We start from the raw sequence: 112,776 nt of genomic DNA, 5'->3' as shown, positions 1-112,776 counted from the left end.
AGGTTGTAGTCCTTGAGCAGGCGCTCGACCATCGCCTGTTGATCGGCATGCCGGGTAAAGCGCATCGAAGTGATGCCGCAATACAGTCGCGGGTCGTCCGGGGTCATGACTTCGATCCCCGGCAATTCGCGCACCGCGCTCACCCACCGGTTGCGCAGGTAATTGAGCCGAGCACCCTTGGCGGCGGAACCGCCCATGGTCCGATGTTCCTCGAACACCAGTGGCAGGGTCAGCATCGCCGGGATGTTGGGTGTGCTGTACGGGGTGCGGGCGCGAATGTCGGTGATCGGGAAATGCATCTCGCCCATGTCCGGGTCGATGTCGGCCAGGCGCTCGGGGGCGATGTAAATGAAGCCCAGGGTCAGCGGCGCACCGAGCCATTTGTGCAGGTTGTAGCCAGCAAAGGCGATGCCCAGTTCATCGAGATTGAATTTGATCTGGCCGAGTGCATGGGCACCGTCGAGGATCACGTCGATGCCGTGCTCTTTGGCGGCCGCAGCGATCGCCTGAACTGGCATGACCAACCCGGTGCGATGGGTAACGTGGGTCAGGGCCATCAGTTTGAGTCGCGGATAACGCACGAAGGCTTCGCGGTAAGTGGCCAGCAAACTGTCGAAACTGGCGGGGTGCGGGTGCTCGATTTCGATCACCTCGACGCTGCGATTACGCGCCAGCCAGCGCATTGCCCCTTTGACCGTGTCGTATTCCAGATCACACATCAGCACCTGATCGCCCGGTTGAAGCTGATTGTAGTTTCGGATCAGCGATTGCAGACCGTCCGAAGCGTTGCGGGTGAGGGCGATGGTTTCGGCTGGAACCCCAACCAGCTCGGCAAGCTGCGCGCGGATCTCCAGGCTTTCGCCCTGTTCAAAGCGCTGACGCACGTGCACCGAGTTGCTGCGGTTGATGAGTTCGATGTTGCGCTGATACTCCTCGACCACGGTGCGGGACATACGCCCGAAGTAACCGTTTTCCAGGTTGATGGGCCCGGGTTCGACAGCGTAGCGGTCGGCAAAGGTCTTCCAGAATTGTTCATCACGGGCGCGGCGGGTGTTATCGGGCATGGGTCTACTCAATCAGGGGCCTGGCTTCGGTTTTGCAATTTCAATGGCGCGGGGCAGGTTTGCCATGTTTGGCGCGTAGCGGCTCGAGCAACTCCGACAGGCCGTTGTGATCGATTTCCTGCATCAAGGCCAGCAGGCCGCCGAGTTCGCCATGGGGGAATCCTTCTCGAGCGAACCAGTTCAGGTATTGGCCGGGGAGGTCGGCAATGATCCGGCCCTTATATTTGCCGAAGGGCATTTCACGGGTGACTAGCAGTTCGAGCTTTTCAGGGTTCATCAATTAGTCGTCTTGATTCAAACAGTCTGGAAAATACAGGCATTCTGCATGCAGGCCAAATGACAGATCATGCAAAAAAAGCGGATACAGATTTTGTGTAAAACGGTAACTAGTTGAAATATAAGGAATAAGTTGTCAATTCAAAGCTGGCATGCAGGGTGCAGTAGCTATTGCATCTTTCATCAACCCGTGAGGAATTGAAAATGACCGACATGAATAAAGAAGCCATCTCTGTACTCAACGACCTGATTGAAACCAGTAAAGACGGTCAGGAAGGGTTCAAGACTTGCGCTGAAGACATCAAACATCCAGAACTGAAATCGCTGTTCATGCAGCGTTCCGCCGACTGCGCCACTGCGGCTTCCGAACTGCAAGCGCAGGTGCGTTCACTAGGCGGCGATCCGGAAACCTCCACCAGTGTCAGTGGTGACTTGCACCGTCGCTGGGTCGACGTCAAAGCGATGTTCACCGGCAAGGATGAAGAGGCCGTGTTGAACGAAGCCGAACGGGGTGAAGACCATGCGCTGAAGGCTTACAAAGAAGCCATGGAAAAAATCAACAAATACAACCTGGTGGGCATCCGTGACCTGGTTGAGCGTCAGTACCACGGCGTCCAACGCAATCACGATCAGGTAAAAGCCCTGCGTAACCAGGCTCGCGCACGCTCGTAAGCGTTCGTTGTCTGTCAAAAACGCCAGCCAGTCTGGCGTTTTTTTGTGTCCGGGAATTAGCACTGGACGGATGATAGTTAGCTAGCTAATAATTTGTTCTTCAAGTGACTGAACCGAACCCGACTATCGTTAAATCGTCTTTCCAAGAGTCCATTACGTGCCTATCACTTTGCAGGCTTTGTTCGCGCCTGACCGCCGCGCCTTACAGTTCGCGATCAAGACCTTGATCGGTGGAGGCCTGGCACTTTGGCTGGCATTGCGCTGGGGCCTGGAGCAACCGGCATGGGCGTTGATGACGGCGTTCATCGTCGCCCAGCCCTTGTCCGGGATGGTGGTACAGAAGGGCCTGGCGCGATTGCTGGGTACGTTGGTCGGGACAATCATGTCAGTGGTGTTCATGGGGTTGTTCGCCCAGACGCCTTGGCTGTTTTTGTTGGCATTGGCGTTATGGCTGGGGCTGTGTACGGCGAGTTCGACCCTGCTGCGCAGCGCCTGGTCTTATTCATTCGTGCTGGCAGGTTATACGGTGGCGATCATCGCGTTGCCGGCCATCACCCATCCTCTGACCGTGTTCGATCAGGCCGTGGCTCGCTGCACGGAAATCTGCCTGGGCATACTTTGCGCCACCGCCGCCAGTGCGCTGCTCTGGCCGATGCGGGTCGAACGGCAATTGGCGGATCAGGCGCGGGCGGCGTGGCAAAGCGGCATGAACGCTGCGCGTGCGACCCTGGCCGGTGATGGTCAGGCGCGTAAAGGCTTGCTGGAAATCCTCGGGAAAATCGTCGCTGTCGATGCCCAGCGCGAACATGCCTGGTTTGAAGGAAGCCTGGGGCGGCAACGAGCACGCGCGATCAGCGGCTTGAGCCAAAAGCTGTTGATGCTGCTGCGCATCGCCCGTTCGGCGCGCCGTCAATGGAAGCAATTGGAACCCCAGGAAGCCGAGCAACTGTTGCCTTGGATGACCGAGGTCCAAGAGGCGCTCAACAGCCCGGATACCGCGACCCTGCAAGCACTGCGCCCGAGCTTGCTCGACGCTTCCCACGACCCGCACATTAGCTCCGCACAGAGTTACTGCCTGGCTCGTTTCACCTTGTTGCTCGATACCGCCATGGCGGCCGGCGCCGCGTTGAACGCCGTTGAGGAGGGCAAGGAAACGGTCGACCCGCCACGAACCCTGACACCGCACCGAGACCTGCCATTGGCGCTGGTGTTTGGTGCCCGCAGTGCGTTGGCGTTTCTGGTGGTCTCGTGCTTCTGGTTGGCGACCGCCTGGCCCGCTGCCTCCGGCGCGCTGCTGTTGACGTGCGTGGTGTGTAGTCTGTTTGCCAGCCGCGAGAACGGTGCGCAGATCGGCATGAGTTTTATGCGCGGGATCTTCCTGGCGATTCCGGCCGCGTTTATCGTCGGGCAGATTCTGCTGCCGCAATGGAGTGGTTTTGCATTGCTGTGCATGGGCATGGGCGTGCCGTTGTTCCTCGGCGCACTGGGCATGGCCAAACCGCAGATCGGTGCGACGGCGACCTCATTTTGTCTGCACTTCATCGTGCTGGTCTCGCCGCTCAACGCGATGAAATTCGATGTCGCGACGTTCTTCAACAGCGCTCAATCCATCGTGGTCGGTGTTGGCGCCGCCGTGCTGGCGTTCCATTTGTTGATCCTGCGCGACCCGGCGTGGCATGGCCGACGCTTGCTGGCGGCGACCCTCGACGATCTGGTACGCCTGACACGGTGCAATCTGCGCGGTGCCGAAAGCTGGTTTGGCGGGCGCATGGCCGACCGCTTGCTGCAACTGGCGCGGCACTATCCCGAGTTGCCGGAACCGGTGCGCAGCCGCTGGGACGATGGCTTGCTTGGCTTGGATATCGGCGATGAATTGCTGCATTTACGTTTGAGCCTGGCGGTGGCGCCGCTGCCGATCACGGCTCAGCGGCGTTATCTCGAACAGCTGGAAAAAATCCTCGAGCAAGGCCCGGCCGGCAGTCGCGCCGAGGCGTTGGCTCCACCGAGTGAAGCATTCTTGAAGACCTTGTATGCGTTGCCCCCCAGCGATGCGGTGAAACTGGCCCAAGGCGCGGTGCTGCAATTGCAAAGCAGCTGGCGCGCCTGGTGCCGTCAACAGGAGCACAGCCATGGGCTTGCGTGAGTGGTCGGTGGGCGGCGTGCTGCTCAGTCCGTTTCTGATTTATGTGCTGCTGGCGCTGCTCGTGACCGGGGCCTTGCGCATGCTCTTGCGCCTGACGCCGGTGGGCCGTTGGATCTGGCACGAAGCATTGTTTGATTGCGCCTTGTACGTCTGTGTATTGACCCTGATCACCGTCGTCCTCGGACCTTTATAAGGAGTTGAAAATGCGTACACCCCTACGTGTCGCGGTGACCCTGGCCCTGGTGGCAGTGGCGATCTTTGCCGGCTTCCAATTGTGGCAGTACTACATGCTCACCCCATGGACCCGGGACGCGCGGATTCGCGCCGACGTGGTGGTGATCGCCCCGGACGTCTCGGGTTGGGTGCGTGAACTCAAGGCTTTTGATAACCAGCAGGTCAAGGCCGGCGATTTATTGCTGAGCATCGACCGCGATCGTTTCGAAGCCGCGCTGGAGAAAGCTCAAGCGGTGGTCCAGACACGCCAGCAGCAACTCAACCTGCGTGAACGCGAAGCCAGCCGCCGTGCTGCCCTCGGGCCGCAGGCAATCAGCGCCGAGTTGCGTGAGAACGCGCAAATCAACGCCGGCATCGCCCGTGGCGAACTGCGCGAAGCTCAGGCCGAAGCCAAGGTCGCTGAACTCAACCTCGCCCGCAGCCAGGTTCACGCGCCCCGCAGCGGCCACATCACCAACCTGCGACTGGCCGAAGGCAATTACGTGAATGCCGGGCAGTCGGTGATGGCGTTGATCGACGATTCGACTTTTTATGTGCAGGCGTATTTCGAAGAAACCAAACTGCCACGGATTCGCGTCGGCGACCCGGTGAAGGTCTGGTTGATGAGCGCGGGCGAAGCGTTGCAGGGGCATGTGGAAAGCATCAGTCGCGGGATTACTGATCGCAATACCACGCCGGATGGGCAGTTGTTGGCGGAGGTGGAACCGACGTTTAACTGGGTGAGGCTGGCGCAGAGGATTCCGGTACGGATCAAAATTGATAAGTTGCCGGAAGGGATTAATTTGAGTTCGGGGATGACGGCGAGTGTGCAGGTGCAGGAGGGTTCACAGTGATCGTTCCCACGCTCCGCGTGGGAATGCATCCAGTGACGCTCCGCGTCACATAACGGCTGGACGCAGAGCGTCCGGGGCGGCATTCCCACGCGGAGCGTGGGAACGATCAGTGTCAGGCGATCAGCCGATGCTGATTGCCGGCAGCTTAGGCAACGTCACCGTCTGCTGCTTACGCGGCGCCAGAATCTCCGCCTCACCATCCACCACCAACTCATCACGCTGGTTAAACACGCGAGTGGCAATCCGCACACGAAACTTCGGCAGCTTCTCGAGAATCTCCAGACGCACGGTCAGTGTGTCGCCAATCTTCACCGGCTTCTGAAAGCTCATCTGTTGACTGATATAAATAGTCCCCGGCCCAGGCAATTCGCAGGCAACGGCAGCACTGATCAGCGCACCGCTGAACATGCCGTGAGCGATGCGCTCCTTGAACATGGTGCTGGCGGCGAATTCAGCGTCCAGGTGCACCGGGTTGTGATCGCCGGACATCGCGGCGAACAACTGAATGTCGCGCTCCTCGACCGTCTTGCTGTAGCTGGCGGTCTGGCCGACTTCAAGGGCTTCGTAAGGGGTGTTGGTAACCTGGGTCATCTGTTTCAATTCCTGTGACGAATAAAAAATCCACAAAAAAACTATTCCGATCTGGGTGGCCGACGATGGCTCAGCGCCTGGGCGATCCAGCTCAACACATCATTGATCACTTCATCGCGGTTGCTCTCGTTGAACAGTTCATGCCGTGCCTGCGGGTAAATAGTCAGTTGCAGGCTCCGGCTGCCGGCCTCGCGCAGCGCATGGGCCAGATCTTTCAGACGTTTGCCTTCGCTCACCGGATCACATTCACCGCCAATCACCAGCAACGGCAGGCCCGGATCAATCTGAGCGAGATTGGACGCTTTGCTGATTTGCTGCAACCCACCGAGCAAATCGATCCATAGCTGATTGGTGCAGCGAAAGCCGCAGAGCGGGTCGTTGGCATACAGATCGACCTCCGCCGGATCGCGGCTGAGCCAGTCGAACTGGGTGCGTACCGGTTTGAATTTCTTGTTGAACGAACCGAACGACAGCCATTCGATCAGCGCGCTGCGACCTTTCGGGCCTTGGCGCAAACGTTCTAGGCGCGCAATCTGCCGCGCCGCGCGATAGAGCGCCACCGGTTGGAAGTTCGAACCGCTGAGAACGGCTCCGTGCAGGCTGGCGCTGTGATGCAGCAGATAGGCCTGGGCGATGTAGCTGCCCATGCTGTGGCCGAGCAGCACGATCGGCTTGCCTGGATGTTGTTGGCCGATGTGCTGATTGAGGCAGGCCAGGTCACCCACCACTTTGCCCCAGCCATCGTTGTCGGCGAAATAGCCGAGTGTCCCGTTTTCGGCAGTTTTGCCATGTCCACGCAGATCCGGTGCATAGACGCCGTAACCCTGATCGCAGAGTTTTTCCGCCAGACGGGCGTAGCGACCACTGTGTTCCGCCATGCCGTGGGCCAACAGGATCACTGCCTTGAGTGGTGCTGTTGGCAGCCACTGGTTAACGAAAAGGCGGCTGCGGTCACTCGCGGTCAGCCAGAAAGTGTCGTGGATCATGGCGATTCCTTTGCATAGGGCTGCATGTGGCATGGGCGTCGTTGCATTGTATAGCGCATCCATAGCGTGCCGTCTGATCAGGCCACGCCACGGCACCAAGATTCACACGGTCAATGACGCCCGTGCGCATATTTGCCTGATTCGCCATAGCTGCTAGTGTCCGTGAAGCCCCGCTTTTCGCTTTCTGCTTTTTGAGGGATGAGAGAGAAAGGACAGAAAAGCGGCCCCGGATAGGTTCAGGTAAAGAGGACAAAAACAATGCAACCTGATTTCTGGAATGACAAACGCCCGGCCGGCGTGCCCCTGGACATCGACCAAGGGGCCTATAAGTCGGTGATCGAGGTGTTCGAGCGTTCCTGCAAGAAATTTGCTGACCGCCCGGCATTCAGCAACATGGGCGTCACCCTGACCTACGCCGAACTGGAACGCTACAGCGCAGCGTTCGCCGGTTACCTGCAAGCCCACACCGACCTGGTGCCTGGGGATCGCATCGCGGTGCAGATGCCCAACGTCCTGCATTACCCGATTGCCGTGTTCGGTGCCCTGCGCGCCGGGCTGATCGTGGTCAACACCAACCCGCTGTACACCGCGCGGGAGATGCGTCATCAGTTCAAGGACTCCGGTGCCCGGGCGCTGGTGTACTTGAACATGTTCGGGCAGAAAATCCAGGAGGTGCTGCCCGACACCGACATCCAGTACCTGATCGAAGCGAAGATGGGTGACCTGATGCCCGCCGCCAAGGGCTGGCTGGTCAATACCCTGGTGAGCAAGGTCAAGAAGATGGTCCCGGCGTATTCCTTGCCGCAGGCGATTTCCTTCAAGAGCGCGCTGCGTCTGGGCCGGGGCCTGGGGATCAAGCCGCTGAATGCCGGCCTCAACGACATCGCCGTGCTGCAATACACCGGCGGCACCACCGGGCTGGCCAAGGGTGCGATGCTGACCCACGGCAACCTGGTCGCGAACATGCAGCAGGCGCGGGCGTGCCTGGGTCAGTTCGGCAAAGACGGTCAGCCGCTCCTGCGCGAAGGGCAGGAGGTGATGATCGCGCCGCTGCCGCTGTACCACATCTATGCCTTCACGGCGAATTGCATGTGCATGATGGTGACCGGCAACCACAACGTGCTGATCACCAATCCACGGGACATCGGCGGCTTCATCAAGGAACTGAAGAACTGGCGTTTCTCGGCGTTGCTTGGGCTCAACACGCTGTTCGTCGCGTTGATGGACCATCCGGACTTCAAGACCCTGGATTTCTCCAGCCTCAAACTCACCAACTCCGGCGGCACCGCGTTGGTCAAGGCCACCGCCGAGCGCTGGGAACAGCTCACCGGTTGCCGCATCACTGAAGGGTACGGCCTGACCGAAACCTCGCCAGTGGCCTGCACCAACCCTTACGGCGACAAATCGCGCATCGGTACAGTCGGCCTGCCGGTGCCGGGCACCACGCTGAAGGTGATCAACGATGAAGGCGTCGAGCAGCCCTTGGGCGAGCGCGGCGAATTGTGCATCAAGGGCCCGCAGATCATGAAGGGCTACTGGCAGAAACCCGAAGCCACCGACGAAGTGCTGGATGCCGAGGGCTGGTTCAAATCCGGTGACATTGCGGTGATCGACCCGGACGGTTTTGTGCGCATCGTCGATCGCAAGAAAGACATGATCATTGTCTCGGGCTTCAACGTGTACCCGAACGAGATCGAAGACGTGGTGATGGCTCACCCGAAAGTCGCCAACTGCGCGGTGATCGGTGTGCCGGATGAGCGTTCGGGGGAGGCGGTAAAGCTGTTTGTGGTGGCCCGTGAATCGGGTGTCAGCCTCGAAGAGCTGAAGGCTTACTGCAAGGAGAACTTCACGGCGTACAAAGTACCCAAGCACATCGTCTTGCGTGAGTCGTTGCCGATGACGCCGGTGGGCAAGATATTGCGGCGGGAGTTGCGTGATATCGCCTGATCGTTGAATGGCCGCGCTTCGCGCGATCGCGGGCAAGCCTCGCTCCTACAGGTTAGTGTTGTTCACTACGTAAGTGAACGACGCGAAACCTGTAGGAGCGAGGCTTGCCCGCGAAGCTTTTAAGGGGGGAGGGCCCAAAATACGGGGCTTCCAAGGCGGTATAGAATTTTTGCTCTAAAAATGACTATTAAATATTCAAGAGTCACAAATGTGACTGTAGAGGCTGCTTTTGGCTCTAGTCGACCCTTGGCAAAGCTGCTACTCTCGGCGCGCTTTGTGACTTCTCGGCCTAGGTAAAAGCCAGACTCACCAACAAAGAAACACCAATGAACAAACACCAATAATAATCGCATCAAATGCGGTGATGAATTCGCGTTGCTGAGGAGTGGGCTTCCATGATCGAAGACTTTTGGAAGGATAAGTACCCTGCCGGGATTGCTGCCGACATCAATCCGGACGAGTATCCGAATATTCAGGCGGTGTTGAAGCAATCCTGCCAGCGCTTTGCCAACAAGCCGGCATTCAGCAACCTGGGCAAGACAATCACCTACGGTGAACTGTACGAATTGTCCGGTGCCTTTGCAGCTTACCTGCAACAGCATACCGACTTGAAGCCGGGCGATCGAATCGCCGTGCAACTGCCCAACGTGTTGCAGTACCCGGTCGCCGTCTTCGGTGCCATCCGTGCCGGGCTGATCGTGGTCAACACCAACCCGCTGTACACCGCGCGGGAAATGGAACACCAATTCAACGACTCCGGTGCCAAAGCCCTGGTCTGCCTGGCCAACATGGCGCACCTGGCCCAGAACGTCGTGCCGAAAACCGGCGTCAAGCACGTGATCGTCACCGAAGTGGCCGACCTGCTGCCCCCGCTCAAGCGTCTGCTGGTCAACAGCGTCATCAAGTATGTGAAGAAGATGGTCCCGGCGTATCACTTGCCCAAGGCCATCAAGTTCAACGACGTGCTGAGCAAAGGCCATGGCCAGCCAGTGGCTGAAGCCAACCCGGCCAGCAGCGACGTTGCCGTGCTGCAATACACCGGCGGCACCACCGGCGTGGCCAAGGGCGCGATGCTGACCCATCGCAACCTGGTGGCGAATATGCTGCAGTGCAAGGCGCTGATGGGTTCCAACCTTAATGAAGGCTGCGAGATCCTGATCACACCGCTGCCGCTGTACCACATCTATGCGTTCACCTTTCATTGCATGGCGATGATGCTGATCGGCAACCACAACGTGCTGATCAGCAACCCGCGCGATTTGACGGCGATGGTCAAGGAACTGTCGAAGTGGAAGTTCAGCGGTTTCGTCGGGCTCAATACGCTGTTCGTCGCCCTGTGCAACAACGAAGGTTTCCGCAAGCTGGACTTCTCGGCGCTGAAAGTCACCCTGTCCGGTGGCATGGCCCTGCAACTGGCTGCCGCCGAACGCTGGAAAGCGGTCACCGGATGCGCCATCTGCGAAGGTTACGGCATGACCGAAACCAGCCCGGTGGCCACCGTCAATCCAATCCAGAACATCCAGATCGGCACCATCGGTATTCCGGTTCCGTCCACCCTGTGCAAAATCACCGACGATGCCGGCGTGGAACAGCCGTTGGGCGCAATCGGCGAGCTGTGTGTGAAAGGTCCGCAAGTCATGAAGGGCTACTGGCAGCGTCAGGAAGCCACCGATGAAATCCTCGACAGCGAAGGCTGGTTGAAGACCGGTGACATTGCGCTGATCCAGCCTGACGGTTACATGCGCATTGTCGATCGCAAGAAAGACATGATCCTGGTCTCCGGTTTCAACGTGTACCCGAATGAACTGGAAGACGTGCTTGCGACCCTGCCGGGCGTGTTGCAATGCGCAGCCATCGGCGTGCCGGACGAAAAGTCGGGCGAGGCGATCAAGATCTTCATCGTTGCCAAACCGGGCGTGACACTGACCAAGGAGCAGGTGATGGAGCACATGCGCGCCAACGTCACCGGTTACAAGGTTCCGCGCTCCGTGGAGTTCCGCGATGCGCTGCCGACCACCAACGTCGGCAAGATCCTGCGCCGCGAGTTGCGCGACGAGGAGCTGAAGAAGCTCGGCGTGAAGAAAGTAGGCGCGTAACAAACAAAAGCCCCGCAGATGCGGGGCTTTTTGTTGCCTGACTGATCGTTCCCACGCTCTGCGTGGTAACGCAGCCCGGGACGCTCTGCGTCCCAGCATCGGACGCGGAGCGTCCGTGGCGGCATTCCCACGCGGAGCGTGGGAACGATCTACTTAGAGGCGGAACTGCGCGAAATTGACGTTGGTCCCGGTCGGGCGCATGTCCTGGAGGTACGAGTCCTTGTCGGCGCTCAGTTCCAGGCTCAAGGCCGCTTTGCGTTTGCCTTCGTTGCGCACCACCAGACCTTCGAGCTTCTCGCGCAGGAACACCGTCGGCACTTTCAGGTGCAGCAGTTCGTCGGTGTCCGGCGTGTGCATCAGCAGATGAACCCATTCGTACTGACCAATGGCCAGGCGCGCGACCGGAATATCGAACCACCAGATGTTGCGGTTGCGGTTCAATTCGGTGAAATGGCAGTTATTGACGCCAAGCACAGCACCGCCAAGTTCCTGGTTTCTGCGGGCAATGGCCTGCTTTTTATCGAGTTTCATAACATTCCTACGGGATTGGATCTTCAGCGCCATGGCCTGAATACGTTGCGCATTCTCGGGGGTTGGTCGACAAACATAAAGCCCAACCTGCATTGAACGATGAAATGTCGCTGTGAAAATAAATGAAACTCCGCGCAAACGCCTCCGGTCAATCTTTGTGTAACGACTTTCCCGTTAAATTGTTCACAGGAGAAACACCATGAGCAGCACTGGCGATAAAGTAAAAGGCATGGCCAACGAAGCCGCCGGCAACGTCAAGCAAGGCGTCGGCAAGGCCACCGGTAGCGACAAGATGCGCGCCGAAGGCGTCGTGCAGGAAAAGAAAGGCGAAGCCCAGCAAGCGGTCGGCAAAGCTAAGGATGCGATTAAGAAAGGCATCGACAAGGCGTGATCCGGCCTTTAAAGAGTGTCAGAAACGGCCATCCGCGGATGGCCGTTTTTGTGTCAGTCTGAACTTGCACAAGGAAATTGTTTCAAAGTCGCCAAGTAGGCTACTTTGATGTAGAAAACGGCCCCTGAGTCGCCACGATTTCGACTAAATTTTGCGGCGAAAGGAGACGCTAATGTTTTTTCCTCACATGAAAGGTTTGCGCCTGCACCAGGTCATGGTGCGCACGGTCACCGAGTTCGTCGACGACGAGATGTCGACCTATGCCTCGGCGCTGGCCTATCAGATGCTGTTTTCGCTGTTTCCCTTCATCCTGTTCCTGATCGCCCTGATCGGTTTCCTGCACCTCCCGGACTTCTTCTCCTGGCTGCGCCTGCAGTCAGAACTGGTGCTGCCGCCCCAGGCGCTGGAACAGGTGAACCCGGTCATTGACCAGCTCCAGCAATCCAAGGGTGGCCTGCTGTCGGTCGGTATCGTGATTGCCCTGTGGACCGCATCTGCGGGTGTGCGGCTGATGATGAGCGCGATGAACGCCGCCTATGACGTGGTCGAAGGCCGGCCCGCGTGGAAGCGTTTTCCGCTGTCGATCATCTACACGGTCGGCATCGCCGGCATGCTGTTGGTCGCCGCCGCGCTGATGGTGCTCGGACCGCAGGTGATGGGCTGGATTGCCTCGCAAGTCGGCCTTGAAGACTTCATCGTCACCCTCTGGACCATCGTGCGATGGCCGGTGGTGGTGATTTTGCTGATGGTGGCAGTGGCGCTGATTTATTACGTCATGCCCGACGTCAAACAGGAATTTCGCTTTATCACGCCGGGTTCGGTGCTGGCGGTGGTGGTGTGGATCCTGGCCTCCGTGGGCTTCGGTCTGTACGTCAAGGAATTCGCTAATTACAACGCCATGTATGGCAGTATCGGTGCGATCATCGTGCTGTTGCTGTACTTCTATATTTCCGCCGCTGTGTTGTTGCTGGGCGCCGAGATGAATGCCGTGATCGAACACATGTCGACCGAAGGCAAGGACCCAGGCGAAAAAGTCCCCGGCGAGCACAGCCACGAACAAAAACACCACGTGTCGGGACTGGGTCGGGATCACTCGATCAAGCCGACCACTGACGAAGTCATCAAATGATCCGTGAAATTCTGAAAATGGGCGACGAACGCCTGCTGCGCATTGCCCCGCCGGTGCCCGCCGAAATGTTCGACAGCCCCGAGCTGTGGCAACTGATCGACGACCTGTTCCAGACCATGGAAAGCGTCGGTGGCGTTGGCCTGGCTGCACCGCAAATCGGCGTCGATCTGCAACTGGTGATCTTCGGTTTCGAGCACAGCGAGCGCTATCCGGATGCCGAGGCCGTGCCGCAGACGATTCTGATCAACCCGCTGATTACGCCCTTGAGCCCGACGCTGGAAGAGGGTTTCGAAGGCTGCCTGTCGGTGCCCGGTCTGCGCGGCGCGGTGGATCGCTATCAGCACATTCGTTACGAAGGTTTCGACCCCAAAGGTCAGCCGATCGTGCGCATCGCCTCGGGGTTTCATGCGCGGGTAGTGCAGCATGAATGCGATCACCTGATCGGCCGGTTATACCCGTCGCGCATCAGTGACTTCAGCAAATTCGGGTTTACCGACGTGATGTTCCCGGATCTTGATCCCAACGCCGACGATTGAATTCATCACAAAACACTGTGGGAGCGAGCTTGCTCGCGATAGCGGACTGACATTCAACATCAATGTTGACTGACAGGGACTCATCGCGAGCAAGCTCGCTCCCACATTTGATCTTCATTGGTCTTTAGTGCATCACTTGGCCGGTTTAACAAACCGCAACGTCATCCGGTCAGACTCTCCGATCGCTACATATTTCGCGCGATCCTTCTCGCCCAACGTCAACGTCGGCGGCAACGTCCAGACGCCTTCTGGATAGTCCTTGGTGTCCTTGGGGTTGGCATTGATCTCGCTCTGACCTTCAAGCTTGAAACCCGCATCGGACGCCAGTTTCACCACGTAATCGGTGGTCAGGTAACCGCTGTGCTTGATGTCTTCCAGCGACGCCCCGTCCTTGGCCCGATGATCGACCACCCCAAGCACGCCGCCCGGTTTCAGCACCTTGAAGAACGCCTCGAACATCAGCGGTGCAGTGTCCGCCAGCACCCAGTTGTGCACGTTGCGAAAGGTCAGGACGGTGTCCGCCGAACCGGGTTGACCCAGCACCGGCGATTTAGGATCGAACTCCAGCACGTGGGCCTTGGCGTATTGCGCAGGGGCCGTGGCGAATTTCGCCTTCAGCTTTTCCTCGTTCTTGCGCGCGTACTCACTGACCGTCGGCGCCTGAACGGCGGCGACATACTGCCCGTGGTCCTTGAGCAGCGGTGCCAGCAGTTCGCTGTACCAACCGTTGCCCGGGGTGATTTCAATGACCGTCTGGTTCGGCGCCAAACCAAAGAACTGAAGACTCTGCTGCGGATGACGATAGCCGTCACGCGCCACGTTTTCCGGTGCGCGCCAGGTGCCTGCCAGCACCTTGGCGTATTGCTCGGCCGACACTGGCGTAGTGTCGGCGGCCTGGCCCAACGCGGGGGCGAGCAAGGCGGTAAGTGTCAAAGCCAGAAGGGCAGGTTTCATGGAACGTCCCTGAGAAGTCGAAGTCGACCCCGAGGCTAGCACGCGGCAATCTCTGATTGATCACACATTATCGTCGGTTGACCTCACCAGCGGTTCTAAGCCCATGGCGATCATCGGTTTGCTGCGTGCATAACGGCTCAAGCGTTCGGCCATGGAGTAGGGCAGTGGCGGGTCGAAGGTAAAGCCGCGACGTTCATAAAACCCGCGCAAGTCTGGATGACAAAACAGCCACACCGGGCCTTCGAGGTCCTTGAGTGCCTCGGCGATCAGCGCCGCAGCGATGCCCTGTTCACGGCAGGCCGGATCGACAAACAAACCCGTCAGCCAATGCCCGTCCGCCACCGGTCGCAAACACAGTGCACCAATGATCTCGTCGCGCCTGGCCACCCAGAGTTGAGCGTCGCGGACCGCTTTCATCGACGATTGGTGAGCGCGATAAAACTTGTTCATCAAGGGCCATAAAGGCTCGGCGAGCAAGGTGTATTGGGTGTTGGGCATGGTCTTCGACTGTCGGTGCGCAAAGCGGGCGATTATAAAAGAACGCGCGCGCAGCGATAGGTGTATACCTGATCTCACATCCCGTATGAGTGGAGTACGTATCATGGCCAAAGGCATGGATTCAAAAAAAGCAGCAAAGAAGAAACCGGCAAAAACCGCCGATGAAAAGCGCGCCGACAAGAAGGCCAAGAAGGTGGATGTGTTCGGTCATTGATCCCGCGTTGATTGATTGATCGTTCCCACGCTCTGCGTGGGAATGCAGCCCGTGACGCTCCGCGTCACTGGACGCGGAGCGTCCCTAGAGGCATTCCCACGCAGGCGGTTCGACGCCTCGACGTGGGAACGATCGTCAAAATAATCTGCAAGAAAACCCTGCGCCGTTGCACAGAAGGGGACTGGTCCCCGATCTGAGCAACGCCATGCCCCATTACTTCGATACCGCCCACCGTGAAGAAATCGAAACCCTGCGCCAACGCCTGACCGCTCGTACCGAGTGGCCGACCTGGTTGCTGCTGATCGGCGTGTACGTCGGCTGGTTCAGCATTGTGCTGGACAGTGGTTGGTTGGGCCTGTGGTGGAGCACAGTGTTGTTGATTCCGTTGGTGGTGCTCTGGTTGTCGGTGCAGCACGAATTGCTTCACGGTCATCCCACCCGCTGGGTATCGCTGAACAAGATCCTCGGCTACGCGCCGTTCGCCGTCTGGTATCCCTACACCCTGTATCGCGACAGCCATTTGCTGCATCACCGCGATGAAGACCTGACCCTTCCCGGTCGCGATCCGGAAAGCCGTTACCTGAGCGCCGAGCAGTGGCAGGGCAGTTCACTGTTCGAACAAGGCCTGCACTGGCTGAACAAAACCGTGCTGGGCCGTTTCATCCTCGGCGCTCCACTGGCCTTGCTGGCGCTGGCCCGGGAAGAACTGCAACGCTTGCGTGCGGGGTCGCGACAGGCTTGGTTGATGTGGCTGACCCACGCCACCTTGACCCTGATGATGTTGCTGTTTATCGCCCGCTTCAGCGTGCTGCCGATCTGGCATTACCTGTTGCTGATCAGTGTGCCGGCGCTATCGATTGCCATGATTCGCTCCTACTATGAACACCGTCCCCACGCCGAGCCCGAGCAAAGGACGGTCATCAACGAAGCCGCCTGGCCGTGGCGCTGGCTGTTCCTGAACCTCAACCTGCACCTGGTGCATCACGACTTGCCGGGGCTGCCCTGGTACGACTTGCCCCGCGCCTACCGCGCGCGTCGCGAGCAATGGCTGGCGCGCAGCGGCGGGTTTGTGGTGCAGGGTTATGGCCAGTTGTGGCGCCGGCACGGGGTGAAGGCCATCGACAGCCCGCGGCATCCGTTCAGTTGAGAAATCCAATGACTTCAGCCTACACAGAACTTTTGATGTACGTCGCCCCCGAACCGGTCCGCCAGGCCAACGAACGCTGGCTGACGCGAATCCTCGAGCAACTGGGTACCATGCGCCGCAACGCCGAGGGCCTTTCGCTGATGGACCTCTGGCTGTCCCCGCACTTGCTGCTGACCCAAACCTGCGGCTATCCGCTGATGACGGCATTGCGCGGTCGGGTCCGGGTCATCGGTCGTCCGCGCTATGAACTGCCGGACGCCAACGGTGGCAATCATTGCAGCCTGTTGCTGAGTCGCGCCGATGATCCACGGCGCAACTTGCCGGCCTTTCGTGACAGCCGCGGCGTGATCAATGGCGAAGATTCCAACAGCGGCATGAACCTGCTGCGTCACCGATTGGCGCAACTGCATCGAGAGGGGCAGTTCTTCGCCAGTGTCGGTATCAGCGGCAGCCACCGCGAAAGCCTGCGCTGGTTGCGTGAAGGTAACGCGGACCTGGCGGCCATCGACAGCGTCACCTTTGCCTATCTGGCGCGGCACGCCGAAGAAGAAGTGGCCGGTCTGCGCGTCGTTGCTCGAAGTGCGTTCAGTCCGACTTTACCGTACATCACCGCTGTCACCGTGACCGATGAACAGGCCGAGGCGCTTCGGCAGGTGATGAACAAGACGTTACAAGAATTGCCCGACGTCGTTGAAATTCTCGGCCTGCAAGAGGTTCTGCCGGCCAGCGAAAGCGACTATCAAATCGTTCTCGACTATCAGCAAGAGGCTGAGGCGTTGGGGTTTGGGCGATTACGGTAGGCAGAATCAAAAGATCGCAGCCTCGCTTCGCTCGACAGCTGCTACAAGAAAATCGTCGAGCGAAGCGAGGCTGCGATCTTGACGATTTTGAAATAGTACTTAATGGAATATAAAAATGCTTTTTAAGTATTTTTAACGAATAAGGCTCCTTGCTAGGATCGCGTCACCGGATCACCGGACATTCAGCGACCCCTAACCCTTGGAGCCTCTATGTCCGGCACCGACCTTTCCCATCGCAACGACGTGGGCGGATTATTCCGCGCGCATTACCCCTGGCTGTGCACACGGTTGCGTCGGCATCTAGGGGCCAGTTCCAGCGTCGAAGACATCGCTGCCGAAACCTTTTTACAGTTACTCGAATCGCCGGGGCTGACCCCGATCCGCGAACCTCGCGCCTTGCTCACCACCATTGCCCATCGGTTGATCTACCAGCTCTGGCGGCGCCGCGATCTGGAACGTCAGCACCTCGATCAGTTGCAACACCTCGATCAGCATCAAGCGATCTCACCCGAAGAACGGCTGCAACTGACCCAAGCCTTGCAAGGCCTCGACCGCACGCTTGAGCGCTTGCCGGGCAAGGTTCGGGCAACCTTCCTGTTGTCGCGAATCGACGGTCTGACCTACCCGCAAATCGCCGCTGAATTGGGCATTTCCCAACGCTCGGTCAGCGATTACATGACTCGCTCCCAAGCCCTGTGTGCCCAGCACAGCGCCAACCAACCCTTGAATTCCCTGACCCGGAGGTCCGCATGAGATCGATCAAAACCCTGCTCGGCAGTTCACTGCTGGCCCTGAGCCTTGTGGCTACCCACGTTCCCGCAACGGAAAAAACCGCCCCGATTCACTTCGGCGACATCACTTGGGAAAGCGGCAGCCTCATTACCGAAATCCTGCGATTGATTGTCGAGAAAGGTTACGGCTACCCAACCGATACCTTGCCGGGCAGCACCGTCAGCCTCGAAGCGGCACTGGCCAAGAACGATATTCAAGTGATCGGTGAAGAGTGGGCCGGGCGCAGTCCGGCGTGGGTCAAAGCCGCCTCGGAAGGCAAAGTGTTTGGCCTGGGCGACACGGTCAAAGGCGCCACCGAAGGCTGGTGGGTGCCGGAATACGTGATCAAGGGCGACCCCGAACGCGGCATCAAACCCCTGGCCCCGGAGCTGAAATCCGTCGCCGACCTGGCGCGCTACAAGGACGTGTTCCGCGACCCGGAAGACCCGAGCCGTGGACGCTTCCTCAACAGCCCGACCGGCTGGACTTCGGAGATCGTTAACAGTCAGAAACTCAAGGCCTATGACCTGACCGGCAGCTTCGTCAACTTCCGCACGGGTTCTGGCGCCGCACTGGATGCCGAGGTGGCTTCGTCGATCCGTCGTGGCAAACCGGTGCTGTTCTACTACTGGTCGCCGACGCCGCTGTTGGGGCGTTTCAAACTGGTGAAACTCGACGAGCCGGCGTTCGACGCCGAAGCCTGGAAGACCCTGGCCGACGCCAACAATCCGCATCCCAAGGGCACTCGGTCGATGCCGGCCAGCCTGGCGATCGGTGTCTCCGCGCCGTTCAAGGCGCAGTACCCGGACCTGGTGGCGTTCTTCGAAAAAGTCGACCTGCCGATCGATCTGCTGAACCAGACCCTCGGCCAGATGAGCGAAAAGCGCCTGCAACCGCGTCAGGTGGCCGAAGCGTTTTTGCGTGATCAGCCGCAGGTGTGGAAGGGCTGGGTTCCCGGTGAAGTGGCCACCAAAGTGAGTGCGAGTTTGTAGTTCAGCGGCGTCAGGAAGATCGCTTTCGCGGGCAAGCCTCACTCCTACAGGATTTGTGTGGATCACCCGATTTGGATCAACCTTTCCCTGTAGGAGCGAGGCTTGCCCGCGAAGCGATCTTCAGCCTTACACCAACTCCGCAGCCAACGCCGCCTTCACGGCAGGCCGCGAATCCACCCTCCCCTGAAACCGCGCCAACGCCGGCCACTCATTCAAATCGATGGCAAACAAGGGCGCCCAGCGCAACACCGTAAACAAATACGCATCGGCAATGCTGAACCCGTCAGCCATCAAATATTCCTGCCGCTCCAGCGTCTGGCTCAACACAACAAACCGCTTGAACAGTTTCTCTTTGATGAGCGCTTTTACCTCACCCGGGAACTGCGAACTGAACAGCCAGCCCAGCCCGCCATGAATCTCGGTTGATACGAAATTCAGCCACTCCTGCAACCGCACCCGCTCGAACGTCCCGTTCGCTGCCGCCAGGTTCGCTTCGGGTCGCAGGTCTGCCAGGTATTGCAGGATCGCCGGGCCTTCGGTCAGCACTTGGCCATTGTCCAATTGCAATGCCGCGACGTAGCCCTTGGGGTTAATGGTGAGGAAGTCCTCACCACTTGCGGTTCGCTTGGTGGTGTTGTCGACGCGGATCAATTCGAACGGCAAATCCAGTTCGCGCAGCACGATATGCGGCGCCAGCGAGCAGGCGTGTGGGGCGTAATACAACTTCATCGACAGGGCTCTGGTTGGGGGGTTTGCGCCAGTGTCATAGTGCGCGGCACCCTCGGTAAAATTAATCTTTCAGAAAGCGGCCATAAGGAAAGCTACTGCCATGATGAATCTGATGCACTGGCGAATGGTGGTGGCAGTGGCTGACACGGGCAACATTACCCGGGCTGCCGAGCGGGTCGGCATGACCCAGTCCGGCGCCAGCCAGGCCTTGGCATTGATCGAAGAAACCCTGGGCGTTCAATTGTTCAGTCGGGAGAGTCGCCAGACCTTGCCGACGGCGATCGGCCTGTCTGTCATCGAACACGCGAGAACCATGCTGAGTGCCTTGGAAAACATCCGCAGCAGCGTCGATGCCACCAAAGATATTCAGCGCAGGACGATCCGCCTGGCCAGTTTCCCCATGGTGTTGGCGACTTTCCTGCCACCGTTGCTGCGTCAGTTCAATCGGCTTTATCCCGGCATTCAGGTGGTCGCGCTGGAAGTCAGTGACGATGAAGTGGAAACACTGCTCGGCGCCGGGCTGGTGGATGTCGGCGTGGTGTTGAACCCGGCGCCTGAGCGCAATGCCGGTCGCCTGGGCAGTGATGCCTGGATGGCGGTGGTGCCCGGCGGCCACGCGCTGGCTCGCCGCTCGAATGAAGAAGGGGTTTCCCTGGCAGAGTTGGCGGAGCAACCTTTTGTACTGGCCACGGGCGGTTGTTCGACCAACGCCCGCAGCCTGGCAACCGATGCCGGGCTGCAGCTGCGCGACGTTCGGGTCGAGGTCCGCGAGTGGAGCAGTGCGTTCACCCTGGTGCGGGAAAACATCGGCGTGACGCTGGTGCCGGAGATGACACTGCCGAGCCAGCGCCAGGGGCTGCGCGTGATGCCGGTCAAACCGCGTATCGATCGCGAATTTGCCTTGGTGGCCGCTGCGAACAAGCAACCTTCGGCGGCGGTGCAGGCGTTGTTGGGGATGCTCCCTGAGAAATGACCCGGATCAGCGATGAGCGATGTTTTCCAGCGCCAGGTTACGGGTGCGCGGGCCGAACCAGCCAATGGTCAGCATCACGATCAGCATGCTGCTGACAATGAACGCCAGCACACCCGGCGTGCCGAAGTGTTCGAGGAAAATCCCGATCAGCAAACTGCTGAACACCGTCGACAATCGACTGAATGAATAACAAAACCCCACCGCCCGCGCACGGATGTTGGTCGGGAACAATTCGCTTTGGTAAGAGTGATAACTGAAGCTCAGCCAGGCGTTGCAGAAGGTGATCATCACCCCGCAGAAGATCAGGCCGAAGGCGCTGGTTTGCAGGGCGAACAATGTGCCGAAGGTCATGGCACCCAAGGCCGATCCGACAATCTGCCACTTGTTCTCGAAGCGGTTGGCGAATTTCACGAACAGCAGCGGCCCGAGCGGGTAGGCGAGGGTGATGATGAACGCGTACATCAGGCTGTGCGTCACGCTCACGCCCTGGCCGGAGAGCAGCGCCGGCAACCAGTTGCCGAAGCCGAAGAAACCGATGGCCTGGAACACATGAAACACGATAAGCATCAGCGCGCGACGGCGATAAGGCGGCTGCCAGATATCGGCGAAACGGCCCGTGCCATGAACATCCACCGCCGCCAGTTCCGGCTCATCCAGCGGCTTGCCCTGATCTTTCGCGCAGCGGGCTTCGATGCCATCGAGAATCTTGCTGGCTTCATCGAACCGACCCTGTTGGGCCAACCAGCGAGGTGACTCCGGCAAGCGCGAACGCAGCCACCAGATGAACAGCGCAAACACCGCGCTCGCCAACACCACCCAACGCCAACCGGACACACCGAACGGCGCTTGCGGCACCAGCCACCACGACATCAACGCCACCGCCGGAACCGACAGAAACTGTACGAAAAACGCAAAGGCAAATGCCGAACTGCGCATGCGCTTGGGCACCAGTTCCGAGAGGTAGGCATCGATGGTCACCAGTTCGATGCCCAGCCCGATACCCACCAGAAAGCGCATGCAGATTATGCCCAGTGCCGAACTCTGAACGCCCATTGCGACGGTTGCGACGGTGTACCAGATCAACGCGAAGGTGAAGATTGCGCGTCGGCCGAAGCGGTCGGCCAACGGGCTCAACAGACTCGCGCCAAGGAACAGCCCGAGAAACGTCGCCGAGGCGAAGGCGGCCTGATCGGAAAAGCCGAACACGCCCTGACTGCCGGTGACGAAGATGCCGTCGCGAATCAGCCCTGGGCTGATGTAGGCCGTCTGGAACAAGTCATAGAGCTCGAAAAAACCACCGATCGATAGCAGCGCCACCAGTCGCCAGATCGTGGAGACGGCGGGGAGTCGATCGATACGGGCGGAGATCTGCGCGGCGCGGACGGGGTCGATTCCGTCGGGTTGAGCAATGGCGGGGGAGTGAGCAGTCATGGGCTGATCCAATGCTTATAGTTGGAGAAGCTTAGCCTGCTATCGGAAATGAATGATTGTGAATCTCGACGGCGTTGCGTCGAGATTCGCCCAGTTATTGCAATGAATGTTTACATTTTAGTTGTTTGTAGCGCGGGAGCCGCTCAAGCCAGGCCATTACAGCCGTGTTTGAGGAATCCTGGGCGCTGTGCCAATCGTTGAAAGTACTCGTCGATGGCGGGGTAGTCGGGGCGCTCCATCGGTGTCATCAACCAGCGGTTGACCGACAGCCCGATGACGATGTCCGCCAGCGTGAAGTGTGGCCCGGTGACATAAGCTTTGGTGGTCGCGAGCTGATGCTCGAGGATGCCCATCTTCTGGTTCCAGACGCGTACACCGGCGGCAATGTGATGCGGGTCCTGGAATTCCGGATCTTTGCGCACCAACGCTGTGAACGCGTAGCTCCAGGAGGCATTGAGTTCGGTGGCCTGCCAATCCATCCACTGCTCTACCCGAGCGCGCGCCGCCGGTTCGTGCGGCAGCAGTTCAGTGTTTTGGTGTTTACCGGCCAGATAGCGGCAGATGGTGTTGGACTCCCACAGCACGCCGGCCTCATCGATGATCACGGGCACCAGTGCGTTGGGATTGAGCCTGAGAAACTCCGGCGTGTGGGTCGATGCAAAACCTCCGCCCCAGTCCTCACGTTCGTAGGCAACACCCAGTTCCTCACAGGTCCACAGGACTTTTCTGACGTTGATTGACGAGGCTTTACCCAGAATCTTCAGTGCATGTTCCATTGAGCTACTCCTTCAGCGGGTTGTGCTATGGATGTTCAATAGTGTGCCCCGCAAGGACGGACGGCAAGAATGGCCAGGAGATGATCGTTCCCACGCTCTGCGTGGGAATGCAGCCCGTGACGCTCCGCGTCACTGGACGCGGAGCGTCCCTTGAGGCATTCCCACGCAGAGCGTGGGAACGATCAATCAAACAGCATCAGGTACTCTCGCGCACCTTCAATTCAAACCCCATGTCCTGCACCGGTTTCGCCACCGTGTTGCCGGCCATCAAGGTCAGCATCTGCTCCGCCGCGCGACGGCCAATCGCCTCGCGCGGCGTGCTGATGCTGCTCAGGCGCGGCACCATGTGGGCCGAGGCCGGCAGGTCGTTGAAGCCGAGGATCGCCACTTGTTCGGGAATTTTGATGCCGCAGCGCATGGCTTCGAGCAGTGCGCCCTGGGCCAGGTCGTCGTTGCCGAAGAAGATGGCATCGACATCGGGATGACTGGCGAGCAGTTGCAGGAACAGTTCGCCACCGAGACCAACGGAGGAGGCACGAGGCGTCAGTACTTCCAGATCCGGGTCATACAAACCGGTCTTTTGCAGGGCTTTGCGGAAACCTTCGCCGCGCAGCAACGTGCGTTGATCCAGTTGCGCGCCGATGTAGGCCAGGCGTTTACGACCGCGTGACAGCAAATGCTCGGCCGCTGTCTCGCCGGCAGCGAGTTGCGAAAAACCCACGCAATTGAGGCCGGCCGCGCTGTCCAGTTCCATCATGTACACGCAGGGAATGTTGCTCGCCTCGATCATGCGGCGCGAACTTTCGGTGCGGTCGAAACCGGTCAACAGCAAACCGCGAGGCTGATAGGCCATGTAGTTGCGCAGCAGGTTTTCTTCTTCGTCGCGGGAGTAATGGAAGTTGCCGATCAGCACTTCGAAGCCTTTGGGGCGCAAAACCTGATGAATGGCTTCCAGCGTATCGATGAACAATAAGTTGGACAGCGACGGCACCAATACCACCACCGAATGGCTCTGGGCCGAGGCTAACGCGCGGGCGGCGGGGTTGACCACGTAGTTGAGGTCGAGGGCGGCTTTCTGCACTTTTTCCACCAGTTCGGTGGCCACCGTGCTGACCCCGCGCAGGGCGCGAGACGCGGTGATCGGGCTGACACCGGCCAGGCGTGCGACTTCGTTCAAAGTGGGGCGGCCAGTGGTGCGCGTATTTTTATCGTTTTTAGGGGAGATCATCGGACGGCTTGCCAAACAAAATTCGAGGCACTAAGGTAGCGCTGTCTCGACGCAGCTGCAAATGCGTGAGCGGGGTTTGCCTGATCCCCGTTTTTTGGCGTTGAGAACGAACATGCTGCAACCCATAAAAATGACAAGAAGGCGTCGGCAACTTCTACCTTTGTTCTAGTGTCATAACCGGCAAAGGTAGCGCTGTCTGCGCGCTGAGGTGTTACATGAATCATCCCATCACCGCCCTGGTCATCATGGGCGTTGCCGGTTGCGGCAAGACTTGCGTCAGCGAGGCCTTGTGCCAACTCAGCGGCGCGACCGCCATTGAAGGCGACACTTTCCACCCTGCCGCCAATATCGAAAAGATGAGCGCGGGTATCCCCCTGAACGACGACGACCGTGCCGGCTGGCTCGACAGCCTGTGCGATGAACTGCGCCGCATCGACGCCAAGGGTGAACGCCCGGTGCTGACCTGCTCGGCGCTCAAACACATTTACCGTGAACGTCTGCGCAGCGCCTTGCCTGGCCTGGGCTTCGTGTTTCTTGAGCTGACCCCTGAAGTCGCCGCTGATCGTGTCTCCCATCGGCCGGGCCACTTCATGCCGTCGACGCTGATCGACAGCCAGTTCGCCACACTTGAATCGCCCGTTGGCGAGCCCCTGACCCTGGCTCTGGACGCGTCGAACCACAGCGTCGACCAATTGGCGAAACAGGCGCATGTCTGGTGGCTGGAACATGGCCTGAAGCGCGCCTCATGAGTTTTTCCCCAAGAGATAGCGCTGTCCTCATGGCTCGCGAATTACCCGCTTTAATAACAACAACAACCAGGAGACACCCCTAATGTTTGGCATGTCCCACGAGACGTTCCTGCTGCTAGACGCAGTGGTCACGGTGATCGGGCTTATCGTCCTGATCACCAAGTTCAAGTTGCACCCCTTCATTGCCCTGATCATCGCCGCAGCCTTTCTCGGGCTGACCTCCGGCATGCCGATCGGCACCATCATCAAAGCGTTCCAAGACGGCTTCGGTGGAGTGCTCGGTTTCGTCGGGATCATCCTGGCGCTGGGGACCATGCTCGGCAAAATGATGGCCGAGTCGGGCGGGGCGGATCAGATTGCCCAGACGCTGATTCGCGCGTTCGGCAAGGACAAGGTGCAATGGGCCATGATGTTCGCGGCCTTCCTGGTCGGCATTCCCCTGTTCTTCGAAATCGGCTTCGTGCTGTTGATCCCGCTGGTGTTCATCGTTGCCCGGCGTACCGGCGTGTCGATCATCAAGATCGGTATCCCGCTGCTGGCCGGTCTTTCCGCCGTGCACGGTCTGGTTCCACCGCACCCAGGTCCGTTGCTGGCCATCGGCGTGTTCGGTGCCGACATCGGTAAAACCATTCTCTACGGCCTGATCGTTGCGCTGCCAACGGCCATCATTGCCGGTCCGATCTACGGCACTTTCATTGCCAAATACATCCCCGGCCATCCTAACCAGGAACTGGTGGATCAACTGGCTCGCGAGCCAGAAGCGGCAGAGCTGCCGAGCTTCAGCATCACCCTGATCACCGTGCTGCTGCCGGTGTTCCTGATGTTGCTCAAGACCTTTGCTGACGTGGTGCTGCCGGACGGTAATTTCTTCCGCACCTTCATGGACTTGATCGGTCACCCGATCTCGGCGCTGCTGCTGGCGTTGCTGCTGTCGCTGTACACCTTCGGGCACCGTCAGGGCATGGGCTCCAGCAAAATTCTCAAGTTGCTCGACGCCAGCCTCGCGCCGACCGCCGCGATCATTTTGATCATCGGTGCCGGTGGTGGCTTCAAGCAGATGCTGGTCACCAGCGGCGTGGGTGACGTCATCGGCCACATGGCGGTGAACGCACAGATCTCACCGATCCTGCTGGCCTGGCTGGTGGCGGCGGTGATTCGCGTGGCAACCGGTTCGGCGACCGTGGCGACCATTACGGGTGCCGGCATCGTGGTGCCGGTGGTGGGGATGATTCCGGGTGTGAACCGTGAGCTGCTGGTACTGGCGACTGGTGCCGGTTCGTTGATTCTGTCTCACGTTAACGACGCGGGTTTCTGGCTGGTGAAGCAGTACTTCAACATGACCGTGGCGGAAACGTTCAAGACCTGGACCGCGATGGAAACCATCCTGTCCATCGTCGCGCTGGGCTTTATCCTGTTGTTGTCGATGTTCGTCTAAGCACACCGCACTGATCGTTCCCACGCTCCGCGTGGGAATGCATCCCGTGACGCTCTGCGTCACAGTGGACGCGGAGCGTCCATGGCGGCATTCCTTTGCTGCGCGTGGGAACGATCATCAGGCACAAAAAAACCGCATCGCTGCGGTTTTTTTGTGTTTGCCAACTGAGTCAGGCGCTGGTTTTCGGTGACAACCCATCCGCCCGAAACATCCCGCGAATCCCGCGTACGGCCTGACGAATCCGGTCCTGGTTTTCGATCAGCGCGAAGCGCACGTGATCATCCCCGTACTCACCAAACCCTACGCCCGGCGAGACGCAAACCTTGGCTTCGGCCAGCAGTTTCTTGGCGAACTCCAGGGAGCCCAAGTGCGCATAAGCCTCGGGAATTTTCGCCCAGACGTACATCGACGCTTTTGGATTTTCGACCATCCAGCCCAGTTCATGCAGGCCTTTGACCAGCACGTTGCGGCGCTGGCGATACTGCTCGGCGATGTCTTTGACGCACTGCTGATCGCCTTCCAGCGCCGCAATGGCCGCGACTTGCAGCGGGGTGAACGTGCCGTAGTCGTGGTAACTCTTGATCCGCGCCAGGGCGTTGACCAGTTCTGCGTTGCCGACCATGAAACCGATGCGCCAGCCCGCCATGTTGTAGCTCTTGGACAGGGTGAAAAACTCCACCGCGATGTCCTTGGCGCCCGGCACTTGCATGATCGACGGTGCTTTCCAGCCGTCGTAGACGATGTCGGCGTAGGCCAGGTCGTGCACCACCAACACGTCGTACTGTTTGGCGAGGGCGATCACCCGCTCGAAGAAATCCAGCTCCACGCACTGGGCGGTGGGATTCGACGGGAAGCCGAGGATCATCATTTTCGGTTTCGGAATCGAGCCGCGAATGGCGCTTTCCAGTTCGGCGAAGAAGTCCACGCCCGGAATCAACGGCACCGAACGCACTTGGGCGCCGGCAATCACCGCGCCGTAGATGTGAATCGGGTAGCTCGGGTTCGGCACCAGAACGGTATCGCCCTGGTCGAGGGTGGCCAGCATCAAATGCGCCAGGCCTTCCTTCGAACCGATGGTCACGATGGCTTCGCTTTCCGGGTCGATGTCGACCTCGTAGCGATCCTTGTACCAATTGGAAATCGCCCGGCGCAGACGCGGAATGCCCTTGGACGTCGAGTAGCCGTGGGTGTCTTCGCGCTGGGCTACGGTGACGAGTTTTTCGACAATGTGCGGCGGTGTCGGGCCGTCAGGGTTGCCCATGCTGAAGTCGATGATGTCTTCGCCACGACGACGGGCGGCCATCTTCAGCTCGGCAGTGATGTTGAATACGTAAGGGGGGAGTCGATCTATGCGCGCAAAGCGGCGCGGCGAACCTGGGTTAGCCATTGTTGCCTCGGATAACGTGAGCGCCCGGAACCGTCCGAGCGACGCTGGTCACTGCGGTGACCTGTGGCGGAATGTAAGGGCTGATGTGGCAAACTGTCCAGCGACTATGTAAACAAATTTGTCCGAAGGAAATCGGTTGATGGAATTTACCAGTGGCTTTTTGCTGAGCCTTTCGCTGTGTCTGGACATCGGCGTGGCCAATATCGCGATGATCACGTTGGCGATGCAACGCGGCTATTTTCAAGGCTTTGCGCTGGGTTTGGGAACGTGTGTCGGCGACCTGATCTACGCCGTGCTGGCCTTGGCCGGGATGACCGTTTTGTTGCAATACGAAACAGTCCGTTGGGTGCTGTGGATTGGCGGTTCAGCGTTGCTGGTGTACTTCGCTGCGAAGATGATCTATTCGGCGATTCACCATGAGGCGGTATTGGCGCAGTCCACAGAGGTGGGTCAGAACTCCCATCGGCGCGAGTTTTTCCGTGGGATCTTCCTCGCGATGTCATCACCCAGCGCCATTCTCTGGTTCGCAGCGGTGGGCGGCACATTGATCGCTCGTTCCGGCGGCGGCGGTGCGCTCAGCTCGGCGCTGTTTCTCGGCGGGTTTCTCTGCGCCGGCGTGCTCTGGTGCGTCACTTTGTGCTTCGCCGCGAGTCACGGCGGCAAGTTGTTGGGTGACAAACTGCTGCGTTATTCCTATATGGCATCGGCGGCGATCTTCTGCTATTTCGCGGTCTACGTGATCCTATCGGGTTATAACGAATTCGTCGGCGCAGGTGCCGTCGAGCAGTTGCACGCACTGTAATTGGGCGAATCGGGTTTGGCTTCTATACTTCCAGCCGTACCCACTTTTTTGTTCCAGGAGTTGAGTCATGGATGAGCAAGCAGACGTCAAACTGGCCGAGCCACGCTTCGAGAGCGGGCATTTTCTGCTCATTGCCGGGCTTGGCGGACGATTTACCGCAGACACTACTAAAGGCATTCCCGATCTCTGGGAGAAATTCATTCCTGAAATTGGCAAAATTCCCGGTCAAAAAAGCGAAGTGACCTACGGCATTTGCTGCAATCCGGATGGCAAGGGCGGCTTCGAATACATTGCCGGTGTCGAGATCGACAAACTCGACGACCTGCCGGATAAATACCGTTGGGTCGAGGTCCAGCCTCAGCGCTACGCGGTGTTCGAGCACAAGGGCTCGTTGGATAACTTGCCGCAGACCTTTCAATACATCTGGAAAACCTGGCTGCCGCAGTCCGGTCATCACGCGGCAGACGCCCCGGAATTCGAACGCTACAGCGACGACTTCAACCCCAAGCTCAACACCGGTGTGCTGGAAATCTGGCTGCCGCTCAAGGCTTGATGCCATCGGGAGGCGGACACGGCGTCCGCCTCCTGCTCGTTACTTGCCTTGCTTCATCCGTCGCGCCCGCAACAGGTCAATCGACAACGTGACAAAGCCAAACGTGCTGATGCCCAACAGCATGAGAAGTCCGATTTGAACGCTGCTCATGGTGTGTTCCCCCTATTAATGGCAAGAGACAGAACACATCAATAATCCGGACCGACGAGCAATGACAGCGCCTATACGAAGGCTTTACGGCGCCTGCGGTGATCGATATGAACACCTTATTAATTTATGATCGCAAACCTTTCCCCCGCTGATTCCGAGCTGCCATGAACACCGTCATCCGCCACGTCACACCTGCTGATCTGGACCGCTGCTACGCCATCGAAACCGTCGCCTACGAAGGCGACGAAGCCGCAACTCGCGAGAAAATCGCCACCCGTATCGCCACCTGGCCCGAAGGTTTCATCGTGGCTGAAGTCGACGGCGTTGTAGCCGGTTTCATCAACTCCGGTGCGGCGTATCAGGTTGAAATGTCGGACGAGGCGTTCAAGGAACTGATCGGCCACGACCCGGCCGGCCCACACGTGGTGATCATGTCAGTGGTGGTGCACCCGGATTATCAGGGGCAAGGTTTGGCGAAACGTTTGATGGGCGAATTCATTGAGCGGATGCGCGCGTTGGGCAAGACCAGCATCCATCTGATGTGCAAGGAGCGGCACATTCCGCTCTATGCCGGGTTTGGGTTTGCCTACATCAAGCCTTCCGCCTCCGATCATGGCGGGATGGCTTGGCATGAGATGGTGTTGGAGTTGTAACCAATCTATCGAACACCGAAGATCCAATGTGGGAGCGGGCTTGCTCGCTCCCACATTGGATCGGCGTTGTGTCAGTAAAGGCTGTCACGCACCCGAGCCGGCGCTTCCCGGTCATACGTCTCGGCATCGAACTGCCCATCATTCAAGCGCTTATGAAACGCGCCAGCCGTCGGCAGTGCAGAGCGTTCGAGATACTTCTCAGGGTTCCATAAATCCGAACGCACGATGGCCTTGGAGCAGTGGAAGTAAGCCACTTCCACCATGACCAGCATCACCGTGCGCGCCGGTTTGCCGTTCACCGCGAAGCTCTCCAGCAACGCAGGTTCAGCGCTGATTTGCGCGGTGCCGTTGACCCGCAATGTCTCACCGATCCCCGGAATGATGAACAGCAGCGACACCCGCGAATCGAGCACGACGTTGCGCAGGGTGTCGATGCGGTTGTTGCCCGGCCGATCCGGGATCGCCAGGGTGCGCTGATCAATGATCCGCACGAAACCCGGCGTGTCACCCCGTGGCGAACCGTCCATGCCATCAGGCCCCACCGAGCTGACGATCACCAGCGGCGAGGCGCGAACCATCGCCTGATAGTCCTCGTTCAAAAAGGGGATCTGCTTGCGCACGGCGCGGTCGTGGGGTTGGCCGTAGATGGCTTCCAGTTCTTCGATGCTGTTGAGCATAACCACCTCAGAAAATCAGACCCATCCGCCGTTCGTAACCGATCCGGCCCTTGTAGGCTTCGCCGCTGTCGACCCAGCCGAATTTTGCGTAAAGCGCGATGGCCGATTCGTTATCCGCATCCACCGACAACTCCAGCCCCTTTATTTCCGGAAACGCCTGACGCGCCACTTCGGGCAGGGCTTGCAGGCAGGCCTTGCCATAGCCTTTGCCCTGGGCCCGGTGATCGACTTGCAGCGCATGCAGGGTGGCGCTGTGTTCATTGGCCCACGCCGGCAACACGGGCGGGCGTTTAAGCAGCAGAAAGGCCACGGGAACATCCTCGGCCAGCAGGGCAAATCCTTTGACGCCGGGGCCGGGTTTGGACAGCAAGGTGTGTAACGCACCGTGGATGTCGCCGGAGAACTTGATTTGTTCTTTGTGAATTTCAATGGCCTCGACCTGCTGGCGCTGGCGCGCGTTCAGGCTTTCGTAAGGCACGAGTCGGGCTGTCACTGGAGTGTCCTTTTTCCAACATAAATGTGTCTCGGATTCTAACGAGTTTGCGTTCCTGGATTATTTTTATTTCGGCTGTCGATTTGGCTTTTCGCCAGACGACTAAGGGTGTCTTCACCACAAAAACCACGGAGAACCATCATGAATGCCACCACTGAAATCCAGACCCTGATCGACACCTATCGTCAGGCGGTCATCGCCAAGGATGTCGAGAAACTCATGCCCCTGTATGCCGACGACATCGTCTCCTACGACGCGGTTAAGGCCCTGCAATTTCGGGGCAAGGCGGCCTACCGCGCGCATTGGCAGGAGTGCATGGAAATGTGCCAGGGCGCGCACAAGTTTGACTTCGACCATATGAACATCGTGGCGGACGAGCACATTGCCTTCGCCCATTGGCTGGCCCATTGCGGCGGCACTAACGAGAAGGGCGAAACCCAGGCCTGCTGGATGCGCGTGACCGCCTGCTATCGGCGCGACGATGGGCAATGGCGCATCGTCCACGAACACTGGTCGGCCCCGTTCGACATGATGAGCGGCACGACGCTGTTCAACCTGGAACCCTGAGCGTAGGGCTGCTTCGTCGGGAATGTCGCGAAAGCCTCAATCTGCAGCCATAGTTCATCAGTTCGATTCAGGAGAACCCCATGAAGTATTTATGCCTGGTCTACAGCAACGAGCACGCGTTGCACTCGCTGCCCGAAAGCCCGAAGGACGCTGAATGCATGGCCTATGCCGAGTCGATCCAGGGCAGCGGCCGAATGGTCGCCGCCGAGGCGCTGGAGTCGGTGCAGACCGCGACCACCGTGCGTATGCGCAACGGCAAAATGTCGATCACCGACGGCCCGTTCGCCGAAACCAAGGAGCAGTTGGCCGGTTTCTACCTGATCGATGCCAAAGACCTCAATGAAGCCATCCAGGTCGCCGGCAACATCCCGGCGGCCCGGGTTGGCTGTGTCGAGGTGCGTCCCGTTCGCCAGTTGAATCCCTGAATAACATTCACAAAACAGGAGATTTTAATGAGTCCGCAACCCTATAAAAAACAGCCTGCCGAGTTCGAGTTGTCCATCAGCCGTCTGATCGACGCGCCACGACAAAGAATCTTCCGTGCCTGGACCGAGCCGGCCTTGCTCGTCCAGTGGTGGGGCCCCCACGGCATGACCACCCCCGAGTGCGAAATGGACCTGTGGGTCGGCGGCCAGTTTCGCACCCTGATGCACGCACCGGATGGCACCGAGTACCCGACCAACGGCGTGTTTCTGGAAATCGTTGCCCCTGAACGGCTGGTCTTCACTGACGCTTTCATCCCCGGCTGGATACCTTCGGGCAAGCCGTTCATGTCTGCCGAAGTGACACTCGAAGACCGCGACGGCAAAACCCTCTACACCGCTCGCGCCATGCACTGGAGCTTCGAGGATCGCCAGGCCCACGAGGCCATGGGTTTCCACGACGGTTGGGGACAAAGCCTCGACCGACTGGTGACGTTGGTGACCGAAGGCATGCCCGACTGATGTCTGGCGAGTCGGTACGGGCGCAGGTCGAGCAGGTATACCGCGAAGACTCGCGGCGGATTCTGGCGACCCTGATCCGTTTGCTCGGCGATTTCGACCTCGCCGAAGAAGCCTTGCACGAGGCGTTTTTCGTTGCGGTCGAGCGCTGGCAGCGTAATGGGGTGCCGGACAATCCGCGTACCTGGCTCGTGTCCACGGGGCGCTTCAAAGCCATCGATGTGTTGCGTCGGCGCGCACGCTTCATCGCGTCGCAACCGATGTTGATCGCTCAACTGGAGGCGCTGGAGCAGGCTGACTGGAGTGACGAAGACGTGGAAGACGATCGCCTGCGCCTGATCTTCACCTGTTGCCACCCGGCACTTGCGGCGGACGCGCAGGTACCGTTGACGCTGAGGGAAGTCTGCGACCTGACCACAGAGGAAATCGCCCGGGCCTTTCTGTCGGCGCCAGCGACCATTGCCCAGCGCATAGTTCGCGCCAAGGCCAAAATCCGTGACGCGAAAATTCCTTATCAGGTGCCGACCCTGGCGGAGTTGCCCGAGCGCCTGGACAGCGTGCTGCGGGTGATTTACCTGGTGTTTAACGAAGGCTATTCCGCGTCAGTCGGCGCCGAACTGACCCGTGAGGATTTGACCCGCGAAGCGATTCGGCTCGGTCGTTTGTTGATGGAGCTGTTGCCCGAATCCGAGGTGATGGGGCTGCTGGCACTGATGCTGCTGCATGAGTCCCGACGCCCGGCACGGACGTCAGCGAGCGGGGAGTTGATCGTGCTGGATGAACAGGATCGTACGGTGTGGGACGCCGAGATGATTGCTGAAGGTTGCGCACTGGTGGAACGGGCGCTGACGACCCGGCGTTTCGGGCCGTATTGCTTGCAAGCGGCGATTGCGGCGGTGCATGCCGAAGCGTCCACGGCGGCGCAAACGGACTGGCTGGAGATTGTGGGTCTGTATGACGTGTTGTTGCGGGCGGTGCCTTCGCCGGTGATTGAATTGAACCGTGCGGCGGCGATTTCCAAGCGGGATGGGCCGTTGGCGGGGCTGACGTTGGTTGAAGGGATTCTGGCTCGGGGTGAGTTGCTGGATTACCACTTGGCGCACTCGGCGCGGGCGGAGTTTTGTCGGCAGTTAGGAAGGGTTGAGGAGGCTCGGGGGGCGTATGAGCGAGCGCTTGAGTTGACGCAGCAAATGCCGGAGCGGCGATTTATCGAGGCCCGGTTGCGGGAGCTGAAGTGATGATCGTTCCCACGCTCTGCGTGGGAATGCATCCTGTGACGCTCTGCGTCACGCTCGCGAAGGGACGCGGAGCGTCCCGGGCGGCATTCCCACGCAGAGCGTGGGAACGATCATATGCGGCGATAAGGGCCGAAGGACCTTCATTCCAACATTTTGCCGAGCAACCAACTCCCCGCCGGCCCCGGCGGATGCAGCCGCGACCACAGCGCATCGACGAACACCGGTTTCGGCCAGCCGCGCACGTCCAGTTCCTCTAGCGTCCCTGCACCAAACCGCTCCACCAGCCACCGGGGCAACGGCGCCCAGCCGAATCCGCCCTGGGCCATTTCCAGCAGCATCAGATAACTCGGCGCCGACCAGACGCGTCCCTTCGCACGGCTTTCATACGGATTGACGATCGTCGCCAGACGCAGTTCCCGATGTTGTTGCAACACGTCCTGATCAATGTGGCTCAGCGCCGCCAACGGATGCTCACGAGACACGAACAGGGCAGTCTCCGTCCTTTCCTCCACGGTCGAACTGACCAGGTCCGGCGGGTAACTGTCTTGTTTTTCGGCGAAGGCGACATGCGCTCGACCACGTTGCACCAGCGCCATCAGGTCATCGCATTCGGCGATCAGGCATTCAAGCTCCAGGTCCGGATAACGCTGCTCGAAGGCACTGAGCGCCGCTTCGAATCGGTCGGACTGATAGGTGTCGGAAATCGCCACGGTCAGTTTTGGCTCGACCCCTTGGGACAGTTGGCTGGCGGTCATTTCCAGTCGGCTGGTGGCGGCCAGAATTTCCTCGGCCCGTCGCAGCATTACGTGCCCGGCCGGGGTCAGGCTCGGCTTGCGACTGCTGCGGTCGAAGAGGGTCAGGTTCAGATCGATTTCAAGGCTCGCCACCGCAGCGCTGATGGTCGACTGACTGCGACCCAGTTTGCGTGCCGCGGCAGAAAACGAACCTTGAGTCGCCGCTTGCACAAACGCCTGCAACACTTCTTGAGACGCCATGAACTATCGCCTTGATCGATGGTTATTGGTTATGAAGTATCGGCGTTAGGCTGGATCATGGCAACCACAGTCACTCAGGAGACGCTGGTCATGAACGTCAACAAATCCATCACTGAACGAATTTTCCAGGCCATCGGTTTCGAAGTGCTGGCCATCTTGATCTGTACACCGTTGCTGGCATGGATCATGGACAAACCGATGCTTGAGATGGGCGTCGTCACGCTTGTCATCGCCGCCCTTGCCCTGGCGTGGAACGTGGTCTTCAACGGCCTGTTCGACCGCGTGCTCAAACGCTTCGCCATCGTGCACAACGCCTGGGTGCGTGTTGCCCATGCGCTGCTGTTTGAAGGCGGTCTGGTTGCAGTCGGTGTGCCACTGATCGCCTGGTGGCTGAACATCAGCCTGTGGCAAGCGTTCCTGCTGGACATCGGGGTGTTGCTGTTTTTCCTGCCGTACACCTACGTTTATCACTGGGTCTATGACGTGGTGCGCCAACGGATGGTCATGAGCCGGGTCACGCCGTACAGAGCTCACTGACAAACGCCAAAAATGCCCGAACCTTGGCCGCCGGCAAGTGCCGTGAAGGGTACAAGGCAAACAGGGGAAAACGCTCGTCGGGCCAGTCGGGAAACAACTCCACCAAGCGACCCTCCTTCAAGGCCGGTGCTATCCCCAGGTCCAGCACCTGGGCGATGGCCTGGCCGCTTTCGCAGACGCTGTGCAGCGTCCCGACATCATTGACCAGCAACCGGCAATGCGGCTGCACATGGAGCACCGGGCGCCCCGGTCGATGAAATTCCCAGCCGAACGGCCGGGCGGTTTGCGGGTCACGAAACTGCATGCACACATGTCGCATGTCTTCCATGTCCAGCGGCGTCAGGGGGCGTCCATGTTTTTTCAGATACGCCGGTGAGGCGACGGTCAGCACTCGCACCTCCAACAACTGGCGCGCCACTAGCGATGAGGACGCCGGGTGGCCGAAACGCACCGCCAGATCAAAGCCGTCCGCGACCATGTCGCCCAACTGATCGCGGGTTTGCAGTTCAAGGTACAACTCGGGATAACGCTCCATGAATTGCCCAAGTGCCGGGCCCAGAATCAGCCGCGAAAAGTACGGGTCCATGTTGACCCGCAACCGTCCTCTTACCTGAGTCGCGCTGCTTGATGCCGAGTCGGCCGCTTCTTCGAGACTGGCCAGCAGGGGTGCAATTTCACCATGGAAGCGCCGGCCTTCATCAGTGAGTGTGACGGAGCGCGTGGTGCGGTCGAACAGGCGAATGCCCAGGCGTTTTTCCAGCCGGGCGATGGCTCGGCTCACGCCCGAGGGTGTCAGCTCCAGCGCTTCGGCAGCCCGAATAAAGCTGCCGCCATCGACCACCGCGCTGAACACGCCCATGCCGCTGGCGAGACTGGCATCAAAGCTCATTAATGACTCCGGATCACTTGTGCAATGACATTCATGCTATCGGAGAATGTCTGCCCTTCGCTGAAAATTCTCCCCATCGCGACAGTCGTCGCCTTCGGGCAGGAGAACAGTTCATGTACGCAGTCATGGGAATTACCGGGCAGGTGGGCGGTGAAGTCGCCCGTACGTTGTTGGCCGCAGGCAGCACGGTTCGCGCCGTGGTCCGTAGCGCAGACAAAGGCGCGGTGTGGGCGCAACGCGGCTGTGAGTTGGCGATTGCCGATGTCGATGATCGTGAAGCCATGGAGCGTGCGTTCATCGGGGTAGAGAGTGTATTTGTGATGATGCCGTCGAACTTCGACCCGTCACCGGGATTCCCCGAAACCCGGCAGGTCGTGGAGAACATCCGCCAGGCGCTTGAAGCTGCGCGCCCGGCAAGGTGGTGTGCCTGTCGACCATCGGCGCCCAAGCCACCCAGCCGAACTTGTTGAATCAGCTGCGATTGTTGGAGCAGGCGTTAACGTCGCTGGCGTCGCCCGTCACCTTCCTGCGCCCGGCCTGGTTCATGGAAAACGCTCTGTGGGATGTCGAACACGCGATGGGGTCAGGAATGATTCCGAGCTTTCTGCAACCACTCGATAAACCGGTGCCGATGATCGCCACCGCCGACGTCGGCCGGGTGGCTGCCGAGTTGTTGCAGGTGTCATGGCAGGGCAAACGCATCGTCGAACTGGAAGGCCCGCAACGCATTACACCGCTGCAACTGGGCGCTGGTTTCAGCGAACTGCTGGGCAAACCGGTGCGGATGCAAAGCGTGCCGCGTGAGACCTGGCAGGCGTTGTTCGAGAGTCAGGGCATGCGCAATCCACTGCCGCGAATACAGATGATCGATGGGTTCAACGAAGGCTGGATCGAGTTTGAAGGCGTACCGCGCAAGGGAAGGGTGGAGCTGTTAACCGTGCTGGAACGTCTGCTTTCGCGCCACCAAAAAAGTGAACGGGCTGATGATCAGCCCGTTTCTTTATTAGCGGCTATTTACAAAAACATCCCACCTGAAGCCTCGACGCGCTGCCCGTTGATCCACTGGCTACCTGGCGCCAGCAGCAGCGCAATGGCGGCTCCGATGTCGTCCGGCTGACCCACGCGACCCAGCGCGGTGTTGCCGGCAACGTAGCTGTTCACGTCGCTGTTATCACGCACCGTGCCGCCGCCGAAATCGGTTTCGATCGCGCCAGGTGCGAGGGTGTTCACGCAAATGCCGCGCGCACCGAGTTCCTTGGCCTGATAACGCGTCAGCACTTCCATCGCGCCTTTCATCGCCGCGTAAGCGCCGTAGCCCGGCAAGCTGAAGCGGGTCAGGCCACTGGAAACGTTGAGGATTCGGCCACCGTCAGCCATCAGTGGCAGCAGGTTCTGGGTGAGGAAGAACGGCCCCTTCAGATGGATGTTCATCAGCAAATCGAACTGGGCGACGGTGGTGTCAACGAAGTTCGCGGTCAGGCCGATGCCGGCGTTGTTGATCAAAAAGTCAAAGTGCTCGCGATCAAAACGGCTGCGCAATACATCGGCGACCTGCGTGGCGAAATCTGCGAAGCCTTCACTCTGGCCAACGTCGAGTTGCAGCATGGCGGCGCGACCGCCGAGGCTTTCGATTTGTGCGACCAGCGCGTGTGCCTCATCGGCCTTGCTGTTGTAGGTACCGATGACATCGATGCCTTGGGCTGCCAAGTGCAGGGCTGCGTTTTTGCCAAGGCCGCGGCTGGCGCCAGTGATCAGTGCGATTTTACGGTTCATGGGACTTCCTCAAGAGCAGTGAGTGATGGTGTGGAGGAAGTTTATTTATCCGCCCTGAAGTGATAAACAGGCTTAAATCGGAATCACTGGTCGGTTAATCCGAACAATAGAAGGTCGGCCCATGAACAAACTGGAACTGCTGCGCACCTTCGTTCGTGTCAGCGAGATGTCGAGCTTTACCCTCGCCGGTGAAAGCCTGGGTTTGCCAAGGTCCACCGTGTCCGAGCACGTCCAGGCCCTCGAACTGCTGGTAGGCGCGCGTTTGCTGCAACGCACCACGCGCAAGGTTCAGGCGACTCAGGACGGCCTGGTGTTGTACGAGCGCAGCAAGGATTTGCTGTCGCACATGGACGAGATCGAAGGGCTGTTTCGCCAGGACGAGGCGTCGCTCGTTGGACGGATTCGCATCGACATGCCGAACATTCTGGCCCGTCGGGTGGTGATGCCGCGTCTGCCCGAGTTCATGGCACAGCACCCCAATCTCGAGCTGGAAATCAGCAGCACCGACCGCCGGGTCGATTTGCTCAGCGAAGGATTTGATTGCGTGGTGCGAGTCGGCGCGCAACCGGATCAATCGGTGGTCGCGCGCCACCTCTGCGATTTTACGATGGTCAACTGCGCCAGCCCCGCGTATCTGCGTCGTTATGGCGTGCCTGAACGGCTCGAAGACCTGACGCAGCATCGGCTGGTCCATTACGTCGGCGTACTGGGTTCACGGTCGGAGGGCTTTGTGTACGAGCAAGAGGGCACGTTACAGCGAGTGCCGATGGCGGGCAGCGTCACGGTCAACAGCACCGATTGTTACGAGTCGGCGTGTCTGGGCGGTTTTGGTTTGATCCAGGCGCCGCTGACGGGCATGCAGCCCCACCTGCTCAGTGGCGAGCTGGTGGCGGTGCTGCCGCAATTCAATGCACCCTCCATGGAGGTCTCGCTGCTCTATGCCCGGCAACGGCATTTGCCGTTGCGGGTGAGAGCATTTATGGATTGGTTGGGGCAGGTGATCCAATCCAACGCATGACCTGTAGGAGCAAGGCTTGCCCGCGATGGCCGCACCACGGTCTAACCGAATGACTGCGTTATCGTTCTTCGCGGGCAAGCCTTGCTCCTACAGGTCTCGTGTGGTCAGAACAGTTTGGTGAACAACCAATACAAACTGCCCGACAACAGAATCGCCGCCGGCAAGGTCAATACCCAGGCCATCAGCAGATTGCGGATGGTCTTCATCTGCAAGCCGCCGCCGTTGGCGACCATGGTCCCGGCCACCCCCGAAGACAACACGTGCGTGGTCGACACCGGCAGGCCGAACATGTCGGCGGCGCCGATGGTCAGCATGGCGACGGTTTCCGCCGAGGCGCCTTGCGCATAAGTCAGGTGGGTCTTGCCGATCTTCTCGCCGACGGTCACCACGATGCGTTTCCAACCGACCATGGTGCCAAGCCCTAGGGCGATGGCCACTGCGATTTTCACCCACAGCGGAATGAACCGCGTGGCGTTGTCGATCTGTTGCTTGAACAGTTGCAGCTTGCCGGTGGTATCGGCGTCAAAGTTGCCGACCTTGTTCTTGTCCATCAGGCGAATGGTTTCGCTGGTCAGGTACATGTCGTTTCGCACGTTGCCCATGGCCTCGGCCGGGACTTTCGAGAGCGAACCGTAGCCCTTGACCTGTGCACCAATGCTGCCAGTGAGGGCGGCGAGGGCCGGGACCAGTTGCGGCGTGGCTTCCTTGCTGCGCACGTAATCGGACAGCACCGGACGCGGGTCGGCCGGCGCTGGCAGCGGGGCACTTTTGACCAGCGCTTGCTGGGTGACTTCGGCCACGGCGGCAAACTGCAGCGCCTGGTCTGCCGGCATGGTGCGGTTCAGCGCATACGCCATTGGCAGCGTGCCCACCAGAATCAGCATGATCAGGCCCATGCCTTTCTGGCCGTCGTTGGAACCGTGGGCGAAGGACACGCCGGTGCAGGTCAGGATCAACATGCCGCGAATCCACCACGGTGGCGGGGTGTTGCCCTTCGGTGCTTTATACAGCGCACGATTCTTGACGAAAGCCCGCAAGGCCAGCAGCAACAGCGCGGCAAAGCCGAAACCGATCAGCGGCGACAAGAGCAGCGCGTAACCGATTTTAGTCGCCTGAGCCCAGTCCACACCGCTGGTGCCGTCGCGACCGTGCATCAAGGCATTGGCCACGCCGACACCGATGATCGAGCCGATCAGGGTGTGCGACGAAGACGCTGGCAAGCCCAGCCACCAGGTGCCGAGGTTCCACAGTATCGCGGCGATCAACAGGGCGAAGATCATCGCGAAACCGGCGGAGGAACCGACTTGCAGAATCAGCTCCACCGGCAGCAGGGCGATGATGCCGAACGCCACCGCGCCGCTTGACAGCAGCACCCCGAGGAAGTTGAAGAAGCCGGACCAGGCCACCGCGAAATTCGGCGGCAAGGAGTTGGTGTAAATCACCGTGGCCACGGCGTTGGCGGTGTCGTGGAAACCGTTGACGAACTCAAAGCCGAGGGCGATCAGCAGCGCCACGCCCAACAGCAGAAACGGCGTCCAGGTGGTCACCACGGTGCCGAGTTCGTTCATGTCGTGCATCAGGCTGTAGGCGGTGAACAACAGCCCGATGGCCAGCACAGCGAAGAAAATCACGATGGTCAGCAGGCCGGGTTTTTTGTCGAGTTCCGGTTTGGCGCTACTGGCGGGCGCCTGGGCGGCGGTGAAGGAAGGAGTAGCCATGACGGACAATCCTGAGGAGGGAAGGAGTGTCGCCCATGATCGTTGCTGAATGTTACAGCGAGGCTGCGTTAAGTCAGGGTGTTGGGTTTTTGCTAATGCCGTCCCTCAGAACTCACCACCCTGATCGTTCCCACGCTCTGCGTGGGAATGCCGCCCCGGACGCTCTGCGTCCAGTGTTGACGCAGAGCGTCAATGGATGCATTACCACGCAGAGCGTGGGAACGATCGGCGGCGATCGGCGGGAATGGCTCAATAATCCTGGCGCTTACGGAATGCCCAACGCCCGGCGATCACGGTAAACGTCGCGACCAATGCCACTAGAATCCAGAACCCTTCCGGGTCGCCGGAAAGCGGCACCCCACCGACGTTCATGCCAAAAAAACCGGCGATGATGTTGATCGGCAGCGCCAGCACCGTCACCACGGTCAGGGTGAACAGTGTGCGGTTGCTCTGTTCGTTGAGGTTGGCGGCGATTTCTTCCTGCAACAGTTTGATCCGCTCGCCCAAAGCCGTGAGGTCGTTGATGATCAGCGCGAACTCCTCGGTGGACTTGCGCAGTTCCTTGACGTCTTCCTTTTGCAACCACTGCGGTGGGCGATTGAGCAGGCGCAGCAACGAGCCCGGTTCCAACGCCAACAAGCGTTGCAGGCGCACCAGCACTCGACGATTGGCACCCAGCTCAGCCCGGTTGGTCGACAGCCGCGAGGACAGCAACTCATCTTCGATCTGATCGACGCTGAGGCTGGTCTTGCGCACGATCTGGGTCAGCACTTCACCCTGATCGCGCAGCAAATGCACCAGCAATTCCAGCGGCGAGCGAAAGCACTCACCGGCCTTCACCGACGAGCGCAGCTTGTCGACCGAGTGCAGCGGTTGCAACCGAGCGCTGATGATCAGCCGACTGCGGGCGCAAACCCACAGCGTCGAGACATCCGAGGAGACCATGTTGCTGAGGTTGAACACCACATCGTTGACCACCGCCAGCAACGCCGAATCCACATGCTCGATGCGCGTCGAACGTGAACCCTCATGCAGCGCTTCGAAAAACTCGTCCGGCAATTCCAGATGGCTCTTCATCCAGCGCTCGCAGGCAGCATGAGCGAGGTTCAGGTGCAGCCAGAGAAATTCATCGCTGTCGTCCGGTTGTTGCAGGCATTGCAGCGCCTTGGCCGAATCGATCTCCCGGCCGCGCTCACCGGGGCGAAAACTGAAACCGTACAGCAGACCGAACAGGTCCGGGTCGCGATGGCTTTGGTCGATGCTGTGGTTCATGAGGTCTCGCAAGGGGAGGCGCCTGTCGCAGGTTTCACAGGTTCACTTGAGCCGCATCATCGCAAGGGTTTTTGACGGTTTTGTGACAGGTGCAGGTCGGTGGCCAAGTGCCTTCTACCGGTGGTCGGAACCGTTCAAGAAAGGCTCTGGCACGCCGATGATGCTGATGTTGAATTTCGCGATGCGGTCTTGGGCCAGCGTCGCTGACAGGGATGTCCGGACACCTTGCACGCCTGCCGGGCGTGCCTTATCCCTGTCATGAGATCACTCGATGTTTTTGCAAAAATCCCTGAGAGCGCAAATCCTCGCCCTATTGAGCGGCAGCCTGTTGGCCATGTTGCTGATCGCCTTGGCCTGCTTTCACTTTCTGTCCAGCGGTGTTCAGAACTACGCGAATCTCATCGAAGGCCCGTTGCACACCTCGCAATTGATCGATGAAGCCAACCTGCAATTCAAGGTTCAGGTTCAGGAGTGGAAAAACGTTCTGCTACGCGGCAAGCAGCCTGCGGACCTGGACAAATACTGGAAGCAATTCGAGGAGCGTCAGCGCGATGTGCAGGGCATCCTCGGTGAACTGGCCGGGCAGAAGGGCATTGAGCCGCAACTCAAGACGCGCATCGAACGCCTGCGGGACGAACATCGCCTGTTGGGTACGGCTTATCAGAAGGGGCGTGACGCCTACGTGGCGGCAGGTGCCGACCCAACGGCCGGCGACACGGCGGTCAAAGGTGTGGACCGCGCGGCCAGCGATCAGATGAGCGAGTTGGTCAGCGAATTGCGCAAGCAGGGTGCTGAGCAATCGAAGCTGATCAGTGCCAACGCCGATCGCACCGTGTTGCTGGGGATCATTGTGATGCTCGCCTCGGGTCTGCTGATCGGCTTGTTGAGCCTGTGGTTGGTCAACCGCAACCTGGTGGAACCGATTCGCAAACTGATCGAGTACGTGGCGCAACTCAGCCAGGGCAAGTTTGCCGAACGCGTGGCCAGCAGCCGTCAGGATGAGTTGGGCAAGTTGGCGGTAGCGGCCAACACCCTGCGCGATTTCCTCGCCGAAACCTTCAGCCGTTTGCAGCGCAGTGCCAAGGATCTGGACAGCGCCAGCGGTGAACTGAATTCCATCGCCAGCCTCATGGCCAGCGGCACCAACGAGCAGTTCAACCGCACCGATCAGGTGGCCACGGCGATGAACGAAATGTCCGCCACCGCGCAGGAAGTCGCGCGTCACGCAGCCGATGCCGCGCGTGCCGCCGACGATGCCGACCAGTCCGCCCAGCAGGGCGAAAAGGTCATGCAGGGCACCATTCACACCATCACCCAAATGCGCGGCGAAATCGCTAACACCGCCACGGTCATCCGTCGTCTGGAAACCGACAGCGGGCGCATCGGCAAGGTACTGGAAGTGATTCGCGGCATCGCCGAGCAGACCAATCTGCTGGCGCTTAACGCCGCCATCGAAGCGGCCCGTGCCGGTGAAGCAGGGCGCGGTTTCGCCGTGGTGGCCGATGAAGTCCGCAGCCTGGCCCAGCGCACGGCGGCGTCGATCATCGAAATCAACCAGATCATCCAAACCGTGCAAACCGGTGCGGTGGACGCAGCTCAGGCGATTGAAAGCGGTCAGTCGCGCAGTGAGGAAAGTGTCGAGCAAGTGACCCAGGCCGGCGCCATGCTGGAGCGGATCACCCATGCCGTGGAAGCCATCCGCGACATGAACCGCCAGATCGCCACCGCCGCCGAAGAGCAGACCTCGGTGGCCGAAGATATCTCGCGCAACCTCACCGAGATCACCAGCATCGCCAGTACCAACCTGGACAACGTGCAGCGCACCGAAGCGGCCAGCCACAACCTGCATGGGTTGTCGGGGCAGTTGAATGAAGTGACGGCGCGTTTAAGCGCGTAACGGGAATGGCTGTGTACCGGTTTGCTTACCGAGTCGGTACACAGTCGATCTCAAGTCAGTCGTGTCGATGTCGATGACCACGGTAATCCCATAAACCCAATGGAAAACCGCCATGGTCAGCATCACTTCCGTTTCGATCACCCAGACGGCCTCGACTGTTTCGAACAAGACTGCCGTCAGCGACAGCACCGAAGACACGTCAGTCACGGCAACCGCTGAGGCGTCCAGCGACACCACCCAGGTATCCGCCGGCGGCGCCCCCGCGGCGAGCGGCAGCAGTTCCAGCAGCAGCGAAGAATCCGATACGGTGAAAGAGCTGCGCAAGCAGATCGCCGAGCTGCAAAAGCAATTGCAGGAACAACAGCAGCAACTGCAAGCGGCCCAAGCCAAGCAGGAAAGCAGCGATGCAAAAGCGGCGGACGTCGCGGCGGCACAGTCGCAGATGGCGGCCACTTCGGCTTCGTTGCAGACCGCGACGGCGGCGTTGTTGCAGGCGTTGCAGGATGAGGGTGGCAGTACCTCCGGTTCCTTGGTCAGTACGACTGCTTAAGTCGGTGCTGGAAGGCTGAAGGTAAACGTCGTGCCCTGTTGCTCGGTCGAGACCACGTCCAGTTTTCCGCCATGGGACTGCGCAATCTGACTGGCAATGTACAACCCCAACCCGAGGCCGGCCTGCGGTGTACCACTGGCCGGTCGCGAATAGGGCCGGAACAGATGAGGCAGCGCATCCTCGGCAATCTGCCCCTGATTTTTCACACTCAGCACGAACTGACCTTCCTTGATCTGCGCGCTGATATCGATAGAACCGTCGGGATCTCCGTGGGCAACCGCGTTCGCCACCAGATTGGACAGTAACTGCGCGACCCGCTCGCGATCGCAATGAACACTGTGCAGGTCGCCGAGGGACGACTTGATGGTGCGGTCGGGATGGACGCTCTGGACCTCTGAAATCACATGCCGCACTGCATCCTCAAGATCCGGGCACGGTTCAATGTTGACAGGAATGCCACGTCCCAAAGAGCCGCGAGCGAAATCCAGTACGTCGTCGACCAGTCTGCTTGCTCGTTGGGCGCTGGTGAGGATATGCCGCACCCGTTGCTTATTCGCCGGGTCAGGGAGTTTACGCAAGAGCATTTCAGCGCCGGCGCTGATGGCGAACAAGGGGTTGCGCAGGTCATGTCCGAGCACGGCGATGAACTGTTCGCGCAGTTCGGCGGTTTCGCGTTCCTGCCTCAGCGCAGCTTCAGTTTTTTGCAGGTTTTCTTCGGCCTCGATCTGCAGCGCCAGCATGCGGGCGAAGGATTCCATGGTGCTCTGGATCGTGCTGGATTTGAGTGGCGCAGGGTTGGGGTCGAGGGCGCAGATGGTGCCGAAAAAGCGTCCGTCGGTGCGGAAAATCGGCACGGAGATGTAGCTTTCGAACTGATAGAGCCGAGGTGTGTGGTGATCGCGGTAGAGCGGGTCTTCACTGGCCTTGTCGATCACCACCGATTGATGCGCCTGGCGAATTTCATGGCACAGGGTCGTGACAAGATCCAGCTCACCTCCGACCTGCAAACCGAAATTCAGCTGGTCGAGCACTGCACACGCCGTCCACGAATCTTCGGTAACGCGAGCCACCGCGGCAAAGCGCAGGCCGGTCAACTCACGGATCACCTGAAGAATTGCCGGCACCGCGCTGATCCGACCGATCGTGGTGATGTCTGCAGCCGCTGCTTGCCCCATTTCAATCAATCTCTGCATGAACACTATGGTGGGATTCTAGCGGGCTGGCGCTGCGTTGGCGCGACTTGATTGTCTGAATCGGACATGCAAAAAAGCCGCGCGATCCGAAAATCGTGCGGCTTTTTATGTGTGCATCAGGTGTCTTGCTTGTCGCTCAGGACTTTGCCGGTGGTGGCATCGAAATCGACGTCAAATTCTTTGCCGTCAGCGGTTTTCAGTTCCACTTCGTACTCATAGTTATTGAAGTGGTTGTCCAAGTCCGTGTCGGTGACGGTCGCACCCGGGTGCAATTTCAGAGCCGCCTGGTTCATTTCTTCCAGTGGCTTGATCTTGCCGCTCTTGACCAGCTCAGGGATCTGGTCGACGCGAACATCGGCCTGGGCCAGGCCAGCGGTGAGGGTCAGGGCAGCGGCAGTGAACAGGGCAGTCAGGGTTTTCATGAGGTTCTTTCCTTGGGTGTTCTGTTTAAGTGGGATCAGGTTAGCTTTCGCAACTTAATCCACCCTTAATTCCTTAATCATGATCGTTCCAAGCTCTGCGTGGGAATGCAGCCCGTGACGCTCTGCGTCACATCCGGAGCCGAACGCGGAGCGTCCGATGAAGCATTCCCACGCAGAGCTTGGAACGATCTCAAGCTTCTCGGATTGATCAATAACCGTTGTTCTGCAACAACTGCGCAACACTGGCAGCCGCCGGGCGTTTGTAGAACTTGAGCAGTTCGCTGGCGCGGTTGGTGAAGATGCCGTCGACGCCGGCGTCCGTGACTTTCTGGTAATCCACGGCATCGTCGATGGTGTAGACGTGCACCAGCAAACCCTGATCGTGGGTGTACTGGTTCATCCAGGGTTGCACCAGGTCCGAGTAGCTCTGATCGCCACCCTTGGTCAGCGCGGCAGAAGGGCCGGTGCCGATCGCGCCCTGGGCTTTGGCGTACTCGACCCATTGCTGGAATTCGGCTTTGTCTTTCGGTTGTTGTTTGGCGTAATAAGTGGCTTTGTCTTTGTCACCGGACTCAGCAAACGTCACCTTGGACTTCGGCTCGATGCTGCCTTCACCGACCCACAGCAGGAGGATTTTCGGGACTTTCGGCATTTCCTTCTCGAGCAGTTCGAGGCTGCTCTTCTCGAAGGTTTGCAGCACGACTTTACCTTTGCCCTGGCCAACCGCCAGATCACTCTTCGCCAGTTTCGAACCGGCCGGGCTCAGCCAGCCGCGGTCCTGCAATTTATCCTTGAGGTCGCGCTCGATCCCGGGGAATTGCTTCGGCTCTTTGGTTTCGATGTACAGGCCCGGCTTGTGCAGCGGGTTGCCTTGGGCGATGTCGATGATTTCATCGAGGGTCAGGATTTTCAAGCCGGCGTACGAAGGACGAGCGCGATCCGGATAGGCGGTGTTGAACCAGCTGCCAGCATCCAGGGTTTTCAGCTCGGCGATAGTGAACTGGTTAGCCGGGCTGTCCTTGCGCTCAGGGAATTTGCTGGCGACGTCGGTGGTGCGTTGCAGGTTGTTGTCGTGCAGGGCGAAGAGCACGCCGTCCTTGCTGCGTTGCAGGTCCATCTCCAGGTAATCGGCACCCAGGTCGCGGGCCAGCTTGTAGGATGCAGCGGTGGATTCGGGTGCATCGAAGGACGCGCCACGGTGGGCGATCACTGCCGGATGCGGGATGCCCGTACGGGTTGCCAGTGCAGTGGGGCTTGGCTCGCTGGCGGCCTGTGCCTGGCCGAGGCCCAGCATCAGACTCAGCAACAGGGCGCTCTTGGTGAAGGTAACAGGCATGGTCGAGGTCCTTTCGCAGATTTACAAAGACGTATCTTTTAACAACTGAGCGCCGCTTGCGCTATCGCCAGACCGACATAAACGTGTTTAAAGCTGATTTTTTCTGCGCTTTTGTGCGGTTCTTTGCAGTACTCTTGGCCCCGGCAATTTCCCCGGCAGAGGGAAATCCATTCGCTTGCCCTGCGTGTAAACCGTCGATCACCGGTCCATTACGACCCTTTGTGAGGTTTATCATGCGCATCACTTCCGAGCTCATCTGCCAGGCCGCCGACCAACTCAAAGGCTTCGTCGGCCTCAATCGCAAGACCGGCCAGTACCTTGTTCGTTTCAGCGAAGACTCCTTCGGCATGGACGTGGCTGACGACGGCATTATTCCTACCAGTGAATTCGTCTGGGCCCCAGGTTCCGGGCACGCCATGACGCTCAAGCGTGAGTTGATTCAGTTGTTGCTGGATCAGAACATCGATGACCGGATCAACATTACCGAGCCGTTGCGGGTGTATATGAATCGGCGGGAAGTGCCGGAGATTTCGGCGGTTCGCAGTCTGGTGCAGAGCTGAGTTTTGCAGTGGTCGCAGTGGCCTCTTCGCGGGCAAGTCGGATCGCCGCACCGCTCGCTCCTACAGGATGTAATGAACCCTCGTAGGAGCGAGCGGTGCGGCGATCCGACTTGCCCGCGAAGGCGATCTCGAGAATGCTGCAACCGGTTACTGCTGAAACCGATAATCCCGCTCAACCCTGCACACCCGCGTATGACACGCCGAATACCACGTCGACCGCCCACGCTCGCGAATCTCACTGTGTTCGGGATGATGTTTCCACGCCAGAATCGCCGCTTCGCTGGTCCAGTAGGACACCGTAATCCCGAGTCCATCTTCACCCCGAGCCGATTCCACACCCAGGAAACCGGGTTGCTCACGGGCCAGTTCGACCATGCGCCTGGCGGCCTGCTCGTAACCGTGATCACCGTCGGTGCGCAGGGAGGTAAAAATCACCGCGTAGTAAGGCGCTGGCGGCGTCTTGGCGATCATGATTTCTGCCTTTTGCAGGCGGCGATCAACGCACGGACCAGCGGCGGCAGATGGCCCTTGAGCGCTGCGCGTTCAGGTTGGAACAGCGTCGCGACGAAGAACGGGTGCCCGCGCAATTCCACCGCCCGCAAGTCGCCCGAAGAATCGTGTCCAACGGCGCACAGCTGTTGGGTCAACAACTCACGTTCGAACGCTGGATTAACGCCGTAGCGGCAGCGATATCCTTCGACAATCTCAGCGCTTTCGTACGCCTCGGCGATCAACGAGCCTTCAACCAGATGAATGCTGTCGACCGCTTCCACCAGCGAACAGGTCAGTGGCGTGAGCAGCGCTCGCGCCGCATCGGGCGATGTCTCGCCATGTTCGGCATCTTCCCAGCCCAGAACATGTCGGGCGTATTCGAGCACGGCGTGTTGAAACCCGCCACAGGTGCCCAGGAACGGTCGTTGCTGTTCACGGGCAAAACGAATCGCCCGCAACGCACCGTCCCTATCGCGGTAAGGGCTGGCGGGCACGCACCAGAAACCGTCGAATTCAGCCAACGGCGTATCGGCGCTGATGCGGTCGGTGGCCAACCACTGGAACTGCACGTCTCGGCCTGCGTGTTCGGCAGCCATGCCGAGGGCGACGGGAATGGCTTGGTGAGCGGTGACGTGCGGGTCGTAATCGCCGATCAGGGCGATGCGGATTGGGCGGGTTTCCATGAGTGCGCTCCACGCTTGTTGATTCCTGGCACCCACTATAGATTGGCGTTCACGCACTCAATATTGGCGTTATCCCAATTGATCAATGCACCTGCGCACTATCGACTGGATTACCCCGACCTGTCCCTGATCCTCGCGCTGGTGCGCGGCGGCTCTCTGGCGCGGGCGTCGACGCTGTTGAAGGTCGACGTCTCGACGGTGTTTCGCGCCGTGCGCCGACTGGAAGCCGCGCTTGGCCAGCAATTGTTCGAAAAGAGCCGCGCCGGCTACTTGCCCACCACCTTGGCGCAGACCCTGGCCGAGCAGGCTGAACGGGCCGAACAGGCGCTGGAGGCGGCGCGCATTGGCGTGGAGCAGGGCGGTGAAGTCATCAGCGGCACCGTGCGCCTGACCTGCACCGATTCGGTCCTGCAAGGTTTGCTGTTGCCGGCGTTGGCGCGGTTCATGCCGTCCTACCCGGCGCTGACCATCGAGTTGAGTACCTCCAACGACTTCGCCAACCTCAGCCGCCGGGATGCGGATATCGCCTTGCGCCTGACCCGCACACCGCCCGAGCACTTGGTTGGCCGGCGATTGGCCCAGGTGTCGTATCGAGTCTGTGCCAGCGCGGCGTACCTGAAATCGGTCGACTCCGAAGACCTGGCCTCGCTGACCTGGATCGCCCCGGACGACTTCCTGCCCGATCACCCCACGGTCGCGTGGCGCCGTCAGCAGTTGCCCGGCGTCACGCCGGGTTATCGCTGCAACAGCATGTTGTCGGTGACTGAGCTGGTGCGGGCCGGGCTCGGAGTCGCGGCATTGCCGGACTTCCTCATCGGTGACGGGCTGCAACCGTTGAGCGAGCCGCTACACGGTTACGACACGGCGCTCTGGTTGCTGACCCGCCCTGACTGCCGCGCGTTGCGCTCGGTGGTGACGTTGTTCGATGAGTTGGGGCGGGCGTTGAAATTGCCTTGATGGGTGTCAGACCTTGGGCTGATCCTTGCGCACGAAGTGCTGATGCATTTCCGAGGTCAGGCTTTCGATGCGTTCGGTGAGGGCCTTGGTCATTTCGGTGAGCCGGGTGTTTTGTTCCAGCAGTTCCAACAGTTGCGCGGTGTTCTGTGCCGCATGCGCCTGACGTTCACTGTTGGCCACGGCGAGGGATTCGCGGTGTAGGGCGTCGGCATCGGACTGGGCTTTGTCCCGTGCCGCCTGACGGGTCTGGGCCAGTAGAATCAGCGGCGCGGCATAAGCCGATTGCAGGCTGAACGCCAGGTTGAGCAGGATGAACGGGTAGAGATCGAAGTGAGCGACGCCGAACAGATTGAGGCAAACCCATAGCACCACGATCAGCGTCTGCGCGCCAAGAAAGGTCGGCGTGCCGAAGAACCGCGCAAAGGCCTCAGCGCGCAGGGCAAACTTGTCGGTGCCGAAGGTAGGCGCCAAGTGTGCATGGGGGCGATGAAAGCGCAGGTGGTCGACGGGGAGGGCGGGTTGGGTGTCGGAAGTCGTGGTGGTCATGGTGCTCTCTGCATGGCGCTGGGACTGAGGCTCACTATAGCCCCAGCGCCAGTTTCATTCTGAAACACATTGTGGTGTTTGTTCAGAGCGACCTGGGATCGGCAAATCGGCAGACCTTGTCATTTATTGCAGCTCGGTTCAGAGCTGATAGCAGGCCAGGAACATGTCCAGCGCCGACTCCACAACAGTGCTCTGCAGTTCGGCTGACAGGCCGGGCAAACCCATGGAAATCTGTGGCCAGAACGCAAAGGATTTGAGCATTCCCTGAATCTGTTGTGCGGCGAAGTCGGGGGCGACCGGTTTCAAGCGGCCATCGGCCTGAGCGGCGCGGATCCACACGGTCAGGCCTTCTTCATGTTCGCCCATTCGGGCAACCATGTTCTGCGCCCGCTCGGGGGAATGGATGGTGGCGGCGATGGCCACTCGCGCCAGGTCGAGAAAATTGTCATCGCCCAGCATCTGCATTTTCGCCATCAGCATCAGGCGCATCTGGTCGCGCAGCGGCAAATCAGGGTGGTAGGGCGTTTCCTGTTCTGCCGTCACCCGCGCCCACAATTGATTGAGGATTTCGGCGAACAACTCTTCCTTGCTGGGGAAATGGTTGTACACCGTGCGCTTTGACACGCCGGCGGTGGCAGCGATCTTGTCCATGCTGGTGATGTCGAAACCGTTGGTACGGAATTCGGCAATCGCTGCCTGAATGATGGCTTCGCGTTTTCGGTCGGTCAGGCGCTGTGGAGCTGTCATAAGTACGCTTCGGCAGGAAGAAGTGAGAATTACACTTGGTAGTTTACTTGTGATCGGCTTTGCTGCAACCTAGAAACTACACTGTGCAGTGTAATGTTTTGTTAATCCTGCACAGGGAACAATAGAATCTCCGGCTGATGCGTGCGTGCCTTGGCCATTTACCGTCCCAAGCGGAGAACCGCGAATCATGTGGTTTTCCTGGAGTCATTCAGTCATGGCCACTTCAACTTCCCCTGCGGATAACGCCTCCACGCCTGAAGCATCCCGTCAGGCAGAAGGGCACTTCCGAAATCATGCGCCTGTGCAACGCGAAGGCTTTCGAAAAATGGTGCGCATCATGTGGAACATGATTTTCCACAAACCGCGTAACACCCGCCCGACCGCACCTGTCCCGGTGCAAACCCTGACTCAGGCAGCGTTGATCGCCGCACCTAATCACAGCGTTTACCGCCTCGGCCATTCCACCGTACTGCTAAAACTGCGGGACAAATTCTGGATCACCGACCCGGTCTTCGCCGAGCGTGCCTCGCCGGTGCAATGGGCCGGCCCCAAGCGCTTCCACCAACCGCCGATCAGCCTCGAAGCGTTGCCGCCGATCGAAGCGGTGATCCTGTCCCACGATCACTACGACCACCTCGATTATCAGGCCGTGCTCAAACTGGCGGACAAGGCCAAGTACTTTCTGACGCCGCTGGGCGTGGGCGACACCTTGATCAAGTGGGGCATCGACGCCAGCAAAGTGCGCCAACTGGATTGGTGGCAGGGCACCGAGGTTGATGGCATCCAGTTCATCGCCACACCATCACAACACTTTTCCGGTCGCGGTCTTTTCGATGGCAACAGCACATTGTGGGCCTCGTGGGTGATGATCGACGGCGACACGCGGATCTTCTTCAGCGGCGACAGCGGCTACTTTGACGGCTTCAAACGCATCGGCGAACAGTACGGCCCGTTCGACCTGACGCTCATGGAAACCGGTGCCTACAACGTCGAGTGGCCGCATGTTCACATGCAGCCGGAGCAAACCCTGCAGGCGCACATTGACCTCAAAGGTCGCTGGTTACTGCCGATTCACAACGGCACCTTCGATTTGTCGATGCACGCCTGGTTCGAGCCCTTCGACCGGATTCTGGCGTTGGCCTGGGAGCGCAATGTGTCGATTACCACGCCGCAGATGGGGGAGGCGTTCAACGTCATGTATCCGCAGCGTGGGAGCGCATGGTGGTTGGAAATGGAAAGTACGTTGAAGGAAGAAGGGCGTATGGCTTGTAGCGGCTACAAATCTGGGTGAAGTTTCCTACATTGCTGGTTCCTTGTGGATGACAGCCGTTTCCCACGGCTTCGGTAGGCTGTGCAGCGAGTGAAATGACTCACTCGTGATTAGCCATAACAAGGAAGCTGTAAATGAAGGACGTTTTAAAAAACCGCATGACTGCACTGGTGCAGATCATTCTGCTATCGGCTACCGGGTCTGCATTTGCTGACAACAAGGCAACGGCATCAGCCACTCAGACGCTCGAATATGCGAGCGTCAGCGAACTCGCTGAACGGATGGAGCGCAACGAGCTCACCTCCGTAACACTGGTGGAATATTTGCAGGCGCGCATCGACACGCTGGATAAGCAAGGGCCGATGATCAACGCGATTATTGAGCTCAACCCTCAGGCCATCGACATTGCCACCGCATTAGACCAGGAACGTCAGGACGGAAAGGTTCGTGGTCCGCTGCACGGCATTCCAGTTCTGATTAAGGACAACATCGACACTGCGGACCAGATGCAAACGAGCGCGGGCTCATTGGCCATGGTCGGTCAGCCTGCGGCAAACGATGCGTTTGTCGTCAAACAGCTGCGTGATGCGGGCGCCATCATTCTCGGTAAAACCAACATGAGCGAATGGGCTTACGTCCGGGAACAGGGCCTGCCTCACGGCTGGAGTGGTCGAGGCGGCCAAGGTAAAAATCCCCACGTACTTAGCGGTGAAATCTGTGGTTCCAGTTCCGGTTCTGCTGCTGGCGTAGCGGCCGGCCTCGCACCATTGGCCATCGGCACTGAAACCAACGGTTCGATCGCTTGCCCTGCTTCGGACAACGGCGTGGTGGGCGTCAAGCCCACGTTGGGCCTGTTCAGCCGATCGGGCATCATTCCAATCACACGTCTGCAAGACACGCCGGGCACCCTCACTCGCACCGTTCGTGACGCCGCACTGATGTTCAATGCTCTGCAAGGCGTCGATGCCATGGATGCCGCAACCAGCGATGCTCCGATGGGAGTCGACTACACCACGCTGCTCGCCACGGATGCATTGAAAGGCAAAAGAATCGGTTACCCGACCGAGTACGTAGGCACGAACGGCCGCGTGCTTAAACCAGGTATTGAATTCCTGATTGCATTGGCCACGCTGGAAGAACAAGGCGCTACCCTTGTGCCGTTGAAAGTTCGACTGCCCAATATCGATGGCTACTTCAACACCCTCATGGCGGGCATGAAACATGAACTGCCCGAGTACCTGGCAAGCCGCTCAGGGTTGCCGATCCAGACGCTTCAACAGTTGATCGACTTCAACGAACTTAATCCGGGCGCTGAAGGCTACGGGCAGCAGATGCTTAAAGACATCAACGAACTGGACATGACCCACGAACAGGCAACCGAACTGTTCGGCACCCTCAATGCCAGCTTCAAGGCTGCCATTGATGAGCAATTGGCTGAACATAATCTGGATGCATTATTCGCCGATGCCGATGGCTACTCGCAATTCAGTGCGGCGGTGGCAGGCTACCCTGGCATTACCGTCCCTTCGGGCATGAACAGCGATGAGTTGCCGACCTCTGTGTTCTTCTTCGGCCAGCGCTGGAGTGAGCCCCAATTGCTGGCGCTGGCTTACAGCTATGAACAAGCTTCGTTAGAACGCCAAAATCCGGCGTTTAAAGCCCAGTAAGGTCTGAGACCGGGCTGGTGATGTTGGCGTTACGGCTCTGGCAGCGCGCTCGAGCTGGGAAAGCCATCTCACCCTCCTGGAGGGGTGATCAAGTTACGCCTCAGAACGCTTGATCCTCTGCCGTCGGGCCGCTCGCCATCGAGCGGCCCATGATCTTCGCCACGGTCAAACCACGAACGTTTCCACCGAGTATTTCATCCAGTTCCGCCGATGACAGCCCAAGCCTTTGCGCCGCTTCAGCCCTGCCCAACTGACCGGTGTCGAGGAGCATACCGATCTTCATGAGGTATTCGGCTTTGGCCCTTATCCCACCCGCATCGGTATCACCCGAAGACGGGTTACTGCACCTGTCGGATTCATCGATCCCATTCATCAGCTGATACCTCACTCAACCATCGCGTAATCCGCCCGACCCACAGGATCAGGCGTCAACCCTTTCACATTCATCCCACGACCCGGCGCAAATCCCGGGAAGAACACCAGGCCATCTGATTCAAAGCGATACGCCAACGCCAGTCGGGTGACATCCAGTACATCGCGTTCTGCCTCAAATCGCTGAATGGCGTCCACGGAGACACCGGATTCCTTTGAGAGCTCTTCCACACTCCAACCCAGCATCGCTCGTGCCTGGGCACAGTGGGCCGGGGTGAATTGGAAAAGGGCGATACGTTCCAGGGTGATTTTCATCGCAAGAGAGGCCATGGTGTTCTCCGGGTTCGAGAGTGTTGATTCAAAATGTACTGTGTTTTTGTACAGTTGTTTTGAGCCCGGATCAAACTCATTTTTTGATCGGTTATATTTTTTCTCTTAGGCAGGAGCGTCGGAGCGACTACGCTATTTCTAGGCGGGATCCTGAAAGCTCAGTGGCTTTCAGCCCCCGTCAGCAGCAATGTTTGAACGTCAGCTTTCTGATTTTCAACACAAGGAAAGGTGGCGTTTCAAAGGCAAGCAGGTGGTATGCGTCACAGGGAAGGCAATCATGAAAAGATTACGGCTGCTGTGTGCCCTGATCGGTTTTACAAGTCTGCCGGTGTTGGCCGATATGGAATCGTCAAACAAAGATGCCTTTGTCACCCACCTGATAAATCAGATGACCCAGGAGGAAAAGATCGGCCAACTGCGGCTGATCGCTATTGATGAAAAGATGACTCCCGAAAGGATGCGCCAAGAGATCACCGCCGGGCGAATCGGGGGTACGTACGGCTCTGTGAGCCGTTACGTAAACCGACCCATGCAGGACGCGGCTCAACAAAGCCGCCTGAAAATACCGATGTTTTTCGGCTGGGACGTGATACACGGCCAGCGAACCATTTTTCCCATTGGCCTGGCGCTGGCCTCCAGCTGGGATATGGACGCCATTGAGTTGAGCGGTCGAACGGCGGCGAAAGAAGCCAGTGCGGACGGTATCGATTTGACCTTTGCACCGATGATAGATATCGCCCGTGATCCTCGCTGGGGGCGTACATCCGAAGGCTTCGGTGAAGACACCTATCTGGTTTCGCGCATTGCCAAAGTGATGGTTCAGGCCTACCAGGGCAAAAGCCCGAATGCACCCGACAGCATCATGGCCAGCGCCAAACACTTCGCGTTGTATGGTGCTGTCGAGGGTGGACGCGACTACAACAGCGTCGACATGGGCCTGGCCAGAATGCACCAGGACTACCTGCCACCTTATCGTTCGGCGATTGAGGGTGGCGCGGGAGCGGTGATGGTGGCGCTTAACTCGATAAATGGCGTGCCAGCCGCTTCCAATGCATGGTTGATGCAAGACCTGCTTCGCAAAGCATGGGGCTTCAAGGGGCTGGTCATCAGCGACCACAATGGGATAAACGATCTGGTTCAGCATGGTGTTGCGAAGAATCACCGCGAAGCGGCCAGGCTCGCGATCAGGGCCGGTGTTGATATGAGCATGAACGACTTCTCCTATGGTCCGGAGCTACCCGGGCTGCTTGAGTCTGGCGCTGTTTCCCAGAGCAATATCGATAACGCAGTGCGGGAAGTCCTGGGGGCCAAGTATGACATGGGGCTGTTCGAAGACCCTTACCGGCGCATCGGCGTTGCCAGTGAAGACCCCGCTGATAACAATGCCGAAAACCGTCTGCACAGAGCGCCGGCCCGTGAGGTGGCACGCAAGACATTGGTGCTGCTGAAGAATGAAAACGGGCTCTTGCCGCTAAAAAAAGAGGGTGTGATCGCGCTCATAGGCCCGTTGGCAAAAAGTACCGTCGACATCATGGGCAGTTGGTCCGCAAGCGGCGTGCCCTCGCAATCGGTGACGATCTACGATGGGCTGAAAAGCGCTATGGATAAGGGCTCGCTGATCTATGCCCGAGGCGTCAATCTCACGGAGGATCAAGAGGTTATTAAATACCTGGGAGCGTCCGAAATCGAGAACGACGCTCGTCCGGCAGCAGAAATGATTGACGAAGCGGTCAAGGCTGCACAACAAGCCGATGTTGTGATTGCAGTAGTGGGTGAGCCCCGCAGTATGTCTCATGAAGCGGCCAGTCGAACCAGCCTCGATCTGCCAGGACGCCAGAGTGAATTGATCACCGCCCTGAAAGCCACCGGCAAGCCGCTGGTACTGGTATTGATGAACGGTCGGCCACTTTCCATCGGCAAGGAGCAGAAGCAGGCCGATGCAATTCTGGAAACCTGGTACAGCGGCTCTGAGGGAGGCAACGCCGTTGCCGATGTATTGTTCGGTGACTACAACCCCTCCGGCAAGTTACCCATCACCTTTCCACGCTCCGTGGGGCAGATCCCGAATTACTACAGCCATTTGAACACCGGCCGCCCCTACCTGCCGGGTGGGCCTCGCAACTACACGTCTCAATATTTCGATCAATCCCATGGTCCGCTTTATCCCTTCGGCTATGGGCTGAGTTATACCGATTTCAGCCTGACCGACATGGCCCTGTCTTCGACCACACTGAACAAGACCGACAAGCTCGTCGCCAGCGTCATGGTGAAGAATATCGGCCAGCGCGACGGCGAAACAGTGGTTCAGCTGTATATCCGCGATGTCGTTGGCTCCCTCAGCCGTCCGGTCAAAGAACTGAAGAACTTTAAAAAAATCATGCTCAAGGCCGGAGAAGAGAAAGCGGTCCACTTCAGCATTGATGAGAACGACTTGAAGTTCTTCAACGCTCAGTTGGAATACGCCGCCGAGCCGGGCGAGTTCCAGGTGCAGATCGGTCTGGATTCTCAGGATGTGAAGGAGCAGAGTTTTGAGTTGCTGTAAGAGTGAAGGCGCGTCAGACACAATACCTGTGGCGAGGGGGCTTGTCGGAACGCCGCACCGCCCGTTCGGCTGCGAAGCAGTAGCAAAGTGCCGCCGTCTTGGCGAGCAAGCCCGTTCCCACATGGATTGCGCTTAACTGACTGGCATTAGCGGCTGCCGCTGCTCTATTTCGCCCCCTCCAGCCAAGTCGTTGGCGCCTGCCCCAGTACGCGGCGGAACATCGTTGAGAACGCCGCCGGGCTGTCATAGCCAAAATCCAGGGCAATCCGCGTCACCGGTTCGCCCACCACCAGCCGCGCCAGAGCCAGCACCACACAGGCCCGCTGCCGCCATTGGCTGAAACTCAGGCCAGTCTGTTGGCGGAACAGGCGATTGAAAGTACGCAGGCTTACATGCAACTGATCGGCCCATTGCTGGGGCGGCTGATGAGCGTCGGGCCGCTGCACAAAGCCCTGGCACAACGCGAGCAGCCGCGCATCGACGGGCAGCGGAATGTGCAACGGCAGGTGAGTGCTGCGCCCAAGTTCATGCAGCAGCAAGCCGATCAACGTACCGTCGCGCCCGCGCTCGTCATACTCCAGCGGGATTTCAACCGCCTCCATCAGCAAATGCCGCATCAACGGCGAAACGCTGATCACCTGGCAGCGATCCCCCAGATCCACCACCGCCGGTTCGATATACACACTGCGCGTGCTCACCCCCAGCATCAGCACCTCATGCGCCACCCCCGGCGGAATCCAAACCGCCCGCTGCGGTGGCACCACCCAGCTGCCGTCATGCGTGCTGACCTGCATCACCCCGGTGGCGCCGTATAACAATTGCGCCCGCCGATGCGTATGACGAGGCAACGAATGCCCGTGGGAATAATCCGTACCGATGGCCACCACCGGCCGTGGCGTGTGGTCCAGCAGATCAATCGAAACATTGCGCATCGAACAGCCCCAGTGGTTGGCGTAAACGCAAACATTATTGGCTGAGTTGCTGAAGCAGGCCAAGGCGCATCGTTCTATCGTCGACCGCTCTCAACCAATGGACGACATGCAATGTTCTATCTCCTGCTGGCACTCTTCGGCTGCATGACCGGCATCACCGCGGTGCTGTTCGGCTTCGGTGGCGGCTTCGTCGTTGTGCCATTGCTGTATCGCATGCTCATGGCCAGCCACGGCACAGACAACCCCATCGGCCAATCGGCAATGCACATTGCTGTGGCAACCTCGACCTGCGTCATGATCATCAACGCACTGATCGCCACCGGCAAACACCACCGCGCCGGGAACCTCATTCGCCATTACCTGTGGCCGTTGGGCGGGTTCATCGGCTTGGGCGCGATCGTCGGTGCAGGGGCGGCGATGTGGGTGAGTGGCGAAGTGATTCGCTATGCCTTCATCGCGTACCTGGGCGTGACCATCGCGGATTGCCTGTTACGACGCGGCTTTCTTACACCGTCCGATACCGCAATCCCACGGCGATTGGGAAGGGCAGAAGTGTCTGGCGGCGGTGTAGGAATCGGCGCCATCGCTACTTTTCTCGGCGTAGGCGGCAGCGTCATGACCGTGCCATTGTTGCGGCGTTGTGGGTTGAGCATGTCCCAGGCGACGTCCATGGCCAATCCGCTAAGTTTGCCCGTGGCGCTGGCTGGGACGCTGACCTACATGGCGATGGCTGGGTTAACCGAGTTTGATCTGGGGCCGTGGTTTATCGGTTATGTGGATCTGCTGGCATTTGCGGTTTTGACGGTGGGATCGTTGGTGGGGATTCGGCTGGCCACGCCTTGGATTGGGCGGATACCGGATCGAATCCATGCGCGGGTCTATATCGGTTTGCTAGTTCTGGTGATGCTGAGCATGTGCGCCACGTAGGGTTGGAATCGGTAGCCTTATTCGCAACAATACGCCTTCGCACTGTTCAAGATTTCACGCGGGAGAATGTCATGTCGATCCTCGAAAGTGACTGGAAGAAATTCAAGGAACTGCACAAACTTGCGCTCGATCGTTTCTGCCAAGGTGTGCTGGCTGATGCCAAGACAATTGCCCAGAATGACGCGCTCTCGGCTCATGCCAGGTATCGAATGCTTTATCGCCTGATGCATGATCGGGACAAGGACATCGTTCGAACTTTCGACCCCTACAGTCGTTCTAGTGCATTCATAGCTTTACGATTGATGGTCAAGCACGACTTGCTGACCGATGCGGAGCTGTCGGTTCTTAGCGAAGCAATGTTAGAAGAGGTCGCTGACGTTGTTCGTCAACCCTATGAGCTTGAATGGGTTGAAGAGAACGTGCGAGAGGACTGAGCATTGCACACGGCCTTAATCAAGGGACCACGAATGTTGATCTTCAACTGCACCGAAGCGGCCAGTAAGTTCTTTAGCCGCGTTCACAAGGGCAAGACAATCACGCCGGTGGATCACCAACCGCCTTCACCCACTCCCGAAGAAGATGAGTTGGGTGATTCGGCGGAGCAGTGGCTGGTTCATGCGATCACTGTTCAGCGCAAACACGTGCTGTTCGTCATTCACATACAAACCCGTTATTGCATGATTTTCGCGGACGCGAAAAAAGCCGACGTGGGTGGTTTTGTCCAACGCTTTACGGAGCGCTGGATCTACGGCTTGATGCGTCATGAGCTGCAGCACGATGTACTTCAATGGGTCGACGATGAGTCCATGCAGGAGCGTTTTGTGCAGAGCTGTCGTGAACACTTTTTCTACCGGCGCAGACATCGCGGTGCGCAAAAACACATCGACGATATCGCCTGGATCTTCGAAGATTTCGCCGCTGAGTGGGGATGTTTACCCCCGGACGAGTTCGCGGCCGGCAGCTTCGACGCGCAGATGAATGACACCCTGCGACTCAGCAAAGGCCATAAAGACTATTACTCCCCCGATGAGGAGATGATGGGTATGCGTCCGGGCATCACATCTTGCGTGATTAAACCGGCTGCCACTTATGCGGAAGCAACTGCTCGATTTCACTCGCCCGCTGCGTCGGCAGGCGCGTGAGAACATCCTTTAGATAGGCATACGGATCATGACCATTCAGCCGCGCAGACTGGATCAAGCTCATGATCGCCGCCGCCCGTTTTCCGCTGCGTAGCGACCCGGCGAAGAGCCAGTTCTTGCGCCCAAGAGCCCATGGCCGGATCTGGTTCTCCGCCCAATTATTATCAATGGGTACGGTCCCGTCATTGAGGTAGCGCGACAGCGCTGCCCAGCGTTTAAGGCTGTAATCGAGTGCTCTGCTGATGGCCGACCCTTCGGGCACAAGATCACGCTGGGCGATCATCCAGGCATGCAGGATATCCATCACCGGCACGGCTTTTTCTTGCCGTATTCGGCACCGTAAATCCGGCTCCAGGTCACGCACTTCGCTCTCGATCTCGTACAGCAACTGGATGTAACGCAGGGCCTGCTCGGCGAGCTGGCTCTTGTTTGTAGCGTGCAGTTCGAAGAACTTGCGCCGGGCATGGGCCATGCAGCCGATCTCGGTTACGCCGAGTTCGAAGCTGGCCTTGTAACCGCCAAAATCGTCGCAGACCAACTTACCTTTCCAGCCTTGCAGGAAGTTGCGAGCATGCTCACCGGCGCGGCTGGGGCTGAAGTCGTAGACGACAGCGGCTGTTTCGCAGAACTGGCTGGTGGCGTAAGCCCAAACATAAGAACGGTGGGTTTTTTTCGAGCCCGGAGCGAGCATCTGCACGGGTGTTTCATCCGCGTGCACAACCTGCTGCCCGATCACTACGTCACGCAGGGCATCGACCAGTGGCTGCAACTGCACGCCAGTAACGCCAACCCATTGAGCCAAGGTTGAACGTGGAATCGCCAAGCCGGCACGACCAAAAATCGACTCCTGACGGTAAAGCGGAAGATGGTCAGCGAACTTCGCGATCATGACATGGGCCAACAACCCGGCGGTTGGGATGCCTTTGTCGATGACCTGCGCCGGTATCGGTGCCTGGATTAGCGTTTCGCAGTTATCGCAAACCCACTTGCCACGAACATGGCGTTCAACGGTAAACACGCCCGGTGTGTAGTCCAGTTTTTCGCTGATATCTTCACCGATACGCTTGAGCGCGCAGCCGCATGGGCAGTGGGTGTTGTCCGGCTCGTGATGGATCAAGGTGCGTGGAAACTCTGCCGGCAAGGCCGTGCGCTTGGGCTTTTGCTTTTTCTCGGTCGCCACTGGGGCTATTTGCAAGGCCTGAAGCTCGGCCTCAATCGCCGCGATATCGGTATCGATCAGGTCATCAAGCAGGCTCGCCTGCTCAGGATTCATCTGCTCGCTGCGCTTGGCAAACTTCAAACGCTTGAGCTGCGCAATCTCGTGGGTCAGCTTCTCGATTACCGTTTGATCGCGGTTGATCTTCTTACCCATTGTTTCGACCGTCTTACCCATGGTCTCGACCTGCGACAGCAACTGCGCAGCGAATGCACGCAGTTGGTCGGGAGTCATTTGATCGAGATTGGGCGAGGAAGTCATGCCGTGGATTTTACCAAAGCAGGCCACTTGCGACAGCAAGCCGAGGCACTAATTACGGTTTTTAAAGCAGCGTGATTGCACCGCCAGCGCCAACACGTTGCCAAGGTAGGCCGAGCACCAAGGCCTGAAGTTGTTCGGTATCCAACTGCATTTCGCTGCCTTGTCGAATGCCTGGCCAGTGAAACTTGCCTTGGTTCAAGCGACGTGCAGCCAGCCAAACGCCAATCCCATCGTGTACCAGCACTTTCATCCGAGTCGCGCGGCGATTGGCAAACAGATAAGCACAGTGCGGCTTCGCCGCACCGAAGACCGCAATCACCCTGGCCAGCGCAGTTTCAGTGCCGGCACGCATGTCCATGGGCTCGGTGGCGAGCCAGATGGCGTCGATGCGGATCATCGCAACAGGTCTCGAAGGAAAGCGGCGCAGGCAGCAGCACTATCGGTTGGCCAGTTCACTTTGACGGTGCCGCGTGGGTGCAGAATCTCAACGCTGATATTCGATGAAGATACGTGCGCCGTTGTTTGCATAGGCAATGGGATGAATGCAGGTTGAAGCGTCGTGCTTTTCTGCGCTTGCACTCGAATCCATTTGTGGACGAGGTTTGCGTTGAGGCGATGGCTGAGGGCGATGCTGGCAATCGAAGCGCCGGGCTGGGCACACTCTTGAATGACCTGGGCCTTGAAGGATTTGGAATAGGAACGGCGTGTTGGCTGCATGAAATACCCGCTTAAAAGGCTAGAACTGGTGCCCACTTAAATTTAAGTGCACACCATGTCCTGGCGTTGCGGGGTTGGGTAGATGACTTGGCCGGACGCATACGATGATGGTGCATTGGTTGCGCAAGTACTGTGGTCTTGATGAGCCAGGTATTCAGGCTGCACGTGATCGGCGTAAAGAGGTGAAGCGGGAGATTTGGGCATTGGAGAGTAGCCTTCAGCCGGACTGAAGCGAAACGGAATGCTTCACGAGCTCTGTGTTAGCTGTCCAACCCCGGCGCTTCACGAATGATGAAGTGATCCAGGTTCTCAATGTTGGCACTGAACACCCCGAACGTCTGCTCGGGGTTTTTCTTGCTCGGCACCTGCTTCAACTCCGGCGTCACACCATAGAAAAAGCAAAACAACTCTTTTTCACTCTCGATAGCATGCTTGATCTCTTCCAGAAACGCTTTGCGCTTGCGGTAGTTATCGATCAGCTTTTTGCTCAGGTAAACGTTGACTGAATAAGGTTTCTTCTTCGCCTCGTCCGGTTGCTTGAACCAGACCTTTTGTTCGAAATCGATGCGAAAGCTTTGCGTGTAGTCCTTGATCTCCTTGATCTTGCCCCAGTAAATCAGCCCCTTGTTGTCCTGCAGATACTCGATCTTCTTGAAGAACGACCCATAAGGCGCCGTGTGCTCGCCAATCTTCAGCGGCATGCGCTTGAGCAGATCCTTGTCTTCGAAGTTCGACACAAAACACTCCACCGGGTGGGCGAAGACGCTGGTCTTGTCTGGTGCTGATTCGCGGCTCGGGTGTTCGACATCAGTGGCCGCTGGAGTGGGTCTTGGGTCGTCCCGCATGATATCCGCCACCACCGCCGGGTTTGATGGCTTACGCACATACTCACGTCGAGTCAGCAACAACTCCGATGGGAAGTGCTCCTCGCGACTGTCATCCGTTTCCACGTCGTCCACACCCGACGCCGACGCCTTGAGACTGACATAAGGACAATCCGCCACATGCCGGGTGCTGGGCGTGTTCTTGAAGTGCGGGGTGCGAACGTAATTCACATTCTTGGCGTTGAACGTCGTCAACACATTCGCCACATCAAACGCCGCCCGGCAGGCATCGTTTGGGCACTGGAAGTGTTCTTTGGCGGAATCGAATTCCATCGTCTCGTCGAAATTCAAATCGCGCACGTCATAGATCGACAGCTTGTCGTCGAGACTGAGGCAGTAGGCGAGGTCGAATTTCATGGTGGGCTCGGGTCCTTGAGTGGGAAGGGTATTAATAGCGGGAGGCGGGGCGGGTTGCACTGACTGTTTTCAATACATTGCAAAATCTGCCGCAAAATTTCGGATTACCCATCCCGTAGGAGCGAGATTGCTCGCGAAAAACCCAAGAACGCCACCGGGCATCTGGGATTTACGCATTATCGTTCACAACCTTTAAAGGAACACCGCAAGAGCAAGCGCGCCACGCCTATCGAAAATCTCAGCCTTCAGCTAGCGTGGCCAACTCCATGGAGGTGCCATATGACTGAACGGCTACAAGTAAACATGCACGAAGCACAATCCCAACTCGATCAACTCGCTGAGCTTGCCTGGCGGGGCGATACGGTTGTGATCACCAAGGACGGCAAGCCCTATCTAAACCTGCTGCCTCATATCAAAACATCTCGGGCACGTAAGCCGGGGCGGTTGAAGGGAAAAATCCGAATTTATGCGGATTTTCAAAAATCCGCCGAGGACATCACCGATGGATTTGAGAGTCACCTGTGAGGCAATTGCTCTTAGAAATAGTGGCTATTCGCCCTGTTACGTATTGAAACCCTTTGGTACTTTGGCGACGGTAGGAATTTTCCTACGGCAATTGTCGATAAAGGGCAGCGCTCGTGGCGATCAAAGCGGTTTCGAAGGAACGAATAGACAAAGCGATGCTGGAGTTTGATCATAAATTTCGGAGTAGGCGTGAGTGGCAAGGCTGGGAAAACAACCTAGCTCACCGTTATGCGGTTCACGGGGGCGGTGAACTGTATCCGGCGAAGAAAATCGTCTCTTTGGCGACCGGTATTGCCGTAGGCGAGTTCTCCGGTGGACATCCGACCAACAGTTACCTAGAAAAGCGAGGCTTCACTATTGTGGAGTTACCGCGTGGGGAGGGCGCGCCTGTATTGCAGTTCACGCCGGGGGCTGTTTACGACCGAAAAACTGAGATCAATGGACCGTTCGGTGGAAGCCTGCAAAACGGCATTGCAGCGTCCGCTACCTACCCTGCGATTTTTTTGTTCACGGGCGATAGCGGTGAGCAATACGGGTATGCCGACCATTGGGAAGACGGCGCCTTCTTTTATACCGGTCAAGGACAACGCGGGCCGATGACTTTGACTCGAGGCAACCGAGCCATTGCTGAGCATGCCAATGATGGCCGAGCGCTGCACTTGTTTAAGTCCCGCGGCAAAGGTAATGGCTACGCATACGTGGGCGAGTTTTCTTGCGCCGACATGTTTCAGCGAACCCAGCCGGATGTGAACGGCCAGGCTCGGACGGCGATTGTTTTTCGGCTAGTCCCTGTGGGTATTCCTAGTGGAGTGATTGAGGCTGAAGAAGAGGATGAGGATAAGGCTGACCTTCCCGGCTCTTTGGCTGCTGCGCGGTTGGCTGCGCTGGCTGCATGCAAACCTGGCAGTGATGAGTTAGGGCAATCTGCTCCTCGTAAGATCTATCAGCGCAGCCGTAAGGTTGCGCACTATGTGCTGATGCGCGCTGATGGTGCATGCGAGAGCTGTGAGAGGCCGGCCCCTTTTATGAAAAAGGATGGCACGCCCTACCTAGAGCCGCATCACGTCAACCGGCTCTCAGATGGTGGGTTAGATCACCCACGCTATGTGGGGGCTGTATGCCCAAGTTGTCATCGGGAAATTCATTCTGGAGTGCACGGGGCGTTGGTGAATGAGAGGCTGAAGCAGCGGTTGGAAGTAATTGAACGCTGATTGAGCGATGCGCCAAGGCTATTGACCCTAATCTCAAGAGCGCTCCAGTCGCTTTCTTTCTTCTTTACGCTCATAACATCTCCGAGGGTTGAAAACCCTCGGAGGATACTGAGTGGACTGTCTACGAAAATTCCTACGGCGAACTACGACGCTTCTTTCTGTCGATCCTACAAGGTCTAACCGACCGAATGCTTCGAAGAGTGAAGCGCCTCCACGACCTTACGCCACCAAGGCTTAACCGCTGGAACGCGCCTTCGCGTTCGATTTAGCAATAGATAAGGCATGTCCCGCAGCCGAATCCAGCCTTCATCCTGCCAATGCAACAGGCTCAACGACATCTCCGGCCAATCCAACAAACTCAACATCGGTCGATCCGCATTCTTCGACGGCCCCGCATCGCGCAAGGCCGGCACCACTTGATGAGTCAGCCACTCGCGCAACAACCGATTCCCCGGCGCGTAGTGATAAACCAACAATGCATACACACCGGACTCGCTGAGCATCAACCGTTTTTCCGGTTGCCCGTGGTACTCAATCAACAACGTATGCCGCTGATCTTCGTCGAGTTTACTGACCATCCGATCACTCAGATGAAAACCCATCAGTCGACCAAAATCGCGAGCGCAGAACCATGCTTGGTTTTCCAGGAGGAGGGCATGGAGGACGAGGTTGTGTCGGGAGAAGGCCATTACCGAGAAGGGATCAGACATAGCTGATCTCCAGAATTTCGAGAGCGTGGGATCGATCATGTTTAGGCATATCCATTACCTCTACGTTTAGATTTTGGAGGGCCTGAACCCAACGTAGAGAGGACTTAAGAAATCCCAACGAGCAAAGCCATCACACACCCGAACGACAAATCACCTAAAGGTGATTGCGGATCTGAGTGATTGGCCAAGCTTTCTACGTTGGGCGTTTCTTAGGCACCTGCAATGGAGCTTAGAGGTGCTTTGAATGGGCATCAATGCGGAAGCAGCTGTAAGTGCTGTAGGAGTTTTAGCGTTATCGCGTAGGGATGAAAATGGATATTCATTTTCCAATAAAAAAGCCCCGATCAGATCGGGGCTTTTGCTTTTTCGATTCAACGATTCAGATTGCAATCATCAAATCGCGGCGAGCTCCATGGAGTCTCAATAAAGCCTGAATTGCATTGCCCGGAATGCTTGGGGATGAACAGGGTTGTCTCATAAGATCTAAATTTTAATCTCATTAAAAAGTAAATTCTTTGAGTGTTGTCTCATTAAAGAATGAATTTTCTCGGCGAAAAATTCAAGTGCGAAACCTCTAGTTGTATAGCGAAATAGTACAAGTTGATTAGCTATTATAGGTACTGATTGGCAAGCGTCAATGCCCTCGGTTTCGAGGGGCACGCCAGAGTGAGGTAGGATGTGAGACGGAACTAGAGAGATCTATTGAAGGGTGTCTCAGTTTTTTACTTGCGCCCATCTGATCAGTCGGACCGTGCTGATTCCTGATTCTTCAGGTGGGGCAGTAAAGATGCGACCAGTGGAAATTAGATTCGCTGCATGTCCAGTGGGCGCGCTCAAATATTTATCAAGCTGATCGCAGCTACAGTAATGCGTCAGGTTTTCACGCATAACTTCCACATCATCGTTGGTGATAAGCGTCTTTTTGCCAAGTAAAAGTGGTTTTATAAACCCGCTTTTTATGAAACGGCGTGTTAATGGGCCTATCAAGATGTCAAGCTGAGTACTGGCATCTTCGATGGTGATGGAGTTGCTCAAGACTTTTTGTGTTAAAAACACTGAATTTTTGGTGAAGTAACGGCGGTTTTCACTTAAGAATTGACTAGGTGTTTCTTCTCTAAGTAGGCCAGCTCGCTCCAAATACTTTAATCGTTGAACCTCCATGCCTAGGATTTTCGCAGTATCGGTGGAGCTGATATGGGTGTCATTGGGTTGCAGCATATGGAGTTTTCGTCCTGCTTTGTGTGAGTACGTTACTGCCGCGAGCGCTTGGGCTATTTTATTCGTATCCAGTGTGGAGCGTTGGTAAATAGCTACCAAACTCCCATCAATGGCAGGTCCGGAGATCGGTTTAATGCCTACACTCATCAGCCTTGCTGTAAGCGTTGTGTTTGGGCTTCCCAATGATTTTGCGAGCGGACCGACAAAAATGTATTTTTGGTGAAAGGCTGTGACTTCATTTTTACAGAGCAGCAGTTTTCCTGATTTTCCGGTTTTTGTGTTGGATGCCATGAAATTGGCTCGGACTGCACGACGAACTACCTCCGGATAAACATCTAGATAAAGGGCAGCCTGTTCTATGTCTAGGTGCGACGGTGAGGTAATAACCAGGGTTGGAGAACCCGATAAAGTTAGCCAGTTTTGCACGGATGCCCAATCGGCTGAGTAATATTGGTGAGGCGTATTGGTTTTGACTTTCACTTTCGTGATCAGGCCTATTTTTGTAAGCGAACGAAGCTTTGGTTGGTTGATGCCAATGGCTTCAAACTCATCACGAAGCAGCCATAGTGGTGGCCTATTTTTATTGTTTTCATCTTGGGTGGGTGCGGTGACGTCATTAGCCAACAGACCGAGGGCAGTGGTCTTGATTTCTTCATCTTTGGACAGCAACCAAGGAGCAACAAAAAATAGAGCCGGAGCGTGAGTGTAATGGGCGATGGATTTCGATACCGCGATTTCGATGCTTCGCTTGTCATGCATCGCAATGGCTAACGCCAGTTCGAGCAATTCTTGTTTTTCAGAAAATTGGAGAGCCGAGGAATAACGGAGGGCTTTGAGATTGTCTAAGAATACACCGAATTTTGCTTGGTCTTGATTGTGTAAAATTGAAAGCAACTGTAGGGAGAATGGAGACGAACTCGGTTGCTTTTGACAAGTGCTCAGGTCAAACCCACATTGGCACACCGCCCCATTGCAGTCTGTCCAGGTGAGGTTCTGGTCGCAAGAGGGGCAGATCATGATGTAGCGACATTGGTGATAAGGGCATTCATCTACCAAATTAATATCTTGAATGTATCGCTGCCAGCCGTCTGCTAAACACTCGGGGCAAACAGCATGGTCTTTCGTTCTCAGGAGGTTTAGCGGAATGGCGATGTTATTGATGAGTAACGGTGCACCTCGTGTCACTTGTGATGATCGTCGGTAAAACGGCAACGGGAGTCGTGTCCTCTTATCCAAAGCCGCGAATAGCTTTGCCATACTGGAATCAATTAATTGCCATTCAAGAGGACGTGCATTGTTTTCACCGTACAGCGCTGCGGCCATCTTGGCCACAGATCTAAAGCCGTTCAGGTGAGCGGCTCGCACGAGCACACTCCTAGGGCTTTCTTCATCGCGAGCACGGGGGACGAAGCTGAGTGTCGTCATCGAACACTCCTCGAAATGATGCTGCGTATCTCTTGGGGCGCCATGGTGAAAGGATTACCGTGTTTAATCAGTGAACCTTCCAGGATTTGACAGCCATAAGAATTGACCAGGTCCTGTTCAGAGAAGACGCCGATGTTTCGTGTAAGCGCCAAGCTGAAAGCTTCGTGTAACAACTGCCTCAATGAGTTCATATTGCCACCGGTGGCTGCATAGATCCTTGCTGAGATCGTTTGGTCAGTGAGGTAAATAGAGTCTGAGAACGCCCCAATACGATTAATTTGCGCGCCGAACGACTTTAACGTTTTCAAATAATCCGATTGGCTATCGTTAGAGGCGAATTCCAAAGGCCGTAAGTTTGCGCGAAACGGATACCTTCGCGCCAGTTGGGGGTGTTCATCAACAATCGACTGGCATTCTGGCATCCCCGCTAAAACCACGGGAATGAGGGTTTCATTCATAAGTGTTTTGACCCAGTTGCAGACAAGAATCTTAGTTTTTTCGGCCCCCTTGGCGAGTAAATGATCAAATTCGTCCAAGAGTATTACTTGGGTCTTGCACGTCTTTAACAGGGTCATTAATCGGTACAGTAGGGTGGTGGCGTCACCATTCAATTGATCGCATCCAAGCTGCGCCAGCATGCTAATGGTTAATGATTTTAGTGTCGTGCCTGCGGGGAGGCCGCAATAAAATGCGGGAACTGTTTGTACGATTCCCCATTCCGTTTCGATCTCTTGTTTAGCGCCAATCTTTTGCATCACGTACTTACAAACGGTCGATTTTCCTACACCGGAAGGGCCAGTGAGTAAGGTAGAGGCAGGCTCTCTTCTGGCTGCGGTGGTGTGAATGCTTTTCAGTATTTGATCCACGGCGTCTTTGTAATAGCCGTGGGCGACAATATGTTTTGAGAACTCAGTTAGCTTGTTTTGTATTTCTGGTGACATGTAATTTACTCTAATGTAAAAGATTCTAGGTCATCATCGATCTCTGCGATGGATTGATCCATAATGAAATTTGAGGGAGGGTGGGCAGCTGTATTAGGATCAGTTTGTAACTGGCCAATGTCTTTTTTGGGTTCTGAAACTCGGGTTGATTTGTGGGAGCGTCCTTTTTTTTGAGATTTTCCGTGTTGTAGCTCGCTCAGTGAAAGATAGATTTCCGCAAGTGCACGCGCAGCCTTTGTTTTGTTAAAGGCTTCGCCTTGCTTGTCTACCGCCGCGCAAGCCAGTTGATGTTCATAGAGGGTAAGACCATTCTGATAATCAGGGTCTACAGCGTCGGCCTGAACCATAATCCCCGGTTCCTGGGGAATGGATAGCCACACGGTAGATAAATCAGATTCATCGAAATGCACGAGTGGTTTACATCCGAGTTTACGGGCCTTGGCGTCCAACCGTGGCAGTCCAGGGCCGTACCAACTGAGGTGGAGCATTTTTACCCTTCCGTTGGAAATTGCTCGCGCCTTAGTCTTTCGGCAGGTGATATCCAACTGCTGAAGCGAATAAGTATCGGGAGGCAGTTCGCCTTCTAATGCCTTGGCAAACACCACCGCCGGTGCTGTGCGGATCCCTTCATGAGGGCGCTGGTGGTAATATTCCTCCAGCCAACGCTCAAACAGCGACCTCACGTCCTCTACAGTCAAACAGGCATGACGTTCAGCGTCGTAATCACGTCTGGCCGTCGGGTTTGATTTGGTCGTCCCCTTCATAAAATGGACAAGTCCCATATTCAGGGTCGAGAAAAAACGTTCGATGAATCCTTTTTGATTGGGCTTGGCTGGGGGCAGCGGCAATACTTTGGAGCCGTAACTGCTGAAGAAGTTGAAGAAGGAGTCGTTGAGGAACTCGCCTCCATTATCGATGTAATAAACCTCTCCCTTCCCAGCAATAGGGTTCGTACTGACGAGCGACATTTTTAGGGCTTTCATCGTTTTAGCCGCACACGGCGGGGTCATAGACAACTCCCACCCGATGATCATCCTGCTTCTGCATTCCATGAATGCGGTCAGATAGGGTCTTCCTCGGACGTTCCCGTCGTCATCTACAACGATCACGTCCATCATTTGGGTATCCGCTTCGATCCGTTGAAACAGATGCTTGGGTTTCTGGATACTTCTGCCGTAACTGTTTTTCTTTTCCGCGTAGGCGCGACCTTCACGCAGCACGTCACATTTAAAGGGATCAATGCTTGCGAGCATGCGGTAGAACGTAGCCCTTGAGGGCAGCGCAATTTGGTCGTGAACGGACCGGTGCTCATTATCTTTATGGATTTGATTAATGAGCAGATTAAACACCAGTTGTCCGCTGGGTCTTTCCCGGATCAAATAGTGTTCATCAATGATGTTATGCACCATCTCATGTGTTTGATCGCTTAGCTGTTTACCGCGCGCCAGGCGGTGATGTTTGTTTTTGATGAGTGCCAGAGGGCTATCGCCACCTTGCCGATACTTTTTAGTCCAAGCATACAAAGTAGAATAGCTCGGCGGTGATGGGTCATTGTGTTCCCGCGCATGGTCCACAATAAATGCGTGGGTCGCTTCGCGAGGCAAGGTATTGCCAAGCGCATTAAGGGCGCTGACGACGTACGCGACTTTTCGATCATGAGTCGCTCGCTCCGCCTGACTCATGTTCAGGAGAATCGGGGCCTTGGATATATCGATGGGCGCGCATTGGGATCTGACCAAGTCACCTTTGCGAATCAGATCATCCACTTGGAGGTGGGTGAACGACATCTGACGCTGACTGGAGACGCCTGCCAGTTGGACACGCTTCAGGTCGGTAGCAACCACCTCAAACTCTGCCCCGTTCAGGCGGTAACGTTCATTCGTAGTGACTTTATGCATGGGGTAGGTCCGCTACCAAGCCATACGTAATTCGCGAGTCAAGGGTGAATGGCAGGTGGTCCAGATTGGTCGAAATCAATCGGGTAAACACACACCTGGCGATGGACTTCATGGACGGTGGAGACGGCCTGGACAACAGCGTGCGAAGGGTCATGCCGCTTGGCGCGCCTTTCAGACTGTCGAGTGCGTACGCGACCTCGACGTCGGTGACCAAGTGCAGGCGGTTGTACAGATTTTGGAGATTTCTTAGCTTGGGTTGGACACGAATATCTCGCTCCGTGACCAAGGCAAAACTGTATCCGTGCTGTGCTGCAATTCGTTTGAATTCGTCGATTTTTCGAAGATAACCCGCATCCTCGAAGATGTGGTCTGGCTTGACCTCAATGTACCGAATCTCGCCCGTGTCGTAGGTGATCTGAAAGTCGGGTGTGTAGCGGGTGGGAACGCCTTCGAGTGCAAACGAGAAGGTGCCGGGCTGCGGAGCGTATTCGACAACGTTTTCTGCGTATTCGAGCCAGATGCAAAAATCAGCTTCGAGTTCGCTTTCGCACACCACCACCTTGCGATTTTTTAGCGATGGGAAATGCACGATGTGTTTGCCGTACTTTCCCTTTTTAAGGGTACGACTGGGCTCGACTGTCCGACTGTTTTCGAAGGCGCTGAGTGGCTTCATGAGGGGTGTCCTGGAATGGATTTTCACCCAGCATAGAAATTCTTTTTCAGCAAGTCTAGATCGTGTTTTGTAGGTAATGTCAATGGTATTGACAAAGTGGTTTAAATTAATGTTTGCTGAGTTGACAGTCTTTTAGAATCAATGAGTTAGGATGCTATTTCGGCAATTAAATGTCTCGAAAACAAATGTCAATTTCGTCATAAATTCAGACGAACGGTAGTATTTCGTGCCGTGGGAAGACTCATTTTTCCCGCGTTCATAACCCTTAGGTCGTGAGACTGGCGTGGAGGCCGTGCTTAGGGTGAGGCAGAGAAAGGCAGGGACGGCCAGAGGCATGCGCAATCGCGCACTGGCGACGCCATGCCAAGAGTCGCAATGACCGGACGTGGCGTGATGGGCTAGGCCCGATGGCTAGAACAGGTAACGGCGCCTTGCCAGCGTTCCAATCCAAGGGGCGGCGAGGAACGCGATCACCAGGCTCACGGACAGCCAGACAACAAACAGGGGCGGTAATGGGAGGAAGACGCTAGTCAGGCCATGCGTGCTGAGATACCCATTTAACGTTGCGAGCAGCGGCTCGTAGAAGCCTTGGGCCAGGTAGTGGCTGACCCATGCCAGGCTGTACAACACGCCCGAACACAGGGCGCCCATCAACAGGCCTAACCACAGGCAATGGAGCAGGTGCGCGGAGGAGCGACGCCCGCCAAACCACGGGAGTTTAAAATTCAACTGGTCGTACACCGAAAACCCTGTGGTCAAAATCAGCAGTGTCCATAAGGTCAGCAGGGTGGTCAGCATTGTTCGTCGCTCCGGTGTGGCGTCTCTATGACCAGCATGGTGTCCACTCTGGACGGGGTCAAGAGTCGACATGAGCGATCCTGTGGCAAACAGGTCGGGCGCTGGCAGAGGGGTTGATGCTGGGGGCCGGTGATGGGGGGCGCGAAGGCTCATTCGATGGGCCGTTCTCCCCCGAGACCTCGCGACCACTTTTCCTGGGCGCAGGCGAGAGGGATGACCGATCACGCTGGGGGCATACAGCCAAGAAGAGCACCACTTAAGAGGGGGCGCGTGCAACGGGGTTTGTCTGCCGCTCAACCTCATGGCGTCATGCCCTGACGCTCGGGGCTAGCTGAGCGGTCGGTATCGCCGAGACGGGCCAAATTGCGCCGCGATGGCCTGGCAGCGCACACGGGTGCGTTCATCCACGGCGGCTTTTTGCTCCTCATCCAGGGCGGCGTACCACCGCTTCCACGCTAGCAGCGCTTCGCTTTTCTCCGTCTGATGCTGGGCCTTTAACGCCATCAACTGGCGGAACGTGTGGCCGTTCTTGTGGCCATTCTTATTGGTGCGGGGCGAGTCTGTTGGCAAGTCGGTCATGGGGCTGCTCGCTAAAAAGGGACCTTGATCTCTTCGTCCAGTATATCCACGACCTCGGGGAGCAGAGGATCCAGCCACGCGGCTTTGGCACGGCCCCACTGGATAAATGCCTGCTGATCCGCTACCGACCCGCGTGCATCCAGCGTTTGCTCCAGCGCATCCAGATATTCACGTATCGCCTGTGCACGTCGCCAATTGTGCGCGTCCGTTTCAAGCTGACCCAGTCGTTGCCTTTCGCTGTCCTGCAAGCGCTTGCGTTCCAAGGCCGCCTCACGCCGCTGCTGGCGTTGGGCATCGATGACGGCCTGACGTTCAGCGTTGACTAAGGATTCGACCGCCTTGGTCGCCATCTGCTCCAACAGTTTGTTGAGTTGTGCCTCGACGGGTAACCGATCCGAGTCCATCACCTTGCCGGCGTACCCCTCGTTGATCAGGACTTGAAGGCGACCGGTGGGGACATAGTGCGACGTGGGCCAATAGCTCCCAGCGCCCTTGGCCTGGTCCGCCAGCTGCTTAGCGGTGGGCGTGTAGGTGGCTTTGGTGCAGGCCTCAAAGAGCCGCAGGTGGTAACGCCTGCCGAGCATGCAGATGTCCACGTCGTGTTGGCCCTGCTCAACCGGGTATCCTCGGGCCTCGAACGCTTTGAGCAGCACGTCGGCGATTTTTAAGGCGCGTGCTTGCTGCGCTGGCGACACCGAAATGCTCAGCGCGGGACGTCGTGTGCTGGGCATCTCGCGTTGATCAATCACCGGCTTTTTCAGCGATTGCTGCGCCGCGACGACCAGCGGATGCCAGTGGCGGATGTGGTCAGGGACGACGATGTGATTGGCCGGGTCGCGCTCGAAAACCAGTAGCACGGCCAGCCGCTCATCCATCGGCTGTGGCGCCGGCGGTACAGGCGGTGCGGTGGTGCGAAACAGGTGCATCGGGTGCCCGATGTATTCCCGCAGCGTTGGACGTGGCGCAACCGGCTTGCCGGCTTTGAGCCGGGTCCAATAACCTCGGGGTGGCGTGGGGATCTGAAGGCGGCGACAGAGTTTCTGAAGCCCCACGTCGGACAGTTGGTAACGCGGCGCGACCACCGTGACGGCGTCCGTCCACACCTCATCGAGCAGCTTGGCCCGGTCGTACTTTTCGAGCATCGGCGCAGTCCTCCGTCAGCAGGGCGAACCCTTGTCGCAAACCGTATCATGGGCGCCGGATTTCTCGCCGCGCCGCCTGTTTGAGCCCGTGGCCCAGTGGACGGTGTCCCTTTGGCGCATAGTGCCCGGGGGACATCCCCACACAGGCTAGAGCAGTGCCATCGTGGCCGACGCATCGTTCAGCCGATACCCCATCGCCTTGTAGCCGGCCTTGCGCTTTTCCCACATCCGCAGCAAGGCGACCTGGCCCTCGTCCACGAAGTCGATCACCTGGATGTCGGCCTTGGCGGCGTGCGCTCGATGCAGGCGCCCGGCGTATTGCTGAAGGATGCCTCGCCAGGAAATGGGCATGGCCAGCACCAGGGTGTCCAGCGGTGGGTGGTCAAAGCCCTCGCCGATGAGCGTACCGGTGGCCAGGAGCACCCGAGGGGCGGCTTCGGGCAAAGATTCCAAGGCGCTGATCAGCGACGTCCGCTGTTTCTTGGGCAGGCGGCCATGCAGGGTAAACAGATTCGCGACCTGCTCCCTGAGCGCGACGTCTAGCGTCTCCACATGCTCGGTGCGTTGGGTCAGTACCAGTACCTTTCGGCCTTGCCGGTAAGCCTGCACCACCGCAGAAACGATGGTGGCCGTGCGTTGTGCATCAGCGGCCAGTCGCCTGAATACCTCCTGGATGCCCGCACCCTCGGGGACGAGGATTGGGCCGGACAGCATGCGAGGGCTCACGGACAAGTCGTGAGGGGCGCTGGCCGGGCGCGCGGCGGTATGGCGGATCGGTCCGCACTGCATGAAAATGATGGGCTGCTGCCCATCGCGGCGGATCGGGGTCGCCGTCAGCCCCAGCACGTAACGCGCGGGCGAACTGCGCAACAGGGCTTCGAAAGACACCGCCGACAGGTGATGGCATTCGTCGATGATGATCTGCCCGTAATTTTTCACGAGGTCACTGATCTCGCCCTGGCGCGACAGCGATTGCATGACGGCGATATCGATCTGGCCGGTGAGCTTGGGCTTGCCGCCGCCCAAGGTGCCGACGACTTCTTTGCCGACGCCGAGGAACGCCTGCAAGCGTTCTTGCCACTGCCGGAGCAGCTCGGTCCGGTGCACCAACACCAAGGTGTTCACACGCCGCCTGGCAATCAGCGCGGCGGCACTCACGGTTTTACCGAACGCTGTCGGCGCGCAGAGGATACCGGTGTCATGCGCTTGCATGGCGGTGACGGCCGTTTCCTGGTCAGGACGCAGCGTGCCGAGGAAACTGACATCCAACGGATGGCCCGCGAAACGCTCGTCTTCCACCAATGGCGTGATCTGGTACTGCGCCAGCAACGCCTGCACCGCGTCCCAGCAGCCACGGGGCAAGGCAATATGTTGGGGGAAATTCTGTGCGCAGCCAATCACCCTGGGTTTGTTCCACACCGACAGGCGTAGGGCCTGCGCTTTATAAAACTCGGGATTCTGGAAACGCCGCGAGGCGGATCAATTGGTTGACCAAGGGTTGAGGCAGCTGGGCTTTTTCGAAGTAGATCAGATTCGCCAGGGTGATGCTCAGGGTGGCCGGCATCGGGCCGTTGAGCTTTTGTGATCGAGGCGAGGGGGCTTTCCATGGCTGGGCACCTTCGTCTTCATCAACGTAGGCAATGGCGACGGGGTCGCGGTTGCCCATGGCCTGAGTAATGACGGGGTGGAGGCGCTCGGGGTTCATGCGTTGGAGGGTGGCGAGGAACGCCCACTGATCGGCATAGGGCTCCAGCGCATCGTCGACAAACACGCTGTGATGCTGGGCCCTGGCGCGTTTTTGCAGCGGCAAGGCGATCAAGTTGCCAAAGCCGCCTTTGGGCAGGGTGTCCTGGTTGGGAAACAACCGGTCGTAGGAACTGAGCGACAATTGCCGCGTGCGTTCACAGGCATGACTGATGATGGCCGCGCCGAGACGGCGCGCATCGCTGGCCAGCACCTTGTCCTCGAAGAAGATCCAGGCATGCGCGCCGTTGCCCGAGCGGGAGACTTCCAAGGCGACCGGTACGCCCAGCGTATGGCAGGACTCTGCGAACGCACGGGCATCGTCGCGCCATTCGGCCTCGTCGAAGTCGGCGGCCAGAAAGTAGCAGGTATCGTCCTTCAGCAGGGGATAGACACCGACGACAACTGCGCCCGCCAGATGGCGAAAGATGACGTCGTCGGTCACGGCCAGCAGTTGGCGCTGGTGGCAGTCGGCGCATTTAATCCTGGGTTTCTCGCAGATCCCCGGACGCCACTCATTCGCGCAGGCGGGCGCATAACCGGACTTGCCGCTGTTGCTTTCCCAGCGCAGCGGGTAGATGTCGGTACGGCCTCTGAACAAGCTCCGAAAGAGGGCGACCTTGCTGCGGGTGTCCAGGGCGGACGACGGATCAACGGGCGCCAGGGGGATCAGCACAGGTTCGACAGGCGGTTGCCAATCGATGCCGTGCGCGTCGAGCAAGGCAATCAAACGCGCGTTCTCCGCCTGGAGTGTCGCCAACAACTGGGTGTCGGTCACCGCATCGAGCCTCGGTGTTGGGGAATGGCCTGTGGGGTTAGGCTATCAGTCGGCGGGGGGCGGGATCAAACACAGGGCCGGGTGCGGGCCGGTGGCCGCGCCACGCCGGGGCAGTCGTCCGGCGGTTTAACCGAAGCCGTGTTATGCGCACAGTGGTTCGACTCCCCCGATACATTGCGGGTCCGTAAACCAGATTGAGCGTAAACCGGCGTCGTTTACGGCAAATCAGGTTTACGCAACCCGGCGGCTGATTCAGATCCTGCCGTTGTGTCAGCATGAAGAGGCTGCGGGTTTGGTGGCGTTAGCCACTGCCCTCGCCCTAACGTCACTGCCAATGCCGATGCCTACTCAGGTTAACCAAATGCTTCGTGTAGTAACTCTGGCAGCACCTTGGCGGCTGGTCCCGCGACGCTAAACTCCCGCTCATGCCGCGTCTGAGTAGGTTGCACATTCACATGCAACACAATCGCGCCGCGTTCTAACGCCATTTGCGGAATTGTAGCGGCAGGCTGCACCACCCCAGAGGTGCCAACGGACAACAACAGGTCGCATTCGCTGACGGCGGCGATTGCGGCGCGCCATGCCGCCTCGGGCAAAGACTCGCCAAACCAGACGACACCCGGCCGTATCTTCCCGTTGCAGCGTAAGCATCGCGGAGGTTCGAGGCAGCGACCCGCTTCGGGCTCGTCCAGCATGCCGGTGCTTAAGGTGTAAGGGCGCGCGCAGGCGAAGCACCGAGGGGTGTTTAAGCTCCCATGTAAGTGAACAATGTTGTGACTACCACCACGCTCATGTAGATCGTCGACGTTTTGGGTCACGACGGTGAGGTTGGGAACGTGCCTAGCCAGTTCTGCAATAGCCAGATGGGCTGCATTGGGGTGTGCGTGCAAGACTTTCGACCGGCGCCACTCGTACCAGCCCCAGACCAGCGCAGGATCTTTGCGAAAGGCGCGCGACGTCGCCAGCTCGGCTGGGTCAAAGCGTTCCCAGAGGCCGCTCAGAGCATCGCGAAAAGTTGGAATGCCACTCTCAGCCGATATCCCCGCGCCGGTAAACACCACGACGTGCCGAGCATTGCGAAAGTGTTGCGCATCAAACCCCATAGTTGTCTCCTGTTTGTCGGCTAGCGATAAAGCTCAAGGCCGCGCCCAAGTCGTTCGATAATCCGCTGGCGCAAGACCAGTGGTGCCTGAATGACAATGGAGCCCGTGTGGGACAGGATCCACCACTCCAGTTCCCAGCTGTTTTGAACGGTGGCCAGCAACAAAGCGCCATCCTCTTCTGGGCACAGGCGCATATCGGTGGACAGCGGCGTCTCCCGGAGCAACCGGGCGAGGCCGGGGGAGACCCATGCCTTGAGTTCAATGGGGCATTGCTCATCACCAAACTGCATAGCGCCGGTGGAGATGTAGGTTTGCAAATCGAAACCGGCGGGCAACAGTGAGGTCACTGGTAGTCGCTCGACTTGTCTTAATCGGTGGACTGCGAACTGACGGACATCTTCATACGGGTCGGCCGTTGCAATCACATAAGTTACTGTCCCTCTTTGCACCAGACCGAGCGGATTGAGGGTCAGTTGACTGGTCTTGTCTCGATGGGCGGAGTAATAGCTGCACCTGACTTTTTGCTGGTCCAGCAAGGCGTACTGGATGTTCTCCAGACACTGAGCCTCCACCTCTGGCGCCTGCAAAGTGATTGCCGGTTGTACGCTGGCGACCTTGGTCGGCCAGCTTGCAGCGGAGTTGCGTCCTTCCAGCGCCGCAAGCTTGCGTTCAGCCTGCTGGAACCTAGGCGCAAGCGCGGCGAGCATGTAACTAGGGATCAATGGTCGCAGACTCTCTTCAGCAAGCCGCAACGTCAGCGCATCGCTCAGGCTGATTGCCGTTAACTCCAAGCTGGTGGGGGGCGTCCAGGTCCAACCGAATGGCACGCTCTTCTCATTGCGTTGCAGTGCAAATATGCTGGATAGCTCATCCAGATCGCGCTCGACCGTGCGCTTGGTCGTTGGGTGACCAGCGTCCGCGAGTCGCTGCCGCAGCTCACTGCTGCTGGCTCCGCTCCCCTGTTGGGGCAGCAACTTCAGTAGCTGCCACTGACGGCTCAAGGTTTCACGGCTTTTGTTGGCGGGCAAAGAAGGATCCTCAGTAGATGGCCATCAATCATGCATCAATGTTCGAAGTGCACGCGATAGTTGCCTCTGTCTCGCTTAGCATGATCGATCTGAGACGCGACGAAATAGGTCGGCTGCGGCGTATTTCGTCATGGCCGTTACGGGAATGCATTCGCCAGGGCCATCACGTTTGACTTAGTGCCCTGGGGATCATGAAGGGCGTGCGGCTAAAGAAACACTAGCTGCTAGCCGATATGCGCTTGGTGCAGTTGATAATGCTGTGACTCTTTTCGCTCGCCCAAGCCACGCTTGGGAGCTGACGCGCGGATTCTGTCCCACGCATGAGTGGAACGTGAGTCCAGGCGTTGGCGAGAGTCGCCGGCGCAAGTTCTGCGAAACTTTTTGGAGTTGCACCTCCAATGTTGATGATTGGGATCTTGTTCTTATGAGCGGTACGAATTTCGGCGCAGCTTGGCCTGATTACTTTGATCTGATTGCGGACATTCAATGGACGCCACCCATTGCTCATGCAGACCTGTTTAAACAACCGATACAGGAGGACCAAACGGCTTATTTTTATGCCATCGTCTCCCAAGTCGATACTCGTTGGGTTACGCATTACATTGGCATGACGCACCGTCAAGCAGTGTCGGTACGCAACCAACAGCGCGATCATCGTGAGCGGTTAGCCCGACTGCAAGCAGCGCACCCTGGGCATACATTTATGCTCACGCTGGGGTCCCCGATATTCGAGAGAGGACGCCCGTCTCTCCAGAACATTTCAGCGATTGAAGGGCTGTTGATTTATGCCCACTGGCATGACGAAATGGAAAATCGGTCCAAGATTCAACGCATAGCATCTCGCAAGCACATCCATATTCGGAACACTGGGTGGAATGCTCATTTGAAGCCCGAAGTGGCAGTCGGAGTCTTTTGTGCGAAATTGCACTCCACTTGAACACCCGGTTGCATTCGACCTGACCAGTCATTTGCATTCTTTCTGACCACCAATTGCACCGGATTTTACCCTCACGCTTGTAACCAAGATCGGCAGAGAACGGCCAAAAGCTGCCCCTCAGGTAGTCTAAAAAATCAGGGGGTGATTCAGTTTCTTTTCGTACAGAACCTCGAAGCCCCAACTCGATGAGATAACACGTGACGAGAAAAGCATCCTGACGCAAAATGCAAGCCAGATGCCATCATAGGGACGACGAGGTAGTCACGGTGAGCGAGAATGCCCCCGGCCAGCTATTAGGCTTCACAATCCAATTTCCCAGGGCCCTTTGCCACCTTCTCAGTTGTACGCAGGGAAGTGTCGTCTGCATTGAGGTTCATGGCGATGTCGCGACCATTCATTGCGATGGTTCTATGTCTGCCGAAGAGGACAAGTCTTCGGTCAACAGCAATCCAGTGACGGACAAATCAAGCGACCTTTGGAAGACTTTATCGAATTGGATCAACGCAATTAACTCTGGCGAGCTTGACGTTGAGACAACAAAGTTCATTTTGTATAGGAACAAGTCGGGCAGATCAGGCATCGCGGAAGATTTCCACGCGGCGAGTTCGCCTCAAGAGATTTCGAAAGCCATAGATGACGCTGTCGACAAACTGAGTGATATCGACAAAGATCACATCGCTTGGCCGTATTACAATAACGCGGTGAACGAACAAAGAGATATCCTCGAAAAAATAATAGCCAACTTTACTATGGAGACAGGAAGTGGAAATGGCTTTGCGGAGGTAGAGATGCTTCTACAAAACCTTCACCTTCCGGAAAAATCAATTGGAGAAGTGGCGACTCATCTGGGGGGATGGATCCTTAGAAGGGTGACAGAAAAAATAAGCCAGAAAGAAGATGCAAGAATAAGCTGGGATGATTTTCACCTGGCTTTTTTAACACTATTTGATCAAGCAAGGCGACTTGAGCTAATTGACTTCACATTAGAAACGCCACCTTCAAGGGACCAAATAAGCTTCCAGATAGCGCTTCGGCCTGTTTATCTCCAGCAAGCAGAGCTGATCGGATGTGACCACGACGACCTTTTGGAGGCTGTAACTGATTTCTTGAAGGCAAAAACCAATAGAGATCGCTGGATCGAAGCAGAACTACTGGATGAAAACTTGGCAGCAGAGTTTGAAACCAAACTTCATAGATATTGGAAAGCCACTAAAAATTCATTAGGGATCATACAAAAGTCCCTTGCGCCGGAAGACAGGGGAAGGCTTTTATACAATGATTGCCAAGTCCGCAAGGAGACTATTAGGAATGGCGATCTGCCAGATTCAACAGTGGCAGGTACCTATCATGCTCTTGCAAACGGATCAAGACTTGGTTGGCATGACGACTGGGAGTCGAGATTAAAAAATGGAAAATAATCCAGACAGCCTATTGGCAGAAGAAGTACGCGAGTGGAACACCCCATTACTCAGCGCTTATCTACTATGGGAATTTACATCTGGCTATAAAGAAACTCATCCAGAAAATGCGTCGCCGGTAGGGATTCTCCACTTTATAGCTCTAGCATTACTGACGAACCCAAATCTTTGCAGGTTTGTAAGTAACAGACGGAGCAGTTTGCAATCTTATGCGCTGGGCATAGAAGAAAATAAACTGACAGACCAACTGCTTTCCTTGCAGGAGAGGATAAGCCAGCGCAAGCTGCACACCCTGGCCGCAATAGATGCCGCTATAAAAGCTGGTCTGCTTGTGTGGGACTCTGAAACAGCCATAATTCACCCAGTTGAAATAATTAAAAAGCCAAACCATGGAAAAAACCTGAAAGCTACCGTAAAGAGCTTTGGAGCGAAAGCTCGCATATTGGGAGGCTGGTTTTCCTCTCACGACACATTTGCCATTGCCAATTATTTGCGAGTGACGCTGTAATGAATTTTCAAATTATACGTTTGATAATTTGGCCAAAAGATGGCCGGCACGCCCCTCAGATCATTAAGTTTGAAAAGGGGAAGGTTAACGTAATTACTGGTGGCTCACGCACCGGAAAGTCCGCAATTATTCCAATAATTGACTATTGTCTAGCATCATCTGAATGCCAGATCCCAATCGATACTATTCGCGATCACTCTGCTTGGTATGGCATAGTCGTCGAGACAGAAGAAGAGCAAATTTTACTTGCTCGAAGTGGCCCTGTAGGTCGAGAAGCATCAAGGGACTTCTATGTGGAGCGCGGCGCGGCGCTCACAATTCCAAATGAGATACTTGAATCCAACGAGTCTATCGATGGCGTAAAGTTAATTCTCAATACAATATCTGGCGCGCCTTATTTAAGGCTTTCCGCACCGGAAGACAACCGGCCATTTCAAGAAAGACTCAGCTTTCGAGATGTAACCACTTTAGTCTTTCAAAGCCAGGACGTGGTCGCGAGCCAAAACATACTTTTCTATAAAACTCACGCATACGAACATAGAGAAAAGCTTAAAAACTGGTTTCCTTATATTCTAGGTGCTGAAAATCTTGAAACACTGACTGCCCGTCATCGACTTGCGGCTGTTCAAGCAAGACTGATACAGTTGAAACGGGAGGATGAGCGTGCGAAAAAAGTTTCGCAAACTTGGCTGGACAACATGATCAGCCAGGTTGAAGTTGCGAAATTATATGGATTGATTTCTGAAGATTTGGTTGCGCCAACGGATCCTGAGATCCTGATTCAGACAGCAAATATAATTCTTGAAACCGAACTAGAATACCCTAAGACAACCACCAAGGCGATTGAACAGGCAAATGAATCCATCGCTGCCTTGGAAAAACAAGAAGACGAAATTAGTGATGAGATTGGCCTTGTAAAGAGAAGGCTCAGAGACTTAACGCGCTTAAAGGAAAGCTTCGTCTCCTATGGTCAGAGCACCAAAAAAAGAGCTGATCGCCTACACATTTCGCAATGGCTCAAAGATATCTCTTCAAAAGACTCAGCATGTCCCGTTTGCGGTGAAAAGGGCCACATTGACTCTACTGCTGAGCTTAGTAAGATAGCGTCTGCGTTTGAAAAGGCAGAGCACGAAGCCAAGAAGACAAAGACGATACCAAATACGTTTATTCGGGAAGAGGAAACGCTCAAGCGTCAACTTGATACTGCCTTGGAGAAACGCTCAGGATTAGCAGGAAGACTTGACTTAAGAGTGGCAAAGAGCAAAAACCTTTCAGAGCAATTTGCCAGAAGAAAAAACATGTTCCTCTTCTTAGGGCACCTGCGCGCCTCCTTAACCACTTTCGAGAGCCTCTTCAATAAGAATGAAGCAGGTAAAGAAATTGAAAATCTGGAACGAGAGGAAGTCGAGCTTAAACTGAAGGTAACACCTGGATCCGTTGAGAAGAGAACTGAAGCAGCACTTATCTTAATCGAACAGAAAACTCTTGCACGACTTCAGTCTCTAGATGCTGAAAGCAAATACAAGCAGAGGCCGCCGAAGTTCTCTGTTAGAGATTTAAGCCTCAAAGTACTGAGCAATGATGCTGACTGGCATTTCTTGTCTGAGGTAGGGAGTGCGTCCAACTGGCTTTCATTTCACGTTGCCTTTATTTGTGCTCTGCATGAGTTTCTAAATGAATTAGAAGAATCCTGCGTTCCGAGTTTCGCTGTATTCGACCAGCCCAGCCAAGTATATTTTCCCAAAACAAGAATAGCTAAATCGCAAGCCGACGATGAAGATCGTAATTACTTGGATGAAGATGTTGATGCGGTACAGGGTATTTTTAAAACACTATCCAATTCAGTTCAAGCAATGAAAGGGAAGTGGCAATGCATTGTCCTCGACCATGCAGGTAAGGACATCTATGACGGCATTGAGAACGTGCACGAAGTAGACGTTTGGCGAGGCGGAAAAAAATTGATCCCACTACACTGGATAGAGTAATTATTGGTCGCCAATCTTTCTAATATGTATAGCTAGCTGATCAAATAAAAAACCAAGAACGGCCACCCAGTGAGTGTTTTTCTATTGGCCGAAAGCAGTCCTTAGGAACGTCCACTTCTGGCCGATTTCTGCCGGTGCTGACCGGCAGCTTCACGACTGGCAGCAATCGGCCGATTGTGCTGAAAAAGTCGACGATGGTTTCTACGGCATAAAAGTACGCGCTTGAGTTTGAAATCTTTACTTTGAGCAGAGGATTCTGGGCTCAGATTTCGCGTAGCAGCGCGCAAAAAAGGCTTTTTCAGCGATCAGTGTGCAGGCAGTCTGGAAGGACCGACTTTTTCAACAGTATCGGCCCGAAGCAGTCGGTCGATTGATTAGATTGGGACGGTTATGCGGGCCGACTAATAGAGTTCACCCGCCCGCTCCGCCACCGCGCAACTGCTCCAGCAAAAACCGACGCGCTGCACGAGAAGGTGCGCTGATGCTGCTCGGGTGCTGGATTCGAAAGCATTGAATGCGCTGGTGAAGCTTGAACCGCCACAGTTGGCTAAGCGGAATCCCCTGCTCGCAGAAGTCACCCAACTCAGTACATACACTCAATTCGCCCTTGTGGGGGAAATAACCTTGGCGGAACTTCGCACTGCTGGCGCCGCTAGCGAAAATAATGATATCGGGCTGCAAAATTTCTAATTGGGCTTTGAGCAATCGCTCAGAAACTTCCAATAACTTTGCAAAGTGCTTCCAACGCATTGGAGACTTTTTGTCCCAGGCAAAGCTGAACAAATTTGCCCACGCGATGCCTTGCGTACCGTGATCCTCGGCCAAGTCGCGCAGCAGGTTGAAAAAACTCTCACCTCGGTCTCTGGGTTCAAATATGTACCTGGCGAGGTGATCTTGCTGTGTGGCCATCGCTTTGCAGATGTAAGCTTCCAGGCTCTCGAATTTGTCATCGCCTTTCAGCACATCCCAACGGCGGGTTTCACGCCCGACCACCAAAATTTTATGCGGTGCGCAATGGTATGCAACCGAGGTGCCCGGCAGAAAAAGGCCAGAGAGCTTTGCGTATTCCACATCGTGGGATCGGCTACGGTCGAGCCAGTGCTGCGGCAGGCCTATCAGTACATCGCGGTAGGCATTGGCCAAGATTTGTTGCGTGCTATCCATTGCGTGGTTTCCTGAATGAGGTCGCCTTGATAGCAAAAAGAGAGCAGGCGTTCAACTCGTGTTGGCTACATGCAAAACGACATGGCATCAGCCCCCGGTTGTACTCAGCAAACCACCGTCAGCGATGCGCACCTGTGCAACGAGAGTTGAATCTCACCGATCCCCCTCTCTGCTGAGCATGGTATATCCGAGTCCAGCCTTCAATCTTCACGGCAGACTTCACTGTCCGCATGGGGTCGTTCTCTTCCGGTCATGGCCATGAAGCGTGCTGGTCAAATCCGATGCAAATGACTGGGTAAGTCGGTGCAATTATCCATTTTGCAGAGATTTCCGTTTAAGCGTCATTTGAACCACTCTGTGAAGTATGTGCTTCTAGCTTTTCCGGTGCCGTGTACGGTTGTATTCCCCCAAATCTTGAAGGGGGGTCAATGGATGAAGCCTATCGGGCGCGAATGGCCTCTTTCCTTGAGGCGGCACTCTGCGTGTAGAGCCTCCAGTAGCTCGTTGGCATCCTTGAAAGATTTGAATTGGGCACGCCGGGAAATCATCGCAAAGTCGCCAGGGGTCAGACGATTAAGGCGACCCAGGGAAGGCATCAGCTCCGCCGGGGCAGGTGTCAATTTCAGCTGTTGAAGGTGATGACTGAACAATTCCATCGCCTGTTCGGGGCGAAGAAAGTCGAAGCATATTTTGAGGTCGAAGCGCCGTAGAGAGGCGTCGTCGAGATCATCCATCAAATTGGTTGAGGCAATAAATAACCCCTGATAACTTTCCATCTGCGTGAGCATCTCGTTTACGGCCGTGATCTCCCAATTGTGTTGAGCTTTACGTCGGTCGCGAAGGAAACTGTCAACCTCATCAAGCATCAGTACCGCGTCTTCCTCCCTGGCCTGCTGGAAGGCTTGAGCCAGATTGCGCTCGGTCTCTCCCACATAAGGGCCAATCAAATCTGAAGCACGTTTTACGAGCAGCGGCTTTTCCAACTCGCGGGCGAGCCATTGGCCAAAGGCGGTTTTGCCGGTGCCGGGTGGGCCGTAGAAGCACAGGCGCGCCTCACTATGTTGGCGTAGTCCGTCCAGCAAGGTTTCCAATGGCATGTCAGCGTTGACTAGGTGTGGCGAATAGAACTCAGGTAATCGTTGTGCTTGGCTGCGCTCAAGCTTATTAAAGCCTTGAGCGTGGAGAGTGGCATCCACGAGTTGTTCAACCGTTGTGTCTAGTGCCGGGCCTTCGGGCGATTCAGCCAGCGTTTTGGCAATATTCAGGGCACGTGTGATAACAGCGGGTGTAGCCTGTTCGTGGCCAGCCAATTTGGTGATCAGATGATCGCTCAGAAGATCACCTCCGTTCTGGTAGATAATCAGCTCACGCTGTGCCTTAGGTGGGTTCCCAAGTTCCAATACCATATCGAAACGGCGTAGGTAAGCACGGTCCAAAGCCTGAATTTTGTTGGTCAGCCAGAAGCAGGGTAACGGGTTCTCCTCCAGCACTCGATTGATCCAGTTTTTTTGTTGGCCGCTTGCATGCTCCCATTGCGACGTAGCATTGCCTTCATTGAACAGATCTTCTATTTCGTCCAATACCAGCAAGGCGCGTTGTTCACGCAGGACTCGCATTGCTGAGCGTAAGGCGCGGAGCCTGCCATATCGATTAATAGGATCACCGTCGCAGTCTGTACAGGCGACCTCATACAGATCCACTTCTAGTTCCTTGGCCAGCAGCCGTGCCAGTTGGCTTTTTCCGGTACCCGGCGGACCATAGACTAGGATGTTGACCCCGGGTCTTCTCGTTGCCAAGGCATGGCGTAGATAGGGCCGAGCAACCGCCAAGGCCGGTTTGATATGCCGGTAATCGTCATGCCCGAGATGGCCAGGCAGTGCCTTGCGGAATGCATTCGAGAACAGCTCGACAGGTGTTCCTTTCTGATAGCGCAAGGGGGAGAGGATGCTGCTGTTATCGGCGTTTAGGATGTCACCCATTCGACGGTAGCGGCCGCTGTAAGTGGCGACGTCAAGTAGTCCGCTCGACACCAATAAACCTTTTTTTGCCAAGCGCTGGCGTATGGCTTCACGAGGAGCATCGAGCAAATGCGCGAGTATCACCAGGGCCCGGTTGAAGCTTATTTCCTCTAGCAGACAACAGGCATCTTCGAGCAGCCCATCGGTGTGGAGTAATGCACAGAAGCCGAGAAGTCGCTGTTCCAAATCATCAAGGCCGATCAGGCACCCTAATTGTGTGAGGTTGTCTTTCAACGGATCTGGGTATTCAGCAGTGAGATGCTGTTGTTTGAGTTGCTGGCGTTGTTGCTTTAACAAGCGCATTGCGCGTTGACGAAAACTGCTTTGACGGTCTGGTGCCTCGTCACTACGTTCGTCGAGTAGGGCGTTAAGGCCCAAGTATCGAGCGATGGCGTCGTCGTTGAAGCCATGATCGTTAATGAGGCGCTGATGTCCGCCGAGATCAAGGATCAGGGCAAACATCCAGAGTTTGGTCAATGGACAGGTATCACCCTCTGGGGAGTTCAAATGACAGCTGGAAACCAAGGGAAACATATAACCTCCTGAGCGCAGTGAGCAAGGAGGCAGGATTGACTGCTGGAACGACCAAATATGTCGCGATGAAGCGACGTAGCTCAGTATGGTGCGCCTGTACTTACAAGCACTGGTGGATGCCTAATACGAAGCTACTCGGTGGCAATGTATGGCTGGATTGAGGGGGCTGGTCCTGTTGCTACAGCTCAATAGGCAGGAGGCGTTTTATTGTCTTGGTAAAGCGCCGCCATTTTTTGGATTTCCGCGTAGATTTCAACTCTCAGTTCCGAGGGGCTGAGCACCTCAACGCTCGGTCCTTGGCTCAGGATCCAAAGCCGTAAACCTTGACTCAAGTGCACTGCACAACTCAAGTGCCAGCGCCCTGCGTCATAGGCTCGTAATTTTTGGTCTGAGCTGAGCGAGTTTTCGCTGAGACGCTGAAACATATTTTCATCGACCAGCAACTCTAGCTGGATGGGATGTTCGTCCTCCAGCCCAATTAGGCTCTTCAGTGAACTGGTATTACGGATGTCGTAATCAGCGGGTACTTGAGCCGGTTCAAAACCCGCCGTTTCAGCGGAATTGAAACGGTGCACCGGCCAGGCATAGGGAGTGGCCCGGTCTCTGCCGTCAACGATGAGCGATAGGTAGATGTTGGCGTCCTGAAAGGACAGTCCCAAAGGGGTTAACCGATAGGGCTTGGGGTGCAGCGCGCCGCGTGGTTGATAGAGTACATCCAGCTTGTTCCCTTCCAGCAATGCTTCTTGAATGGTTTGAAAGACCTGAGGGTCTATCAATCCTGGCTGTAAATTTTGGAAGCGGGAGTTGCTGATCACCTTCTTCGTCCAATCATGCAACCGGTGGGAGTGTTTGTTCAGAATGGCCTGAGCATGCTCGTACAGTTCCTGAAGATTCCCTCCAAGTGTACGACTGAGATATGGGCGCGCATGTTCGATGACCATGATCAAATTCATCGCGTCCGTTGGCTTGAGTACGAACCTCGACAATTCTTTATCGGCCCAATACACATACTCACGCCCCTCTTTTCTTCTCTTAATGCCGTATCTTTTATCGTCGATCAGCGCTTTAAGGTTGCGTTGAATCGTCCGGTCATCAACCGCCACATCCTGCGCCCTCAGCCGTTGTTGGAACTGCGCCACGCGCAGTCCAGTGGCCGTTGTATTACCGCGCGCCGTCGGGATCATGGCCAAGAGCAGCTCCAGACGAAATTTTTCTTCCAGCCGTTTTCCTGACATGTGAATGCTCTCTAAATGGCGACACAATTTGTCGTTCAGAGGGTGGATGATTCGTCTTGAGAAATCAATGTGATGCCGGAGTCGAGAAATGGCGATGTCCAAGCCTGCTAATGTCGTCAACATACTTGAAGCTTTTCTGGTCGAGCCTGAACTGCTGGAGTTTCGGGAAATCAGTGAAAGTGACGGTCTGGGGGCAGGGTTGGGGATGCCGACTCTGAGGATTGTCGAGATGTATGAGCTTCATGGGCCGGTGTCATACGCTGAAGTGAAAGCTTTGAATCCTTTAAAAGCAGTCTTAACGCGAGAATCATTTCTTCTGCTATACGCGCAACTGCGACGAGCAGCACTCGAACATGATGCCGGTGCGCTAAATGACCTCGGTTGGTTATGGCTGGATGGGCGCACGTTGATTGAGGATCCAGCGATTGCCCTGCACCTTTTCCGGCTGGCTGCGGCGGACGATTTATCTGAAGCCTTTTTCAATCTAGGGCAGCTCTATACCTACGGAATAGGTGTCTCCGTTGATGAGCGCATGGCCCAGCGATGGCTGAAAAAGGCATTTAAAGGAGGTATTCGCGAGGCTGCTCTGGAAGTCGCGTGGCTTTACGACACGCGGGATCGAAAAGGCAGTTGTGAAGCTTCACAGGTTAAGGCCGATAACCGGAAGGCATTTCGCTGGTACCGAAAAGCCGCTCGTGCCGGCGACACTGCGGCGTTTGCACGCCTTGGGAAGAGTTACCTGGAGGGTAATGGCGTATCGCGTCACGTCTCAAAGGGACTTTTTTGGTTGCAGCGAGCGGCGCTCAGTGGTGATGCAGCGGCTGCTGATGCCTTGGAGTATTTTTACGAGGATGCCCTGTACATGCCGGACCCTCAAGGACGTATGCGTTTGTTCTGGGCATCGTATGCCGAAGATCTGCGAGAACCTTTTGAGAGCCCGTCGTGTTGATTTAGGGTAAGTGAGGGGGGGCTTCCATTGTTTGGCCTGGACATTCACTGATGATCTCCAGTTTTTTATTGTGTATTGGATGAAAAAATTTAAGGAAGCGTGATGATTACGTTGAGAGATGGCGGCTCATTCAGCATTGATGCTCTGGTTTCAAAAGTTGATGACTTGGGCGGTTCCATGGTGCTTGGGCCGATTAAGGCTGCGTTGATCGATCACAAGAAGCCGGACTCATTGGATTACTGGATCAGAACCAATGGGGCTCATCGTAAAGACCAGATGCAAGCGGAAATGCAGGTAGTCGACCAGTTGGTTGCCACTGGCCGTTTTAGTCGGGTGAACATGAGCTGTCCAACAACCGGACATCGTTGCAAGGGACTGATTGTGATCTCTAAGCTTTTCCCTGAGTAGCTAACTGCACTCACGAATGAGTGCCATTGCTTTGAAAAACTCTGTTTGAACCCAGCCCCTTTCTTGGCGGAGGACAAGCAAAGTGTGGCCAGCATCATGCTTCGGTTTATGAAAGGTTAGACCGATGGCGGGTTAAATTTCGGGCTTTATGTCTTTGATTGGATGCTCCTAACGATCAAGACAGCGCTAGACACCATGACAAGCATATGGATATTGTTAGAGGCATGGCATTTTGAGATCACTACAATGCAGAGCGGCATGCAAGAAATGATTATCGAAATCGACGCGGACGTTGAGGCGTTGATCAGAGACATAAATGCTGCACCAAATGGGCAGCAACAAACAGACTTCATCGATTCGTTTCAAAAGATGATGATCGATCAGTTGATGGGGCCGTTCGGATTGACTGCTGCGATGTTCGAGGATCGTGATGGAGGCGCCATTACATCTCTGCATAACTTCGAAAAAGGGGTCGTCGCCAACGACGCAGATGAAAAACGTCATGCGGGCTGGCAGGAGGCCCAAAAGGAATCGTTTCAACGCAAGGATTACGATGCTGCGATGGATGCCGCCCACTCTGACATGAGTAGTGCCGACGGCAAGTTCTACGACGCCTACAAAAAGCCTGAGACGGAGTTTGCCGAAGGCCCGAGAATGACCGCACGGGATCACGTCACCAGCGCCAGCGAAATCGAGAGGTCTACGCGTGGTCACCTGGCACAAACACGTGAAGAGCGTGTGGCAACAGCAACGCAAAAAGAAAACGTCGTCCTGACATCTTTCAATATGAACTCCTCGAAACAAGAGTCCGATCTGAAAGTGTGGGCGGCAGGAAAAAACAGTCAAGACCCGAGTAAGACCAACGCTGAATATTACGATTTGGATCCGCAGGCAATAGATACGGCTTACGAGAAGTCCAAAAAAGCAGTGGATGGGGTACAAAAAAAGGCTGTCTTTGACAAGCAAATGGGCGAATTACTGATCGAGGGCAGCGCTGCGGCCGGTAAGCTTGCCCTTCGACAAGTACTGGGTTTACTGCTCAAAGATCTAATCGAAGGTTTGATTCAGGATGTACGGTATCTGGTCAAAGAAGGCTTTGATGGCGCCAAATCGCTGCTAACTTTGGCTGAAGAGCGAATCAAGTCGACTTACGAAAAAATTAAGTTGAAGTGGGCGGAATACCTGAAAGAAGGTGTTAGCGCGGGTCTAACGGGCTTTCTCTCAAATTTGATCACGTTAGTCATCAACTCCTTCATCACTACCGCAAAAAATGTGGTGCGGATGCTTCGGGAAGCGATACTTTCGATTGTTCGGGCGATCAAAGTGATTGTTTCCCCCCCGAAAGGCATGGCCCGTGGCGATATAGCCATGGAGGTGCTTAAAATTCTCTCGGGCACTGTCGTGCTGTGTCTCGGTATTGCGCTTGAGGAGGTCATCCAGAAAGCGTTGGAAGCCGTACCACTGCTACTGCCTTTTGCTGCGACACTGGCCCCGGTTATTACCGGTGTCATTACCGGTGCCTTAACGCTTTTCACCGTCTTAGCTTTTGACCGGTTAAAAAGTGGTATCGCTTTTCGCAACAAGGCGCTGGCCGATATCCATCGTGGTCAGCAGGTCAATCTGTTGAGGGTCAAGCAAACAGTAGTGATGATCGATAGGGCTTACAGCCACATGATTGTCTCGACTCAAGTCATGCGAGCACAATTCGAAAGCGACTGGCTCGAAGTAAAAGACGCCAAAGTCGTAACGCAAAACCGTCTAAACGACTACCGAAATTCTGTAAACAGCCTAGATGATTTACTGGAGCTATTTTAATGAGCGCGCAAGAACTGATAATCAAGGAAGATCTGACCCCAGTTAACATAGCTTCAGGTCTTCTGGATGTAATCAAGGATATTGAGTTAAGCATCGAAAATGCCAGTAGTCATGTTAGCGCTATAGAAAATCGAGGCTGGTTCAAAAGCACCTTCTCCAGTGCTAAAACCGATTTGGTGGACATCTCCAAGTCTCAGAACAAAATCAACGACCTCATGCTGGGCTTAATTCAAGAGGTCATTACCCTCAACACTATGAGCTACTCGTTCCTTGCCGCAGTAATCTGCGAGCTGGAAGAGCGCGCCAAAATGGGCTGGACGGATAGCGAAGGCCGTTTCCAAGAGCTTTCCGAAACTGGCCAAGGTTTTGCGGACAAAGCCCAATCCATTTTTCGAAAAATTGCCGAAGGTTCGAAGTCTACTCAAGACCGTATTGAACTCAATAAACAGAACATTGAAGAGGTCAAGAGTGCCCTGTCGGTAAAGGACGCGCTGGACACACAACAAAGTCAGGATATCGACAGAATCAAGACCGCGCTCGAACTCAAGACTGAACGCTTGGCCAGCATCGATGCTTTACTCAATCAAAAAAGCACCCTTGATGAACAACAGGATCATGCTATCCAAACCATTCTGGTGGAGTTGCAGGAAAACGGTCGTGTCGATCAGGAGCGGGCGCAAACCATTGAGCGCAACAGCGGTGACATTGAAGCGATACAATCTACTTTATCGCTGAAAGTGGAGGAAATCGCACGTCAGGAGCTGCATTTGGGAGCAGTCGATACATCGTTGACCCAAAATGCTGAACAAATAGCCCGCCTGAACGAGCTGCTCAATGAACAAAATGTGCTGAGTGAGAAACGAGACAACGCCATTCGAGCGATCCTGGAGACGCTACAAAAAAGCAGTCGTAGTGATCTCACACGCGCTCAGGCCATTCAGGTGCTGGAACGTGAGTTGCTGGAGTTTAAAGAGCGATTAGTGGTTCAGGAAAACAGCTTTGCACGTTATTCGTCGCGTACTAATCGCCTGCTAGTGGCTCTTGCCGGTTCTAGTCTAGTGATGGCTACAACACTGGTACTCAAAGGGCTAAGCGTGATTTGACGTGTAAACAGCATTCTTGGCGCCCCTTCGATAGTACACGCTCGTGCAGTATTGAAGGGGGGAGGAGCTGTGGGGTTTACGCAAAATAGGTTCGAATCATCAAACGTAAAGCCAGCGCCCAAGCTCCTCCAGGTTTGCCACCACTATCTGTTGTGCCGCTGCTTTGGCCTGTATTTTCGTGGGGTCTATTTGATAGCGCTGCAAAATGTACTGTACCAACGCCCCTCGGGTGCGTATCAACAGTTGGCCGTTTTGCATGCCGTAATCTGCTTCAATTATCAGCTTTTGCTCAGGTTTTAACCTTCGATCAGGCTCAAAAATCACATCTATTTCGGCCATCCAATCCACATCGGCCTCACGTTTATGACCGGACGCATGGATTAAATCCGGTACGCCGCGAAAGCGACTCAGAACAAAGTCTCGAAAGTCACCATTCTTTTCACAGTAAGCGCGTACGTGCCAGCGCATCCCGGTAAATACCAGTGTGTGCGGCACGATCACGCGTGTTTCCGGTTTGGGGTTGGCCAAGGACACATAGTCCGTTTCAAGCCGTAGACCTTCACGACAGGCCTGCAAAATTGGTCGCAATATTTCGGGGCGAATGCTGCGATCAGGGATGAGCAGCAGTTCAGTGTGCGCATAAGCAAAGGCCAGTCCTTCGATATGCGCGGCACGTTCCCGATTCTGGTTGAGCAGGTGCAGGTAAGCGCTGGCGCTTCCATCGATGAATAGCGGTTTGAACACTTTGCTTGGTTTGTAGCCTTTCAGATGTTTGTCATATGTAAGGTTTTTAGGCGCATGTTCGGTCAGGTAAGTGTTGATGTCTTTTGAGGCTTGCTGCCGACTGATGCCAAAGCTCTGCATCAGGTGACCAGTAGTCAGGCGGCCTTCCCACCAGGCAATGGTCTCGATGAGTCGGTAGCGTAATGCCAGATCCCAGCGAATCTGATTTAACTGCTGCTTACGTTTCATCGGTTGAGTACCTGTTCCATTTGTTTACCTGTACAGGCAAACATTATCGACGTGTCATAAAAGACTACATATCTTGTAACCGTCGAACAAGCGAAGGAAGCTACAAAATGGATGCGATGAGCTTGTATTGGTTGAGCATGGGAGGGGCGATGCTCATGGTGGCAGTCATGGCGTTATTGCTGTGGTTGCAGTGGCAGCATATTGATGTGCAAAAGCGGGAGTTGATGGTGCTGCGCAACCTCTTGAACAACATCGGCGCAGTCATTCGACAGCTGGAGTTGGAAAGAAAGGAATTGACTGCGGGATTGCGGGCTGAACGCGCCCATGTCGAGCAGCTCCAGAGAAAACTTTCGTTAGTGCAGTAATTCGTTCCGCGCGTTTAGTTAGCTGGGATTATGGAGAGCCTTCTGGCACTCGATACGATGGGCGCCTCGCCATGCAGGGGCAGTTCGCTGCAAGGGAGAGTGTGTATGCAAATCGTCGATGGTGTCCGGCTTTACTCCGCTTCAGATCTCTGCGGTTTTCTAGAATGCGAGCACCTGACGGCTCTTGATATGGCCCATCTGCTATCGCCTATGGAGAGGGCACCAGAAACGGAAGAAAACCGCCTGATTCAGGATAAGGGACTTGAGCATGAGGCGGCCTATCTTGAACGGCTGAAGCTCGCGTATCCCTTCGTGGTCGATATCGCTGCGAGCGGCGCGCGGTCTATCTCAAAGAAGGTCGAGTTGACACGGGAAGCGATGCAGGCCGGTGCCGATATCATTTTCCAGGCGACGTTACAGGACGATGTTTTTATTGGTCATGCCGACTTTCTCCGAAAGGTAGCACTGCCCTCAGATCTTGGTGATTACAGCTACGAAGTGATCGATACCAAACTGGCGAAAACACCCAAAGCAAAGTTCATTGTCCAGTTAGCGCTGTACTCCCAGCTGCTGGTTCCACTGCAAGGTGTTCGTCCTCACTTCATGCATGTTGTGCTCGGTGATGCAGCGCGGAGCGAACGGCCATTTCGTGTGGCAGATTACTCCGATTATCTCGATCAGGTTCTTCAGCGCTTCGACGTTTTTGTCTCTGCCCCACAACCGTCAATCACCTATCCTGACCCTTGTGATCATTGCCGCTTTTGCGGATGGCGCGACCTTTGTGCCATTCGACGCGAGCAAGATGATCATTTGTCTGCGGTCGCGAATATCAGCAAGTCCCAAATCAAAAAATTGCAAAGCGCCGGTGTTCAGACCTTGGAGCAATTGGCCAACATTCCGGAACGTATTTCAATTCCCAAACTAAACGGCGAGTCCTTGAATAAATTGAGGCATCAAGCCCGTTTGCAACACCAAGGCCGTCATAGCGACACACCAATTTATGAACTGTTGCCTCCGCAGGCTGGGCTACGTGGATTCGGCCGTATGCCTGAACGAGCGGAAGGCGATCTGTTTTTTGATATGGAGGGCGATCCGCTTGAAGAGGGTGGTTTGGAGTATTTATTTGGCTTGTACATTGATGAGTCAGGGAGCCAACGCTTCATGCCATTTTGGGGGCACTCTCGTTCAGGAGAAAAACTAGCATTCGAGGCTTTCATCGATTTTTTGATGGCGCATTTGGCGCGCTATCCGCGAGCCTACATCTATCACTACGCCAGCTACGAAGAGACAGCGATCAAGCGTTTGATGAGCCAGCACGGCACCCGTGAGACTCAAGTCGACTGGTTGCTGCGGAACGGCAAGTTGATCGATCTGTATAAAGTGGTGCGGGAGGCGATACGCGTTTCCGAACCGAGCTACTCGATCAAGTACATCGAACATTTCTACATGGAAAGACGGGTTGGCGAGGTGACCAGTGCCGGCGCGAGTATCGTGTTTTATGAGCGTTGGAAGCAGAGCGGTGATGCTGAACTGTTGGAAACCATTGAGCGCTACAACGAGGATGATGTGCGCTCCACTTACTTGCTGCGTAACTGGCTGCTTTCGATCAACCCCGCTGGCAGCAATATTGCCGCGAAGAATGTGGGGACCGTCGAAGTTGATCCTGTTGCCGTAGGGGCCAGCGAACAGGAGATTCGCCTGGAAAGTTATCGTCAGCGCCTTATTGGTCAGTTGCCGGAGGATGAATCGCAGTGGGATGACGAGGCGCTTGTCAGGGCGTTGGTTTTTCAGTTGCTTGATTTTCATCGGCGCACCGAGAAGCCGGTGTGGTGGGATATGTTCAAGCGTCAGGACATGGCGAGGGATGAGCTTCTTGAGGACATCGAGAGCCTGGCTGGGTTGACACGCACTACACAGCCACCCGTACCGGAAAAGCGCTCATTCCTTTATCAATACCGCTTCCCCGAGCAGGAGACCAAGCTGCGTATCGGGTCGCAGGGAAAGGTGGTCGAAACACTGAGCGCGATTACTCTGCATGAACTGGACATGGAAAACCGATTGGCGACCTTTAAGGCCACTGCCGAACGGCAACCTCCCGAAGACTTTGATATGGGACCCGGTGGGCCAATTAATAGCAACGTTATTCGCGAAGCATTATTCCGCTACGCCGATGCGGTTCTGGCAGGTGGTGGGCATTTTCAAGCGGTGGAGGACTTTTTGTTTCGTCGCTCACCCAGAGTGATTGGCTTGGAAGCCGGGACGGCCCTTTTAGCGGCTGGACTGGATCCTCTCGATGCAGTCAAGCAGGTGGTGCGTAACCTCGACCATAGTGTGCTGTTCATTCAGGGGCCTCCGGGTGCTGGTAAAACGTATACGGGGTCTCACCTGATAGTTGATCTGCTGCAAGCTGGCAAGCGGGTCGGGATTACCTCTAACTCTCATCACGCGATCAACAACTTGCTTGCAGCGATAGAAACCTGTGCTGAGGCGTCTGGTTTCAACTTCGTCGGTTTGAAAAAGTCCACTCAGGGGGCTGAGGACAGTCGTTTTACCGGGCGCTGCATCACGTCCCTAGTGGACAATACGAAATTGTTGGCCGCATGGAACTCGGGAGCACGCCTTGTCGCCGGTACTGCTTGGCTGTTCGCGGATGAAGCATTTAGTGAAGCGTTGGATTACCTGTTCATTGACGAAGCTGGGCAGGTCAGTGTGGCCAACCTCGTGGCGATGGGGATGTCAGCCCGCAATCTGGTGCTAATGGGCGATCAGATGCAGTTATCGCAACCGATTAAGGGTGTGCACCCAGGACGCTCAGGAGATTCGATCCTGGATTACCTGCTTGATGGCGTGGCCACGATTCCCGCGGATCGCGGGGTGTTCCTGGCGCAGACATGGCGTATGCACCCTGAGGTGTGTTCCTTTATTTCCGATGCGGTGTACGACGGACAATTAACATCGGCCCCGGGAACCGAGCGACAAGTACTGGTGCTGGATGGCGAGCGTACAGAGATACCCGATTGCGGGCTGTATTTTTGTGCGGTGGAGCACGACGCCAATAGCCAAAGCTCAGAGGAGGAAGCCGCTGTCGTCCGCGACCTCTACAGCTATTTCCTAGGGCAAACTTATGTAGATAAGGATGGCGAGGTGCATCGGGTCGACGTGGACAATATATTGGTTGTCGCACCCTATAACCTTCAGGTGCAATTGCTCAAGCGGGAGCTGCCGGCAGGCGCCCGAGTCGGGACGGTGGACAAGTTTCAGGGGCAAGAGGCCGAAATTGTGATTGTTTCGATGGCCACTTCGAATGAAGACTATTTACCTCGGGATATTGGTTTCCTCTACTCGAAAAACCGCTTGAATGTAGCGGTCAGTCGAGCCAAAACCTTGGCCTGTGTGATAGCCAGTCCAGCCTTGACGGCCATCCGCTGCAAGACACCAGAGGAGATGTCGCTGGTGAATACACTTTGTAAGGTGGTTAAGAGTGGATCAATGACGCGCGACAGGATGTAGGGCAGACGGCGCGCCGCTCCAACGGGGCGGCGCAGCTTTGCATCGAGAAGTACTCTCAGCGAACTTGGGTCGGTGCGTTGATGCATTTGTAGCCAGGGTACTGGGCTTCGGCGGTAATCTTGGCCATCTTTGAGGTCACGGCTTGCACCGTGATGCTGAAGTTGGCCTGGGGGCCTGCGGTGGCGACCACGCGCTGCATAAAAGCTGAATAGATTTTCATCAGGTGAGGCTCCTTGTTTGTTGATCTCCTAGCCTAATCCGTTTGACGACAACTTGTGTCGCGGTTGATTTTTTTGCGACTCGCCGTTGATTTACCTTTCGAAGCCCACTTTATCTAAACACGACTCACGTTAATCAGGAGCCCAAACCAATGCAGGACATATTTCTGTTGGAGCCTCAAACGAAGGTAGACCGTAAGAAGTCCTACATTCGATCTTACCCGCATATTCTCGCGCAATTGCAGACAGAGTCGGCCTTAACCGAGCGGGATTTTGTCTGCGGAGCGCACATCGTGTACGGCTGGATGCCGACCATCTTGGATCTGTACCCAACGGCTGAACGGACATTGCAGCAAGGAGCCAACTTACTCAACAAAGCGCGTGTCAATGGCGTTTTGAATCAATGCGAATTGTCCGAGCTGGCGGCGCTAGTCAACAATTCGGTGGTAGGGGCATCCAAGCTGCTGCACTTTGTTAATCCCGATGCTTTCGCCATTTGGGATTCGAAGATCTATCGCTTTATTCATGGCCATGCGGCTCATCAGTACAGAGTGAATAATACGGGGGCTTATTTGAAATATCTGGACCAGTTGAGTGAGCTTCGAAAAGACGAACGGTTTGCAGGCCTTCACTCTTCGGTCAACGAAAAAATGGGTTACCCAGTGTCACCGCTACGAGCCATCGAAGTGGTGATGTTTTTAAATGCTTGAGTGATGTGAGTAGGCGTGAAACTGACCGAGAGGTAGGCATTCCGACCTCTCTTTGTGCGTTGCTCTCTGTGGAACAGGTTGGAGCGTGGTCTCGCAAAATGGCATTTATGGGCGCGGAATCGTTACGCCGCTTTCGCTCAGCCCTGGACTGATCACCTGGAGAAATCGTTGAATTTTCAACAAGCTTATGCCGCCCTAGAAAGCCTGATTCATAGCCTCCCTAGCCTCTTTTCAGATGTCACGGTCAATTTTGCGTTCGGCGAAAATAGACCGGCCATAGGGGACTGGTTAGATCCACTAAACTTAGGCCTCCTCGCGGCCGGTGATGGCGTTGGTTCCAAGAGCGGGGTGTACTTTTTTGGCTCGCCGGAAGGCGAGATTATCTATATCGGCAAGGCGACCAAAAACAATCTGCATCACCGAGTATGGGACCATGTGAGAACCCCGCAGGTTGAGCTTGATGGAAGACGAACTTTTCCAAAGCATGGGTTCAGTGAGCGAGCTTATACACCTGAGCAAACGGCTTGTATCCTCGGAGGTGATGCCTTTCTGGGGGTGGTAACCGTGTCTGATCCCGAGCTGGTATCAATGGTAGAGGTCTACCTACATACCGTGCATGTCAAAACACATGGCTGCCTTCCCTACCTCAATAAACAGATTGGATAGGCGCCGAATGAGTTCACTTGAGGTGGCCCCCGGCAGTGCACGCGGCTGCGCATAATTGGCCGTTATGGTCAATCGCCTCCATCACTTCACCCGTGTCTGGCGAGAGTCCCAACTGGGACTGGTGGCCAAGACCCCGGTCGCTGGTCGGCCGGAAGCTATCCAGCTGGTTGAGGCGCGTGTCGACCACTAGCCTGAGTGCTCAGGGGGGCGAGAAAATGAAGAAAGCGGTGGAGCAGGACACGCTGGTGGCGTTGATCGAGAGTGGGGCGGCGCGGGAATTTAGAGCGACACGTGGGCCGGGTGGCGAGGGCTGGAGCCTGAGTATCCGGCTGGGCAGATTTTGGTTGCCGGTGCGCTCACGCCGGGAGCCGGTTAGAACGTGGGCGAGTCTGACCGCGTTGGGGCGGTTTTGCGAGAGCGTGGGCATCCGGGGGTTGAGCGTGGAGTTCTAGCGTCGCTTGGTTGGATTAACTGCCCTCCGCAGCGTCCTTCAACAGGCTGTCATTCGCCTTGAACATCAGAAATGCGTTCGCGGAGCCTGTTCCAGTGCGGCTTGAGCTGCTTCTTGATCGAGGGAGAGTTCATGATCCGGGCGGCTCGGTAGCCATAGGAGATGAAGTTTCTCCGGCCCAGATAGGAATACTGCTTATACAACTTCTTCAGGAACATCGAGCGGGGCAGCTGTCCTCTGGCAATCCGTTTGGCATTGACCTTGTCCATACATTTTCCCGCCAGCCAGATGCCTCTGTTTACGCGGTCCTGATAGCGGGCTAAAGACGATGAACGCAGGTAAATGTTGGCCCCATCGAAGATAAAGCCCAGGTATTGCAGCGGTCGGTCGGATCTAAAACCCTTGGCGGAGCGTGTGAACTTGCAGGTCTCCGTTTTGGCGGCTTGGATCTCCAAGCCAATCGTATTGACGCGTAGATCGACTAGGGCCTTGGCCTCTGCCTCCTTCTCCAGCGGCACAATCAACAGCACATCATCGCAATACCGGTAGTAGGCGCCGCCGCAGGATTCGACATAGGCGTGAATCTGCTCATCGAACCCCATCATGTACACATTGGACAACAGGGCGCTGATGGGGGAGCCTTGGGGGATACCCTTTTTGTCTTTGTTGGTTTCGATCAGGTCGCCATCACGCACCTTGGCCCGGAACTCGTGGGGCTCACAAATTCGCTTGCGGCCATGCTTGGGGTTGCTCTTTGAGAGCCCCAGCGTCTCGTAGACTTGATCCCTGTAGACGAACGAATACTTGGTGAGGGATCGGAACACCGCGTAGTGGTCGTCGGGCAAGCGGCTGGTGCCTAGTAGCGCCTGCCAGGCATTTTTCAGGTGCGTATGGTCTAGGTTGTCGAAGAAGCCCTTGATGTCGATGGCAATGACGCAGCAGGACTTTCGCGCCGCGATATCCAGAAACGCATCGCGAGCAAAATCGATATTGCTTTTGCCAAGGGCTCTAAACGCCAAGATTGCCGAGGCCCACTGGACCTTCGCCAGACGGTCCTCGTAGGCCTGGTTCAGCAGATCGCAGTAGTACGAATAAATATGGCTGTCGACGTGTGCGGCGTAGGAAATGGGCCTTTGCTTAGGGTCTTTTTTGACAACCTTCCCAATGCTTTTGTCGAAGAACACTTTCTGTGTTTGCGCGACATAGCGAATGAACGGGTAAAAGGCATGCCTAGCGACAGTCTTAGGGCTTGAGACTATATCTAGCGCCGCAACCTGGTTGATCGGGCGGTCAAAGTGCAGATAGCCCCGAGATTTGTACCAATTTTCTGGCATCAGCGTACATCCTTGTTCGAGCCAACCGGCCAGGCTTAGGATGGCGGCAATCCTCAAGCCGCCTGGCCGGATAAACCCAAATGTTCCTCACATTGTCCAATCGGTCTCAGTCACCCAGTTCCGATTTCGCCGCGATTGCTAGGATCGACGTATAGTGTCAGCGTCACACTTGGAGTACCTATGAAGATAAGTATCCGAGGGCTGCTGGCCGCATTGCTGGTCACCCTGGGTTGTTACACTTGGGATGCCGCCTTGGGGCTTGACAGCTTGTGATGCACCTTTGGATCTATATCCAAAGCGCTTGCAGGCTAGCATAAATCTGAACCGAGCCGGCACCTCGCAATTCGGGAAAAACCATTCACTTGGCTCAGTCTTATTGAAAGGAATCACCATGTCTGAATCGGCTTTCAATATTTTCGATGAACTGTCCGCATGGGGTAAGACGCTCCTAAATTGGCAGCACTTCTTGCTCAGCAAACTGGTGGCAGCTGTTGATTTGACCGATGAATCCTTGGAGGAAGTCTTCGGCGAGTATCTGATCGATCAGGGACTCGGTGAATCAGATGCGGTACGGGTGAGCTGGGACATGGTTTTGCCGCAGCACCAGGGAGGCGCGGCGGCACTGCTCAGCCCCCTTACCGCGATGACCTCTGTATCGGGGGTCAATGCGCTCGCGGCTGGCGAGACGTTGAGCTTCGGCCCCAAGCTCACGGTGGTCTATGGGCCGAATGGTGCCGGAAAGTCCGGTTATGCGCGCGTGTTGAAATCCGCGTGTTTCACGCGATCAAAAGAGACCAGCATCCTGGGTGATGTCAAACTTGCGAAGAGCAAGCAGCCCAAGCCAACAGCTACGTTTACCTTCGACGACGGGGCGAGCGTTGCCTTTGTGCACCAAGAGCCTTGCCAGCGGCTGCGTGACGGCTTCGCCGTCTTCGACTCAACCTGCATACGTGTGCATTTGGATGATCGAAACGCATTTCAGGTTATGCCCTATCTTTTCGACGTTTTCCCACGGATGGTGACGGCGTTCGGCAAGTTACAAACCAAGCTACGTGAACAAATCACTCGGCGCACGCCGGTGGCGGACAAGTTTGCGATCCAAGACAGTTTGTCTGAGGTTGCGACTGCACTGGCAATGCTGACCGCTCAGACAAACCTTGTGCGCTTGAAGGAGCTTGCGGTGTTTGGCGATGCCGAAACAACCCGACTCCAGGCTATTGAGCAGCAGTTGACCGAGTTGAGGACCACCGACCCAAAAGACATCATCAAGAAGAACGAGCAACGCATCGTCGATCTGAACAGTGTCAAAACGTCTATTGCTGCTTTGGCCGCCGGCGTCATGCCCGCGACCGTAACCAGCGTGGGCGAGGCGGCGAGACAGATTGGTGCGCTCATCGAAAAAGGAGCGGCATTATCTGCGGCCCAGTTCGGCGAGGAGCCCGTGCAGCCTGTTGGCACTCATGCATGGAGAGACCTGCTGTCTGCCGCGATTACCTATAACACTGAAGCCTACCCAGATGACACATTTCCGCCCAAGTCTGATGGTGCGCGTTGCGTGTTGTGCCATCAGGTCCTCGACGCAGAAAGTGCAGATCGCTTGGCGCGGTTTTGTCAGATGGCTACCAGCGACGTTGAGACACAGCTGGCTGACTCCCATAAGACAATGACCAACTATGGTGTCACCTTGAGTAAGGTGAACGTGGCTTTCTTCGCTCAGGAAAGCGCCGCGCGCCGTACGCTGCAAGAACTCGATGCCGCGCTGGAAGCTGACGTCACGAACTATGTGGAAGGTTATCGGCTCGTCATCGAGACCTTGACCCAGGCGGTTGCGAATGTCTCCAGTCCGGTTTTTTCCCTACTGGAATATGACACCGTTTCAGCGCGTATCACCGCTTTGGTCGAGCGCTTGCGGCAAGACAATGAAAAACTGCGGCTCAGTGACCCCAAGGCACTGATCGATGCGCTGCTGTTGGAGCAGCAGCTTCTGAACGACCGGCATTGGCTTGCTAGTCAATACGACGATATTGCCGCCGCAGTCGAAGATATGAAATGGGTGGAGAAGGCGAATCAATGTCTTCGTGGCTTCTCGGGCATTCAGCGTGAGGTCACAAGCAAACAGAAAGCTCTTGTGACTGAATTGGTTGCGAAAGGCTTCATTGCTCGCTTTATGGAGAACTGCACGGCGCTGCAACTAGCTTTGCCCGTGCAATTTCGCTTCGCTGGCGATGCAGGCAATACGGATCGGAAGATCGAAATTAGCACTGCTGGAACGGCCGGTGTTGATCCTTCCCGTGTGCTGAGTGAGGGTGAACAGACTGCGGCAGCTCTGGCGGACTTCCTAACAGAGATCGAACTCAATGGTGCCTGCTCCGGCGTCATTTTTGATGATCCGGTTACGTCCATGGATCACGTGCGCAAGGAGTTGATCGCTCAACGTCTTGTGGACGAAGCGGCGCGACGGCAGGTCATCGTCTTCACCCACGACATTCTGTTCACTAACTACTTGGCGACCGCCGCTGAGGACAAGGGTGTGGCCTTTGCGGGACGCACGGTGTGGCGTGACGACGACGATGTGCCTGGTGCCATCGACCAGCTGGCTTTTCCGCACGAACACTATGAAGGAGCCGCGCATGATCGCGCGAAGAAACATTTCGACGTGGCGCGGACGCTGACCGGAGATCCGCAGCGTGATGCGTTGGAAAAGGCATGTGGTAGCTTGCGGACGGCCTATGAAGATTTTATTCAGAAAAAACTGTTCAACAACGTGGTGCGCCGGTGGCGAGAGAACATTACGTTCACGCTGAATCAGGTTTTCTTCGATGATGCTATCGCATTACGTGTACATGACCGGATGGCGGCACTGTCACGTTACATCGACGCACATTCACACTCCGAAGATTTTCACGAGGTGCCGCTCACCCTCGAAGTGGTGACTAACGAGCTAGCCCTGTTTGATAGCATCAAGGCGGACTACAGCAAGGCTCGCAAGGAGTGGGATAGGGCTAAGCCCAAGGCTATATTCAGTTAGTCTGCCGACCGAGCACTGATGAGATTCAGATAGCCGAAATTGACATGGCCCCTTCGCTAGAAGGGGCCATATCTAATTTCAACGGTTGCTCAGTCAGTCACTGTCATCAGTGCGGCAAGCCTATTCAGGGCATTACTGATGACTCGCCCTTGCTCCTCGATATTGCTGATGATTTGCCGTGGTGTGCGGGTGTCCACATCGACTACGGCGGTCGGATTGACAGCCTTTAAGTCGAACACGGCGGCATCAATATCAGCAGCTTTTGTTTCTAGGTCTCGTGCAGTTTTTTCTTTTTCCTGAATCTCTGTGGTCAGTGCCAGCAGTTCAGCGTCGCTGGCTTTGTCTTTTTTCAAGCGTTTGAGCTGTTCTTTCAAATCCACAACTGTGGCTTTGATTTGCGCAGCGTCATCCAGCAGCGGCTGCATTTCGGCCCGCGCCTTAGCGCGGCGGGCGGCGAAATCCACTGTCCAGGAATAGCGGCTTGCGCCTTCCGGCTTGCCACGCTGCACCAACATGCGGGCATAGCTGGGGAAGGGCTTGCCTGTGTTAGCCTCATCGGTCAGCCAGTCGGCCGTAAGGATGGCGGGCAATTGCGCATCGGCCAACACCGAACCATCCGGGGCAAAGCCAAAGTGCGCCAAAGTCAGTGGCGTTTTTTTGCCGACCTTCACGTAAGACAGGTCGTAGTACCACGTCTTTTCGGTTTTCTTGCCCTTGGTGAAGAATAGCAAATTGGTTTTTACGCCCGCGCCTGCGGTAGAAAAAACGCCACCGGGCAGGCTGACGATGGCCCATAAATCACATTCATCTACCAGCTTGCGTTTGGTTTCAACGAAGGAGCTTTCATTGGTGCGGAACAGCAGACCCTCGTCCAGCACAATAGCGCAAGTGCCTTTGGCAGCTAGCTCGCCAAGAATGTCCTGTACGAACAGCACCTGTGTGGCGCTGGTTTCATAGGCAAAGTTCTTCTGCGCATCCTTGCCTTCCTTGCCACCAAACGGCGGGTTGGTGAGGATCACATCAAAGGTCTTTGGTGCTTGGTCGAACAACGCCGCATAAGTGGCACGGCGGGTCAGCGAGTTGCCATGCCACAGATTAGGCTGGTCGATGCCGTGCAGCACCAAATTCGCTAACGCAATCGGGAACACCAGATTCTCTTTTTCGCGACCAAAGAAAGTGTCGTGCTTGAGGGTGTCGATGTCGGTGCTGGTGGCGCTTTGGCCCAACTGCCGGGCGATGTGCTCATAGGCAATGGCCAAAAAACCGCCAGTGCCACAGCAGGGGTCGTATACAGTCTGTCCGAGTTGAGGATTGACCGTATGCACCATGGCGCGGATCACCTCGCGCGGAGTGAAGAACTGGCCGCCGTCGGAATTTTTCTCACCCATCTTTAGCAGCAAATCTTCATACACCTGCGACAAGGTGAAAAAGTGCTGGTCGTCCACATGGTCGACATTGATCTGGTGAACCTTGTCGAGGATATCCCGCAGATTGGCTTCGCTATCCACGCGCACCTTTTCCACCGCCGTCATCGTACGGCCCATGATGCGCTGCTTGCGACTCGCCGCTGGATTGGGCAAGCCTGTACGGATATCAATGTCCAGACTGTGTAGGTGGGGCAGCAATTCCTTGTTGATAAACTCGAATAGTTTGCCGTCACCCGCCGCAAATAACTCCTGTCGCTTCCAACCGAAGAGCCAGCCCTCAGCCGTTTTTGGGTGGCCGGGTTTCTCGGAATAGGGCGCAGCCCAGTCTTGCCAACGGTAAGGGCTGTGCAGCGCGGGCGAGAATTTCTTGCCCAAGACCTCGGCCTCTTCGCGCTCCTTGGCTTCCTGCGTATCGAGAATGCGTAGAAACAGAATCCAGGTCAGTTCCGGTACATATTGCAAGGCGCTAGCGCAGTTGGAGCGGCGCATCACATCGCAGATGCTTTTGACGAAGCTGGAAAGCGACTGGGTGGAGGCAATGGCCTTGGGTTGTTTCTCAGTTGTGTTTTTTCTGGCCATGCTTACACCTCAAAGGCTTGCGCGAGTATTGCCTTAGGCAATTTCGAAAGGTCATTTAATTGTGATTGCAGGGCGGCTACCGCAACCTGCCAAGTACTCATCACGTCGTTCAATTGCTTCGAAAGTTTCCTCTGGATAGATATCTCGGGTAACGGTATTTCGATCGCCTCTACTTGCGATGGCGATATATGAGGAACACCAAGGCTTTGATCGTGGCCTGAGATTTTGGATATGAAAAGGTCGGTCTGGAGATAGGCGTACAAATAGTCGGCGTCGAGCTTCTGCGGATCAAGGAGAAACCTGCCGACTCGTTGAACCAACAGTGCGGGCAGATCATCTGCGCCCACCCGCGCGATCTTGATGCCGCTCGAAATAATGGGACGATCCAAGCTAATTAGCACGTCGCCCTTGCTCAGCGCATAGCTTGGGTACATCACTGCATCGCTTTGACTCAAGAAGACAGCATCATCCCAATACACCTTGCCCGGAAGAATGTTTGCGTTGCGCAAAAGATGCACACCGCTCGTTTTGAAGTTGTCGCTTTTGAAAGCGTAGCCGGATTGCAGCTTTGCAGCATCACCAATGGGCGCCCAATTCGGGAAGCTCGAAAACAAGGATTCCAATGCTCGCTTTTTGAGTGCAGCAGCTTCTCGCAACTGGGTCTGCGCCGTCTGCCGGGCGGTTTCCACTTCGGCCAGTTGGGCTTTCAGGCGAACGGCTATCTGGCGTTGCTCTCGTTCATTAGCTTCTGGAAATGGTTGCGCCTCAAGAAACTCACCTGACACGCTTGGAAATGTTGATCCATTGCCAGCCGCTAACAAGGCATCTGCCTTGTGCCTTAACCAAAGACCAATGTAGTCTGTATCAGCTTTGTCTTTGCGCGCTCGAATTGCCGCTAAGCCACGTCCGATGACATATTCCTGATCGGCGATATTTTGTCGCCCGAGCGTATTGCCTCGCACACAAAAGAGGATATCTCCCCGTACCGCGATTTTGGATGGCGCCGTAGTCCATTGAACAGCGACGGGGGTGGTTGCACCGAACTCAGCTGGGCCATTTAGTAACGGAAAACCTACTCTATTCTTGTTATATGTAGTGCCATCAGGCGATTGCCCCATTATTACGTGGGCGACGTCTGCTAATTTTGTCTCGCTCATACTCCGAACAACCTCGCCTTAGCCTCGCGCATCACCTGCGCAGGCGCGCCCAAGCCACGCAAAGCATTTAAGCCACCTGCCAGCTTGATCTCGGGCACTTCCCACAGGTTCTGACTTTCCAACGCATCGGTGCCACCTTGGGCGAACTGGTGGCCGAGGCCTTTGATCACGATGGCGGTTTTTCTATCCATGGCGTTGAACCAGGCATCATTATTACAGACGAACAGTTCGCCACGCTCAGGGCGCTTTAGGGCGCGAGCGTGATAACCGTGGTGGCCGAAGAAGTCGTACAGGTCAAAATCGTTCATCTGGTCTTTTTCTCGAATCACTTCCGGGCTGAAATTGTCGCCCAGCAGGTGGTCTATCAGTTGGCGGCGCTTTTGCGCTTCAATCCACAGGGCGCGGAAGTCATCGAGGTTATGCGCCTCGCTCACCACGCGCAGGATCACTTCGCGGCGGTATTCATCCACCGGTATCGGCGTATCGCGGCCATCGCGGCGACTGAAGATAAAGTGTCCCTGTGCGTTGATAATGACGGATTGCCCGCCAATCTCGGCAACGGCTGGGCCATCATCGTAGCCGCTACCCGTATCACTTCCATCATCCCCACCACCCTTGCCACCACCGCCTGGACGCGGCGGTTTGGTGATGAAGTCGGTGCCAAACAGGCTGGTAACGTCGGTGTAGTCGTAAAGCCAGAACTTGTATTTCTGCGTTTCTTCGTGGATACGCGTGCCGCGCCCGATCATCTGGTAAAACTTGATCGGTGATTGCAGGTAGCGAAAGAACACCACAGCATTCAGGCGTTCGATGTCCACGCCCGCTTCGAGCAGGTCTACCGTGCAGGCGATGAAAGCGCGTTCGCCGGAGCCGCGCATGGGTTCGATCATGTCCGAACCGTTGTTGGCGCCGCCCATGCATTTGAATGCGTAATGATCCTTCGGCGTCTGCCCTTGTTCCTTGCACCAGCGCACATACAGATTGTTCATGTGCTGGGCCACTCGGTCGGCGTGGATTTCACGGGTGCAGAAGATGATGACCTTCTGTTCCGGCCCGCCGTTTTCGCACAAGAGCTTGAACAGGTCTTGGCACATCTTGGGCGTGCGCAGCTCGATGAACAGTTCGTTGTCGAAGTCTTTGCCGGTGTATTCGCTCTTGGTCAGGTCTTCGGCAGTCAGCGGCAGGCCAGTTTTGATGTCCTTGGCGCCTGCTTTGAGGATGTCTTCTTTGGTGAAGGTGGCGTTATCGATGCTGGCCTTGCGTTTGACGATTTCACAGGCGGCGAGGTAACCGTCTTCCTGTGCTTGAAACAGCGTGTATTCGTACACTGGTTCGCCAAAGTACTTGCGGTTGTTGGCGGTGATCTCCTGATCGTCAGCACTGGCGTGTTTGGATTCTTCCAGTTTGCGTGGTGTGGCGGTCAGGCCGATGTGAATGGCGTTGGGGTTGCGTTTCAAAACCTCGGACCAGCGCCCCCAGGCTGAGCGGTGACACTCGTCGATGATGATGACGCTAAACGCATCTTCGCCGTAGTGCTCGGACAGAAAGCTGGCAAAGCTGTCATCATCATCTAGGCCAAGTGTCTGGTAGGTGGCGATGTGGATGCGGGCATTTTTCGCACTATTGCCGCCACGCTCGGTGCTGACTACACGGGCGTTGTCGCCAAAAGCGGCTTTAAGTTTGGCGTATGCCTGTGTGCGCAATTCATCTCGGTCGCACAGGAACAGCGCAGGTTTTGGCAATTGCCCCGCCTGGCTCATGCGCCACAACAGGTTGGTGGCGATGATGGTTTTGCCAGCACCGGTGGCTAGCGTTAGGAGCACGCGTGGAGGCGTTCCAGCCTGTTGATCAATCAGGATCTTTTCAAAGGCTGCGCGGATTGCCGCATCCTGGTAGTAGCGGGAGAGCGCCCATGCTGGGCTGTCAGCCTGGAACAGCATAGCGGCCTCGGGCCGGGCCATGTTGATACCCGTGTCTTTGGCGTAACGTGCGGTCAGGTCAGCGTGCGGTGGGAAGTCGACAAACTGGAAAGGGCCGCCTTGCAAGCTGGAGACGCAGTCGAACTCGCCATAGCGGTGACCATTGGTGGCGAAAACGTACTTCACATCGAAGCGTTCGCAATCAGCATAACCTTTCGCTTGCTGCATGCCTTTGAGCGGGTCTTCACCTTCTTTCTTGGCTTCAAGCACGGCGACGGGCAGCGCTTTGGGCATCTCGCCCACCTGCACGCAGAGCAGATAGTCCGTGCGCCCTGGACCCTTGCGGCGACGGCCTTTTGCACCACTGGGTTCGACCGGGGCTGGGGTAAGGATGGTTTCGAGCGTGATGCGTTCACGGCTGACGTAACCTTTGTCGCGCAGCACAGGGTCAATCAGATGGTAACGGGTATCCGCTTCGTTCATGCTCATAGATTTATCGGGCCCCTTTGTGCTGTTGATCCTTCATCCGCGCGGGCTGCGCGTACCCATAAATCTACTTCGGACAGTTGGAGCTTCCACGGCTAAATGAAAGCCCAAGCTTTTGCTTGGGCTTTCATTTATTTTTGCATTGTTTTGGTGCGTTCAATTCGCGGTGAATGAAAAACTTTCACGGCTTAGTGACTTTGAGCGCGGGGCTGTGTTTTTTTTGGCCACCCTGCCCACCAGCTTCATACACGGTCACCCTGTGTTGAAGAAATTGTCTGGTTGAAGCATCCAGTTGAGCGGTGTTTATAACTGACCTCTGCCTTCCATTTCTGACGTGGCAGAGGCCTCATCTTGGCGCGCCATTTCATTTTTTAATGAGACGGTTTCAGCTTTTGATGCGACTCCACGGGTGGCTTTTTCGTTTAATTAGTAGTATTTAATCCCAGCTCAACGCCCCACCAGTCTGATACTCAATAACCCGCGTCTCAAAGAAATTCTTCTCTTTCTTCAAGTCCATGATCTCGCTCATCCAAGGGAACGGGTTCGTAGTCCCCGGATACTCTTCCTTCAAACCAATCTGCGACAACCGACGGTTAGCGATGAACTTCAGGTAGTCCTCCATCATCGCCGCGTTCATGCCCAGCACGCCGCGAGGCATGGTGTCACGCGCGTATTCAATCTCCAGCTGAGTCCCCTGCAGAATCATCTGGCTCGCTTCCTCCTTCATTTCAGCATCCCACAAGTGTGGGTTTTCGATTTTGATCTGGTTGATCACGTCGATGCCGAAGTTCAGGTGCATGGATTCGTCGCGCAGGATGTATTGGAACTGCTCGGCGACGCCGGTCATTTTGTTGCGGCGGCCCATGGAGAGGATCTGGGTGAAGCCGCAGTAGAAGAAGATGCCTTCCAGGACGCAGTAGTAGGCGATCAGGTTGCGCAGCAGTTCTTTGTCGGTTTCGACGGTGCCGGTTTCGAACTTCGGATCGGAGATCGAGCGGGTGTATTTCAGGCCCCAGGTGGCTTTTTTCGCGACCGATGGGATCTCGTGGTACATGTTGAAGATCTCGCCTTCATCCATGGCCAACGATTCGATGCAGTACTGGTAGGCGTGGGTGTGGATCGCCTCTTCGAACGCCTGGCGCAGGATGTACTGCCGGCATTCCGGGTTGGTGATCAGGCGGTACACGGCCAGCACCAGGTTGTTGGCAACCAGGGAGTCGGCGGTGGAGAAGAAGCCGAGGTTGCGCATGACGATGCGGCGCTCGTCGTCGGTCAGGCCTTCCGGGTCTTTCCAGAGGGCGATGTCGGCGGTCATGTTGACTTCTTGCGGCATCCAGTGGTTTGCGCAGCCGTCCAGGTACTTCTGCCAGGCCCAGTCGTACTTGAACGGGACGAGCTGGTTGAGGTCGGCGCGGCAGTTGATCATGCGCTTTTCGTCGACCGCCACACGGGCGGAAGCGCCTTCGAGTTCGGCGAGGCCTTCGGCGATGTCGAGGTTGTCCAGGGCAGCTTTGGCACGGGCGATGGCGGCGGAGTCGGACGCGGTTACAGCGCGGGCTTCTTGCGCAGCAACACCACCAGCGGTGTCGAGGCGGTCCATGTTGGCTTCAGTTGCGTGGCCGGCGTTGGCGCCTTTCACCACGGTTTCGCCGCTGTCTTCTTTGTCGAATTCGTCCCAGCTCAGCATGACGTGTCGTCTCCTGCGTGAGGGCCAGATGCCCGTGTGAAAACTGATAGGTTGGTTTTTCACACGACCGTACTGGCCGCATTGGATAGCGTTTTTTGCAGCGGTACACGCAGGCAAATAAACATAATTTTGTACGGGGTTCCGAGAGCCTCTGACGGCGCAGAAATCGGTGAAGACTTCGGCGTGGGCTTCAGACTGGCTGTTATCCCTGTAAGGGAATATTGCAGGCCCGTTTAAGGCGGCATTATAAGGAAATTTTTGCGGCCGTGGTGGGGCGAATCCGCGCATGGTGCGGTCGAGAAGGAGGGTTTTTCGGTCGGAGCGAGGGTTTACAGGGCTTTGGCTGGATGTCGCGAGTGAAGATTTTTTTTCATAAATTTTGGCTAGCCATTTTTTTGTTCAAAAAACAGCCAAAAAACCACGTTTTTCACTACATGTTGTGTTTTGAGTCACTTTTCGATGCCCCCAGACACAACTAAGCCCGACCGTAATCGGGCTGTAAAGTCACGCTCAATGATCAGCTGAGGCGGGCTGCACCCACGTGGTCTGCACCATCCGCAGCGACCTTGGCAGCGCCGGTGTGATCGAAGCCGTCAGCGGCGACTTTGGCGGCGCCAGTGCGATCAAAACCA

General features: G+C 56.4%; 107 protein-coding genes and 1 pseudogene (2 of these 108 cut by a window edge). 53 read left to right on the top strand and 55 right to left on the bottom strand.

The features are described from left to right. Positions 1-1,064 carry the 5' portion of an aminotransferase class V-fold PLP-dependent enzyme gene (locus ACYZT5_RS17595; protein ID WP_462046692.1) on the bottom strand. Its footprint begins 118 nt before the window's first position, so 1,064 of the gene's 1,182 nt are visible here — the first part of the coding sequence; it begins with the start codon at positions 1,062-1,064; the stop codon falls past the left edge of the window. 40 nt (positions 1,065-1,104) lie between these two features. Further along, complete coding sequence (locus ACYZT5_RS17590) at positions 1,105-1,341, bottom strand: DUF3820 family protein (protein WP_128870220.1); 237 nt, start codon at positions 1,339-1,341, stop codon at positions 1,105-1,107. A gap of 203 nt (positions 1,342-1,544) precedes the next feature. Between ACYZT5_RS17590 and ACYZT5_RS17585 the strand changes: the two genes are divergently transcribed. From ACYZT5_RS17585 to ACYZT5_RS17570, 4 genes are all read left to right on the top strand, one after another. After that, positions 1,545-2,012: a ferritin-like domain-containing protein gene (locus tag ACYZT5_RS17585; RefSeq protein WP_462046691.1), complete on the top strand. Its 468-nt coding sequence runs from the start codon at positions 1,545-1,547 to the stop codon at positions 2,010-2,012. A 157-nt stretch (positions 2,013-2,169) separates the two neighbouring features. Beyond that, the gene (locus ACYZT5_RS17580) at positions 2,170-4,155 is read left to right on the top strand and encodes an FUSC family protein (RefSeq protein WP_462046690.1); all 1,986 of its coding nucleotides are present in this window, start codon (positions 2,170-2,172) and stop codon (positions 4,153-4,155) included. After that, positions 4,142-4,348: a DUF1656 domain-containing protein gene (locus ACYZT5_RS17575; RefSeq protein WP_008151119.1), complete on the top strand. Its 207-nt coding sequence runs from the start codon at positions 4,142-4,144 to the stop codon at positions 4,346-4,348. Before ACYZT5_RS17580 ends, ACYZT5_RS17575 begins: the two co-directional genes overlap by 14 nt. A 10-nt stretch (positions 4,349-4,358) precedes the next feature. After that, complete coding sequence (locus tag ACYZT5_RS17570) at positions 4,359-5,222, top strand: efflux RND transporter periplasmic adaptor subunit (RefSeq protein ID WP_462046689.1); 864 nt, start codon at positions 4,359-4,361, stop codon at positions 5,220-5,222. Between the two features lie 120 nt (positions 5,223-5,342). Here the strand turns inward: ACYZT5_RS17570 and ACYZT5_RS17565 are convergent, their stop codons facing one another. Next, complete coding sequence (locus ACYZT5_RS17565) at positions 5,343-5,813, bottom strand: MaoC family dehydratase (protein ID WP_462046688.1); 471 nt, start codon at positions 5,811-5,813, stop codon at positions 5,343-5,345. 41 nt (positions 5,814-5,854) lie between these two features. Continuing rightward, positions 5,855-6,799, bottom strand: a complete 945-nt coding sequence (locus ACYZT5_RS17560) for a lysophospholipase (protein ID WP_462046687.1) — start codon at positions 6,797-6,799, stop codon at positions 5,855-5,857. Positions 6,800-7,057: 258 nt separating this feature from the next. Between ACYZT5_RS17560 and fadD2 the strand changes: the two genes are divergently transcribed. Continuing rightward, entirely contained in the window at positions 7,058-8,746 is a 1,689-nt protein-coding gene (gene fadD2 / locus ACYZT5_RS17555; RefSeq protein ID WP_462046686.1) for a long-chain-fatty-acid--CoA ligase FadD2, read from the top strand. 395 nt (positions 8,747-9,141) lie between these two features. Continuing rightward, the gene (gene fadD1 / locus ACYZT5_RS17550; protein ID WP_462046685.1) at positions 9,142-10,842 is read left to right on the top strand and encodes a long-chain-fatty-acid--CoA ligase FadD1; all 1,701 of its coding nucleotides are present in this window, start codon (positions 9,142-9,144) and stop codon (positions 10,840-10,842) included. Between the two features lie 153 nt (positions 10,843-10,995). Here the strand turns inward: fadD1 and ACYZT5_RS17545 are convergent, their stop codons facing one another. Beyond that, on the bottom strand, positions 10,996-11,373 hold the full coding sequence (locus ACYZT5_RS17545) for a hypothetical protein (protein ID WP_462046684.1): 378 nt from the start codon (positions 11,371-11,373) through the stop codon (positions 10,996-10,998). A 199-nt stretch (positions 11,374-11,572) separates the two neighbouring features. Between ACYZT5_RS17545 and ACYZT5_RS17540 the strand changes: the two genes are divergently transcribed. The 3 genes from ACYZT5_RS17540 (at position 11,573) to def (ending at position 13,429) form a co-directional block, all read left to right on the top strand. Beyond that, positions 11,573-11,764 (top strand): CsbD family protein, encoded by a 192-nt coding sequence (locus ACYZT5_RS17540; protein WP_282377261.1) that lies wholly within the window; start codon positions 11,573-11,575, stop codon positions 11,762-11,764. 172 nt (positions 11,765-11,936) lie between these two features. Next, positions 11,937-12,893 (top strand): YihY/virulence factor BrkB family protein, encoded by a 957-nt coding sequence (locus tag ACYZT5_RS17535; protein WP_462046683.1) that lies wholly within the window; start codon positions 11,937-11,939, stop codon positions 12,891-12,893. Further along, complete coding sequence (gene def, locus ACYZT5_RS17530; protein WP_462046682.1) at positions 12,890-13,429, top strand: peptide deformylase; 540 nt, start codon at positions 12,890-12,892, stop codon at positions 13,427-13,429. The genes ACYZT5_RS17535 and def overlap by 4 nt, the downstream gene beginning before the upstream one ends. A 132-nt stretch (positions 13,430-13,561) precedes the next feature. Here def and ACYZT5_RS17525 read toward each other — a convergent pair whose 3' ends face one another. After that, positions 13,562-14,383 (bottom strand): class I SAM-dependent methyltransferase, encoded by an 822-nt coding sequence (locus ACYZT5_RS17525; protein WP_462046681.1) that lies wholly within the window; start codon positions 14,381-14,383, stop codon positions 13,562-13,564. 60 nt (positions 14,384-14,443) lie between these two features. Beyond that, positions 14,444-14,881 carry a GNAT family N-acetyltransferase gene (locus tag ACYZT5_RS17520; RefSeq protein WP_462046680.1) on the bottom strand — a complete coding sequence of 146 codons (438 nt, stop codon included), beginning with the start codon at positions 14,879-14,881 and terminating at the stop codon, positions 14,444-14,446. A gap of 419 nt (positions 14,882-15,300) precedes the next feature. On the opposite strand from ACYZT5_RS17520, the gene ACYZT5_RS17515 reads away from it, so the two are divergent. From ACYZT5_RS17515 to ACYZT5_RS17500, 4 genes are all read left to right on the top strand, one after another. After that, positions 15,301-16,242: a fatty acid desaturase gene (locus ACYZT5_RS17515; protein WP_462046679.1), complete on the top strand. Its 942-nt coding sequence runs from the start codon at positions 15,301-15,303 to the stop codon at positions 16,240-16,242. Positions 16,243-16,250: 8 nt separating this feature from the next. Further along, a complete protein-coding gene (locus tag ACYZT5_RS17510; RefSeq protein ID WP_462046678.1) occupies positions 16,251-17,042 on the top strand; it encodes a phosphate/phosphite/phosphonate ABC transporter substrate-binding protein in 792 nt (263 codons plus the stop codon). 210 nt (positions 17,043-17,252) lie between these two features. Continuing rightward, entirely contained in the window at positions 17,253-17,795 is a 543-nt protein-coding gene (locus tag ACYZT5_RS17505; RefSeq protein ID WP_462046677.1) for a sigma-70 family RNA polymerase sigma factor, read from the top strand. Next, positions 17,792-18,805 carry an ABC transporter substrate-binding protein gene (locus tag ACYZT5_RS17500; protein ID WP_462046676.1) on the top strand — a complete coding sequence of 338 codons (1,014 nt, stop codon included), beginning with the start codon at positions 17,792-17,794 and terminating at the stop codon, positions 18,803-18,805. The genes ACYZT5_RS17505 and ACYZT5_RS17500 overlap by 4 nt, the downstream gene beginning before the upstream one ends. Positions 18,806-18,931: 126 nt before the next feature. On the opposite strand, the gene gstA is transcribed toward ACYZT5_RS17500, so the two are convergent. Further along, positions 18,932-19,534: a glutathione transferase GstA gene (gene gstA / locus ACYZT5_RS17495; RefSeq protein ID WP_462046675.1), complete on the bottom strand. Its 603-nt coding sequence runs from the start codon at positions 19,532-19,534 to the stop codon at positions 18,932-18,934. A 100-nt stretch (positions 19,535-19,634) separates the two neighbouring features. On the opposite strand from gstA, the gene ACYZT5_RS17490 reads away from it, so the two are divergent. Beyond that, positions 19,635-20,507 (top strand): LysR family transcriptional regulator, encoded by an 873-nt coding sequence (locus ACYZT5_RS17490; RefSeq protein ID WP_462046674.1) that lies wholly within the window; start codon positions 19,635-19,637, stop codon positions 20,505-20,507. 6 nt (positions 20,508-20,513) lie between these two features. Here the strand turns inward: ACYZT5_RS17490 and ACYZT5_RS17485 are convergent, their stop codons facing one another. The 3 genes from ACYZT5_RS17485 to gntR form a co-directional block, all read right to left on the bottom strand. After that, positions 20,514-21,938 (bottom strand): MFS transporter, encoded by a 1,425-nt coding sequence (locus tag ACYZT5_RS17485; protein WP_462046673.1) that lies wholly within the window; start codon positions 21,936-21,938, stop codon positions 20,514-20,516. Between the two features lie 143 nt (positions 21,939-22,081). After that, positions 22,082-22,714 (bottom strand): glutathione S-transferase family protein, encoded by a 633-nt coding sequence (locus tag ACYZT5_RS17480; RefSeq protein ID WP_462046672.1) that lies wholly within the window; start codon positions 22,712-22,714, stop codon positions 22,082-22,084. A 196-nt stretch (positions 22,715-22,910) separates the two neighbouring features. Continuing rightward, positions 22,911-23,942, bottom strand: coding sequence for an HTH-type transcriptional regulator GntR (gene gntR / locus ACYZT5_RS17475; RefSeq protein ID WP_462052161.1), 1,032 nt, complete (start codon positions 23,940-23,942; stop codon positions 22,911-22,913). Between the two features lie 215 nt (positions 23,943-24,157). Between gntR and ACYZT5_RS17470 the strand changes: the two genes are divergently transcribed. Further along, a complete protein-coding gene (locus tag ACYZT5_RS17470) occupies positions 24,158-24,691 on the top strand; it encodes a gluconokinase (protein ID WP_462052160.1) in 534 nt (177 codons plus the stop codon). 82 nt (positions 24,692-24,773) lie between these two features. Beyond that, positions 24,774-26,126, top strand: coding sequence for a GntP family permease (locus ACYZT5_RS17465; protein ID WP_462052159.1), 1,353 nt, complete (start codon positions 24,774-24,776; stop codon positions 26,124-26,126). 169 nt (positions 26,127-26,295) lie between these two features. Here ACYZT5_RS17465 and alaC read toward each other — a convergent pair whose 3' ends face one another. Next, positions 26,296-27,513: an alanine transaminase gene (gene alaC / locus ACYZT5_RS17460; protein ID WP_462052158.1), complete on the bottom strand. Its 1,218-nt coding sequence runs from the start codon at positions 27,511-27,513 to the stop codon at positions 26,296-26,298. A 139-nt stretch (positions 27,514-27,652) separates the two neighbouring features. On the opposite strand from alaC, the gene ACYZT5_RS17455 reads away from it, so the two are divergent. The 3 genes from ACYZT5_RS17455 (at position 27,653) to ACYZT5_RS17445 (ending at position 29,671) form a co-directional block, all read left to right on the top strand. Further along, the gene (locus ACYZT5_RS17455) at positions 27,653-28,315 is read left to right on the top strand and encodes a LysE family translocator (protein ID WP_462052157.1); all 663 of its coding nucleotides are present in this window, start codon (positions 27,653-27,655) and stop codon (positions 28,313-28,315) included. 67 nt (positions 28,316-28,382) lie between these two features. Continuing rightward, positions 28,383-28,868: a GyrI-like domain-containing protein gene (locus tag ACYZT5_RS17450; protein WP_462052156.1), complete on the top strand. Its 486-nt coding sequence runs from the start codon at positions 28,383-28,385 to the stop codon at positions 28,866-28,868. A 314-nt stretch (positions 28,869-29,182) separates the two neighbouring features. Continuing rightward, a complete protein-coding gene (locus ACYZT5_RS17445; protein ID WP_462052155.1) occupies positions 29,183-29,671 on the top strand; it encodes a GNAT family N-acetyltransferase in 489 nt (162 codons plus the stop codon). Between the two features lie 71 nt (positions 29,672-29,742). Here ACYZT5_RS17445 and ACYZT5_RS17440 read toward each other — a convergent pair whose 3' ends face one another. Together ACYZT5_RS17440 and ACYZT5_RS17435 are read right to left on the bottom strand one after the other, a co-directional pair. Then, positions 29,743-30,348: a pyridoxamine 5'-phosphate oxidase family protein gene (locus tag ACYZT5_RS17440; RefSeq protein WP_462052154.1), complete on the bottom strand. Its 606-nt coding sequence runs from the start codon at positions 30,346-30,348 to the stop codon at positions 29,743-29,745. Positions 30,349-30,355: 7 nt separating this feature from the next. Beyond that, positions 30,356-30,841, bottom strand: a complete 486-nt coding sequence (locus ACYZT5_RS17435) for a GNAT family N-acetyltransferase (RefSeq protein ID WP_462052153.1) — start codon at positions 30,839-30,841, stop codon at positions 30,356-30,358. Between the two features lie 141 nt (positions 30,842-30,982). On the opposite strand from ACYZT5_RS17435, the gene ACYZT5_RS17430 reads away from it, so the two are divergent. The 4 genes from ACYZT5_RS17430 (at position 30,983) to ACYZT5_RS17415 (ending at position 33,587) form a co-directional block, all read left to right on the top strand. Beyond that, positions 30,983-31,408, top strand: coding sequence for a YybH family protein (locus ACYZT5_RS17430; protein ID WP_462052152.1), 426 nt, complete (start codon positions 30,983-30,985; stop codon positions 31,406-31,408). An 80-nt stretch (positions 31,409-31,488) separates the two neighbouring features. Further along, positions 31,489-31,833, top strand: a complete 345-nt coding sequence (locus ACYZT5_RS17425; protein ID WP_462052151.1) for a YciI family protein — start codon at positions 31,489-31,491, stop codon at positions 31,831-31,833. A 27-nt stretch (positions 31,834-31,860) separates the two neighbouring features. After that, on the top strand, positions 31,861-32,352 hold the full coding sequence (locus ACYZT5_RS17420) for an SRPBCC family protein (RefSeq protein ID WP_462052150.1): 492 nt from the start codon (positions 31,861-31,863) through the stop codon (positions 32,350-32,352). Further along, positions 32,352-33,587: an RNA polymerase sigma factor gene (locus tag ACYZT5_RS17415; protein WP_462052149.1), complete on the top strand. Its 1,236-nt coding sequence runs from the start codon at positions 32,352-32,354 to the stop codon at positions 33,585-33,587. Before ACYZT5_RS17420 ends, ACYZT5_RS17415 begins: the two co-directional genes overlap by 1 nt. 140 nt (positions 33,588-33,727) lie before the next feature. Here the strand turns inward: ACYZT5_RS17415 and ACYZT5_RS17410 are convergent, their stop codons facing one another. Further along, positions 33,728-34,582: a LysR family transcriptional regulator gene (locus ACYZT5_RS17410; protein WP_462052148.1), complete on the bottom strand. Its 855-nt coding sequence runs from the start codon at positions 34,580-34,582 to the stop codon at positions 33,728-33,730. A 90-nt stretch (positions 34,583-34,672) separates the two neighbouring features. Between ACYZT5_RS17410 and ACYZT5_RS17405 the strand changes: the two genes are divergently transcribed. Next, on the top strand, positions 34,673-35,119 hold the full coding sequence (locus ACYZT5_RS17405) for a multidrug/biocide efflux PACE transporter (RefSeq protein WP_462052147.1): 447 nt from the start codon (positions 34,673-34,675) through the stop codon (positions 35,117-35,119). On the opposite strand, the gene ACYZT5_RS17400 is transcribed toward ACYZT5_RS17405, so the two are convergent. Continuing rightward, positions 35,097-36,008, bottom strand: a complete 912-nt coding sequence (locus tag ACYZT5_RS17400) for a LysR family transcriptional regulator (RefSeq protein ID WP_462052146.1) — start codon at positions 36,006-36,008, stop codon at positions 35,097-35,099. The genes ACYZT5_RS17405 and ACYZT5_RS17400 overlap by 23 nt on opposite strands. Before the next feature lie 113 nt (positions 36,009-36,121). Here ACYZT5_RS17400 and ACYZT5_RS17395 point away from each other — a divergent pair, with 113 nt between their 5' ends. Together ACYZT5_RS17395 and ACYZT5_RS17390 are read left to right on the top strand one after the other, a co-directional pair. Then, a complete protein-coding gene (locus tag ACYZT5_RS17395; protein WP_462052145.1) occupies positions 36,122-36,478 on the top strand; it encodes an NmrA family NAD(P)-binding protein in 357 nt (118 codons plus the stop codon). Next, a complete protein-coding gene (locus ACYZT5_RS17390; protein ID WP_462052144.1) occupies positions 36,430-37,125 on the top strand; it encodes a Rossmann-fold NAD(P)-binding domain-containing protein in 696 nt (231 codons plus the stop codon). The genes ACYZT5_RS17395 and ACYZT5_RS17390 overlap by 49 nt, the downstream gene beginning before the upstream one ends. On the opposite strand, the gene ACYZT5_RS17385 is transcribed toward ACYZT5_RS17390, so the two are convergent. Then, on the bottom strand, positions 37,023-37,781 hold the full coding sequence (locus ACYZT5_RS17385) for an SDR family NAD(P)-dependent oxidoreductase (protein ID WP_462052143.1): 759 nt from the start codon (positions 37,779-37,781) through the stop codon (positions 37,023-37,025). The two genes, ACYZT5_RS17390 and ACYZT5_RS17385, sit on opposite strands and share 103 nt — an antisense overlap. A 121-nt stretch (positions 37,782-37,902) precedes the next feature. Between ACYZT5_RS17385 and ACYZT5_RS17380 the strand changes: the two genes are divergently transcribed. Further along, positions 37,903-38,799 carry a LysR family transcriptional regulator gene (locus tag ACYZT5_RS17380; RefSeq protein ID WP_462052142.1) on the top strand — a complete coding sequence of 299 codons (897 nt, stop codon included), beginning with the start codon at positions 37,903-37,905 and terminating at the stop codon, positions 38,797-38,799. A gap of 104 nt (positions 38,800-38,903) precedes the next feature. On the opposite strand, the gene ACYZT5_RS17375 is transcribed toward ACYZT5_RS17380, so the two are convergent. Together ACYZT5_RS17375 and ACYZT5_RS17370 are read right to left on the bottom strand one after the other, a co-directional pair. After that, complete coding sequence (locus ACYZT5_RS17375) at positions 38,904-40,517, bottom strand: inorganic phosphate transporter (protein WP_462052141.1); 1,614 nt, start codon at positions 40,515-40,517, stop codon at positions 38,904-38,906. A 249-nt stretch (positions 40,518-40,766) separates the two neighbouring features. After that, entirely contained in the window at positions 40,767-41,789 is a 1,023-nt protein-coding gene (locus ACYZT5_RS17370) for a transporter (protein WP_462052140.1), read from the bottom strand. Between the two features lie 271 nt (positions 41,790-42,060). Between ACYZT5_RS17370 and ACYZT5_RS17365 the strand changes: the two genes are divergently transcribed. Together ACYZT5_RS17365 and ACYZT5_RS17360 are read left to right on the top strand one after the other, a co-directional pair. Then, complete coding sequence (locus ACYZT5_RS17365; protein ID WP_462052139.1) at positions 42,061-43,686, top strand: methyl-accepting chemotaxis protein; 1,626 nt, start codon at positions 42,061-42,063, stop codon at positions 43,684-43,686. 112 nt (positions 43,687-43,798) lie between these two features. Beyond that, positions 43,799-44,236, top strand: coding sequence for a hypothetical protein (locus ACYZT5_RS17360; RefSeq protein WP_462052138.1), 438 nt, complete (start codon positions 43,799-43,801; stop codon positions 44,234-44,236). On the opposite strand, the gene ACYZT5_RS17355 is transcribed toward ACYZT5_RS17360, so the two are convergent. The 3 genes from ACYZT5_RS17355 to ACYZT5_RS17345 all read right to left on the bottom strand — a co-directional run bounded on the left by ACYZT5_RS17355 (position 44,233) and on the right by ACYZT5_RS17345 (position 47,187). Next, positions 44,233-45,411: a GAF domain-containing sensor histidine kinase gene (locus ACYZT5_RS17355; protein WP_462052266.1), complete on the bottom strand. Its 1,179-nt coding sequence runs from the start codon at positions 45,409-45,411 to the stop codon at positions 44,233-44,235. The genes ACYZT5_RS17360 and ACYZT5_RS17355 overlap by 4 nt on opposite strands. Before the next feature lie 134 nt (positions 45,412-45,545). After that, the gene (locus ACYZT5_RS17350; protein ID WP_462052137.1) at positions 45,546-45,851 is read right to left on the bottom strand and encodes a PepSY domain-containing protein; all 306 of its coding nucleotides are present in this window, start codon (positions 45,849-45,851) and stop codon (positions 45,546-45,548) included. Between the two features lie 208 nt (positions 45,852-46,059). Beyond that, positions 46,060-47,187 (bottom strand): glycerophosphodiester phosphodiesterase, encoded by a 1,128-nt coding sequence (locus tag ACYZT5_RS17345; protein WP_462052136.1) that lies wholly within the window; start codon positions 47,185-47,187, stop codon positions 46,060-46,062. 233 nt (positions 47,188-47,420) lie between these two features. On the opposite strand from ACYZT5_RS17345, the gene ACYZT5_RS17340 reads away from it, so the two are divergent. Then, positions 47,421-47,747: a DUF2025 family protein gene (locus ACYZT5_RS17340; RefSeq protein ID WP_462052135.1), complete on the top strand. Its 327-nt coding sequence runs from the start codon at positions 47,421-47,423 to the stop codon at positions 47,745-47,747. A gap of 147 nt (positions 47,748-47,894) precedes the next feature. Here ACYZT5_RS17340 and ACYZT5_RS17335 read toward each other — a convergent pair whose 3' ends face one another. Both ACYZT5_RS17335 and ACYZT5_RS17330 read right to left on the bottom strand, forming a co-directional pair. Beyond that, positions 47,895-48,218, bottom strand: a complete 324-nt coding sequence (locus ACYZT5_RS17335) for an antibiotic biosynthesis monooxygenase family protein (RefSeq protein ID WP_462052134.1) — start codon at positions 48,216-48,218, stop codon at positions 47,895-47,897. Beyond that, positions 48,215-48,922, bottom strand: a complete 708-nt coding sequence (locus ACYZT5_RS17330; protein WP_462052133.1) for a CTP synthase C-terminal region-related (seleno)protein — start codon at positions 48,920-48,922, stop codon at positions 48,215-48,217. The genes ACYZT5_RS17335 and ACYZT5_RS17330 overlap by 4 nt, the downstream gene beginning before the upstream one ends. Positions 48,923-48,937: 15 nt before the next feature. Here ACYZT5_RS17330 and ACYZT5_RS17325 point away from each other — a divergent pair, with 15 nt between their 5' ends. Further along, positions 48,938-49,879 (top strand): LysR family transcriptional regulator, encoded by a 942-nt coding sequence (locus ACYZT5_RS17325; RefSeq protein ID WP_462052132.1) that lies wholly within the window; start codon positions 48,938-48,940, stop codon positions 49,877-49,879. Positions 49,880-49,885: 6 nt separating this feature from the next. On the opposite strand, the gene ACYZT5_RS17320 is transcribed toward ACYZT5_RS17325, so the two are convergent. After that, positions 49,886-50,425 (bottom strand): DUF1003 domain-containing protein, encoded by a 540-nt coding sequence (locus ACYZT5_RS17320; protein ID WP_462052131.1) that lies wholly within the window; start codon positions 50,423-50,425, stop codon positions 49,886-49,888. Positions 50,426-50,563: 138 nt separating this feature from the next. Further along, complete coding sequence (locus tag ACYZT5_RS17315; RefSeq protein WP_462052130.1) at positions 50,564-51,172, bottom strand: TetR/AcrR family transcriptional regulator; 609 nt, start codon at positions 51,170-51,172, stop codon at positions 50,564-50,566. Positions 51,173-51,386: 214 nt separating this feature from the next. Between ACYZT5_RS17315 and ACYZT5_RS17310 the strand changes: the two genes are divergently transcribed. After that, positions 51,387-52,463, top strand: coding sequence for an MBL fold metallo-hydrolase (locus ACYZT5_RS17310; RefSeq protein ID WP_462052129.1), 1,077 nt, complete (start codon positions 51,387-51,389; stop codon positions 52,461-52,463). 113 nt (positions 52,464-52,576) lie between these two features. After that, positions 52,577-54,109, top strand: coding sequence for an amidase family protein (locus tag ACYZT5_RS17305; protein WP_462052128.1), 1,533 nt, complete (start codon positions 52,577-52,579; stop codon positions 54,107-54,109). 100 nt (positions 54,110-54,209) lie between these two features. Here the strand turns inward: ACYZT5_RS17305 and ACYZT5_RS17300 are convergent, their stop codons facing one another. Together ACYZT5_RS17300 and ACYZT5_RS17295 are read right to left on the bottom strand one after the other, a co-directional pair. Beyond that, positions 54,210-54,482, bottom strand: a complete 273-nt coding sequence (locus ACYZT5_RS17300; protein WP_462052127.1) for an XRE family transcriptional regulator — start codon at positions 54,480-54,482, stop codon at positions 54,210-54,212. 11 nt (positions 54,483-54,493) lie between these two features. Continuing rightward, complete coding sequence (locus ACYZT5_RS17295; protein WP_462052126.1) at positions 54,494-54,811, bottom strand: helix-turn-helix domain-containing protein; 318 nt, start codon at positions 54,809-54,811, stop codon at positions 54,494-54,496. A gap of 277 nt (positions 54,812-55,088) precedes the next feature. Between ACYZT5_RS17295 and bglX the strand changes: the two genes are divergently transcribed. Further along, a complete protein-coding gene (bglX, locus tag ACYZT5_RS17290; protein WP_462052265.1) occupies positions 55,089-57,353 on the top strand; it encodes a beta-glucosidase BglX in 2,265 nt (754 codons plus the stop codon). Between the two features lie 164 nt (positions 57,354-57,517). On the opposite strand, the gene ACYZT5_RS17285 is transcribed toward bglX, so the two are convergent. Continuing rightward, positions 57,518-58,285: an AraC family transcriptional regulator gene (locus tag ACYZT5_RS17285; RefSeq protein ID WP_462052125.1), complete on the bottom strand. Its 768-nt coding sequence runs from the start codon at positions 58,283-58,285 to the stop codon at positions 57,518-57,520. A gap of 111 nt (positions 58,286-58,396) precedes the next feature. On the opposite strand from ACYZT5_RS17285, the gene ACYZT5_RS17280 reads away from it, so the two are divergent. The 3 genes from ACYZT5_RS17280 (at position 58,397) to ACYZT5_RS17270 (ending at position 60,354) form a co-directional block, all read left to right on the top strand. Further along, positions 58,397-59,212, top strand: a complete 816-nt coding sequence (locus ACYZT5_RS17280) for a sulfite exporter TauE/SafE family protein (protein ID WP_462052124.1) — start codon at positions 58,397-58,399, stop codon at positions 59,210-59,212. 71 nt (positions 59,213-59,283) lie between these two features. Then, positions 59,284-59,646, top strand: coding sequence for a hypothetical protein (locus tag ACYZT5_RS17275; protein WP_462052123.1), 363 nt, complete (start codon positions 59,284-59,286; stop codon positions 59,644-59,646). A gap of 33 nt (positions 59,647-59,679) precedes the next feature. After that, on the top strand, positions 59,680-60,354 hold the full coding sequence (locus ACYZT5_RS17270) for a DUF6933 domain-containing protein (protein WP_462052122.1): 675 nt from the start codon (positions 59,680-59,682) through the stop codon (positions 60,352-60,354). On the opposite strand, the gene tnpC is transcribed toward ACYZT5_RS17270, so the two are convergent. From tnpC to ACYZT5_RS17250, 4 genes are all read right to left on the bottom strand, one after another. Further along, positions 60,284-61,831: an IS66 family transposase gene (tnpC, locus tag ACYZT5_RS17265; RefSeq protein WP_462047423.1), complete on the bottom strand. Its 1,548-nt coding sequence runs from the start codon at positions 61,829-61,831 to the stop codon at positions 60,284-60,286. The genes ACYZT5_RS17270 and tnpC overlap by 71 nt on opposite strands. A 61-nt stretch (positions 61,832-61,892) precedes the next feature. Then, a complete protein-coding gene (gene tnpB, locus ACYZT5_RS17260) occupies positions 61,893-62,228 on the bottom strand; it encodes an IS66 family insertion sequence element accessory protein TnpB (protein WP_237142353.1) in 336 nt (111 codons plus the stop codon). Then, positions 62,225-62,548, bottom strand: coding sequence for an IS66-like element accessory protein TnpA (tnpA, locus tag ACYZT5_RS17255; RefSeq protein ID WP_462047422.1), 324 nt, complete (start codon positions 62,546-62,548; stop codon positions 62,225-62,227). The genes tnpB and tnpA overlap by 4 nt, the downstream gene beginning before the upstream one ends. Positions 62,549-62,808: 260 nt before the next feature. Then, entirely contained in the window at positions 62,809-63,789 is a 981-nt protein-coding gene (locus ACYZT5_RS17250) for a hypothetical protein (RefSeq protein ID WP_462052121.1), read from the bottom strand. 279 nt (positions 63,790-64,068) lie between these two features. Here ACYZT5_RS17250 and ACYZT5_RS17245 point away from each other — a divergent pair, with 279 nt between their 5' ends. Both ACYZT5_RS17245 and ACYZT5_RS17240 read left to right on the top strand, forming a co-directional pair. Next, the gene (locus ACYZT5_RS17245; protein WP_462052120.1) at positions 64,069-64,314 is read left to right on the top strand and encodes a type II toxin-antitoxin system Phd/YefM family antitoxin; all 246 of its coding nucleotides are present in this window, start codon (positions 64,069-64,071) and stop codon (positions 64,312-64,314) included. A gap of 113 nt (positions 64,315-64,427) precedes the next feature. Beyond that, complete coding sequence (locus ACYZT5_RS17240) at positions 64,428-65,525, top strand: HNH endonuclease (RefSeq protein WP_462052119.1); 1,098 nt, start codon at positions 64,428-64,430, stop codon at positions 65,523-65,525. Between the two features lie 176 nt (positions 65,526-65,701). Here ACYZT5_RS17240 and ACYZT5_RS17235 read toward each other — a convergent pair whose 3' ends face one another. The 11 genes and pseudogenes from ACYZT5_RS17235 to ACYZT5_RS17185 form a co-directional block, all read right to left on the bottom strand. Further along, positions 65,702-66,235, bottom strand: a complete 534-nt coding sequence (locus ACYZT5_RS17235) for a BRO-N domain-containing protein (RefSeq protein ID WP_462052118.1) — start codon at positions 66,233-66,235, stop codon at positions 65,702-65,704. Between the two features lie 714 nt (positions 66,236-66,949). Next, positions 66,950-68,878: a TniQ family protein gene (locus ACYZT5_RS17230; RefSeq protein WP_462052117.1), complete on the bottom strand. Its 1,929-nt coding sequence runs from the start codon at positions 68,876-68,878 to the stop codon at positions 66,950-66,952. After that, positions 68,875-69,819 carry a TniB family NTP-binding protein gene (locus tag ACYZT5_RS17225; protein WP_462052116.1) on the bottom strand — a complete coding sequence of 315 codons (945 nt, stop codon included), beginning with the start codon at positions 69,817-69,819 and terminating at the stop codon, positions 68,875-68,877. The genes ACYZT5_RS17230 and ACYZT5_RS17225 overlap by 4 nt, the downstream gene beginning before the upstream one ends. 5 nt (positions 69,820-69,824) lie before the next feature. Then, positions 69,825-71,717: a hypothetical protein gene (locus ACYZT5_RS17220; RefSeq protein ID WP_462052115.1), complete on the bottom strand. Its 1,893-nt coding sequence runs from the start codon at positions 71,715-71,717 to the stop codon at positions 69,825-69,827. Continuing rightward, a complete protein-coding gene (locus tag ACYZT5_RS17215) occupies positions 71,710-72,390 on the bottom strand; it encodes a TnsA endonuclease N-terminal domain-containing protein (RefSeq protein WP_462052114.1) in 681 nt (226 codons plus the stop codon). The genes ACYZT5_RS17220 and ACYZT5_RS17215 overlap by 8 nt, the downstream gene beginning before the upstream one ends. A 411-nt stretch (positions 72,391-72,801) precedes the next feature. After that, the gene (locus ACYZT5_RS17210) at positions 72,802-73,188 is read right to left on the bottom strand and encodes a hypothetical protein (RefSeq protein ID WP_462052113.1); all 387 of its coding nucleotides are present in this window, start codon (positions 73,186-73,188) and stop codon (positions 72,802-72,804) included. 327 nt (positions 73,189-73,515) lie between these two features. Continuing rightward, positions 73,516-73,767, bottom strand: a complete 252-nt coding sequence (locus ACYZT5_RS17205) for a hypothetical protein (RefSeq protein WP_462052112.1) — start codon at positions 73,765-73,767, stop codon at positions 73,516-73,518. A gap of 11 nt (positions 73,768-73,778) precedes the next feature. Continuing rightward, positions 73,779-74,909: a hypothetical protein gene (locus ACYZT5_RS17200; RefSeq protein ID WP_462052111.1), complete on the bottom strand. Its 1,131-nt coding sequence runs from the start codon at positions 74,907-74,909 to the stop codon at positions 73,779-73,781. A gap of 147 nt (positions 74,910-75,056) precedes the next feature. Continuing rightward, positions 75,057-77,430 (bottom strand): annotated as a pseudogene (locus tag ACYZT5_RS17195) (TOTE conflict system archaeo-eukaryotic primase domain-containing protein). Positions 77,431-77,783: 353 nt separating this feature from the next. Continuing rightward, positions 77,784-78,533: an SIR2 family NAD-dependent protein deacylase gene (locus ACYZT5_RS17190; protein WP_462052110.1), complete on the bottom strand. Its 750-nt coding sequence runs from the start codon at positions 78,531-78,533 to the stop codon at positions 77,784-77,786. A gap of 20 nt (positions 78,534-78,553) precedes the next feature. Beyond that, the gene (locus tag ACYZT5_RS17185; RefSeq protein WP_462052109.1) at positions 78,554-79,561 is read right to left on the bottom strand and encodes a helix-turn-helix transcriptional regulator; all 1,008 of its coding nucleotides are present in this window, start codon (positions 79,559-79,561) and stop codon (positions 78,554-78,556) included. Positions 79,562-79,892: 331 nt separating this feature from the next. Between ACYZT5_RS17185 and ACYZT5_RS17180 the strand changes: the two genes are divergently transcribed. The 4 genes from ACYZT5_RS17180 to ACYZT5_RS17165 all read left to right on the top strand — a co-directional run bounded on the left by ACYZT5_RS17180 (position 79,893) and on the right by ACYZT5_RS17165 (position 84,409). Then, positions 79,893-80,498 (top strand): hypothetical protein, encoded by a 606-nt coding sequence (locus tag ACYZT5_RS17180; RefSeq protein WP_462052108.1) that lies wholly within the window; start codon positions 79,893-79,895, stop codon positions 80,496-80,498. Positions 80,499-80,764: 266 nt separating this feature from the next. Then, positions 80,765-81,916, top strand: a complete 1,152-nt coding sequence (locus ACYZT5_RS17175) for an ABC-three component system protein (protein WP_462052107.1) — start codon at positions 80,765-80,767, stop codon at positions 81,914-81,916. Further along, complete coding sequence (locus tag ACYZT5_RS17170; RefSeq protein ID WP_462052106.1) at positions 81,906-82,424, top strand: three component ABC system middle component; 519 nt, start codon at positions 81,906-81,908, stop codon at positions 82,422-82,424. The genes ACYZT5_RS17175 and ACYZT5_RS17170 overlap by 11 nt, the downstream gene beginning before the upstream one ends. Beyond that, positions 82,424-84,409 carry a DUF3732 domain-containing protein gene (locus ACYZT5_RS17165; protein WP_462052105.1) on the top strand — a complete coding sequence of 662 codons (1,986 nt, stop codon included), beginning with the start codon at positions 82,424-82,426 and terminating at the stop codon, positions 84,407-84,409. Before ACYZT5_RS17170 ends, ACYZT5_RS17165 begins: the two co-directional genes overlap by 1 nt. 411 nt (positions 84,410-84,820) lie before the next feature. Here the strand turns inward: ACYZT5_RS17165 and ACYZT5_RS17160 are convergent, their stop codons facing one another. The 3 genes from ACYZT5_RS17160 to ACYZT5_RS17150 form a co-directional block, all read right to left on the bottom strand. Then, positions 84,821-85,573, bottom strand: a complete 753-nt coding sequence (locus ACYZT5_RS17160; RefSeq protein WP_462052104.1) for a hypothetical protein — start codon at positions 85,571-85,573, stop codon at positions 84,821-84,823. 425 nt (positions 85,574-85,998) lie between these two features. Beyond that, the gene (locus ACYZT5_RS17155) at positions 85,999-88,125 is read right to left on the bottom strand and encodes an AAA family ATPase (protein WP_462052103.1); all 2,127 of its coding nucleotides are present in this window, start codon (positions 88,123-88,125) and stop codon (positions 85,999-86,001) included. Between the two features lie 185 nt (positions 88,126-88,310). Further along, a complete protein-coding gene (locus tag ACYZT5_RS17150) occupies positions 88,311-89,360 on the bottom strand; it encodes a helix-turn-helix transcriptional regulator (RefSeq protein ID WP_462052102.1) in 1,050 nt (349 codons plus the stop codon). 88 nt (positions 89,361-89,448) lie between these two features. On the opposite strand from ACYZT5_RS17150, the gene ACYZT5_RS17145 reads away from it, so the two are divergent. From ACYZT5_RS17145 to ACYZT5_RS17130, 4 genes are all read left to right on the top strand, one after another. Beyond that, entirely contained in the window at positions 89,449-90,309 is an 861-nt protein-coding gene (locus tag ACYZT5_RS17145; RefSeq protein WP_462052101.1) for a tetratricopeptide repeat protein, read from the top strand. A gap of 102 nt (positions 90,310-90,411) precedes the next feature. Next, positions 90,412-90,717, top strand: a complete 306-nt coding sequence (locus ACYZT5_RS17140; RefSeq protein WP_462052100.1) for a hypothetical protein — start codon at positions 90,412-90,414, stop codon at positions 90,715-90,717. A 258-nt stretch (positions 90,718-90,975) separates the two neighbouring features. Beyond that, complete coding sequence (locus ACYZT5_RS17135; protein ID WP_462052099.1) at positions 90,976-92,532, top strand: hypothetical protein; 1,557 nt, start codon at positions 90,976-90,978, stop codon at positions 92,530-92,532. Further along, a complete protein-coding gene (locus ACYZT5_RS17130; protein ID WP_462052098.1) occupies positions 92,532-93,635 on the top strand; it encodes a hypothetical protein in 1,104 nt (367 codons plus the stop codon). The genes ACYZT5_RS17135 and ACYZT5_RS17130 overlap by 1 nt, the downstream gene beginning before the upstream one ends. Before the next feature lie 99 nt (positions 93,636-93,734). Here the strand turns inward: ACYZT5_RS17130 and ACYZT5_RS17125 are convergent, their stop codons facing one another. Then, a complete protein-coding gene (locus ACYZT5_RS17125) occupies positions 93,735-94,607 on the bottom strand; it encodes a helix-turn-helix transcriptional regulator (protein WP_462052097.1) in 873 nt (290 codons plus the stop codon). Positions 94,608-94,714: 107 nt separating this feature from the next. Between ACYZT5_RS17125 and ACYZT5_RS17120 the strand changes: the two genes are divergently transcribed. Beyond that, on the top strand, positions 94,715-94,972 hold the full coding sequence (locus ACYZT5_RS17120; RefSeq protein ID WP_462052096.1) for a hypothetical protein: 258 nt from the start codon (positions 94,715-94,717) through the stop codon (positions 94,970-94,972). 105 nt (positions 94,973-95,077) lie between these two features. Then, complete coding sequence (locus ACYZT5_RS17115; protein WP_462052095.1) at positions 95,078-98,482, top strand: TM0106 family RecB-like putative nuclease; 3,405 nt, start codon at positions 95,078-95,080, stop codon at positions 98,480-98,482. A 55-nt stretch (positions 98,483-98,537) separates the two neighbouring features. On the opposite strand, the gene ACYZT5_RS17110 is transcribed toward ACYZT5_RS17115, so the two are convergent. Next, positions 98,538-98,702 carry a hypothetical protein gene (locus ACYZT5_RS17110; protein WP_196586958.1) on the bottom strand — a complete coding sequence of 55 codons (165 nt, stop codon included), beginning with the start codon at positions 98,700-98,702 and terminating at the stop codon, positions 98,538-98,540. Between the two features lie 150 nt (positions 98,703-98,852). On the opposite strand from ACYZT5_RS17110, the gene ACYZT5_RS17105 reads away from it, so the two are divergent. The 3 genes from ACYZT5_RS17105 (at position 98,853) to ACYZT5_RS17095 (ending at position 100,528) form a co-directional block, all read left to right on the top strand. Beyond that, positions 98,853-99,410, top strand: a complete 558-nt coding sequence (locus ACYZT5_RS17105) for a hypothetical protein (protein WP_196586956.1) — start codon at positions 98,853-98,855, stop codon at positions 99,408-99,410. 168 nt (positions 99,411-99,578) lie between these two features. Then, on the top strand, positions 99,579-100,076 hold the full coding sequence (locus tag ACYZT5_RS17100; RefSeq protein ID WP_462052094.1) for a GIY-YIG nuclease family protein: 498 nt from the start codon (positions 99,579-99,581) through the stop codon (positions 100,074-100,076). Between the two features lie 215 nt (positions 100,077-100,291). Next, the gene (locus tag ACYZT5_RS17095; RefSeq protein ID WP_462052264.1) at positions 100,292-100,528 is read left to right on the top strand and encodes a hypothetical protein; all 237 of its coding nucleotides are present in this window, start codon (positions 100,292-100,294) and stop codon (positions 100,526-100,528) included. Positions 100,529-100,577: 49 nt separating this feature from the next. On the opposite strand, the gene drt2 is transcribed toward ACYZT5_RS17095, so the two are convergent. After that, complete coding sequence (drt2, locus tag ACYZT5_RS17090; protein WP_462052093.1) at positions 100,578-101,861, bottom strand: antiviral reverse transcriptase Drt2; 1,284 nt, start codon at positions 101,859-101,861, stop codon at positions 100,578-100,580. 391 nt (positions 101,862-102,252) lie between these two features. Here drt2 and ACYZT5_RS17085 point away from each other — a divergent pair, with 391 nt between their 5' ends. Then, on the top strand, positions 102,253-104,889 hold the full coding sequence (locus tag ACYZT5_RS17085; RefSeq protein WP_462052092.1) for an AAA family ATPase: 2,637 nt from the start codon (positions 102,253-102,255) through the stop codon (positions 104,887-104,889). An 89-nt stretch (positions 104,890-104,978) separates the two neighbouring features. Here the strand turns inward: ACYZT5_RS17085 and ACYZT5_RS17080 are convergent, their stop codons facing one another. From ACYZT5_RS17080 to ACYZT5_RS17060, 5 genes are all read right to left on the bottom strand, one after another. Then, complete coding sequence (locus tag ACYZT5_RS17080; protein WP_462052091.1) at positions 104,979-106,895, bottom strand: class I SAM-dependent DNA methyltransferase; 1,917 nt, start codon at positions 106,893-106,895, stop codon at positions 104,979-104,981. A gap of 2 nt (positions 106,896-106,897) precedes the next feature. Beyond that, entirely contained in the window at positions 106,898-108,052 is a 1,155-nt protein-coding gene (locus tag ACYZT5_RS17075) for a restriction endonuclease subunit S (protein WP_462052090.1), read from the bottom strand. Next, positions 108,049-110,460, bottom strand: coding sequence for a DEAD/DEAH box helicase family protein (locus ACYZT5_RS17070; protein ID WP_462052089.1), 2,412 nt, complete (start codon positions 110,458-110,460; stop codon positions 108,049-108,051). The genes ACYZT5_RS17075 and ACYZT5_RS17070 overlap by 4 nt, the downstream gene beginning before the upstream one ends. Positions 110,461-110,893: 433 nt before the next feature. Then, the gene (locus ACYZT5_RS17065; protein WP_008034875.1) at positions 110,894-112,144 is read right to left on the bottom strand and encodes a ribonucleotide-diphosphate reductase subunit beta; all 1,251 of its coding nucleotides are present in this window, start codon (positions 112,142-112,144) and stop codon (positions 110,894-110,896) included. 517 nt (positions 112,145-112,661) lie between these two features. Beyond that, positions 112,662-112,776, bottom strand: the end of a protein-coding gene (locus ACYZT5_RS17060; protein ID WP_462052088.1) for a hypothetical protein. The gene runs 200 nt beyond the window's last position; 115 of the gene's 315 nt are visible here — the last part of the coding sequence; its start codon lies beyond the right edge, outside the window — the gene reads right to left on this strand; it ends in the stop codon at positions 112,662-112,664.

The organism is Pseudomonas sp. LB3P14, assembly GCF_054898045.1.
Note: the sequence above shows the minus strand (reverse complement) of the source record. Positions and strands in the feature narration are given on the sequence as shown.

Bases quoted from the DNA above. Each gene is read 5' to 3' on its own strand.
- ACYZT5_RS17590 (WP_128870220.1), bottom strand. From the start codon at position 1,341: ATGAACCCTGAAAAGCTCGAACTGCTAGTCACCCGTGAAATGCCCTTC.
- ACYZT5_RS17585 (WP_462046691.1), top strand. From the start codon at position 1,545: ATGACCGACATGAATAAAGAAGCCATCTCTGTACTCAACGACCTGATT.
- ACYZT5_RS17575 (WP_008151119.1), top strand. From the start codon at position 4,142: ATGGGCTTGCGTGAGTGGTCGGTGGGCGGCGTGCTGCTCAGTCCGTTT.
- ACYZT5_RS17570 (WP_462046689.1), top strand. From the start codon at position 4,359: ATGCGTACACCCCTACGTGTCGCGGTGACCCTGGCCCTGGTGGCAGTG.
- ACYZT5_RS17565 (WP_462046688.1), bottom strand. From the start codon at position 5,813: ATGACCCAGGTTACCAACACCCCTTACGAAGCCCTTGAAGTCGGCCAG.
- ACYZT5_RS17560 (WP_462046687.1), bottom strand. From the start codon at position 6,799: ATGATCCACGACACTTTCTGGCTGACCGCGAGTGACCGCAGCCGCCTT.
- fadD2 (WP_462046686.1), top strand. From the start codon at position 7,058: ATGCAACCTGATTTCTGGAATGACAAACGCCCGGCCGGCGTGCCCCTG.
- fadD1 (WP_462046685.1), top strand. From the start codon at position 9,142: ATGATCGAAGACTTTTGGAAGGATAAGTACCCTGCCGGGATTGCTGCC.
- ACYZT5_RS17545 (WP_462046684.1), bottom strand. From the start codon at position 11,373: ATGAAACTCGATAAAAAGCAGGCCATTGCCCGCAGAAACCAGGAACTT.
- ACYZT5_RS17540 (WP_282377261.1), top strand. From the start codon at position 11,573: ATGAGCAGCACTGGCGATAAAGTAAAAGGCATGGCCAACGAAGCCGCC.
- ACYZT5_RS17535 (WP_462046683.1), top strand. From the start codon at position 11,937: ATGTTTTTTCCTCACATGAAAGGTTTGCGCCTGCACCAGGTCATGGTG.
- def (WP_462046682.1), top strand. From the start codon at position 12,890: ATGATCCGTGAAATTCTGAAAATGGGCGACGAACGCCTGCTGCGCATT.
- ACYZT5_RS17525 (WP_462046681.1), bottom strand. From the start codon at position 14,383: ATGAAACCTGCCCTTCTGGCTTTGACACTTACCGCCTTGCTCGCCCCC.
- ACYZT5_RS17520 (WP_462046680.1), bottom strand. From the start codon at position 14,881: ATGCCCAACACCCAATACACCTTGCTCGCCGAGCCTTTATGGCCCTTG.
- ACYZT5_RS17515 (WP_462046679.1), top strand. From the start codon at position 15,301: ATGCCCCATTACTTCGATACCGCCCACCGTGAAGAAATCGAAACCCTG.
- ACYZT5_RS17510 (WP_462046678.1), top strand. From the start codon at position 16,251: ATGACTTCAGCCTACACAGAACTTTTGATGTACGTCGCCCCCGAACCG.
- ACYZT5_RS17505 (WP_462046677.1), top strand. From the start codon at position 17,253: ATGTCCGGCACCGACCTTTCCCATCGCAACGACGTGGGCGGATTATTC.
- ACYZT5_RS17500 (WP_462046676.1), top strand. From the start codon at position 17,792: ATGAGATCGATCAAAACCCTGCTCGGCAGTTCACTGCTGGCCCTGAGC.
- gstA (WP_462046675.1), bottom strand. From the start codon at position 19,534: ATGAAGTTGTATTACGCCCCACACGCCTGCTCGCTGGCGCCGCATATC.
- ACYZT5_RS17490 (WP_462046674.1), top strand. From the start codon at position 19,635: ATGATGAATCTGATGCACTGGCGAATGGTGGTGGCAGTGGCTGACACG.
- ACYZT5_RS17485 (WP_462046673.1), bottom strand. From the start codon at position 21,938: ATGACTGCTCACTCCCCCGCCATTGCTCAACCCGACGGAATCGACCCC.
- ACYZT5_RS17480 (WP_462046672.1), bottom strand. From the start codon at position 22,714: ATGGAACATGCACTGAAGATTCTGGGTAAAGCCTCGTCAATCAACGTC.
- gntR (WP_462052161.1), bottom strand. From the start codon at position 23,942: ATGATCTCCCCTAAAAACGATAAAAATACGCGCACCACTGGCCGCCCC.
- ACYZT5_RS17470 (WP_462052160.1), top strand. From the start codon at position 24,158: ATGAATCATCCCATCACCGCCCTGGTCATCATGGGCGTTGCCGGTTGC.
- ACYZT5_RS17465 (WP_462052159.1), top strand. From the start codon at position 24,774: ATGTTTGGCATGTCCCACGAGACGTTCCTGCTGCTAGACGCAGTGGTC.
- alaC (WP_462052158.1), bottom strand. From the start codon at position 27,513: ATGGCTAACCCAGGTTCGCCGCGCCGCTTTGCGCGCATAGATCGACTC.
- ACYZT5_RS17455 (WP_462052157.1), top strand. From the start codon at position 27,653: ATGGAATTTACCAGTGGCTTTTTGCTGAGCCTTTCGCTGTGTCTGGAC.
- ACYZT5_RS17450 (WP_462052156.1), top strand. From the start codon at position 28,383: ATGGATGAGCAAGCAGACGTCAAACTGGCCGAGCCACGCTTCGAGAGC.
- ACYZT5_RS17445 (WP_462052155.1), top strand. From the start codon at position 29,183: ATGAACACCGTCATCCGCCACGTCACACCTGCTGATCTGGACCGCTGC.
- ACYZT5_RS17440 (WP_462052154.1), bottom strand. From the start codon at position 30,348: ATGCTCAACAGCATCGAAGAACTGGAAGCCATCTACGGCCAACCCCAC.
- ACYZT5_RS17430 (WP_462052152.1), top strand. From the start codon at position 30,983: ATGAATGCCACCACTGAAATCCAGACCCTGATCGACACCTATCGTCAG.
- ACYZT5_RS17425 (WP_462052151.1), top strand. From the start codon at position 31,489: ATGAAGTATTTATGCCTGGTCTACAGCAACGAGCACGCGTTGCACTCG.
- ACYZT5_RS17420 (WP_462052150.1), top strand. From the start codon at position 31,861: ATGAGTCCGCAACCCTATAAAAAACAGCCTGCCGAGTTCGAGTTGTCC.
- ACYZT5_RS17415 (WP_462052149.1), top strand. From the start codon at position 32,352: ATGTCTGGCGAGTCGGTACGGGCGCAGGTCGAGCAGGTATACCGCGAA.
- ACYZT5_RS17410 (WP_462052148.1), bottom strand. From the start codon at position 34,582: ATGGCGTCTCAAGAAGTGTTGCAGGCGTTTGTGCAAGCGGCGACTCAA.
- ACYZT5_RS17405 (WP_462052147.1), top strand. From the start codon at position 34,673: ATGAACGTCAACAAATCCATCACTGAACGAATTTTCCAGGCCATCGGT.
- ACYZT5_RS17400 (WP_462052146.1), bottom strand. From the start codon at position 36,008: ATGAGCTTTGATGCCAGTCTCGCCAGCGGCATGGGCGTGTTCAGCGCG.
- ACYZT5_RS17395 (WP_462052145.1), top strand. From the start codon at position 36,122: ATGTACGCAGTCATGGGAATTACCGGGCAGGTGGGCGGTGAAGTCGCC.
- ACYZT5_RS17385 (WP_462052143.1), bottom strand. From the start codon at position 37,781: ATGAACCGTAAAATCGCACTGATCACTGGCGCCAGCCGCGGCCTTGGC.
- ACYZT5_RS17380 (WP_462052142.1), top strand. From the start codon at position 37,903: ATGAACAAACTGGAACTGCTGCGCACCTTCGTTCGTGTCAGCGAGATG.
- ACYZT5_RS17375 (WP_462052141.1), bottom strand. From the start codon at position 40,517: ATGGCTACTCCTTCCTTCACCGCCGCCCAGGCGCCCGCCAGTAGCGCC.
- ACYZT5_RS17370 (WP_462052140.1), bottom strand. From the start codon at position 41,789: ATGAACCACAGCATCGACCAAAGCCATCGCGACCCGGACCTGTTCGGT.
- ACYZT5_RS17365 (WP_462052139.1), top strand. From the start codon at position 42,061: ATGTTTTTGCAAAAATCCCTGAGAGCGCAAATCCTCGCCCTATTGAGC.
- ACYZT5_RS17360 (WP_462052138.1), top strand. From the start codon at position 43,799: ATGGTCAGCATCACTTCCGTTTCGATCACCCAGACGGCCTCGACTGTT.
- ACYZT5_RS17355 (WP_462052266.1), bottom strand. From the start codon at position 45,411: ATGGGGCAAGCAGCGGCTGCAGACATCACCACGATCGGTCGGATCAGC.
- ACYZT5_RS17350 (WP_462052137.1), bottom strand. From the start codon at position 45,851: ATGAAAACCCTGACTGCCCTGTTCACTGCCGCTGCCCTGACCCTCACC.
- ACYZT5_RS17345 (WP_462052136.1), bottom strand. From the start codon at position 47,187: ATGCCTGTTACCTTCACCAAGAGCGCCCTGTTGCTGAGTCTGATGCTG.
- ACYZT5_RS17340 (WP_462052135.1), top strand. From the start codon at position 47,421: ATGCGCATCACTTCCGAGCTCATCTGCCAGGCCGCCGACCAACTCAAA.
- ACYZT5_RS17335 (WP_462052134.1), bottom strand. From the start codon at position 48,218: ATGATCGCCAAGACGCCGCCAGCGCCTTACTACGCGGTGATTTTTACC.
- ACYZT5_RS17330 (WP_462052133.1), bottom strand. From the start codon at position 48,922: ATGGAAACCCGCCCAATCCGCATCGCCCTGATCGGCGATTACGACCCG.
- ACYZT5_RS17320 (WP_462052131.1), bottom strand. From the start codon at position 50,425: ATGACCACCACGACTTCCGACACCCAACCCGCCCTCCCCGTCGACCAC.
- ACYZT5_RS17315 (WP_462052130.1), bottom strand. From the start codon at position 51,172: ATGACAGCTCCACAGCGCCTGACCGACCGAAAACGCGAAGCCATCATT.
- ACYZT5_RS17310 (WP_462052129.1), top strand. From the start codon at position 51,387: ATGGCCACTTCAACTTCCCCTGCGGATAACGCCTCCACGCCTGAAGCA.
- ACYZT5_RS17305 (WP_462052128.1), top strand. From the start codon at position 52,577: ATGAAGGACGTTTTAAAAAACCGCATGACTGCACTGGTGCAGATCATT.
- ACYZT5_RS17300 (WP_462052127.1), bottom strand. From the start codon at position 54,482: ATGAATGGGATCGATGAATCCGACAGGTGCAGTAACCCGTCTTCGGGT.
- ACYZT5_RS17295 (WP_462052126.1), bottom strand. From the start codon at position 54,811: ATGGCCTCTCTTGCGATGAAAATCACCCTGGAACGTATCGCCCTTTTC.
- bglX (WP_462052265.1), top strand. From the start codon at position 55,089: ATGAAAAGATTACGGCTGCTGTGTGCCCTGATCGGTTTTACAAGTCTG.
- ACYZT5_RS17285 (WP_462052125.1), bottom strand. From the start codon at position 58,285: ATGCGCAATGTTTCGATTGATCTGCTGGACCACACGCCACGGCCGGTG.
- ACYZT5_RS17280 (WP_462052124.1), top strand. From the start codon at position 58,397: ATGTTCTATCTCCTGCTGGCACTCTTCGGCTGCATGACCGGCATCACC.
- ACYZT5_RS17275 (WP_462052123.1), top strand. From the start codon at position 59,284: ATGTCGATCCTCGAAAGTGACTGGAAGAAATTCAAGGAACTGCACAAA.
- ACYZT5_RS17270 (WP_462052122.1), top strand. From the start codon at position 59,680: ATGTTGATCTTCAACTGCACCGAAGCGGCCAGTAAGTTCTTTAGCCGC.
- tnpC (WP_462047423.1), bottom strand. From the start codon at position 61,831: ATGACTTCCTCGCCCAATCTCGATCAAATGACTCCCGACCAACTGCGT.
- tnpB (WP_237142353.1), bottom strand. From the start codon at position 62,228: ATGATCCGCATCGACGCCATCTGGCTCGCCACCGAGCCCATGGACATG.
- tnpA (WP_462047422.1), bottom strand. From the start codon at position 62,548: ATGCAGCCAACACGCCGTTCCTATTCCAAATCCTTCAAGGCCCAGGTC.
- ACYZT5_RS17250 (WP_462052121.1), bottom strand. From the start codon at position 63,789: ATGAAATTCGACCTCGCCTACTGCCTCAGTCTCGACGACAAGCTGTCG.
- ACYZT5_RS17245 (WP_462052120.1), top strand. From the start codon at position 64,069: ATGACTGAACGGCTACAAGTAAACATGCACGAAGCACAATCCCAACTC.
- ACYZT5_RS17235 (WP_462052118.1), bottom strand. From the start codon at position 66,235: ATGTCTGATCCCTTCTCGGTAATGGCCTTCTCCCGACACAACCTCGTC.
- ACYZT5_RS17230 (WP_462052117.1), bottom strand. From the start codon at position 68,878: ATGACGACACTCAGCTTCGTCCCCCGTGCTCGCGATGAAGAAAGCCCT.
- ACYZT5_RS17225 (WP_462052116.1), bottom strand. From the start codon at position 69,819: ATGTCACCAGAAATACAAAACAAGCTAACTGAGTTCTCAAAACATATT.
- ACYZT5_RS17220 (WP_462052115.1), bottom strand. From the start codon at position 71,717: ATGCATAAAGTCACTACGAATGAACGTTACCGCCTGAACGGGGCAGAG.
- ACYZT5_RS17215 (WP_462052114.1), bottom strand. From the start codon at position 72,390: ATGAAGCCACTCAGCGCCTTCGAAAACAGTCGGACAGTCGAGCCCAGT.
- ACYZT5_RS17210 (WP_462052113.1), bottom strand. From the start codon at position 73,188: ATGCTGACCACCCTGCTGACCTTATGGACACTGCTGATTTTGACCACA.
- ACYZT5_RS17205 (WP_462052112.1), bottom strand. From the start codon at position 73,767: ATGACCGACTTGCCAACAGACTCGCCCCGCACCAATAAGAATGGCCAC.
- ACYZT5_RS17200 (WP_462052111.1), bottom strand. From the start codon at position 74,909: ATGCTCGAAAAGTACGACCGGGCCAAGCTGCTCGATGAGGTGTGGACG.
- ACYZT5_RS17190 (WP_462052110.1), bottom strand. From the start codon at position 78,533: ATGGGGTTTGATGCGCAACACTTTCGCAATGCTCGGCACGTCGTGGTG.
- ACYZT5_RS17170 (WP_462052106.1), top strand. From the start codon at position 81,906: ATGGAAAATAATCCAGACAGCCTATTGGCAGAAGAAGTACGCGAGTGG.
- ACYZT5_RS17165 (WP_462052105.1), top strand. From the start codon at position 82,424: ATGAATTTTCAAATTATACGTTTGATAATTTGGCCAAAAGATGGCCGG.
- ACYZT5_RS17160 (WP_462052104.1), bottom strand. From the start codon at position 85,573: ATGGATAGCACGCAACAAATCTTGGCCAATGCCTACCGCGATGTACTG.
- ACYZT5_RS17155 (WP_462052103.1), bottom strand. From the start codon at position 88,125: ATGTTTCCCTTGGTTTCCAGCTGTCATTTGAACTCCCCAGAGGGTGAT.
- ACYZT5_RS17150 (WP_462052102.1), bottom strand. From the start codon at position 89,360: ATGTCAGGAAAACGGCTGGAAGAAAAATTTCGTCTGGAGCTGCTCTTG.
- ACYZT5_RS17145 (WP_462052101.1), top strand. From the start codon at position 89,449: ATGGCGATGTCCAAGCCTGCTAATGTCGTCAACATACTTGAAGCTTTT.
- ACYZT5_RS17140 (WP_462052100.1), top strand. From the start codon at position 90,412: ATGATTACGTTGAGAGATGGCGGCTCATTCAGCATTGATGCTCTGGTT.
- ACYZT5_RS17135 (WP_462052099.1), top strand. From the start codon at position 90,976: ATGCAAGAAATGATTATCGAAATCGACGCGGACGTTGAGGCGTTGATC.
- ACYZT5_RS17130 (WP_462052098.1), top strand. From the start codon at position 92,532: ATGAGCGCGCAAGAACTGATAATCAAGGAAGATCTGACCCCAGTTAAC.
- ACYZT5_RS17125 (WP_462052097.1), bottom strand. From the start codon at position 94,607: ATGAAACGTAAGCAGCAGTTAAATCAGATTCGCTGGGATCTGGCATTA.
- ACYZT5_RS17120 (WP_462052096.1), top strand. From the start codon at position 94,715: ATGGATGCGATGAGCTTGTATTGGTTGAGCATGGGAGGGGCGATGCTC.
- ACYZT5_RS17115 (WP_462052095.1), top strand. From the start codon at position 95,078: ATGCAAATCGTCGATGGTGTCCGGCTTTACTCCGCTTCAGATCTCTGC.
- ACYZT5_RS17110 (WP_196586958.1), bottom strand. From the start codon at position 98,702: ATGAAAATCTATTCAGCTTTTATGCAGCGCGTGGTCGCCACCGCAGGC.
- ACYZT5_RS17105 (WP_196586956.1), top strand. From the start codon at position 98,853: ATGCAGGACATATTTCTGTTGGAGCCTCAAACGAAGGTAGACCGTAAG.
- ACYZT5_RS17095 (WP_462052264.1), top strand. From the start codon at position 100,292: ATGAAGAAAGCGGTGGAGCAGGACACGCTGGTGGCGTTGATCGAGAGT.
- drt2 (WP_462052093.1), bottom strand. From the start codon at position 101,861: ATGCCAGAAAATTGGTACAAATCTCGGGGCTATCTGCACTTTGACCGC.
- ACYZT5_RS17085 (WP_462052092.1), top strand. From the start codon at position 102,253: ATGTCTGAATCGGCTTTCAATATTTTCGATGAACTGTCCGCATGGGGT.
- ACYZT5_RS17080 (WP_462052091.1), bottom strand. From the start codon at position 106,895: ATGGCCAGAAAAAACACAACTGAGAAACAACCCAAGGCCATTGCCTCC.
- ACYZT5_RS17075 (WP_462052090.1), bottom strand. From the start codon at position 108,052: ATGAGCGAGACAAAATTAGCAGACGTCGCCCACGTAATAATGGGGCAA.
- ACYZT5_RS17070 (WP_462052089.1), bottom strand. From the start codon at position 110,460: ATGAGCATGAACGAAGCGGATACCCGTTACCATCTGATTGACCCTGTG.
- ACYZT5_RS17065 (WP_008034875.1), bottom strand. From the start codon at position 112,144: ATGCTGAGCTGGGACGAATTCGACAAAGAAGACAGCGGCGAAACCGTG.